This window comes from Phenylobacterium sp. J367 (assembly GCF_024699985.1).
Lineage (GTDB): Bacteria > Pseudomonadota > Alphaproteobacteria > Caulobacterales > Caulobacteraceae > Phenylobacterium.
The window spans coordinates 3,738,399-3,850,075 of sequence record NZ_JAJONA010000001.1 but is presented as its reverse complement, the minus strand read 5'-3'; the positions used below and the strand labels follow the sequence as shown (position 1 = coordinate 3,850,075).

The following is a 111,677-nucleotide window of genomic DNA, read 5'->3' as shown; positions in this document are numbered from 1 at the left end:
CTGGGCTTCGTGCGGGTGCTCGCCGGTGTTGTAGATGCGCAGGTGCGTCATCTGCTTGCGGGCCAGCGGGCTTTCCTTCGGGAGCATGCGCTCCACGGCCTTCTCCAGCACGCGCTCGGGGTACTTGCCGCCGAGGATCTGGCCGGCGGTGCGCTGCTTCACGCCGCCCGGGTGGCCGGTGTGCCAGTAGAAGATCTTATCGGTGAGCTTCTTGCCGGTGTACTTCACCTTGTCCGCGTTGATGACGACGACATAGTCGCCGCAGTCGACGTGCGGGGTGTAGTCGGGCCGATGCTTGCCGCGAAGACGCATGGCGATGAACGAAGCCAGGCGGCCGACCACGGCGTCCTGGGCGTCGATCACGATCCACTTCTTCTCGACCTCGGCCGGCTTCAGCGAAGCCGTGGTGCTCTTCAGCATGAGGGTGCGATCCGTCGTAAGTCAGTTAGCGCGGGGCGCGCCCCGACGTGAGGCGCGGCATATGCAGGCGAAGGCCCGCAAAGTCAACACCCCAAGAATCGGCGCGACACGGAAAACTGCAATAGAAACAGAGAGTTGTGTGATGCGGTAAAATGATACCGCGCTAAATGCGCCGCACGCGCCAGGCGAAGGCCACCGAGAGGCCGAGCGTCAGCGCGGCCAGGAGCTGGTGGGCGATCCCGAGCGAGATCGGCACGCGGGCCATCAGGGTGGCGACGCCCAGCAGGGCCTGCAGGACCACGGCGGCGGCGACGCCCGCCGCCAGCAGCCGGGAGTCGGGCGCGAGATAGCTCGACCGCCAGGCCCGCCAGCCCATGACCACGGCGACGACGGTGAGCACATAGGCGAAGATCCGGTGATGGGCCTGCACCGCGCCCTGGCTGTGCGCCAGGGTGCCCCAGAGGCCGGCGCCCAGATAGTCGTCGGGCCACAGACGGCCGGCGAACAGCGGGAAGTCGTTGTAGACCAGGCCCGCGTCGTTGCCGGCGACGAGCGCCCCCAGGAGGATCTGGACGAAGATCAGCCCGGTCAGGAGCAGCGCGCCGCGCCCCCAGGGACTGGGGAGCGTCTGCCGGGCCCAGCCCGCCCAGGCGTCGAGCGCGGTCCAGACGAGCGCCCCCAGCAAGGCGAAGGCCAGGCCCAGGTGGACCATCAACCGCTCGGGCGCCACCGACACCCGCTCGGAAAGGCCGCTCGCCACCATCCACCAGCCGATCGCGCCCTGCAGGCCGCCCAGCAGGAAGATGACGCCCAGGCGCACATAGAGCCGGCTCGGGATCTGCCGGCGGATGGCGAAGACCACGAAGGGGATGAAGAACACTAGGCCGACCACCCGGCCCAGCAGCCGGTGCGACCACTCCCACCAGTAGATGGTCTTGAAGGCGGCCAGGCTCATGCCCTGGTTCACCTGCTGGTACTGCGGGATCTGCCGGTATTCCGCGAACTCGCGCGCCCAGTCGGCGTCGGAGAGCGGCGGGATCGCGCCGGTGACCGGCCGCCATTCGGTGATCGAAAGGCCGGAATCGGTCAGCCGCGTGGCGCCGCCCACAACGATCATGGCCAGCACGAAGGCGGCCACGACGAGGAGCCAGATTGCGACGGCTTGGGACCGGTCGGAACGCAGGAATGAGGTCATGGAGCGGAAATCGCGCCGCTTTCAGGCTGAACTTGGGCGCGGCCCTACCCGGAAACGGAGGTTCCGTCCACGGCTTGGGCCCGATAAGACGCGCCCATGCTCGAAAGCGCCCGCGTCCGCAAGCTGATCGGCCTGGTGGCCATGCTCGCCTTCATCGTCGCCTACGCCGTCCTGGTGGTGACGGTGGGCGAGTTTGTGCCGCGGCACTGGGCGGCCCAGCTCGCCTACTATGTGGTGGCGGGCGTGCTCTGGGGCGTCCCGCTGCTGCCGCTGTTCCGCTGGATGAACGCGGGGCGTTAGCGGGACCGCTTCCGCCGCTTGCTCTGTTCGAACAGGACGCGGAAACGCCACACCCCGTCCGCAGGCGGCTTCACACCAGCCGGTTCCGGCCCGGCGACGATCCAGCCATCCGCCGCCGCCCGGATCGATGCTTCATCGAACCCCCAGCCTGGCGGGCCGGCGGCCACGGCACGGCATTGATCGAGGCGATTGTCGGCAAGGACCCTGCAGTCGATCCGCGCCTCGCCGTCGACCCGCAGGCGCTCGGCGCGCTCGGGGTAGTACGGTCCGATAGGGCCGAGCGACGCCCACTGCCCCGGCTTCCGGGAAGGCCACCTCGCGCATGACGCGAGGCAACTGGAAGCGGATCGGGATGACGGTCTCGAAACCCTCGGCGCGGGGCGCATAGCGGAACTTCGGCGCCAGCTGGAGGACGGCCTCGGCAAAGCCGAAGTCGCGCGGGTCTTCGGAGTCCGCCCGGCAATTGTGCAGCATGCCGTCCGGCTGGACCGAGCACCTCAGAACGGCGCGCCCCTCGACCTCGGATCGCTGGGCTTCCACCGGATAAACCCTGGCGACGTCCTCGGCTGTGGGCTTCTCGACGAGTACAGGTTTGGGCGGTTGGGCAGCGGCCATCGTCGGCGCACCGAGAAGGGCGGCGAGCGCAACCGGAACGCGCCGCGCGAAATTAGCGTTTGCCGCCATCCGAGAACTCGCTAGAAGACCCGCCTCGCCGACCGGCCTCGCGGAGCGTAGCGCAGCCTGGTAGCGCACTTGACTGGGGGTCAAGGGGTCGCAGGTTCGAATCCTGTCGCTCCGACCATCGGCCGGCGGCGAGATATTCCTTTCTTCCACAGCCTCGTCCCTCCTCCTCGGGGGAGAATGGACCGCGCGTCAGCGCGGGACGGGTGGGGGTCTGTGGGCCGGGCCCGGCGGTCGGGCTTGAACGCGACCTCCCCACCCTGATCGCTACGCGATCTGTCCCTCCCCTGAAGGGGAGGGATGGCTTCAGTGCTTCAGCAGCCCGTCGAGGCGGGCCTTGACCGCTTCCAGCTCGGAGAGGGTGGCGACCAGGCGCGCGCGGGCGACGGGGTCGAGGTCAGGATGAGCCAGAACGGGCGCCTCGGCGTCCTCGGGCGCAGGCGGGGCCACGCCCTCCCCCTCGCCGGCCGCGACGAGCCGGCGGACGCCCTGCTCGCGGTGCAGGCGCTGGACGCCCTTGATGGTGTAGCCTTCGTCGTGGAGCAGGCGGCGCACGCCGCGCAACACGTCGATGTCGTGGGGGCGGTAGAACCGGCGCCCGCCGGCCCGCTTCATGGGCCGGATGAAGGAGAACTTGGTCTCCCAGAACCGCAGAACGTGCTGAGGCACATGGAGCTCGTCAGCCGCCTCGGAGATCGTCCGAAAGGCTTCCGGGCCCTTGGCCATGGCCTACGCGGTCCTCACCGCAGCATCCTCACCGCGAGAGGGCGCGGTCCACCCGCGCCTTCATCACCTGGGACGCGCGGAAGCCGATCACGCGGCGCGGCTCGATCGCCGCCGGCTCTCCGGTCTTGGGATTGCGGCCCATGCGGGCGCGCTTGGCCCGGACCTGGAACACGCCGAAGCCCGACAGCTTGACCTGCTCGCCCTTCTCCAGGGCGACGGCCATGAGCTCGAGCACGCGCTCCACCAGTTCGCTGCAATCCTGACGTGTGAGGCCCACCTCTTCGTGAACCGACTCGCAAAGGTCGGCTCGCGTCACCGTCGCGCCCTTCATCGTCGCCCCGTTCCCCGCAGCGATGCTGTTCATCTCCCCTTGATAGTCTTGTCAGGTCAAGGACTTCAAGGGCCAGATTGGCGGAGGTGGTTAAGGAATGCGGCTAAAGCCGCACCACGCAGGCGCCCCAGGTCAGTCCGCCGCCCATGGCCTCCAGCAGCAGGAGGTGTCCAGGTTGTATCCGCCCGTCCTCCACCGCCGCATTCATGGCGAGCGGAATCGAGGCGGCCGAGGTGTTGGCGTGGTGCATCACCGTGGTGACCACCTTGTCCTCGTCGATGCCGCAGCGGTGGGCGACGCCCTGCAGGATGCGCAGGTTCGCCTGGTGGGGGATGAACCAGTCGACGGCGGCGACGTCGATGCCGGCATCGGCCGCGGCGGAATTGATCGCCTCGGAGATGTTGACCACGGCGTGGCGGAACACCTGGTTGCCCTGCATCCGCAGGTGGCCGATGCGGCCGTCGGTGGAGGCGCCGCCGTCCACATAGAGCAGGTCCTGCTTGGTCCCGTCGCAGCGCAGGGCGAAGCCGATCAGGCCGCGGTCGTCGGCGGTCCCCTCGCCTTCCATGGGCTCGACCACGACCGCGCCAGCGCCGTCGCCGAACAGCACGCAGGTGCCGCGGTCGTTCCAGTCCATCAGGCGGGTCATGGCGTCGGCGCCGATCACCAGGGCGCATTTCGAGCGGCCGCGGGCGACGAAGCCGTCGGCGACCGACAGCGCATAGACGAAGCCCGAGCACACCGCCTGGACGTCGAAGGCGATGCCCACCGGGCAGCCCAGCTTGCGCTGGACGATCGCGGCGGTGGCCGGGAAGGTCAGGTCGGGCGTGGTGGTGGCGACGATGATCAGGTCGACGTCGTCGGGGGTCTTGCCGGCGCGCTCCAGCGCCACCCGGGCGGCGGCCACGGCCAGGTCGGAGACCGGCTCGTCGTCGCGGACCTTGTGGCGCTGCTGGATGCCGGTCCGCTCCCGGATCCACTCGTCGGAGGTGTCGACGAACTTGGCCAGGTCGTCGTTGGAGACCACCTGCTCGGGCAGGTAGCCGCCGACGGCGGTCACGACGCTACGCAGGACCTTCGGCACTCAGGAGGCTCCATCCGAGGCTGGATCCGGACTCGCTTCGGCGAGCGCGGCGGGCAGCCGGGTCATATTCCGTTCGATCTCGGCGGCGAAGTCGCTTTGCGCCAGATCGGCTGCGACACGAAGCGCCTCGGCCACGTCGCGGGGGCCCGCGCCGCCATGGCACTTCAGGACGATGCCGTTGAGGCCCAGCAGCGGGGCGGCCCCCGGCGGGCTCAGGCGGTCGCGGAACTTCTTCAGCGCGCCCTGGGCGACCAGGGCGCCGGCCGTGGCCAGCGGGCTGGAGGTCAGCGAGCTCTTGAGCTCGCTGCCGACGAAGCGGGCGACGCCCTCCATGGCCTTGAGCGCCACATTGCCGGTGAAGCCGTCGGTGACGACCACGTCGACGACGCCCTTGGTGATGTCGTCGCCCTCGACGAAGCCGCGGTAGTCGAGGTCGAGACCGCCCTCGCGCAGGACGCGGTGGGCCTCACGGACCTCGCCGTGGCCCTTCATGTCCTCGGACCCGACGTTGAGGACGCCGACCCTCGGCTTGGCGACCTTGTGGACGGCGCGGTGATAGGCTTCGCCCATGATGGCGAACTCGACGAGGCGCTCGGCGTCGCAGTCGACGTTGGCGCCCACGTCGAGGAAGGTGGTGACGCCCGTGGGCGTCGGGATGCCGGCGACCAGCGCCGGGCGGTCCAGGTCGGCGCTCATCCGCAGGATCAGCTTGAGATCGCCATCAGGGCGCCGGTGTTGCCGCAGGAGACGGCGCCCACGGCCTCACCCTCGCGGACCGACTCCACGGCGTTCCACATGGACGTGCCCTTGGACCGGCGAAGCGCCTGGGCCGGCTTCTCGTCCATGCCGACCACGCGCTCGGCGTGACGGACCTCGACACGGTCGGCGAGGCCCTTGCAGCGGGACATCTCGGCGCGGATCGCCGCCTCGTCGCCGTGCAACAGGATGCGGGCGTGCGGCGGGAGCTTGGCCATGGCCTGGGCGACGCCGGGTATCACCACGGACGGGCCGTGGTCTCCGCCCATGGCGTCGATCGAGATCACCAGAGATCGAGGTCAAATAACCGTGGGTCCTTGGGCCGGCCGGAATCGTTGCGAACGATACTGCCCAGCGTTCCTGCGTTGCAAACCGGGTTCGTCTTAGCCCTTGGGTTCTTTCAAGTTCTTCAACACTGCGAAGGGGGATTCCTCCGCCGCCGGCGGCGAGTATTCGAACTCCGCGCCCGGCTTCCTGGGGAACGGGTCGATCTCCAGGCTCAGGTGCTCCACCACATAGGCCGCCACGTCCACCGCGTCGCCCGGAAAGACATCGGGCGGATCGGGGGCGTCGGGATCGAGCTCCATCTCCTCGTCGGTTTCCTGGCCGGCGTTCGGACTGCCCTTCGGCACCGCGCGAACGTCGATCTCGCCTTCCACCGGCTGTTCGAACGGATCGAGCGAGACCGAGCAGATCTGCTCGACCACCGCCTGGAACCGCCCGGTGATCTCCGCGCCGTCCAGCCAGGGCTTCACGGTCACCCGGGCGATCAGGGCGGGCACGCTCTGGAGCTTCAGCTCCTTCGCGATCGCGGCGCGCTGGACCTCGTCGGGCGCGAGATCCAGGGGTGACCGGACCGCGCGCCAGTTCATGCAGGCGGACGGTCTTCGTCCAGTCGGCGGCGGCCATCAGACCGGCCCCCACTGGACCTGGGCCTTCAGCAGAGCCTCGAGCGGCTGGGCGGCGAGGGCCTGGCGCTGGGCGGCGGCGTAGCCGGCCATGGCCGGCGCGTTGGCGGCGTCACCCTCGGCATAGAGCGTGCGGCCGATCAGCGCCTCCAGCTCCTCGGCGTCGGGCAGCTTCTCCAGGGCCGCATGGTAGGCCTTCACCCGGCCGTAGAAGGCCTCGCCCAGCTTGCGCATCTTCTTGCCCACCGAAAGGTCGCCGACCCCCATCTCGCGCAGGGCGTCGTCCAGCGATTTGGTGAAGGCGTCGAAGAGGGCCTGGGACACCTCAGCCGCCTCACGGCCCTGCTGGTGCAGCCGGTCGATGAGCAGGATCACGTGCAGGCTGTAGGCCTCGAACCGGCCCTCGACCGTGTCGGGCACCCCGAGGCGCGCGTAGAGCTCCGGCGAGCGGGCCTGGGCGACCGCCGACTGGTAGAGCGCCTTCCCCGTTTCGCGGGCCGGTCGTGGTCTGAACAGGCGCTGGAGCATGCGCGGCCTCGATTTCGCCCCAGGGGCGCGGCTAAAGCAGCCGTTGAACTAGTGGGCGGCGACGGATAGGTCAAAGCCTCGAACAAGCAATGGGTCCTGAACCGCACATGTTTCGCCGCGCCGCATTCGCCGCCGTCGCCCTCGGTCTGATGACCACGGCCGGCTGCGCGCCCATTACCAGCTACTCCGGGTTCCAGGCCATCGAATCGGATCCGAAGGACGTGGCGGTCGGCACGGACACCAAGTCGACGGTGCGCGCCAAGCTGGGCTCGCCGTCCGCGACCTCGACCTTCGACCCGAACGTCTGGTTCTACATGAACCAGGTGAAGCAGCGTGTGGCCTTCCGCAAGCCGCAGGTCACCGCCCGCAACGTCACGGCCATCACCTTCAACAAGGACAGTGAGCTCGTCGAGAGCGTGAACGCCTACACGCTGAAGGACGGCAAGGTCATCGCCTTCAACGGCCGGGAGACGCCGACCCGCGGCCGCGAGCTGACCGTGCTGGAACAGCTCCTCGGCACCGTGGGCCGCGGCGGGATGCTGCCGCGCGACGACGAGGGCGTGCCGGGCACCCGCCCTGGCGACCGGAACTGATCTTATCCCTCCCCTTCATGGGGAGGGTGGACGGCGCGGAGCGCCGGACGGGTGGGGCGCCCACGATCATCCCCGCCGTCACCGCTTGAAGCACACTTCCCCACCCTGGCCGCTGCGGCCTGTCCCTCCCCATGAAGGGGAGGGATAAGAAAAAGAAAACGCCCCGGAGATCGCTCTCCGGGGCGTCGCCTTTTCAGGCTGAAGGCTCGATCTAGCCGACCGCGCCGTGGGCCAGGACCGCCAGAAGCAGCAGGGCCACGATGTTGGTGATCTTGATCATCGGGTTCACGGCGGGGCCCGCCGTGTCCTTGTAGGGGTCGCCGACGGTGTCGCCGGTGACCGCCGCCTTGTGGGCCTCGGACCCCTTGCCGCCGAAGTGACCTTCCTCGATCAGCTTCTTGGCGTTGTCCCAGGCGCCGCCGCCCGACGTCATCGAGATGGCCACGAAGAGGCCGGTGACGATGACACCCATGAGCATGGCGCCGAGCGCCGCGAAGGCGTCGACCTTGCCGGCGATGGCGTTGATCAGGAAGAACAGCGCCACCGGCGAGACCACCGGCAGCAGCGACGGGACGATCATCTCCTTGATCGCCGCCGAGGTGAGGATGCCCACGGCGCGGCCGTACTCGGGCTTCACCTCGCCGGTCATGATGCCGGGGTTCTCGCGGAACTGGCGGCGGACCTCCTCGACGACCGACTCGGCCGCCCGGCCCACGGCGGTCATGGACATCCCGCCGAACAGGAAGGGCAGCAGCCCCCCGAACAGCAGGCCCACGACGACGTACGGGTTGGAGAGGTCGAAGGCCACGGCGCCCAGGCCCTCGAAGAAGGAGCCCGGCTCGGCGTTGGCGGCGAAGAACTTCAGGTCCTCGGTGTAGGCGGCGAAGAGCACCAGGGCGCCCAGGCCGGCCGAACCGATCGCATAGCCCTTGGTCACCGCCTTGGTGGTGTTGCCCACGGCGTCGAGCGCGTCGGTGGTCACGCGGACCTCCGGCGGCAGGCCGGCCATCTCGGCGATGCCGCCGGCGTTGTCGGTCACCGGGCCGAAGGCGTCGAGGGCGACGATGAAGCCGGCCAGCGACAGCATGGCGGTCGTGGCGATGGCGATGCCGAACAGGCCCGCGAGGCCATAGGTGACGATGATGCCGGCGATGATCACCAGGGCCGGCGCCGCGGTCGATTCCAGGCTCATGGCGAGGCCCTGGATGACGTTGGTGCCATGGCCGGAGACCGACGCCTTGGCCACCGACTTCACCGGGCGGAAGCCGGTGCCGGTGTAGTACTCGGTGATCACCACGATGGCGGCGGTCACCGCGAGGCCCGCGAGGCCGCAGTAGAAGAGCTCGGTGGCGCCGAAGGTCTTAGCGCCCACGGTCATGGTGGTGGTCACGAGGTTGTTCACCACCCACCAGATCGCGCCGATCGAAAGCACTCCGGTGACGATCAGGCCCTGGTAGAGCGCGCCCATGATGTTGTTGGACTTGCCCAGGCGCACGGCGAAGGTGCCGATGATCGAGGTGACGATGCAGACGCCGCAGATGGCGAGCGGCAGGAGCATCATGTTCTCCACCTCCGGCAGGCCGCGGAAGAAGATCGCGCCCAGCACCATGGTGGCGACGGTGGTCACCGCGTAGGTCTCGAACAGGTCGGCGGCCATGCCGGCGCAGTCGCCGACGTTGTCGCCCACGTTGTCGGCGATGGTGGCGGCGTTGCGCGGGTCATCTTCCGGAATGCCGGCCTCGACCTTGCCCACCATGTCGCCGCCCACGTCGGCGCCCTTGGTGAAGATGCCGCCGCCCAGACGCGCGAAGATCGAGATCAGCGAGGCGCCGAAGCCGAGGGCCACGAGGCTGTCGACCACGTCGCGGCTGGTGCTGTCGTACCCCAGCGAGCCGGTCAGGACCGCGTAGTAGCCGGCGACGCCGATCAGGGCGAAGCCCGCCACCAGCATGCCGGTGATGGCGCCGGACCGGAACGCCAGGGACAGGCCCTTGGCGAGGCTTTCCGAGGCCGCCTGGGCGGTGCGGACGTTGGCCCGGACCGAGATCAGCATGCCGGCGAAGCCGGCGAGGCCGGACAGGACGGCGCCGATCAGGAAGCCGACGGCGGCGAGCGGGCCGATCAGCAACCAGACAGCGATCAGGATGACCACGCCGACGATGGCGATGGCGGTGTATTGCTTGCGGAGATAGGCCTGCGCGCCTTCCTGGATGGCGGCGGCGATCTCCTGCATGCGCGCGCTGCCGGCCGAAGCCTTCAGCAGCGAGGCTGTCTGCACGACGCCATAGATGACGGCGAGCAGGCCGGCGATGATCACCAGCGTAAGCGTACTCATGTGTAGCGCACCCCTTTGCGATTGCGCGGAGGGGACCCAGCGACGTCTCTGGTCCAGCGACGCCGGTGCTCTCCCAACCCGTGTTTCCCCTTGATCGGAACGCGTCTTCTAAGCGGCGCTCCTGAACAGACGGCGGGACACTGCCAAGGAATAGTCGGGTGCGCAACGGCTGGCGAAGCGCGGGTCGGCGACCGGCGTCAGACGCGGGGGGCGGCGGGCCGCAGGGGGACGCGGGGCCGTGGCCCGCCCGCGCGGCGCCTGCGAGGTCACGGCCACCGACTGGATGACGCCCGGGCCAGCGATCCGCTGGGCCTCGCGCGTCAGAGCCGCGGTCAGCCTGGCGGTGTCGATCTTCTGGTAGTCGCCCTTCAGGGTGAAGGGCGTGCGGTGGCCGGCGCGGACGAGGGCGTCGCGGAAGAACGGCTCCCTGGCGCGCCACTGGGCAGTGTTGGCGCTGCCGGTCAGGTTGATGCGCACATAGACGAAGACGTAGTTCACCAGGCGCCCCTCGGCCACGATGGGCAGGCCCACCGGCGCGAGGTCGACATACTGGCCGACGTCCGTCTTCGGCTCCTTCTTCTCCCCCGCCCCCCGGCGGCGGCGGCCGGAGCGCCGATCACGGCGAGAGGGGCGACCAGGAGGGCGACGATAAGGGCGCGGCGGATCATCCCGCCACCCTGACGCAATATGGTTTCCGTCCGGTTGAAACGAGCGGGGCCTTAAGGTGACCCTCCCGTAGAACGGTGATATCTTCACCGCAACGACACAAAGGGAGGATTGCGGGCGTGTCCCCCACCAGACGCCAGGCCGCCACGGGCTTGTTCGCCGCGGCCGGCGCGGCCCTGCTGCCGGGCAGGGTGCGGGCCGAGCCGCAGCCTGTCGTCGAGGCCTCGGACGATCCGAGCGCTCCCCCGGTCAGCCTGGACGTCCAGGAAAGCAAGAACGAACACCTGCTCGCTCCGGTGACCATCAACGGCCAGGGTCCCTACCACTTCCTGCTGGACACGGGGGCCAACGCGTCCTGCGTCTCGGCGCGGCTGATGAACGACCTGCTGCTGCCGCCCGGGCCGCCGACACGGGTGCACACGGTGGTCGGCGTGAAGACGCGCCCAAGCGTGATGATCGACCGGCTGACGGTGGGCGCGCGCAACCGGCGGCGGGTGCGGGCGCCTGCCCTTCCGATCCGCGGTGCGGACGTCGACGGCGTCCTGGGCATCGACTGGCTCAAGGGCCAGCGGCTGACCATGGATTTCAAGGCATCCTCGATCGCCATCACCTCCAGCCGGCCGGATCGGCCGAGCGAGGGCACGGTCGTCGTGCCGGCCCGGCGGCGCCTCGGACAACTGACCATCGTCGACGCCGACCTGAGCGGCGAGAGGATCAGCGCGATGATCGATTCGGGCGCGCACGTGAGCCTGTGCAACGCGCCGCTGCGCGACCTGGTCATGGCCGCCGAGATCCGCCGCGGGCGCTCCGAGCCGCCGATGGCCGTCGAGCTGGAGAGCCTGGCCGGCGAACGGTTCGAGGGGCAGCTGTTCTTCCTGCCGTTCCTAAGGCTGGGCGGGCTGCACCTGGGCAATGTGGCGGTAGTCTACGCCGACATGCACGTGTTCAAGATCTGGGGCCTGAAGGACGCCCCGGCCCTGGTGCTGGGCATGGACCTGCTGAAGCAGTTCGACGCCGTGGCGCTGGACTTCGGCCGCTCGCAGGTCCGTTTCGACATGAGCGAGCCGAAGCGGCTGGCCGACATGGGGCGGTTCGGCGCAGGGACGAGGATCAGGGTCTAGCCGGGCCCTCAGATATGCCGCCAGCCCCCGTGGCCGGGGTCGATGAAGCGGCCGCCCATCCGCACCGAGATCCCCTCGCCCACCGAGACCTCGCCGACGACGGTGAAGCCCGGCGGCTTCGGCGCCGTGGCGGGCATGGTGCAGACGACCTCGTAGTCGTCGCCGCCGGCGGCGAGCCGCACGAGCGCGGTGGTCGGGTCGGGCTGGGCCTCCAGCCAGGTGGCGGCGGCGCGCGAGAGCGGCATGCGCTCCAGATCGACGGTCAGGCGGACGCCGCTGGCCCGGGCGATATGGCGGGCATCGGCCACCAGGCCGTCGGAGACGTCGGCGGCGGCGGTGGCGTGGCGGCGCAGGACATCGCGAACGTCGAGGCGCGGCTGGGGGAGCTGGTAGCGGAAGACGAGGTCGCCCTCGGGGTCCTCCAGCTCGCCGCGGACCGCGGCCAGCCCCAGGACCCCGTCGCCGATCGTGCCGGTGACGAGGACGAGGTCGCCCGGCTTCGCCCCCTTGCGGCGGACCATCTGGCCCGCCGGGACCCAGCCCAGCGCCGTCAGGCTGACGAACAGCGGCCCCGTCGTGGCGACGGTGTCGCCGCCCAGCAGGTCCACCCCGAACGACTCGAGGTCCGAGGCCAGGCCCTTGGAGAAGCGTTCGCGATCACGGGCCTCGAAACCGGTGGGCCAGCCGACCGCCAGGAAACAGCCGAACGGCTCGGCGGCCTTGGCGGCGAGATCGGAGAGGTTCACCCGCAGGAGCTTGCGGGCGACGAGGTCGGGCGCCTCGCCGTGCGGGAAATGCACGCCCTCGACGAGGACGTCCTTGGTGATGACCAGGTCGTATCCCGGCCGGCCCGGCAGGACCGCAGCGTCGTCGAGGAGATCGAGGGCCGCCGCCGCCCCGTGGGTCAGCGGGCGGAAGAGGCGCTCGATCTCGCCGAACTCGTCAGCGCCGGACATCCTGGGCCACCGCGTCCAGCGCCCCGTTGACGAAGCCGGGCTCCGGTCCCTCGAAGAAGGACTTCGCCAGCTCCACGTACTCGTCGATCACCACCTCGGTGGGCACATCGGTGCGGTGGGGAAAGCTCATAGGCGCCGGCCCGGAGCATCGCGCGCACCGTCGCGTCGAGGCGCTCCAGCCGCCAGCCAGTGGCCAGCCGTTTGGCGATGGCGGCGTCCACCGCCTTCTGCTCGGCGACGACCCCGCGCACGAGATCGCCGAAGAAGGCCTCGTCGGCGCCGGCGAGGGCCATGTCCTCGATGTCCCGGTCGAAGCGGTGGTCGGCGAACTCCCGGATGACCGCTTCGGCGCCCGCGGAGGAGACCTCCATCTGGTAGAGCGCCTGGACGGCGGCGAGACGGGCCACGGAGCGGGCCTGACGGGGGTGCGGTCATCGCCGGCCGCCCAGGAGCTGCTGGCGAAGCTCGACCATGGTCAGGCAGGCGCGCGCCGCGCCGCCGCCCTTGTCGCCCTCGCTGATCCGGGCCCGGGCCCAGGCCTGGTCCTCGTCCTCGGTGGTCAGGATGCCGTTGCCGATGGCGAGCCCCTTGCGGACGGTGAGGTCCATGATGCCGCGGGCGCTCTCATTGGAGACGATCTCGAAGTGATAGGTCTCGCCGCGGATCACCGTACCCAGCGCCACATAGCCGTCGTAGCGCACGCCCTTGTCGCCGCCCTCCTCGGCGATGGCGATGGCGCCCGGGATCTCCAGGGCCCCGGGGACGGTGACGACGTCGTACGCCGCGCCGAACGCCTTCAGCGCGTCAGCGGCGCCCTCGAGCAGGGCGTCGGCGAGATCGTCGTAGAAGCGCGCCTCCACGATCAGGATGCGGATCGGCTCGTCGCTCATGAGGGTCCTTCGAGAGTTGAAGCGACCCTTTAGGCCGTTTCGCGCCAGCGGGCGAGATAGCGCGCCAGCATATCGATCTCGAGATTGACCCGGGAACCCGGTTTCAGGCGGCCGAGCGTGGTCACGTCCCAGGTGTGCGGGATCAGGTTCACGCCGAAGACGTCGTCCTCGACCTCGTTGACCGTGAGGGACACGCCTTCCATGGCGATCGAGCCCTTGGGCGCGATGTAGCGGTGCAGCGGCCGGGGCACGCGGACCTGTATGCGGTGTGAGCCGCCCTCCTCCGCCACCGAGATCACCTCGCCGACGCCGTCCACGTGGCCGGAGACGATGTGGCCGCCGAGTTCGTCGCCGACCCGGGCCGCGCGCTCCAGGTTTACCGGATGGCCCTCGGCCCAGTCGCCGAGCGTGGTCTTGTCGAGGGTCTCGCCGGAGACCTCCACGGCGAACCAGCCTTCACCCTTCTCCACGACCGTCAGGCAGCAGCCGGCGTGGGAGATCGAGGCGCCGATGTCGACGGTCGAGAGGTCGAAGGCGGTCTCCACCTCGTAGCGGCGGTCGCGGTTGGTCTGGCGCACGCTGCGGACGCGGCCCACGTCGGTGACGATGCCGGTGAACATCTAGATCCTTTCGTAGCGTTCCCAGAGGTCGGGGCCGACCTCGCGGACCTCGACGCGCCGGAAATGGGGGCGCGTCGGCGAGGCCCGCAATGGCCAGGGCGCCCACGCCGGGACGCCCCTCCCCGCCGATCACGATGGGCGCGCGGAACCATTCGATGGCGTCGACCAGACCGCAGCGCAGGAAGCTGCCGGCCACCTGGCCGCCGCCCTCGACGAACAGGCGGTGCAGGCCTTCGGTGGCGAGCGTCTCGACCACGGTCTTCAGCTCAGGCCTGTCCTCGCCGACGGCGGGGACGGTGAGGACCCGCACGCCCAGCTCCACCAAGCCCGGATCGGGCGCCGTCGTGGCGACGATGTAGGTGGGAATGTCCCGGGCCGTGCGGACCAGCCTGCAATCGGGACTTAGGCGCTGGCGGCTGTCCAGCACCACGCGGGCCGGCTGGGGGGCCGTTGTAGCCGGGCGTGCGGACGGTGAGTTCGGGATCGTCGGCCAGGGCCGTCTCGGCGCCCACCAGGACGGCGTCGTGCTCGGCGCGCAGGCGGTGGACGGCTTCGCGGGCCGCCTCGCCGGTGATCCAGCGGCTCTCGCCCGCGGCTGTGGCGATGCGTCCGTCGAGGGACGTGGCGAGCTTCAGCGTGACGGACACCGCCTAGGCGTCCTGTTCGCTCAGGCCTTCCTCGCCGAGGAACTTGGCGAAGTCGCCGGTCTCTCGGAAGTCGCGATAGACCGAGGCGTAGCGGACGTAGGCCACGTCATCGAGCTGCTTGAGCTGCTTCATGACCAGCTCGCCGATGGTGGAGGACGGCAGCTCCGTCTCGCCCATGCTCTCGAGCTGGCGGACGATGGTGGAGATCATCCGCTCCACCCGATCCGGCTCGATGGGCCGCTTGCGGATGGCGATGGCGATGGAACGCGCCAGCTTGTCGCGGTCGAAGGGCGTGCGCCGCCCCGACCGCTTCATGATGGTGATCTCGCGAAGCTGGACACGCTCGAACGTCGTGAAGCGGCCAGCGCACTCCGGGCACAGCCGGCGACGGCGGATCGCCGCCCCGTCTTCCGACGGTCGGCTGTCCTTCACCTGGGTCTCGTCGTGGCCGCAGAACGGGCAGCGCATATTTAGCCCCCTTGGCGGCTATCTACCCCTATTAGGAGTAGATGGGGAAGCGGCGCGTCAAGGCAACGACTTCCGAACGCACCTTCTGCTCGACGGCCGTGTTGTCGCCGCCCTGGGAGAGGCCATCCAGGACCTCGCCGATCCACGCGCCGACCTGACGGAACTCGCCCGGTCCGAAGCCGCGGCTGGTGCCGGCCGGCGAGCCGACGCGCAGGCCGGAGGTCTGCATCGGCGGCAGGGGGTCGCCGGGGATCGAGTTCTTGTTGGTGGTGATGCCGGCGCGCTCCAGCGCGATCTCGGCGTCGGCGCCCGAGACCTTCTTCGGCGTGAGATCGACCAGCATCAGGTGGCTGTCGGTGCCGTTGGAGACGATCTTGAACCCGGCCTGCTGCAGGCTGTCGGCCAGCGCCCGGGCGTTGTCGATGACCTGGCGGGCATAGAGCTTGAACTCGGGCCGCAGGGCCTCGCCGAAGGCCACGGCCTTGGCGGCGATCACATGCATCAGCGGGCCGCCCTGGAGCCCCGGGAAGACCGCGCTGTCGATCTTCTTCGCGAGCTTCTTGTCGTTGGTCATGACCATGCCGCCGCGGGGGCCGCGCAGGGTCTTGTGCGTGGTGGTGGTGACCACGTGGGCGTGGGGGAACGGGTTCGGATAGACCCCGGCGGCGACCAGGCCCGCATAGTGGGCGATATCGCACATCAGGATCGCTTCCACGCTGTCGGCGATCTCGCGGAAGCGGGCGAAGTCGATCTGGCGCGAATAGGCCGAGCCGCCGGCGATGATCACCTTCGGCCTGTGCTCGAGGGCGACGGCCGCGGCCTCGTCGTAGTCGATCAGGTGGTCCTGGGTCCGCACGCCGTAGGCCACGGGGGAGAACCACTTGCCCGACTGGTTGACGCTCTTGCCGTGCGTCAGGTGACCGCCGTGGTCGAGGTTCATCCCCATGAATGTGTCGCCGGGCTTCATGGTGGCCATGAACACCGCCTGGTTCGCCTGGCTGCCGGAGTGCGGCTGGACGTTCACGTACTCGCAGCCGAACAGCCGCTTCGCCCGCTCGATGGCCAGGGTCTCGGCCTCGTCGACCACCTCGCACCCGCCGTAGTAGCGTTTGCCGGGGTAGCCCTCGGCGTACTTGTTGGTGAGCACCGAGCCCTGCGCGTCCAGCACCGCCTTGGAGACGATGTTCTCCGACGCGATCAGCTCGATCTGCTCCTGCTGGCGCACGAGCTCCTTGCCGAGGATGGCGGCGATCTCGGGGTCGCCGGCCTCCACGCCTTGGGTGAAGAACAGATCGTTGGCGGCTTGCGGAGCGTGCACGTTCAAGGGCGGCGCCTTTCGAGCGGGAGAATCCAGGGCGGGCGGAGCCGCTGTTTACTCCGAACGCCGTCGCGTTCCAACGCCCGGAACCAAGTGGGGCTTTCGACGTTGTGGCCTAACCCGGGGTGCACAAGCGATGCAGCCCGGGCGTTCAGCGTGAGAAAAAGGGGGACTTGATGAGCGTCGGACCCGACCCCGACAGCCGTCCGGGCGAGGAATTGCTGCGTCTCGGCGCAGGCATTGTCTCGGCCTATGTCAGCCGGAACGCGGTCGCCGCCGAGGCGGTGCCGGACATCATCCGGTCGGTGCACCAGACCCTCGAGGGCCTGAGCCGCGGCACCACGGCGCCGCCGCAGCCCGAGGAGAGGCCCAAGCCGGCCGTTCCGATCGGCCGTTCGGTGCAGCACGACTACATCGTCTGTCTGGAGGACGGGAAGCGGCTCAAGATGCTGAAGCGCTACCTGCGCTCACGCTACAACATGAGCCCCGACGACTACCGTCGCCGGTGGGGCCTGCAGCCGGACTATCCGATGGTGGCGCCGGCTTACGCCGCCCGTCGCTCCGATTTCGCCAAGCAGATCGGCCTTGGCCGCGGGGTCCGGAGACGCAAGTGAGGCGTTCCGCCACCGACGTTCGCACCTTCGGTCCCACGAGCTACGAGGTCCTCGACGAGGACCTCGCCACTCTGGGCGAGGTGGTGATCTGGTCGGTGAGCCCCCTGCCGCCGGCGCTCGGCGAGCTTTTCACCATCGAGAGCGAGGGCGCCGTCCACGAGGTGGCGGTGTCGGAACTGACCACCTTCGAGGGCGGCTGGTCCGCCCGCTGCCGCACGGTCGCCTGGTCGATCTGACGCGACGCGCCCGACCCAAACTGGGCCTCTGGATTTCCCCTGGCGGTTGAACCCCGCGCCGGAAGCGCTATTTCACCCTCCGCATCGGCAGAGCCGGTCTGGGTTCTCAGTGAGTATGGCGACCGCCTGATCAACGGTCCCGCCCAGCAGACGCCGCCGAGCCAGCCAGAACAGCGCGCAGCGGTGTAGGAGCCGCCTTGTCCCCTCCCCGGGATGCCGCCTGTTCTGGCCAAGGCTCCCCAGCCCCCTAACGAAAACGGCGCACCAAGGTGCGCCGCCCGTGTCGCCGTCGATGGAGGCGGCCTTACGCCGCCACGCCGCCGACGCGCTTGATGTTGCAGTGGACCCAGAGGCTCTCGAGGGCCTGGGCCAGCTTGTCCATCATCTCGTCCGTGTGGGCCGGCGACGGCGTGAAGCGCAGGCGCTCGGTGCCCCGGGGCACGGTCGGGTAGTTGATCGGCTGGACGTAGATGCCGAAGTCTTCGAGCAGGATGTCCGAGATCATCTTGCAGTGGACCGGGTCGCCGACCAGGACGGGCACGATGTGGCTGACGCTCGGCATCACCGGCAGGCCGGCCTTGGAGAGACGGGCCTTCAGGGTCGCGGCGCGCTCCTGGTGGGCCTCGCGGACCTCGTTGTGCTCCTTGAGGTAGCGGATCGAGGCCACGGCGCCCGCGGCCAGGGCCGGGGGCAGCGAGGTGGTGAAAATGAAGCCGTCGGCGTAGCTGCGGATGGCGTCGACGATCACCGCGTCGGCGGCGATGTAGCCGCCCATGACGCCGAACGCCTTGCCCAGCGTGCCCTCGATGATGTCGATCTCGGCCATCAGGCCGTCGCGCTCGGCGACGCCCGCGCCGCGGGGGCCGTACATGCCGACCGCGTGGACCTCGTCGATATAGGTCATGGCGCCGTACTTCCGGGCGAGCGCCACGGTGCCGGCGATGTCGGCGATGTCGCCGTCCATGGAATAGACGCTCTCGAAGGCGATCAGCTTCGGCGCGGCGGGATCCGCCTCGGCCAGCAGTTCCTCGAGGTGGACCAGGTCGTTGTGCCGGAAGACGCGGCGCTGCTCGCGCTTGCCGGCGCGGATGCCGCTGATCATCGAATTGTGGTTCAGCTCGTCCGAGAAGACGATCAGGCCCGGCAGAATCTTGTAGAGCGTCGAGAGCGAGGCCTCGTTCGAGACGTAGCCCGAGGTGAACAGCAGCGCGGCTTCCTTGCCGTGCAGGTCGGCCAGCTCGTGCTCCAGCTCCACATGGTAGTGGGTCGTGCCGGAGATGTTGCGGGTGCCGCCCGAGCCGGCGCCGGCCTCCTCGATCGCCTTGTGCATCGCGTCGAGCACGACGGCATTCTGGCCCTGGCCGAGGTAGTCGTTGGAGCACCAGACCGTGACGTCGCTCTGGCTGCCGTCCTCGCGCGTCCAGGTGGCGCGCGGGAAGGCGCCGCGGTGGCGCTTGAGGTCGGCGAAGACCCGGTAACGGCCTTCGGCGTGGACCCTTTGGAGGGCGGTGCGGAACGCGTCTCTGTAATCCATCGACTTGAAATCCCAGACGACGCCCTATCCTGCGCCCCTGGTCCCCTTGAATCTAGCCCGCGCTTTTCTCACCGCGTGGCGGCCATGTCTAGGCCAACGGCCCCCGGCGGGCCTTGACCTGCGTCAACAGGCGCGCCGGATACGTGAACGGCGATATCGTGACGGGTCCGGACGGTTCAAGGCGTTGACTTCGCGCCCGGGGCGCGGCGGTCTGTCCCGCCCGGGACGAGCGGAGGGCCATCATGCGCGGAAGCTGCCATTGCGGGGGGGTGGCCTACACCCTCGACGAGACGCCGACCGAGGCCATCGAGTGCAACTGCTCGATCTGCCGCCGGCGCGGCAGCATCCTGGCCTTCGTGAAGCCGGAGGTCTTTCATCTGGAGACGTCGAGGGACGGCCTCACGGTCTACACCTGGAACAAGCACGCCATCCGGCACCAGTTCTGCAGCACGTGCGGGTGCGCGCCGTTCGCCGAGGGCCAGGGGCGGGGTGGGCCGATGGTGGCGATCAACCTACGCTGCGCCGAGGACCTCGACCTGGCGACCGTGAAGGTCACGCCCTTCGACGGGGCGCACAGGATCCCCGGTCCGGCGGATTAGTGGACTGAGCGGCCTCGGAGCATCTCCAGGATGGCCGAGAAGTCCTTCTGGCCGCCGCCCAGGCGGTCGAAGAGGGCATAAAGCCCCTCGGCGGCGGCGCCCAGAGGGGTCGAGGCCCCGGCCTTGGCGGCGGCTTCCTGGGCCAGCTTGAGGTCCTTCAGCATCATCGCGGTGGCGAAGCCGCCCTCGTAGTTTCGGTTCGACGGCGCGCTGGGCACAGGGCCCGGCCACGGGCAGTAGCTGGTCAGGCTCCAGCATTGGCCCGAGGACTGCGAGCTGATCTCGTGGAACTTCGCGGGATCGAGGCCGAGCTGCTCGGCCAGCGCCAGGGCCTCGCAGACCCCGATCATCGAGATGCCGAGCACCATGTTGTTGCAGATCTTCGCGGCCTGCCCCGCGCCGTGGTCGCCGGCTCGGAAGACCACGCGGGCCATGGGGCCGATGGCCTGCTCCACCTCGGCGTAGTCGGCCTCGTCGCAGCCCACCATGAAGGCCAGCGTGCCGGCGTCGGCCGCCGCCGTGCCCCCGACACAGGCGCGTCGGCGAAGCGGAAGCCCGCGGCCCTGGCCTGTCCGGCGACGGCCCGGGCGCTCTCCACGTCGATGGTCGAGCAGTCGATCAGCAGGGCGCCGGCCCGGGCGTTCGGGAACACCTGCTCGGCATAGACCGCGCGGACATGCGGGCCGGCCGGCAGCATGGTGATCACCACATCGGCGTCGGCGACCGCGGCGGCGACGGAGCCCGCCGCCGCACAGCCGGCGGCGACGGCCTTCTCCACGGCCGCCGGCGAGAGGTCGAAGGCGCTCACGGCCCGTCCGCCCTTCGCCTGGTTGGCGGCCATGCCGCCGCCCATATTGCCGAGGCCGATGAACGCGATACGGGTCATGTTTGTGACATTCTTTCTGTGACTTGCCGGGATATTCTCAGAAGGTTCGAAGTCGCCGTTCAGGGTAGAGGCGTCCACTCCTGATCGGGAGGCAGCGGCGCGAAGATCTCGTCCAGCATCTCGTCCGTGACGCCCTCCACGGTCGCCGGGCTCCACTTGGGCTGGTTGTCCTTCTCGACGATGACGGCGCGGACGCCCTCGATGAAGTCGTGCTTCTGCACGACGCGGGCGCCGATCCGGTACTCCATGGCCATGTTGTCGGCGAAGGCCTGCATCTGGCCGCCAAGCTGCAGTTGCCGGAAGGCCACCTTCAGGGTCTGAGGCGACTTGGTCGCCAGCACCTTGAGCTGTTCGGCCGCCCAGTCGCTGGTCTCGCGCTCCAGCGCCGCGAAGATGGTCTCCACGTCCTCGTGGCCGAAGATCCTGTCGATCTCGTCCTGGTGTGCGGCCAGCGGCGGGCGGCCGGCGTCGGCCTCCAGTTCGGTGAGCACGGTTTCCGCGGCGGCCGGATCGGCGATGATCCCGGCTTTCAGACGCTCCACGTCCTTGCTCTCGACGTAGTCGGTGGCGACGCCGACCAGTTCGCAGTCGGCGGCCTTGATCCGCGCGCCGGTCAGCGCGAGCCAGAGCCCGATGTGGCCCGGCATCCTGGGCAGATACCAGCCGCCGCCGACGTCGGGGAAGAGGCCGATGCCGGTCTCCGGCATGGCGAAGGTGGTCCGCTCGGTGGCCACCCGGAACCGGCAGGGACGGGAGAGCCCCACGCCCCCGCCCATGGTGACGCCGTCCATCACGGCGACAGTGTGCTTCGGATAGTGGAAGAGGAGGTGGTTCAGCCGGTATTCGGTATGGAAGAACTCGCGGGCCGCGGCCCCGTCCCCCGCCCCGCTCTCGGCCAGCATGCGGATGTCGCCGCCGGCGCAGAACCCGCGCTCGCCGGAATGGTCGAGCAGGACCAGCTTGACGCCCGGATCGGCGCGCCAGGCGACGAGCGCCTCGATCATCAGCCGGCACATGTCGGTGGTCAGCGCGTGCAACGCCTTCGGCCGGTTCAGCGTGATGCGGCCGACCTGGCCCTCGACGCGGGTGATGACTTCCGGTTCTTCGCTCATTGGCGCAGCAGCTCCCGGGCGGTGATCACCCGCATGATTTCGTTGGTGCCTTCGAGGATCTGATGGACCCGCAGGTCCCGGACGATCCGTTCCAGCGGGAAGTCGCGCAGGTAGCCGTAGCCGCCGTGGAGCTGGAGGGCCTGGTTGGCGACTTCGAAGCCGGCGTCGGTGGCGAAGCGCTTGGCCATGGCGCAGTACTGGGTCGCTTTCGGGTCGCGCCGGTCGAGCGCATCGGCGGCGCGGCGGACCATCAGGCGGGCGGCCTCAAGCTCGGTGGCCATGTCGGCGAGCCGCCACTGCAGGCCCTGGAAGTCCTTCAGCGCCTGGCCGAACTGCTGGCGGCTGGCGAGGTACTCGGTGGCGGTGTCGAGCGCGAGCTGGGCGCCGCCGAGGCTGCAGGAGGCGATATTGATCCGGCCGCCGTCGAGGCCGGCCATGGCGAAGCGGAAGCCCTCGCCCTCCTGGCCGATGCGGTTCTCCTCCGGGACGCGGCAGTCGTCGAAGTTCACCTGGGCGGTGGGCTGGGCGTTCCAGCCCATCTTCTTCTCCTGCGCCCCGAAGGAGAGGCCGGGCGCGTCCTTCTCGACCACGAAGGCCGAGATCCCCTTCGGTCCGGGGCCGCCGGTGCGGGCCATGACCACGTAGACGTCCGAGGTCCCCGCCCCCGAGATGAAGGCCTTGGAGCCGTTCAGGACATATTCGCCGCCGTCCAGCCGCGCCGAGGTCTTCAGGGCCGCCGCGTCCGAACCGGAACCAGGCTCGGTCAGGCAGTAGGAGGCGATCAGCTCCATGGTCGTGAGGCGCGGCAGATACTTGGTCCGGAGCGCGTCCGAGCCGAACCGGTCGATCATCCAGGCGGCCATGTTGTGGATGGAGATGAAGGCCGCCACAGAGACGTCGCCGTAGCTGAGCTGTTCGAAGACGATGGACGCGTCGAGTCGCGAAAGGCCCGAGCCGCCGACGTCCTCAGCCACGTAGAGACCGCCGAATCCGAGGGCCGCAGCCTCGCGTAGAGTCTCGACGGGGAAGATCTTCTCCTCGTCCCAGCGGGCGGAATGGGGAGCGAGCTCCGCTGCGGCAAAGGCGCGCGCGGCGTCCTCGATCGCCCTCTGATCGTCGGTGAGGCTGAAGTCCATGATGTCGGGGTCTGATTGACGGGATTGAGCAATTCGCGCCAGTGGCGCACCCTGTCAACTTCGACGGTTGGCTTTGGGGGGCCAGCATGACGACCGACACACTCGCCGGGGGCGCGGGCGATAATTCGCAGAACCTGGCGATGTTGGGTTATGCGCTGCTGTTCGCGTCGATCTTCTTCGCCGGCTTCCCGGCCCTGATCGCCGTGGTCATCGCCTATTCGCAGCGGGGCTCGTCCGGCGCGCTGATCGGAAGCCATTTCGCCTTCCAGATCCGTATCTTCTGGGTCGCCTTCGCGCTCAGCCTGGCGGCCGCGGCCTGCGGCCTGGCAGGCGTGATCGGTGGGCTGGGCGAGGTGGTGAGCATGGCGGAGATCACCGGCCTCGATCACCTGGAAACCATCCGCGTCCAGTTCCAGGACTTCACCATCGGGACCAAGGTGATCGCGCTGATCGCGCTCGCCCTGCTGCTCACCTTCCTCTCCAGCCTCTGGTTGCTCTGCGCGCCTGCCGTGGGCTTCATCCGGCTTGCATCCGAACGGGGTATGGGCGACAGCGCGCGTCCATGAGCCTGCCGCCGCTTTCCGCCTACCCTGCCCTGCGTCTTCGCCGCCTGCGCCAGGCCGACTGGGTGCGCCGGCTGGTGCGCGAGACAGTGCTGACGCCCGCCGACCTGATCTGGTCGATGGTGGTGCACGAGGGCGAGGGCGAGGTCCCGGTGGGCTCCATGCCGGGTGTGGCCCGGCTTTCCGTGAAGCAGTGCGCCGAGGCCGCGAAGCAGGCGAAGGCGTTAGGCATTCCGGCCATCGCCGTCTTCCCGCACATCGACGGGGCCAAGAAGGACGCCGCGGGCTCGCTGGCCGCCGATCCGAACGGCCTGGTCTGCAACGCCGTGAAGGCCATGAAGGACGCCGCGCCCGAGGTCGGCATCATGTGCGACGTGGCGCTGGACCCCTTCACCGACCACGGTCACGACGGACTGATCGAGGGCGGCAGGATTCTCAACGACGCCACCATCGAGGCCCTGGTCGCCCAGGCCCTGGTTCAGGCCCAGGCCGGCTGCGATATCCTCGCGCCCTCCGACATGATGGACGGCCGCGTGGGCGCGCTGCGCACCGCCCTGGAGGCCGAGGGCCTGCAGGACGTGATGATCATGTCCTATGCGGCCAAGTACGCCTCAGCCTTCTACGGGCCCTACCGCGAGGCGATCGGGTCCGGGAAGCTCGGCACGGGCTCGGTGGATAACCCGGGCGACAAGAAGACCTACCAGATGGACCCGGCGAACACCGAGGAGGCGCTGCGCGAGGTGGCCCTCGACATCGCCGAGGGCGCCGACATGGTGATGGTGAAGCCCGGGATGCCCTACCTCGACATCGTCCAGCGGGTCTCCGAGACCTTCAAGCTGCCGACCTTCGCGTTCCAGGTCTCCGGCGAGTACGCCATGCTGATGGCGGCGGCGCAGAACGGCTGGATCGACGAGGAGCGCGCCATCCTGGAAAGCCTGGGGGCTTTCAAGCGGGCCGGCGCGGCCGGGATCGTCACCTACTTCGCGCCCCGCGCGGCGCGCCTGCTGGGCGCGTGAAGGTCGAGGTCGTCGGCGCGGTCATCCGCGACGGCGGCGGGCGGCTGCTGCTGGTCCGCAAGGCGGGCACGACGCGCTTCATGCTGCCCGGCGGCAAGCGCGAGCCGGGCGAAGACGACCTGACGGCGCTGGCGCGCGAGCTTGCCGAGGAACTGGGCGTGCGGCTGGTCTCGGCCGAGCCGCTGGGCGTGTTCGAGGCCGCGGCCGCCAACGAGCCCGGCGCGCGGGTGCGGTCGCACCCGTATGCGGTGACGGTGACCGGCGAGATCGCCGCCGCGGCCGAGATCGCCGAGGTGCGCTGGGTGGATATCGGGGCGCCGGGCGTCCAGCTCGCGCCACTGCTCAGCGAACAGATCCTGCCGGCGCTCGCGCCACAATCCGCTTATCCCGGCGAAAGCCGGGACGAGCGGTAGAAAGAACCAGAGCAACTTTCAGCTCACGGCCTCAGCCATCCCCTCAGGATCTCGTTCACCTGCTCGGGGGCCTCCTGCTGGACCCAGTGGGAGACGCCGGGGAGGCGTTTCACGGTGAGGTCCTTCACGTACTGGTCCGTGCCTACCAGCGTCTCGACGCCGAGCGCGCTATCCTCCTCGCCCCAGACGATCAGGGTCGGGCTCTCGATAACCGGCCAGGGGCGGTCGTTCAGCCGGAAGCGGAGCGCGGCGCGGTAGTAGTTGATCATCGCCGTCAGCGCGCCGGGCTTCAGGGCGTTTTCGGCGTAGTGGTCGAGCACCTCCGGCGGGAAGCGGCTCTTGTCGACGGCCATCTCCGAGAAGGCCCGGCGGACGCCGCGGGCGTCGCGGGCCTTCAGCATGGCTTCCGGCAGCCAGGGAATCTGGAAGAAGGCGACGTACCAGGAGCGCTTGCGCTGGGCCTTGGAGGTCTTGATCACCTCGGCGAAGACCGCCGGGTGCGGCACGTTCATGATGACGAGCTGCTTCACCGGCCGCCGCGAGGTCACGAAGGTCCAGGCGATCAGGGCGCCCCAGTCGTGGGCGAGAAGCGTGACCTCCTTGGCCCCCGAGGCGTCGATCAGGGCGGCGACGTCGTCCATCAGCCGTTCGATGGCGTAGCTGGCCACGTCCCGCGGCCGGGGCTCGGTGTCGCCGTAGCCGCGCAGGTCCGGCGCCCAGGCGCGGTAGCCGAGCTCCGCCAGCAGAGGGAGCTGATGGCGCCAGGAGAACCGGCTCTCGGGGAAGCCGTGCAGGCAGAGGGCCAGCTTCTCCCCCTGCCCCGCCTCGTCCACCGCGAACCGGAAGCCATTGGCCTCCACCGTCCGCGTCGTCACTCCGCCCCCCATGCGTGTCCCCCTCAGGTGCTGTAGTAGGCGCTCGCCTCGTCGTGGCCCGGCAGGTTGATCATCTGGACGAAGCGTAAGCCAAGCTTCTCCAGAACCCGCTGCGAGGCGGTGTTGGTCGGCGTGGTGATCGCCGCGACCTTGGATAACCCCATCTCGCTCCGGGCATGGGCCAGGACTGCGGCGGCGGCCTCGGTGGCGTAGCCGTGGCCGGCGTGGCGGGCCAGCAAGGCGTAGCCGATGTCGGGGGTGTCCAGGCCCTCGCGGCCCACGACGATTCCGGCCATCCCGATCGGTGCGCCAGACGGGTCGCGGATCACGAACCAGGGGCTCTTGGAGAACCGCTCGACGATGTAGGCCCGGGCGCCCTCGAGGTCCCGGACCCCGCGGTCGCCGATGTTGGCGATCCAGCCCGGATCGTTCAGCAGTTCGAGGACGAAGGCCGCGTCGGCCTCGGTCGGCGGCGAGAGCGTCAGACGCGCCGTCTTCACTCAGGGCGCTCCAGCCTGGCCACGAGGCTGGAGGTGTCCCAGCGGCCGCCGCCGAGGCCCTGGACCTCCCCGTAGAAGCCGTCGACCAGCTTCGTCATGTCGAGGGCCGCGCCGGTCCGGGCAGCTTCCTCCAGGACAAGCCCCAGGTCCTTGCGCATCCAGTCGACGGCGAAGCCGAAGTCGAATTTGCCCTCGCTCATGGTCTTCCAGCGGTTGTCCATCTGCCAGGACTGGGCCGCGCCTTTGGAGATCGCCTCATAGACCGCGACGGGGTCGAGCCCGGCGCGCTTGGCGAAGTGCAGGCCCTCGGCGAGACCCTGGACCACGCCGGCGATGCAGATCTGGTTGACCATCTTGGTGAGCTGGCCGGATCCGGCGAGGCCCATCAGGCGGATGGCCTTGGTGTACGGCGCCACGACCGTCTTCGTCCTGGCGAAGGCGACGGCGTCGCCGCCGCACATGATGGTGAGTTGGCCGTTCTCGGCGCCCGCCTGGCCGCCCGACACCGGCGCATCGACGAAGCCGATCTCGCGTTCGGCGGCCTTCGCGGCCATCTCCCGGGCGACCTCGGCCGAGGCGGTCGTGTGGTCCACGACCACCGCGCCGGGCGCCAGGGCCGGCAGGGCCTCGCCCACCACCTGGCGGACGTCGTCGTCCGCGCCCACGCAGAGCAGGAAGACCTCGACCCCGGCCGCGGCCTCGGCGATGGTCGGGGCCGAACGGCCGCCATAGGTTTCGACCCAGCGGGCCGACTTCTCCGGGTCCCGGTTGTAGACCGTCACCTCATGGCCGGCCCTGGCCAGATGTCCGGCCATAGGAAAGCCCATCACGCCCAGGCCGGCGAACGCCACCTTCATCCGCACACACTCCGTAACCTTAGCTGCATCTTAACGAGCCGCCGTCACCTTGGCCTTCGTGTAGCAGGCCCAGGGTGGGGTGAATCATGGCGGGTATGGGCGACCAGCCGATCATCATCAAGAAGATCAAGAAGGGCGGCGGCGGGGGGTCACCACGGCGGCGCCTGGAAGGTGGCCTATGCCGACTTCGTGACCGCCATGATGGCCTTCTTCCTGCTGATGTGGCTGATCAACACCACCAGCCCGGAGCAGAAGCGCGGCATCGCCGACTACTTCGCCCCGGCCAGCGTGTCGGAGACCACGTCGGGCTCCGGCGGCATCCTGGCCGGCACGGCTCTGGGCGAGGACGGGGCTAAGAGCGAGGGCTCGATGCCGATCATCGACGCGCTTTCGCCCGAGAGCCCGAACCCCGACGCCGGCAAGACCACGGACGAGGGCACGCCGGCCTCCGCAGAGGACATCTCCACCGAGGCGCTCCGCGAAGCGTTGCAGAAGCGCGAGGAGGCCGCCTTCGCGTCGGCCGCTCAGTCGCTGCGCCAGGCGCTCCAGGACATGCCCGAGCTCGCCGAGCTCTCGAAGAACATCATCATCGACCAGACGCCCGAAGGCCTGCGCATCCAGCTCGTCGACCAGGAGGGCCGCTCGATGTTCAACCAGGGCTCCTCGCAGCCCAATCCGCGGGCCCAGCTGCTGCTTCGCGCTGTGTCGAAGGTGATCAACCAGCTCCCGAACCGCATCAACATCTACGGCCACACCAGCGCCAACGTGAATGGCAGCAAGGCCGAGGGCGACTGGGGCCTGTCCGCCACCCGCGCCGACGCCTCACGGCGCATCCTGCAGGGCGCGGGGGTCGATCCGGACCGGGTCTACCAGGTGGCCGGCCGCGCCACGTCGGAGCCGCTCTATCCGGACGACCCCACCCTGCCCGGCAACCGGCGGATCGCGATCGTGCTATTGCGTGAGGCGCCGGTTCTGCCACCCGACCGCGGCCTTTAGCGCAGGCGCCTTGCGCTGTGGCTCCTCATGACGCCTAATCGGTTTCAGGCGCTCAACAAGGTTCAGGCGCCGGGTACTGGGGCAAGCGCAGGTCCGTGACGCAGCACTTTCCGACACGTCAGCTCAGGTTCTTCCTGACCGCGCCGTCGCCCTGCCCCTACCTGCCGGAGCGGTATGAGCGGAAGGTCTTCGCGCACCTGCCGCTCTCGGACGGCGCCTCGGTCAACGACAGCCTGACCCAGGTCGGCTTCCGCCGCAGCCAGAACATCGCCTACCGTCCCGCCTGCGAGGCCTGCGCGGCCTGCGTCTCGGCGCGGATCCCGGTCACGGACTATCTGTTCTCCCGCTCGGAGCGGAAGGTGCTGGCCCGCAACGAGGACATCGAGCGGCACCTGGTGGAGGCCGAGGCGACCATGGAGCAATTCGACCTGCTCCGCCGCTACCTCACGACCCGGCACGCCGACGGCGGCATGGCCGAGATGACCTGGCCCGACTACGTGGCCATGGTCGAGGACACCGCGGTCCGCACCCACATCATCGAATACCGCACCCGCTCGAAGGACGGCGGCCCCGGCGACCTGATCGCCTGCGCGCTTGTGGACCTGATGAGCGACGGACTTTCGCTGGTCTACAGCTTCTACGACCCCTCCATGCCCCGGCGGAGCCTCGGCTCTTACGTGATCCTCGACCACGTGATCCAGGCCTGCCTGACCAGCCTGCCCTATGTCTACCTGGGCTACTGGGTCCGCGGCTCGGAGAAGATGGACTACAAGGTCCGCTTCTCGCCGATCGAACTGCTGAAGCCCGAGGGCTGGACGCTCCTGGCCGCACGCGACATCAAAACCGCCGGCCAGACCGCCTGACATCGCCCCTGTGGGACACGGGGATGGAATCCGGCCGCGCTGGCGGCCGTCCCGCCGGGCCGCTAGAACCCCGCCGGTGAGCTTCCCTCCTGGATACGGCGCATGGCCCGACAGCTTCGGCTGACGCTCAGCCGTCCGGAATCCTACGGTCCTGAGGCGTTCGTGGCGGGCCCGTCCAACGCCCAGGCTCGGGCGGCGATCGAGGCCTGGCCGGCGTGGCCCGGCGGCGCGCTCGCGCTGATCGGCCCGGAAGGCGTCGGCAAAACCCATCTGGCGCGGATCTGGGCGGAGGCGGCCAACGCCGTGATCCTCGACCGCGCGGCCCCGGACCTGGACGCCGCCCGCGGCCGGCCTGCGCTGCTGGAGGACGTCGACCAGGGCGTGCCCGCGGAGGCCCTGTTCCACCTCATCAACCTGGCCGCCCAGCAAGGCGGCGGACTGCTGCTCGCCGCCCGCACCCCGCCGGTCGCCTGGCCCGCCGACCTGCCGGACCTGCGCTCCCGCCTGAAAGCCCTGTTCGTGGCCGAGATCGAGCCGCCGTGCGACAGCGTCCTGGAGGGCGTGCTGGAACGCTTCTTCCGCGAGCGCAGCATCCGGCCGGCCAAGGAAGTCTATCCCTACCTCCTTCGGCGCATGGAGCGGTCGATCCCGGGGGCCCGGGATCTGGTGCGACGCCTCGACGAGGGCGTGGACGGCGAAATCCGCCCGATTACCCGGCTGCTGGCGCGAGAGATCCTGGACGGCGATAACCAAAATCTTGACCTTTTCGAGTGAAGACTTGCGGCTGTCACAGGCCGGGTCCAGATACCTTTGACCGCCTGGAGATTCCGGAGCCGTCTCACGATGTCCCTCGCCGCGCCCATCGCCTCGAACCCCGCGACCGAGGCCGTGCGCGACAAGCTTGGATGGAACGAGGACCTGGCCGGATCGCCGACCCGGTTCTTCAACCGCGAGCTCTCGTGGCTGGCCTTCAACCGGCGGGTGCTGGCCGAGAGCCAGAACCCCCGGCATCCGCTGCTCGAACAGCTCCGCTTCCTGGCGATCAGCGCCAACAACCTCGACGAATTCTACATGGTCCGCGTGGCCGGCCTGAAGGCCCAGGTCCGCGAGGGCGTGCGTGTGGTGAGCCAGGACGGACTGACGCCGGCCGAGCAGCTTGAGCGGATCAATGCCGAGGCCGCCGACCTGATGGCCGACCAGCAGACGCGCTGGGCCCAGTTGCGCGGCGCCCTCGCCGGCGAGGGCCTGACGGTGGCGATGGTGGCCGACGTCACGCCGTCCGAGCGGGCCGGGCTGGAAGACGTGTTCCTGAACCAGATCTTCCCGGTCCTGACGCCGATGGCGATCGACCCGGCGCACCCGTTCCCATTCATCCCGAACCTCGCCTTCTCGCTGGTGCTGAAGCTCCGGCGGCAGTCGGACGGCCGGCTGCTCTACGCGCTGGTGCCGATCCCGGCTCAGGTGGCCCGCTTCTGGGAAATCTCGTCCAAGGGCCGCGGCCGCAAGGTCGAGCGCCGGGTGATCGCGCTGGAGAGCCTGGTGGCGCTCTTTCTCGACCACCTGTTCCCGGGCTGCGAGACGCTCGGCATGGGCGTCTTCCGCCTGATCCGCGACTCGGACGTGGAGATCGAGGAAGAGGCCGAGGACCTGGTCCGCGAGTTCGAGGCGGCGCTGAAGCAGCGCCGGATGGGCTCGGTCGTGCGCGTGGAGATCGAAGCCGCGCTGCCCGAGGAGCTGCGCGGCTTCATCTGCGAGAACCTGCACGCGGAGACCGACGACATCATCCTGATCGACGGGCTACTGGGGCTCGACGAGCTCTCCCAGCTGATCCCGAAGGACCGGCCGGACCTGAAGTTCAAGCCCTACGAGCCGCGCTTCCCCGAGCGGATCCGCGACCACGGCGGCGACTGTTTCGCGGCGATCCGCGAGAAGGACATCCTCGTCCACCATCCGTTCGAGAGCTTCGACGTGGTGGTCCAGTTCCTGCGCCAGGCGGCGCGGGACTCCAACGTGCTCGCCATCAAGCAGACGCTCTACCGGACCTCCACCGACAGCCCGATCGTCGCCGCCCTGATCGAGGCGGCCGAGAACGGCAAGAACGTGACGGCTCTGATCGAGCTGAAGGCCCGCTTCGACGAGGCGGCGAACCTGAAGTGGGCGCGCGACCTGGAGCGGGCGGGCGTCCACGTGGTCTTCGGCTTCGTGGAGTACAAGACCCACGCCAAGCTCTCGATGGTGGTCCGCAAGGAGGGCGACGCGCTTCGCACCTACTGCCACTTCGGCACCGGCAACTACCATCCGGTCACGGCGCGCATCTACACCGACCTGTCGCTGTTCACGACCGACCCGGCCCTGGCCCGGGACAGCGCACGGCTGTTCAACTACGTCACCGGCTACGCCCGCCCCGAGCGGCTGGAGAAGCTCTCCTTCTCGCCGGTGACCATGAAGCGCGACCTGCTGGCGCACATCAACAACGAGGCCGAGAACGCCCGGGCCGGAAAGCCGGCGGCCATCTGGGCCAAGCTGAACGCGCTTGTGGACGTGCAGATCATCGACGCCCTCTACGCGGCCAGCCAGGCCGGCGTCGCCATCGACCTCGTGGTGCGCGGCATCTGCTGCCTCAGGCCCGGCGTGCCTGGGCTCTCCGAGAACATCCGGGTGAAGTCGATCGTCGGCCGTTTCCTGGAGCACGCCCGGATCGTCGCCTTCGCCAATGGCCAGCCGATGCCGTCGTCGGAGGCGCGGGTGTTCATCTCCTCGGCCGATTGGATGCCGAGGAACCTCGACCGCCGCGTCGAGTGCCTGACGCCCATCGAGAACCCCACCGTCCACCAGCAGGTCCTCCAGCAGATCATGCTGGCGAACCTCAAGGATGAAGCTCAAAGCTGGACCCTGGACACCGAGGGCCGCTATAGGCGGGACCCGTCCTGGGACCACCCGAGCGCCTTTTCCGCGCACGACTACTTCATGACCAATCCCAGCCTCTCCGGACGGGGCCAGAAGGTGAAGGACATGCCGCGCGCGATCGATCATGTGGCCTCGCGGGGATAACCAGCCCGAGCCACGCCAGGCCGCCGTCATCGACCTGGGCTCCAACTCCGTCCGCCTGGTGATCTATCGGATCGACGGCCGGGCGCTCTGGACCGTGTTCAACGAGAAGGCGCTGGCCGGCCTCGGCCGCGACCTGCCGGCGACCGGACGCCTGTCGCCCGACGGCGTGGCCACGGCCATGACCGTGCTGCGGCGCTTCAGGATCATCCTGGAGGGCTGGCCGCCCGGCGACGTCCTGGTGGCGGCCACCGCGGCCGTGCGCGAGGCCTCAGACGGGCCGGCCTTCGTCCAGCGCGTGAAGGCCGAGACCGGCTTCGACGTCCGCGTGCTCACCGGAGAGGAAGAGGCGCACTACGCGGCTCTGGGCGTGATCGCCGGCGACCCGGCGGCCACAGGCGTGGTGGGCGACCTGGGCGGGTCCAGCCTCGAGCTGGTGCGGCTGCGGGACGGCGGCGCGCTGGAGGGCGTGACCCTGCCGCTCGGGCCGTTCGCGCTGGGCGCGCCCCGCCCGCTCGACATCGACCGCACCTGGCGGCAGATCGACTTGGCGCTGGACCCCGTGGCCGAGCGCTTCGCGACCCACGAGTTCCACGCGGTCGGCGGCGCCTGGCGGAATATCGCCCTCCTGCACATGCAGCTCGCCAACTATCCGTTGCACGTGGCCCACCAGTACCAGATGACCGCGGGCGACGCCGTGCAGCTCGTCCGGTTCGTGGAGCGGCAGTCCAAGTCGTCGCTGGAACGGATCGAGGGCGTCTCCAAGAAGCGCTTCGACACCCTGCCCTATTCGGCGCTGGTGCTGGAGGCGTTGATCGAGCGCCTCGGCATCGAGCGGATCGTGATCTCGGCCTATGGCGTCCGCGAGGGGATGCTGCTCGACGCCATGCCCGCCGACGTCCGCCGGCAGGACCCGCTGATCGCCGGCTGCGAGGCTCTGACCGCCGTGCGTGGGCTCTCCGCCGACCTGGGCGGAGCGCTGGAGGCGTGGCTCGCGCCGGTGTTCGAGCGGCTGTCGCCGGTGTTCGGGGCCCGCGACCCGGTGCTGCTGGCCGCCGCCTGCCGGCTGGCCGACCTCGGCGCGCGTCTCCACCCCGATCACAGGGCGGACATCGCTTTCGAGCAGGTCCTGCGGGCGCCGATCGCCGGCATGGACCACCCGGAGCGCGCCTTCCTGGCCTGCGTCGCCTACGCCCGCCACACGGCCAACAACACGCCGCCCGAGGCGGGAATGATCGGCAAGCTGCTGACCAACGAGCGCCGCCAGCGGGCCCGGGCGCTGGGCGCGGCGATCCGGCTCGGCTGCGACGTGTCGGGCCGGCACGGACGGCTGCTCGAACGCTGCGCGCTGAGCATCAAGGGCGAGAAGCTGCGGCTGAGCGCGGCGGACCGCTACGACGACATGCTACAGGGCGAGCAGACCGCCAAGCGTCTCCAGACGCTGGCCCAGGCGCTGAAGCTCAAGCCCGAACTGGCATAGCGCCCATAGCAAGAGGGCGGCGCCCGAGGAGACCCCGAACACCGCCCTCTAAGACTAGATCCGTTGGGGGATCCAGGCCTTCAAGGCCGGAGGAGAGATCCGCCTCGCTTCGGTCGCCCGATGCTCGGCTTCAGCCCGCCTCCGATGTCCTCGGGGTCTGTCGCTGTCCGGGTCGCCCCGCACCTCGCCGTCGCCCTCGAACCTCCTGCCCGCTCCCAGTCCGGTTTCCCGTTGCCGGTTCCCCGTTCCGCCGCGCCGCAGTCCCTCTCGGCAAGGAGAGATTTGCGCGTTCTCCGCCGGCCCGCAAGCGACCTGCGTTCTCCCGATGTGGGAAACCCACGTTCGCCATGTGGACAGCCGGTGGATAACCCTGTCAGCCGGACAGACTCCGCTGCAAGATCAAAGCCTTGGCTTATCCTCAGGAAGCTTGCGGATCAGCTCGCGGCGGCCGGTTTCGGGGCCCGCCGGACCTCGACGACCCGCACCCGGGTCCCGTCCAGCACCAGGGCGAGCTCGCCGCGCTTCAGCTTCAGCGCATCCTCGCCAAACGCCTCGCGCCGCCAGCCCTTGAGGGCCGCGGTGGGGGCCTGGTCGTCGTTGGCGATCTGCTCGAGGTCGGCGACCGTGGCGATCAGCTTCGAGGCGACACCCGCCTCCTCCGCCCGCGCCTTCAGGAGCACCTTCAGCAGTTCCACGACCGCGCCGGCGGCGGGCGACGGCGGCTGCTTGCTGCGCTCAATCACCGGGGCGTAGGCCTCCGGGTCCTTGAGCGCCTCGCGAACCGCGGCCAACAGGTCCGGCCCGAAGCGGGAGCCCGAGAAGCCCTTGGGCACCGAGCGCAGGCGATCCAGCGCCTCCGCATCGGTGGGCGCCTGGGTGGCGATCTCGTCGATCGCCTCGTCCTTTAGGATCCGGCCACGCGGCTGGTCGCGGAGCTGGGCCGTGCGTTCGCGCCAGGCGGCGACGGCGCGGTAGATGGCGAGGTACTTGGCCGTATGCCGGCGCGGCCGCAGGCGCTTCCAGGCGTTCTCCGGCTCGACGTCGTAGTTGGCCGGGTCGGTGAGGCTGAGCATCTCGTCGGTCACCCAGGCCAGCCGGCCCTCCTTCTCCAGCCGCTGGTGCAGCATCGGATAGAGGTCGGCCAGGTGCGTCACGTCGGCGAGGGCGTAGGTGAGCTGGCTGTCGGACAGCGGCCGGCGGGCCCAGTCGGTGAAGCGCGAGCTCTTGTCGAGCTCGATCTTCAGCATCTGCCGGACGAGCGCATCATAGGCGATCTGCTCGCCGAACCCGGCCGCCATGCCCGCCACCTGGGTGTCGAACAGCGGCTTGGGCATGGCCTTGAGGTTGTTGAAGATCTCCACGTCCTGCCGGGCCGCGTGGAACACCTTCAGGATGGTCTCGTCGCGCAGGACCTCGAGGAACGGCTCGAGGTCCATGTCCTCGGCCAGCGGGTCGATCACCGCATGCGCGTTCGGGGCCGCGGCCTGGATCAGGCAGAGCTTGGGCCAGTACGTCGTTTCACGCATGAACTCGGTGTCGACGGCCACGAACGGCTGGCCTTTGAGCTTGTCGCAAAACACCGCGAGTTCGGCGGTGGTTGTAATCGGGTCATCGAGTAGCTATAGCCCCGCGCGCGGTCGAGTCTGCAAGCCCGCGATAGCCCTCCGCGCAAGTTTCTCAAGGACTTTCCGTCATGTCCGACCGGCCGAATGGTCTCACCTATGCGCAAGCCGGCGTCGATATCGACGCGGGGAACGCCTTGGTCGAACGCATCAAGCCGTTGGCGCGGTCAACGCGCAGGCCCGGCGCCGAGGCCTCGCTGGGCGGCTTCGGCGCGCTGTTCGACCTCAAGGCGGCTGGCTACGACGACCCGCTGCTGGTCACCACCACGGACGGCGTCGGCACCAAGCTGAAGGTCGCCATCGAGACGGGCATCCACGGGACGGTGGGCATCGACCTGGTGGGCATGTGCGTCAACGACCTGCTGGCCCAGGGCGCCGAGCCGCTGATGTTCCTGGACTATTTCGCCACCGGGAAGCTCGACGTGGAGGCCGCCGCCACGGTGGTCGAGGGTATCGCCGAGGGCTGCCGCCAGGCCGGCTGCGCGCTGGTCGGCGGCGAGACGGCCGAGATGCCGGGCATGTACGCCGAGGGCGACTACGACATGGCCGGCTTCTGCGTCGGGGCGGTGGACCGCGCCAGGGTGCTGCCGAAGTTCGACGCCCAGAAGCCGGGCGACATCCTGATCGGCCTGGGCTCCACGGGGCCGCATTCCAACGGCTATTCGCTGGTCCGCCGGATCGTCGAGCGCTCGGGCCTGGCCTGGGACGCCCCGGCGCCCTTCGAGGCCGGCAGGACGCTGGCCGAGGCCCTGCTCGCGCCCACCCGGATCTATGTGAAGACCGTGCTGCCGCACCTGAAGGCCGGCCGAATCTCCGGCCTCGCCCACATCACAGGCGGCGGCCTGATCGAGAACCCGCCCCGGGCCATCAGGCCGGGGCTCGTCCCCAGGTTCGACTGGAACGCCTGGGACATGCCGCCGGTGTTCCACTGGCTCCAGGAGACGGGCGGCGTCGCCGAGCACGAGATGCGCCGGACCTTCAACTGCGGCGTCGGCCTGATGCTGATCGTCGACCCGCACGACCTCCCCGACGTTCTCGAAGGCCTGGCCCGTGACCAGGAAGACGCCTTCGTGATCGGCGAACTCGCCGCCGGCTGACCCGGCGGAACCGACTCTGGCGCGTTTGCAGGGTGATCCAGCAACCGCCGGGACGCGTATCCGCCGCCATGAAAGCCTATGCCGCCCTGCCCCTAGTCCTCGGACTTGCGGCCTGCACCTCGACGCCGAAGCCCTCGGGCTTCCTCTCGGACTACCAGGCCGTCACGCCCCAGAAGAAGGCGTTCCGCGCCGCGATCCTGGAGCGGAAGGCCGGCCCAGAGGTCGCGGCGATCAAGAGCGTGCGGATCGCGCCCAGCCGGATCCACGACGGACCAGCCTGGCTGAAAGAGCCCCAGCGCCGGGCGCTCGAGCGCGAGATCGACGCCCAGCTCTGCTTCGAGCTCTCTGAACGGTATCAGATCGGCGGCCCGGAGGCGGACGCCGAGGTCCGCGCGGCGGTCACCCGGGTGAAGCGCACCGGCAGGGTGGGCTCGGCGGCGTCGGCGGCCGCCAGCTTCTTCATTCCCGGCCCGATCGGCGTGCGCCTGCCCGGCAGCACCGGCGGGCTGGCGGCCGAGGCGGAGATGACCGGCCGCAACGGCGAGCAGCTCGCAGCCATCCTCTGGAGCCGCAACGCCATGGTGGTGGGCGCCGACACACCGTCCCTCAGCCAGGTGGGCGACGCCCTGCAGTTCATCGAGGCCTTCGCCGACGCCACCGCGGAGACCATGACCGCGCCCGGCGTGAAGCCGCCAGGCCCGCCGAAGCCCGACCCCTGCGCCGAGTATGGGCCGCGCATCCGGCCCGAGGGCTTCCTCGCCAAGTTCGCCACCGGTCTCTACGTGCCGGAGATGAGCGCGGCCAAGGGCGGCGCGGACAAGTGAGCGGGATCGCGAGGAAGGTCGCCATCATCGCGGCGACGGCCGTGGCGATCGGCGCGCCGGCCGCCCAGGCGATCCTCGGCTTCGGCCAGTCCGCATCGGAGTTTTCCGCGGGCGGGGACCAGACCCTGCGCGCCGCGGGCTACGCCTTCTCGATCTGGACGCCGATCTACCTCGGCATGATCGCCTTCACGATCTACCAGCTGCTGCCACGCAACGACGGATCGGGCATGGTCGCGCTGACGGCGCCCTACGGCGGCTTGGCTTTCCTCTCTTGCGGGATATGGATCCTGCTCAGCGCCTGGGACGCGGAGTGGATGACGGTTCTGGTCATCCTGACCGGGCTGTTCTCCGCCCTGACCGGCATGACGCTGGCGACCCGCGTCGCAGACGCGCCTCGCCGTGACATCTTCTTCTGCGCCTGGCCCCTCGCAGCCCTCGCGGGCTGGCTGACGGTGGCCGCGCCGCTGAACATTCTGACGGTAATGACCTCCCAGGGCCTGATCGGGGAGGAAGCCGCGGTCCCGGCAGCTCTCTCCGGGCTCGCGGTAGCCGCCGCCCTGGCGATCTTCACCCTGCGCCAGACACACCTGTGGCTCTATGCCGTCCCGGTGGCCTGGGGCCTTGCGGCGGTGGCCGTGGCCGAACGGAGCGGCAAACCCCTCGTCGCAGGTGTGGCCGTCGTTCTGGCGGTCGGCGTCCTGCTCGCCGCCTGGCTCTTCCGCCGGCCTACCGCAGCCCCGCGTTGATCTTCTCCAGCGCCGACTGCCCCGGCACCAGATCGGCGGTCTGGAGCTCGTTCAGCGGCGTCTCCACTGTCTGCAGGCCATCGTGCAGGTCGCTGGCGTCCGGATCGACATAGAGCAGGCCGGTGATCACCTGTCCCCTCGCCTGCCGGGCCTGGATGTAGCCCAGCGCCTGGGCGCGGTTGTTCGGATTGTAGAGCTCGTTCAGCTTGTGCAGCGAGAGCACCGTGCCGTCGTGCTGGGTGACCTTCACGGACTCGCCGGGCGCATAGTCCACGTGGATCGGGGCCCTGGGGCTGATCACGTCCAGCCGGTTCACCGCCTCGTTGTGCTCGCGGACATAATCGAAGCTCTTGGTGGAGCCCTGGTGGTTGTTGAACTGCACGCAGGGGCTGATGCAGTCGATGAAGGCCGCGCCCTTGTGGGTCAGCCCCGCCTTGATCAGCGGCACGAGCTGGGCCTTGTCGCCGGAGAACGAGCGGGCGACGTAGGTCGCGCCGAGCTGGAGCGCGATCGAGACAAGGTCGATGCCGGCGTCATGGTTCACCACGCCGCGCTTGGACTTCGAGCCCTTGTCGGAGGTGGCCGAGAACTGGCCCTTGGTGAGGCCGTAAACCCCGTTGTTCTCGACGATGTAGAGCATGTTCACCCCACGCCGGATGGCGTGGGCGAACTGACCAAGGCCGATGGACGCGCTGTCGCCGTCGCCGGAGACCCCCCAGATAGACCAGGTCCTTGTTGGCGAGGTTGGCGCCGGTCAGCACCGAGGGCATGCGGCCGTGGACGGTGTTGAAGCCGTGGGAATTGCCGAGGAAGTAGTCGGGCGTCTTCGAGGAGCAGCCGATCCCGGAGAGCTTGGCGATCCGGTGCGGCGGGATCTCCAGCTCATAGACCGCCTGAATGATCGCCGCGGAGATGCTGTCGTGCCCGCAGCCGGCGCAGAGCGTCGAGACCGAGCCCTCGTAGTCGCGGCGCGTGTAGCCCAGCGCGTTCTTGGCGAGCAGCGGGTGATGCAGCTGGGGCTTGGTGATGTAGGTCATTCCGCCGCCTCGATGATGGAGCCCACGGCCATGAGCTGGCCGATCTCGCCGGAGATGAAGCGGGCGGTGATGGGCGTGCCGTCGTAGTGCAGCACCGGGACGAGCTTGGCCGGGTTGATGCCGAGTTCGGTGGTCAGCATGGTCCGGAGCTGGGCGTCGCGGTTCTGTTCGACCACGAACACCCGCTCATGCGCGGCGATGAAGTCCTCTACCGCCCCGGCGAATGGGAAGGCTCGCAGGCGCAGGGCGTCGAGCCGCTTGCCCTGAGCCTCCAGGGCGACCAGGGCCTCGTGCATGGCCGGGGCAGTCGAGCCGAAGTAGATGACGCCGTCGGGCGTCTTGCGGCTGGCCGGCGTCAGGATCGGCTGGGGCACGAGTTCGCGGGCGGTGTCGAACTTGCGGAGCAGGCGCTCCATGTTGTCGACGTAGACGGCCCCCCTCCTCCGAATAGCGGGCGTAGGGGTTCCGGGAGGTCCCCCGGGTGAAGTAGCTGCCGCGCGTCGGGTGCGTGCCGGGATAGGTCCGGTACGGGATGCCGTCCCCGTCGACCTCCTTGTAGCGCCCGAAGTCCGCGCCGGCCTCCAGTTCCTCGAAGGTCATCACCTTGCCCCGGTCGAGCTGGCGCGCATCATCCCAGGCGAAGGGCTTGGTCAGCCACTCGTTCATGCCGATGTCGAGGTCGAGCATGACGAAGACGGTGGTCTGCAGCCGGTCGGCGAGGTCGAAGGCCTGAGCCCCCATTTCGAAGCACTCTCCCGGGTCGGAGGGCAGGAGCAGCGGATGCTTCGTGTCGCCATGGCTGGCGTAGGCGGCGGCCAGGAGATCGGCCTGCTGGGTCCGGGTCGGCATGCCCGTGGAAGGCCCGCCGCGCTGAACGTCGAAGATCACCGCCGGGATCTCGGCGAAGTAGGAAAGCCCGATGAACTCGGTCATCAGCGAGATGCCCGGTCCCGAGGTGGCGGTGAAGGCGCGGCAGCCGTTCCAGCCGGCGCCCACGACGATGCCGATGGACGCGATCTCGTCCTCCGCCTGGACGATGGCGTAACGGGCCTTGCCGTCGGCGTCGGTACGCAGATCCTCGCAGTAGCCGGTGAAGGCCTCGGCGAGCGAGGTGGACGGCGTGATCGGGTACCAGGCGCAGACGGTGGCCCCGCCGTAGACGGCGCCCAGGGCCGCGGCCGAGTTGCCCTCCACATAGATCCGGTCGCCGACCTTGTCGGCCCGGGCGACCTGCAGGCTGAGCGGCTTCAGATGCTCCAGCCCGTAGTCGTAGCCCATGCGCAGCGCGCCGTAGTTGGCGTCGATCAGCTTCTGGCGGCCGGCGAAGTCCTCGGCCAGCAGCTCTTCGATGACCGCGGGATCGATGCCGAGGATGGCGGCAAGCGCGCCCACATAGACGATGTTCTTGAAGAGCTGGCGCTCGCGCGGGACCTGGTAGGCCCGGTTGCACATGGCGGTGAGCGGAACGCCGATGACGGTGATGTCGTCCCGGAACTTGTCGGCGGCGATCGGCTTGGTGGCGTCGTAGAACAGGTAGCCGCCGGCCTCGATCTCGGCCACGTCCTTGTCCCAGGTCTGGGGGTTCATGGCGACCATCAGGTCGACGCCGCCCCGGCGTCCCATCCAGCCGGCCTCGGTGACGCGCACCTCGTACCAGGTGGGCAGGCCCTGGATATTGGACGGGAAGATGTTCCGGGCCGCCACGGGCACGCCCATGCGGATGATCGAGCGAGCGAACAGGCCGTTGGCGCTGGCCGACCCCGATCCGTTCACATTGGCGAACTTGACGACGAAATCGTTCACGCGGGTCTTGGCGGGCCCGGAAATCACCTGGTCGGGCATGCGTGCTCCGCGTGGGTCATCTCAAGGAAGAACTTCTGCATGTCCCAGGCGCCGGTCGGGCAACGCTCGGCGCAGAGGCCGCAGTGCAGGCAGACGTCCTCGTCCTTCACCATCACCCGGCCGGTGGGCAGCGTGCCGGAGACGTAGAGGTCCTGGGTGAGGTTCGGGGCCGGCGCCTTCAGGCGGGTGCGCAGGTCCGCCTCGTCGCCGTCCTCGGTGAAGGTGATGCAGTCCATCGGGCAGATGTCGACGCACGCGTCGCACTCGATGCAGAGCGGGTCGGCGAAGACCGTCTGGACGTCGCAGTTCAGGCACCGCTGGGCCTCGGCGAGGCCGAGCTCGCGGTCGAAGCCCAGCTCCACCTCGAGCCGGACGTTGGTAAGCGCCTCGGCCTTCGGGCGCATGGGCACGCGGTAGCGCCGGTCATTGGAGACGTCGTTGTCGTAGCTCCACTCGTGGATGCCCATCTTCTGGCTGACCAGGCTCGCGCCCGGCGGCGGGCGGAGACTGACGTCGCCGCCCTCGCAGAAGGTGTGGATCGAGACCGCCGCGTCGTGGCCGTGGGCGACCGCCCAGATGATGTTCTTCGGCCCGAAGGCCGCGTCGCCGCCGAAGAAGATGCTGGGGACCGTGGACTGGAAGGTGAGCGGGTTGACCTTCGGCATGCCCCATTCGTCGAACTCGAGGCCGATGTCGCGCTCGATCCACGGGAAGGCGTTCTCCTGCCCGACGGCCACCAGGACGTCGTCGCATTCGTAGTGCTCGTCCGGCTGGCCCGAGGGGACCAGCTTGCGCCGGCCCTTGTCGTCGTACACGGCCTCGACCACCTCGAAGAGCACGCCGGTCAGCCGGCCGCCCTCATGCGTGAAGGCCTTCGGCACCCGGTAGTTCAGGATCGGGATGTCCTCGTGGATGGCGTCCTCCTTCTCCCAGGGGGACGCCTTCATCTCCTCGAAGCCCGAGCGGACGATGACCTTCACGTCCTCCCCGCCCAGCCGGCGGGAGGTGCGGCAGCAGTCCATGGCCGTGTTGCCGCCGCCCAGCACGATCACCCGGCGGCCGATCTTTTCGATGTGGCCGAAGGAGACGGAGGAGAGCCAGTCGATGCCGATGTGGATGTTGGCGGCCGCCTCCTGGCGCCCCGGCAGGTCGAGGTCGCGGCCGCGGGGCGCGCCCGAGCCGACGAAGACAGCGTCATAGCCCTCGTCGAGCAGGGCCTTGAGGCTTTCGACCCTTTGGCCGAGGCGGATCTCCATGCCGCCGAGCGCGGTGATGTAGCCCACCTCCTCGTCGATCACCTCTTCCGGCAGGCGGAAGCGCGGGATCTGCGAGCGGATCATGCCGCCGGACTTCGTCTCGCCGTCGAAGAGCGTGAGCTGGTAGCCGAGCGGCGCGAGGTCGCGCGCGACGGTGAGCGAGGCTGGCCCGGCCCCCACCAGCGCGATCCGCTTGCCGTTCGGCACGGCCTGCGGCGGCGGCATCAGCCCTGCGACGTCGCCCTTGTTGTCGGCGGCGACGCGCTTGAGCCGGCAGATCGCCACCGGCTCCTCCTCCACGCGGCCCCGCCGGCAGGCGGGCTCGCAGGGGCGATCGCAGGTGCGTCCCAGCACGCCGGGGAAGACGTTGGACTTCCAGTTGATCATGTAGGCGTCGGAGTAGCGGCCCTCCGCGATCAGGCGGATGTACTCCGGGACGGGGGTGTGGGCGGGACATGCCCACTGGCAATCGACGACCTTGTGGAAGTAGTCGGGGCCCTCATTACGCGTGCGCTGCAAAACGGCTTCCTTCCCGACACGCTCTACTCTCGTGGCGGAAGGCGAACTCTGGATGAGCCAGAGAGGGCCCGCCGTCGCGACGCGGCGTCCGACACAAGGTTACGTCCAGCTTCCGCGCCGCGCCAACCGGATTCTGATCAGTGTTCGGTGATTTCTGGTCGCAGAGCCGCGGGTCGTCGGCGAATTCCTGCGAACTGCTCGCCTCACGCGAACGTCACGCGGGTGTCGCAGCGGCACGCTAGGCGAGCCCCGTGGGTAAATGATAGCTTAACGCCGGGAACCCCTGCGGGAGCGGGGGCGAGGGAGAAACCGCCGATGGCCGCTGACGCCGACGTCCTTGCCGTGCCTGTGTCCCCAAACTACGAGGCGCCGTTCGCCCTCGCCTTCGAGGACGACGAGGCCGAGATGTCCCCGCACCAGGAGATCAACGAGCGCCGCGCCCGGGTCGAGAACCCGGAGCTGCTGCGGCGGCTGCGGGGGCTGTAGGCGTCCGCATCTGAGCGTCATCCGGTTTCGCAGCGAAGACCGGGACCGCGTAACCCAGGCGACGACCGAACGGTGCGGCGGCGATGCCAGCGCTGGGCCCAGGGCGTGCGCTGGCTGAGTGCCGGACAGCCGCTGCGCGACTTGCGGGATGACAACCTTGGACGAACGAAAAACGCCCCCGGGATCACCGGGGGCGTTTCCGTATCGGGTCGGGCGTAAGGCCTACTCTTCCGAGGCGGCCTCGTCCTTGGCGGCGGCCTTCTTCTTCGGCGCGGCCTTCTTCTTCGGCTTGGCCTCCTCGGCCGAGGCGTCCGAATAGCCTTCCGGCAGGTCGTCGTCCTTCATCAGGTCGTCCTTGGAGACCTTCTTGTCGGTGACGGCGGCCTTCTCGACGATCAGGTCGACGACCTTGTCCTCGAAGATCGGGGCGCGGAGCTGGGCCTGGGCGTTCGGGTTCTGGCGGAACAGGTCGAACACCTGCTGGGCCTGCGGGCCGTAGCGCATGGCCTCGCGGCGCATGGCCTCGGCCAACTCCTGCTCGGTCACCTGGACGTTGTTGGCCCGGCCGATCTCGGCCAGCACCAGGCCCAGGCGCACGCGGCGCTCGGCGATCTTGCGGTACTCGCCCTGCAGCTGCTCGTCGGTCTTGCCGGCGTCGTCGTCCGGAAGGTTGCCGGCTTCCTTGTCCTGCTGCACCTGGCTCCAGATCGAGGCGAACTCGGCCTCGACCATCTTCGGCGGCAGCGGGAAGTCGTGCTTGGTGTCGAGCTGGTCGAGGAGCGCGCGCTTCAGCTTGAAGCGGCTCGCGCCGGCGTACTGCTGCTCGAGGTTGGTCTTGATGAGCTCGCGGAGCTTCTCGAGGTTCTCGACGCCAAGGCGTTCGGCGAAGGCGTCGTCGGCCGCGCCCTCGGCGGGAGCCTTCACTTCCTTGACCTTCACCTCGAAGACGGCGTCCTTGCCGGCGAGATTGGCGGCCTGGTACTCGGCCGGGAAGGTCACCTTCACCTCGACGTCGCTGTCGGGGGTCGCGCCCACCAGCTGCTCCTCGAAGCCCGGGATGAACTGGCCCGAACCCAGCACCAGCTCGGCGTCGGTGGCCGTGCCGCCGTCGAAGGCGACGCCGTCGAGCTTGCCCACGAAGTCGATGACGACCATGTCGCCGTCCTTCGCCTTCACCGACTTGCCGGTGCGGGGCTCGTAGGTCTTGTTCTGCGACGCCAACTCGTCGACGGCTTCCGTCACCTCGGCGTCGGTGGGTTCGTAGATCGGGCGCTCCAGCTTCAGCGAGGCCGGGTCGACCGGATCGAACTCGGGCATCACGTCGACGGCGATCTCGTAGGCCAGGTCGGCCTTGCCCTCGATGACCTCGTTGATGTCGCCTTCCGGCTTCAGGTCGGGGTCGCCGGCCGGACGCAGGTTGTTGTCGGTCAGCACCTTCTGGGTCGTCTCGGTCAGCGTCTGCTCGACGACCTCGCTCATCAGCGCCTTGCCGTAGAGGCGGCGCACATGGGCCGGCGGCACCTTGCCCGGGCGGAAGCCCTTGATGTTGAGCGTGGGCGTGATCTCGGCGATCCGCGCCTCCAGCTTCTCGGTCAGGTCCTGGGCGGGCACCGTCACGCCGTACACGCGGCTCAGGCCTTCGCCGGACTTCTCAACGATCTGCATCGACATTCTTGGAACTTCCGGACGCCGCGTCGTGTCACGCGTTCGGTCCGCCTTCAGTGTGAAATGGTGAGCGCCGCCGAAGGGGCTCCGGCGGCGGGGCGGCGACTTATGTCATGCGCGCGCGCCTCGTCCAGGGGAAACCCTGCTTCGCCGAGGCTTCGCAGGGTCAAGGCGTCCCGCACGCGCGGGGGCAGGTCCTGCGAAGCCCATGCGGGCGAAGCAGGATGGTGCGGATGAGAGGACTCGAACCTCCACGCCTTTCGGCGCTGGAACCTAAATCCAGTGCGTCTACCAGTTCCGCCACATCCGCACGGCCCCGGCGCGAGCCCTTAAGCCAGATGGCGGCCGACCGCCAGACCCCGCCGTCGGCGGGGTGACAGGTCCGCGTCGCGCGCTATGAAGGCCGTCATGGGGTCAAGCGTCCTTTTCGTGCACAACAACTTCCCGGCGCAGTTCCGGGACCTGGCCGGCGCGCTTCGGGACGCCGGGGTCGCCTGCTACGCCATCGGCGCGCACACCTCCAAGGGCGTGCCGGGGGTGATGCAGACCAAGTACAAACTTGGACGCGGGAGCACGCCCAACCTGCTGCCGCTCGCCGTGCGAGCCGAGGCCGACATGCTGCGCGGGCGCGCGGCCTATCGCGCCGGGCAGGCGCTGAAGGAACAGGGCGTCGAGCCGGACGTGATCGTCGGGCATCCAGGATGGGGCGAGACGCTTTTCCTCGACGAGCTGTGGCCCGACGCCAGGCAGGTGGCCTTCGCCGAGTTCTTCTACCATGGCCGCGGTCTGGACATCGGCTTCGACACCGAGTTCGGCGCCCCCACCGAGGAGGCCATCCTGCTCGGCAAGTCCAAGAACGCCACCATGGCGCTCGCCTACACCGACGCCGACGTCATCGTCTCCCCCACCGAGTTCCAGGCCTCGACCCTCCCGGACGTGTTCCGGCCCCGCCTTCGGGTCTTCCATGAAGGCGTCGACGTCGAGGCGATCCGGCCGGGGCCGGCCGAGCCCTTCGAGCTGCCTGACGGCCGGACGATCGCGCCGGGAACGCCGGTGATCACCCACATCAACAACGCCATGGAGCCGATGCGGGGCCTGCACATCCTCGCCCGCGCCCTCCCGAAGCTGCTGGCGGCCGTGCCCGAGGCGCACGTGATCATCATCGGCCAGGAGGACAAGCGCGGCTACGGCGGCGCGGCGCCGGATGGCCTGACCTGGAAGGAGTTCATCTTCCGGGACGTGCCGATCGACCCCGAGCGCGTGCATTTCCTGGGGCGCGTGCCGCACGCCCAGATGCTGGCGGCGCTCCGGCTCTCGACGGCCCACGTCTATTACACCTATCCCTTCGTGCTCTCGTGGTCGCTCGCCGAGGCGATGGCCAGCGGCTGTTATGTGATCGGGTCCGACACCCCGCCCCTGCGCGACGCTATCCAGGACGGCGTCCACGGTCGCCTCCTGCCGTTCTTCGACGTCAGCGCGCTCTCGGAGGCCATGATCGACGCCTGCCGCGATCCAGGCTCGAAGACCGGGATGCGCAAGGCGGCGCGGGCCACGGCGGAGGCGATGTTCGACAAGCGCCAGGGCCGCGAGAGCTGGCTGAACGTCCTGCGCGAGCTGGGGGTCGAGATCCCGGCCGGGGCCTAGAGCGAAATCCGTTTCGATAGACTCGGATTTCGCTCAAGACACTTTGAATTGAGAGCATTTTCTACGCCGAACCGGCCTCCACTTCGGCGGAAAATGCTCTAGCCGCAGCGGATCTCGCGGATCAGGCCGCTCTCGGCATCGAAGAAGAAGTTCAGCCGGTTCGGGCTGAAGTCCTGGGTCACCGGGCAGGTCGTGCAGGCCACGCGCTGGGTCGCGGGGTTTACCGGCACGGGAATCTTGCTCCGCGGCTGGCCGACCAGATGCTGGAGGGCGGCGGCGCCGCACTGGTCCCGGACCTCCAGGACCGGCGGCGGGGGCGGCGGCGGCGCGGGCGGCGGCGGCGGCTCGGCCGGCGCGGCGCAGGCCGCCAGCGCCAGGACGCCCAGGATCGCGAACCGCTTCGTCATGCCTGCTTCTCCCAGCCCCGTTCCCGTTGGCGCCAGTACGATACCGGCGCGCCGGTCGCCTTGATCCGGCTCCACTGCGCACGCGCGGCCGCGAGCTGCGCCTCGTCTCCGCCGTCGAAGAGCACCACGCAGCGCGCGTAGCCGGCAAGCTCCCCGGCCTCGGCGCCGTCCACCAGGAAAAGCGCGTCGGCGGCGTTCGGGTTCTCGTCGGCGGTGGTCAGCAGGACCGGCTGGCGCGCGGCGTTCGGCTCGGCGGCGATCCCGTGCGGCAGAAAGCTGTCCTCCCGGTAGCTCCAGAGCCAGCCGTCCAGGTGCTCGAGGCGCTCGGCGTGCGGCGTACGGACCACGGCCTTCCAGCCGCGCTGCAGCGTCTTCTCCAGGAGTTCGGGCAAGGCCTGGTCCAGCCCGGTGCGTTCCAGGTGGTAGAACCAGACTTCGCAGGGGGCGTCGGCCATGGGCCGACTCTTAGCGTCTTCCGCGCCTAGAGCGAAATCCGCTTCGATAGGATCGGATTTCGCTCAGGACACTTTGAATTTGGCGCATTTTCCAAGTCGAACCGGCCTCCGCTTCGGCGGAGAATGTTCTAGGCGGAACGGGCCGGTCGGCGGGCCGGCTTGCCGGCGGCCCGGCGGAGCGCGCCGAACAGGGCCGCGGCCTGGATCGGCTTGGTGACCAGTTCGGCGAAGCCCAGGGCGCGGTAGTCGCCGTCGGCGCGGGACACCACGTCGGCGGTCAGGGCGACGACGGGCGTGGCCTTGTTCGGGCCGATGCCGGTCCGCAGCGTCTTGAGCGCCTGCATGCCGCTGCTCCGCGGCATGTGGATGTCCATCAGGATCACGTCGAAGGGCTGGGCGCCGGCGAGCTTCAACCCTTCCAGCGCCGAACCGGCCTTAGCCACCCGGTGCCCCTGGGGCGCGAGAAGCTGCTCAAGGACGGTGAGGTTCACGGCCTGGTCGTCGATGGCCAGGACGCGCAGCGGGCGCATGGCCTCTGCCCCGGCGTCGGCGGCGCGCGGACCCGTCTGGCTGACCTCCAGCACGAGGTCGAGGTGGAACGCCGCGCCCAGGCCCGGCGTGCTCTCAGCGCGGATGCGACCGCCCATCAGCTCGGTGAGCTGCTGGCAGACGGCAAGGCCGAGGCCCGCGCCGCCGTTGCGGCCTGCCTGGGCATAGCGATCGAAGATCGAGGGCAGCAGCTCCTCCGGGATACCCGGTCCGGTGTCGACGACGCTGATCGACACCCGGCAACGGTTGGAGCGCACCGGGCCCGCCCGGGCGCTCAGCGTGACCGAGCCGGTCTCGGTGAACTTCAGCGCATTGCCGATCAGGTTGAACAGCACCTGGCGCAGGCGGACCGCGTCCAGCTTCACGAACCGCGGCAGGCTCTCGTGCAGGTCGAGCTTCAGGTCCAGCCCCTTGGACTCGGCCTGCGGACGCCAGAACTCGCCCACGTGGTTCAGCAGGGCGGGAAGCTCGGCAGGCTCGAACATCAGCTCCAGCCGTCCGGCCTCGATCTTCGACATGTCGAGGATGTCGTTGAGGATGGAGAGCAGGTACTCGCCGGAATCGGTGAGGGTCTGGAGGCGGCTGAGCTGCGCGGGATCGGTCTCCGCCCGGCGCAGCACCTCGGCCATGCCGAGCACGCCGTTCATGGGCGTGCGGATCTCATGGGACATGGTCGCCAGGAAGTCCGACTTGGCCTGGCCCGCGCGGCGAGCCTCCTCGCGCGCGGTGTCCGCGGCGGCGCGCTCGGCGAGGGCGCGATCGCGGGCGATCTCGAGGTCGCGGATCATCTCGACGGAGGTGTCGTGCGTCTTGCCCCAGACCTCCAGCGACTGACGCCAGGTCATGGAGACCATGGCCATCACCCAGACCGTGGCGGCCAGCGCCAGGATCAGGGCGAGCGCCGGGCCGACGCCCAGCAGGTTGATCACCGCCGCCCCGAACGCCAGCACCGGCGGCAGCGCGAAGCCCCAGAAGACCTTCGGCGAGAACGCGCCGTACGACAGCGCCACCGGCAGCAGGGCGTAGCCGCCGATGACCGCGAGGAACAGGATCTCGGCGATCTCGCCCGTCTGGAGCGCCACCGCCAGCGGCGCCGACATGTAGAGGCTGGAGCGGAAGGTCGCGAGCAGCGCCATGCTCCAGGGCACCCGGGTCGCCCCCCGAGGCCTGCGCCTGCCGGGTCCAGTGCCTGAGGATCGCCTGGCCGCCGATGTCGCCGGCCCAGGACGCCAGGAGCCAGACGAGCGCGGTCCACGGGTGGCCGAGCAACGCCAAGCACGCCGCCCGCACCGCGCTCAGCACGCACAGCCGCGTGGCCGGGTAGGTCATGCTGGCGAGCGTCAGGTGATAGACGTTGAACAGGTCCGCGCGGTCGGGCTGGACGCGCGGCGCCCACTCCCAACGATCGGTCTCTGATTCGGGAATCCCGGTTGCGCGGTTCATCGCGCGCGCAGGGTGCTAGGGAAAACGTGAAGAATTACGGAACACGGTTCCGCGAATGGAAGATTCCATCAACCGAAACGCCCGGTCCGGGAAGGGCCGGACCGGGGTCGGACGGGCCGTCGGCCCCTACCCTTCGTACCGGTCCTGCACCATCCGGTTCAGGAGCCGCACGCCATAACCGGTGGCGCCGTCCGGAATGGTCGGCACGGTGGACGGCTTCTTCCAGGCGGTGGACGCGATATCGAGGTGCGCCCAGGGATAGTTGTTCACGAACCGCTGGAGGAAGAGCGCCGCAGTGATCGAGCCGGCCGGGCGTCCGCCGGTGTTCTTCACGTCGGCGATCACCGAATCGATCTGCTTCTCGTAGGCGGCCGGCATCGGCATCCGCCAGAGCGGCTCCCCTTCCTTCCCGGCGGCGTCCAGAAGGTTCGCGGCCAGTTCGTCGTTGTTGGAGAAGCAGCCGGCGTAGTCATTGCCGAGCGAGATGATGATCGCGCCGGTCAGGGTGGCCAGGTCGACCATGAACTTCGGCTTGAAGCGGTCCTGGCAGTACCAGAGCGCATCGGCCAGCACGAGACGGCCTTCGGCGTCGGTGTTGATCACCTCGATCGTCTGGCCGCTCATGGAGGTGACCACGTCGCCCGGCCGCTGGGCGTTGCCGTCCGGCATGTTCTCCACCAGGCCGAGGATGCCGATGACGTTCGCCTTGGCCTTGCGGCCGGCCAGCACGTGCATGAGCCCGGTGACCGCGCCCGCGCCGCCCATGTCCCACTTCATGTCCTCCATGCCGTCGGCCGGCTTGATGGAGATGCCGCCGGTGTCGAAGCAGACGCCCTTGCCGACGAAGGCCACCGGCTGGGCCGACTTGTCGTCCGCACCCATCCACTTGATGACCACGAGCTGGCTCTCGCGCACCGACCCCTGGCCGACGCCGAGCAGCGAGCCCATGCCGAGCGCGGCCATCTCAGCCTCGCCGAGGATCTCCACCTCCAGTCCCAGGCGTTCCAGCTCCTTCACCCGGCGGGCGAACTCGACGGGATAGAGGATGTTGGCGGGCTCTGAGACCAAGTCGCGGGTGAAGCTGACGGCGTCGGCGAGGGCGGCGAGCGGCGGGAAGGCGGCGAGCGCGGCGTCCGGCTCGGCGGTCGCCACCTGGGCGTTGGTTAGCGACGGCTTCTTGTCGGCGGCTTCCTTGGTCCGGTACTTGTCGAACCGGTAGCAGGCCAGCCGCACACCGAGCGCGGCGCGGGCCGCGAGGTCCTTGGAGCCGTTCGGCAGCTCGATGCGCAGGGTCTCCAGCCCCGAGACGCTCAGCGTCTTCCAGGCCGTCGCTCCGGCATGTTCGGCGGCGATGGCGTCGAAGCCGTCGGCCTTGCCGGCGCCCACCAACACCAGGCGGTCGGGTCCGCCTTCCGGCGCGAGCACGTCAAGGGTCTGGCCCTTGGCGCCGGTGAACCGGCTGGCCGCCACCGCGCGGCCCAGAGCGCCGTCATACGACCCGCCTTCGAACACCACCCGCGCGACCGCGGTCTTGGCGCCCAGCGGGGCGTCGGCGGCGACGAACTCGATCTCCATCGGAACTCTCTTCTCTTTGCGTCTTCTGGCGTGGAGCCGGGCCCGCAGGCGCCGACCGGGCGGCGGTTGTGCGCCGCGGCGACGCATGGTTTAGAACAGCTCCGCGGCCGGGGCGCGCCAAAACCTCCGGGTGAGCCGTACTTTTTGCCCATGCGCCTGATCGACCGATACCTGTTGCGCCAGCTCGCCGGCCCGACCCTGCTCGCCACCCTGGCGCTGACAGGCGTCGCCTTGCTGAGCCAGAGTCTGGCCGGCCTCGATCTCCTGGTGAACCAGCGGCAGGGCGGCCTGGTCTTCCTGAAGATCACGCTCCTCTACATGCCGCAGCTCATCAACATCATTCTGCCCGTGGCGGTGTTCGTGGCCGCGCTGGTGGCGCTGAACCGACTGCATACCGAGCAGGAGATCGTCGTCTGTTTCGCCGGCGGGATGAGCCGCTGGCGGGTCATTTCGCCTGCCATGCGGCTGGCCTGCACGATCGCGTTCGCCGCCCTGGTGATGAACCTCTTCGTGCAGCCAGCCGCGTTCCGGGCGCTGCGCGACGAACTCTTCGAGGTGCGGACCGATCTCGCCTCCACCCTGGTCCGCGAAGGCGAGTTCACCGAGCCGGTGCCCGGACTGACGGTCTATGCCCAGACCGTCGAGGGCGACGGCGATTTCCGCAACCTCTTCATCTATCAGGAGAAGGCGGACGGGACCTCGACGGTCTACACCGCCGACGAGGGCAGGATCGACAGCCGCGGCGGCCGATCGGTGCTGGTGATGAAGAACGGCACCACCCAGGAGTTCTCGGACCGGGGCGTGCTGAACTACCTGACGTTCAACGAGTACCCGTTCGAGCTCTCGTCGATGAGCGATTCGGCCGAGCTTGTGCACTACAAGCCCTCCGACCGATGGCCGCACGAGCTGTTCTTCCCCGACCTCACCCAGGACTGGGAGCGCAAGAACCGTCTGAGCCTGCTGGCCGAGGGCCACGCCCGCCTCGCCACGCCGCTCTACAATATCGCCTTCATGGCCCTGGCCCTGTCGGCGATCATCGGCGGCGGCTTCTCGCGGCTCGGCTACGCGCGACGCATCGCCACCATGGGCGCGATCGCGGCCGTGACCAGGATCCTCGGGTTCGTCGTTCAGGCGGCCTGTGAGGACAACGCCTGGCTCAACATTCTCCAGTACGCCATCCCGCTGGGCGCCACCGCCTTCGGATTGCGGGCGGTGTTCCGTCAGAAAGTCAGCCGCTTCATCGCGCTCCGCCGCCGAACCCCGGCGATGGCGGGAGCGGCCGCGTGATCCGCGTGGGCCGGATCGAGCGCTACGTCCTCGTGCGCGCCCTGGCCGGCGTCGGCGCCGCGCTGGCGGTGATCGCGGCGGTCATTCTGCTGATCCAGTTCGTGGATCTGTCCCGATCGGTCGGCACCCGCGCCGACGTCGGACCCGCCACGATCTTCGGCCTGACCCTGCTGCGCACGCCCTCGCTCCTCCAGGTCCTGCTGCCCTTCGTCATCCTGTTCGGCGGGATCAGCGCCTATGTGGGCCTGAACCGGAAGAGCGAGCTGGTGGCCATGCGGGCGGCCGGCGTCTCGGCCTGGCGCTTCATCCTGCCGTTCGCGGCGGCCGCCTTCGCGGGCGGCGTGCTCGCCGTCACGGTGATCAACCCCGCGGCCGCCGCGCTGAACGCCCGCTTCGAGGCCGAACGCTCGCGGCTGATGGAGAACTACCTGGGCGACACGCCCGAGGACATCTGGCTGCGCCAGGGGGACGAGCGCAACCAGATCGTCATCCACGCCCGGGCCCGCGACACCGTCGGCGGCGCGGTGCGGCTCCGGAAGGTGTCGCTGTTCGTCTACCAGAAGGGGCCGCAGGGCACGCTGCAGTTCCGCCGCCGGCTGGAGGCGGCAGAGGCGCGGCTGATGCCCGGCTTCTGGCAGCTCAAGGACGTCCGCGAGGCCACCGCCGGCGAGAGCTCGGTGCGCTCGGAGAGCCTGTCACTGCGGTCGGCGCTGGACGCCGAATCGGCCATGGAGCGGTTCGCCTCGCCGGAGGCCATCGCCTTCTGGCGCCTGCCGGCGGCGATCCACCAGACCGAGCAGGCGGGCTTCTCCGCCTATGGCTACCGGCTGCGGTTCCAGCAGCTCCTGGCGACGCCCCTGCTGTTCGCGGCCATGGCGGTGCTGGCGGCCGCGTTCTCGCTCCGGCTGGCGCGGCTGGGCGGCCTGGCGGGCCTGGCCGGGTCCGGCGTCGCGCTCGGCTTCGTCATCTTCTTCTTCAACCAGTTCGCCGGCGCCCTGGCGCGGGCCGACATCATCCCGCTGTTCGCGGCGGCGTGGGCGCCGGGGGCCGTAGCGTTGCTCTCCGGCCTCACCCTGCTGTTCTACACCGAAGACGGTTGAATCTCGGGCCTGCCCGGCTATGCATCGCGCTAGCCTTGCCGAACGCCGGCCCATGCCGGCAGAGGGGATCAGAAGCGTAATGAGTTCGGGCCGACGGATGCCGTCGAAAGCCGCCAAGCGTGCGCTGCTGGCCGGTGCGGCGCTCGCTTTCGCCTGGTCGCCGGCGTGGATGGCCCACGCCCAGAGCGCGGCCCCCGCCGCCGCGGCCGCGCCCTCTCCCGACGGGCTGCAGCCCGGCGAGCTCTATATGGAGGCGGACGAGATCGTCCGCGACGACGTCCTCAAGACGACCACGGCCCAGGGCAACGTGGAGGTCCGCTACGAGGGCCGCACGCTCCGCGCCGACCGGCTGATCTACGAAGAGGGCAAGGAGCAGGGCCAGGGGATCATCCGGGCCCGCGGCAACGTCCAGATCATCAATGACGACGGCACCGCCGAGTTCGCCGACGAGTTCGTGCTGGACGACGAGATGAAGGCGGGCGTGGCGCTCGGCTTCTCGGCCCGCCTGCAGGAGAACATCAAGCTCGCCGCGGCCACGGCCTCGCGACGCAACGAGAACGTCCAGGAGCTGAACCGGGCGATCTATACGCCCTGCGAGATCTGCGCCGCGGACGGCACGCCCAAGACGCCCACCTGGTCGATCGCCGCCGACCAGGTCGTCCGCGATAAGGAGAAGCGGCTCGTCTATTACAAGAACGCCCGGATGCGGGTGTTCGGGGTGCCGCTGCTCTACCTGCCGTTCTTCTGGCACGCCGACCCGCAGGCTCCCCGGACGTCCGGCCTGCTGGTGCCGAACGTGTCGGCGTCGGACCGCCGCGGCCTGTCGTACGAGCAGCCCTACTATCTGGCGATCAGCCCCTACTCCGACGCCATCATCAGCCCGCAGATCAACACCAGCGTGAATCCGTTCCTGAACGGCCGCTACCGCAAGCGCTTCTACTCCGGCGATATCGATTTCCGCCTGGGCTACACCTACGAGCAGGACTTCGACGGCCAGGGCGACCGGTTCGGCGAGGAAACGCACCGCAGCTACATCCTTGGCCGCGGCAGCTTCCGGCTGAACGACAAGTGGCGCTGGGGCTTCACGGCCGAGCGGGCCTCGGACGACCTGATCTTCGACAAGTACGAGATCGGCGACGTCTTCGAATCGCGCGGCCCCTACGTGGCCGACGACCGCCGGCTGATCTCCCAGGCCTACGCCCTGCGCCAGGACGCCCGCTCCTATGCGGCGGTGGCGGCCATGACCATCCAGGGCCTGCGCCGGGGCGGCGACGAGACCACCAGCCTCGACGACGACAACGACCGCACCTTCCCGATCATCGCGCCGCTGATCGAAACCCACTATGAGCCGGTCCCGACCTTCGCCGGCGGCCGTCTGCGGTTCCACGCCAGCGCCGTCGCCCTGACCCGCGAACAGTCGCAGTATTTCCCCCACCGAGCGCCTGCCCGGGCTCGACAGCCGCCGGGTGACCGGCGAGGTCGACTGGCAGCGGACTTTCACGTCCAGCGCCGGCCTCCGGCTCGAGCCCTTCTTCTATCTGCGCGCCGACGCCTACAGCCTGAACGACATCCTGACGGGCGTGGGGGCGCAGACACGGTCCGACGAGCAGGCCCGCGCGCTCGCCACCGCCGGCGCCACGGTGTCCTATCCGGTCTATCGGCGCTTCAAGGCGGCCACCGTCGTCCTGGAGCCAGTGGCCCAGGTCGCCCTCTCGCCCGACGCCAAGCAGATCGTCGTGGCGACCAACGCCGACGGCACGCCGGTCTACCTGAACGAGGACAGCGTCGCCTTCGAGTTCGACGAGACCACCCTCTTCCGGCCCAACAAGTTCCCCGGCTACGACCTCTACGAGGACGGCGCGCGGCTGAACGTCGCGGGCCGGGCCTCTATCCTCTGGGACGACGGCCGCCGCGGCAGCCTGCTGGTCGGCCGCAGTTTCCGCACCGAGGAGAACCAGGTCTTCCCGGAACGCTCAGGCCTGCAGGAGAAGAAGTCGGATTGGGTGGTGGCCGCCGAGGCCCAGCCGTTCCGCGGTGTTTCGCTGTTCACCCGCGCCCGGCTCGACACCGACGACCTGGGCATCCACCGCCTCGAGGCGGGCGCGAACGTCAACCGCCGCTGGGGTTCCGGCTTCGTCCGCTACCTCACGGACGACTTCGACATCAACGCCGAGCGCCGGGAGAACCTGGATGTGGGCGGCGAGATCTATGTGGCGAAGAACTGGGGCGTGTCGGCCTACGGGAACCGGGACATGCGGCAAGACGCCTGGGTGATCCGCGACATGGGTGTGTTCTACCGCGACGACTGCATGCGGGTTGAGGTGATCTACCGCAAGGAAGACACCGTCGTCGGCCGCCTCGGTCCCCGGGAGTCGGTCAGCGTGCGCCTAACCCTCGCCACATTGGGCGGACCACTTTATGGCAGGTAATATCACGCGCCGCAGACCGGAGATTCACCGGCGGCGCCACCAAGGAATGACTTCGTCCATGATGCATCTGCGTTACGTCTCGGGCCAGGCGGCGCGTGGCGCGGCGGCAGCGGCCGCCCTGCTCGCCGCGCTCCAGCCCATGGCCGTGCAGGCCCAGACCCTGCGTGGCCCGATCGGCGGGCGCGAGGCTCCGGCCGAGGCGCCGGCGCAGCCAGCAGCCCCGGCCGCGCCGCAGGGCCCCCGGCCGCTGTCCGAATCCGTCGCCGCGATCGTCAACGACGAGATCATCTCGACCTACGACCTGGGTCAGCGGATGCGGTTGCTGATCGTCACGTCCGGCGTGCAGCCCACCCAGGAGACCATCCCGCAATTCCAGCGCGAGGCCCTGGTCTCCCTGGTCGACGAGCGTCTGCAGCTGCAGGAACTGCGCCGCCAGGAGAAGGAACAGAAGATCGACCTCGTCGCGACCGACGAGGAGGTCACCGAAGAGCTGGGCGGCATGGCCCAGCAGAACAACATGCGGCCCGAGCAGTTCCTGAACGTCCTCCGGGCCCAGGGCATCGGCTCGGAGACGCTCTACCAGCAACTGCGCGCCCAGCTCAGCTGGCAGCGCTGGATCCGCGGCCGCTACGGCTCGCGTCTGCGGATCGGCGACGACCAGATCACCGCCACCCTGCAGCGCCTGCAGGCGGTCGCCACCAAGCCCCAGTACCAGGTCTCGGAAGTCTTCATCGACGCCAACCGCGTCGGCGGCATGCAGACCGCGGTGCAGGGCGCGACACAGCTTGTCGCCCAGATGCAGCAGGGCGCGCCCTTCCCGGCGGTCGCGCGGCAGTTCTCGGCCTCGGCCACGGCGGCGGCCGGCGGCGACGCGGGGTGGGTCAGCCCGGGCGAGATGCCGCCCGAGGTGGACGCCGCCCTTGAACAGCTTCGGCCCGGGCAGCTGTCGCAGCCGATCCCGGTGCGCGACGGCGTCTATATCGTCTACCTGCGCGACAAGCGTTCGGGCGGCGCCGCCACCCTCGTCAACCTGAAGCAGGCCGCCGTGCCGCTGGCCCAGGACGCCTCGGCCGGCGACGAAGCCGCCGCCAAGGTCAAGCTCGAGGCTGTCCGCGCCGCGGCCACCGGCTGCGGCGACATCGAGACGGTGGCCGCGCGCTCGCAGGGCGTCATCGCCGGCGACCTGGGCGAGGCGGAGATCGCCGACCTCGCTCCGGCCTTCCGCAGCGCCGCCGAGGGACTGCAGGTGGGCCAGCTCTCCGAGCCAATCCGCACGAACGCCGGCCTGCACGTCCTGGCCGTCTGCGCCAAGCGCGGGGCCGGCGACGCCGCGCTCAACCGCGACCAGATCGAGAACCGGCTGTATGGCCAGCAGCTCTCGATGATCGCCCGGCGCTACATGCGGGACCTCCGCAACTCCGCCACCATCGAGACCAGGTGAAGACAGGCCCGCTCGCGCTCACCCTCGGAGATCCGGCCGGCATCGGCCCGGAGATCGTGGCCAAGGCGTGGGCGGAGCTCCGCGGAACCGGGCCGGCTTTCGTGGCTGTCGGCGACGCCCAGGCGCTGGCGTCGGCGCCCGGCGGCGTCCCGATCCGCCGCGTCACGACCACCGACGAGGCGCAGCGGGTCTTCGGCGACTCCCTGCCCGTCCTCGACCTGCCGCTGAAGGCGCCGGTCGTGGCGGGCCAGCCGTCGTCGGCGGCGGCGCCCGCCATCATCCAGTGGATCGAGACCGCCGTGGGACTCGCCCTACGCGGCGACGTCTCGGGCGTCGTCACCGCGCCCATCGCCAAGGCGCCGCTCTATCAGGCCGGGTTCGGCTTCCCGGGCCATACCGAGTTCCTGGGCGAGCTGACCCAGTCCGCGACCTACGACGGCGCGCGCGGGCCGATCATGATGCTCACCGCCGCGGACCTGCGCGTCACGCTGGTGACCGTGCATGAGCCCATCGCCCGGGTCGCCTCGCTGCTCACTGTCGAGAAGATCGTCAACGCCGGCCTGGTCACCGCTCAGGCGCTGCGCCGCGACTTCGGCATTCGCGAGCCGCGGGTGGCGGTCGCCGGCCTCAATCCGCACGCCGGGGAGAGCGGTCAGATCGGACGCGAGGAAGTGGAGATCGTCGAACCGGCTGTCCGCGCGCTGCGCGAGCTCGGGGTGGACGCCGCCGGTCCCTATCCGGCCGACACCCTATTCCCCGAGGCTATGCGCGCGCTCTACGACGCCGCCGTCTGTCTCTACCACGACCAGGCGCTGATCCCGGTGAAGATGCTCGACTTCTGGGGCGGGGTGAACGTGACGCTCGGCCTGCCGATCGTCCGGACCTCGCCGGACCACGGCACCGCCTTCGACATCGCCGGCCGCGGGGTCGCGCGGCCCGACAGCCTGATCGCGGCGCTGCGGCTCGCCCACCAGATCGCCCGCACCCGGGCGGCCTGACCGTGACGCTCGACGACCTGCCGCCGCTGCGCGAGGTGCTCGCCGAGCACGGCCTGATGGCCAAGAAGTCGTTCGGCCAGCATTTCCTCCTCGACCTCAACATCACCCGCAAGATCGCCCGCCTGGCGCAGGTCGGCGACGGGGACATGGTCATCGAGGTCGGCCCAGGCCCTGGCGGCCTCACGCGGGCGCTGCTCGAGACCGGCGCGGCGGTGACGGTGGTCGAGAAGGACGAACGGTTCCGGCCGCTGCTGGAGGACCTCGCCGCCGCGGCCCCGAACCTGACGCTCGTCATGGGCGATGCGCTGACGGCGGACGAGGCCAAGCTCGCCGGGGGCCGACCGGCGCACCTCGTCTCCAACCTGCCGTACAATGTTGGCACGCCGCTGCTCATCAAGTGGCTGACCGGGCCGTGGACGCCGGCATCGCTGACCCTGATGTTCCAGAAGGAGGTCGCCGACCGGGTCGCCGCCAAGCCGGGGGCCTCGGCCTACGGGCGCCTGGCGGTGATCGCCCAGGCGACGTGCGACGCCCAGGTGGTGATGGACGTGCCGGCCCGCGCCTTCACCCCGCCGCCGAAGGTCGACTCCGCGATCGTGCGCCTGACGCCGCGCGCCGACCGCCCGGCGCCTGAGCGCCTCGACGTGCTGCAGAAGATCACTGCCGCCGCCTTCGGTCAGCGCCGCAAGATGCTCCGCGCCAGTCTGAAGCCGCTGGGCGGCGAGGACCTGATCCGCGCCGCCGGCCTCGACCCGCAGGCCCGCGCCGAGGTCATCGACGTGGCGGGCTTCCTGCGCCTCGCGGACGCCTGGAAGGCGGGGCGCTAGTCCTCGCGGCGCGGCGGCCGCTGGCGGCCGGGCGGATCCCAGGCCGGCGGGTCGCTGGCGGGAAAGGTCTCCTCGCCCGCCTCGTCCACGATGTCCTTGTCCTCGTCGTCGCGCGGTTCGCTCATGGGAGACCTCCGAGGCCTCCAGCCTACGCCGTTGCCGAAGCGGCCTCCAGACGCTCCTATGCGCGCTTCGCTCCCAAAGCCCGAGGCGCCTGCATGTGGACCTTACTGGGCGTCGCCGTCGTGGTCGCCGGCTTCGCCCTCCGCTTCAACCCGCTCCTCGTGGTGGCCGCCGCCGCCCTGGTCACAGGCGCCGCGGCGGGACTTGGTCCGGTCGAGGTGCTGGAAGCCTTCGGCAAGGCCTTCAACGAGAACCGCTATGTTTCGGCCGCCCTGCTGGTCCTGCCGGTGGTGGGCGTCGTCGAGCGCGCCGGCCTCCAAGAGCGCGCACGCACGCTGATCGCCCGCTTCCGCGGCGTCTCGGTGGGACCGTTCCTGATCGGCTACCTGGGCTTCCGCCAGATCACCTCGGCGCTGGGCCTCACCTCGATCGCAGGACAAGCGCAAAGCATCCGTCCGATCGTCGCGCCGATGGCCGAGGGCGCCGTCGAGGCCCGGCACGGCGAGCTCTCGGCCGAAACCCGCCAGGCGGTCCGCGCCCAGGCGGCGGCCACCGACAACATCGGGCTGTTCTTCGGCGAGGACATCTTCATCGCCATCGGCTCCATCCTCCTGATGGTCGGCTTCCTGAACGCCAATGGCGTCGCGATGGACCCGATCCACCTCTCGATCTGGGCGATCCCGACCGCCATCGTCGCCTTCCTCATCCACGGCCTCAGGCTCTGGCTCTTCGACCGGAAGCTGCGGCGGGAGGCCGGCCGATGATCAAGCTTGGCGCGGTCTATCTGCTGGCGGGCCTGGTGTTCGCCGCCTTCTCCATCCTCAGCGCCACCGACCGCAACAACCCGAAGCGGTTTGGCAACGCCGCCTTCTGGGGCCTGGTGGCTCTAAGTTTCCTGGCCGGGGACCATCTGGGCGACCTCGGCAACGGCATCCTCGTGCTCGGCCTCGCCCTGATCGCCGGCTTCGGCTGGCTTGGCCGGGGTCAGCCGGCGACCACCTCGCCCGAGGAGCGCCGTGCGCTGGCCGAGCGGTTCGGGGAGAAGCTGTTCATTCCCGCGCTCACCCTCCCCGTCGTCGTGATCTTCGGCGTGCTCGTCCTGAAGCCCATCGTCATCGGCGGCCAGCCGCTGCTCGATCCGAAGCAGGTCACCCTGCTCTCGCTGGCCCTGGCCGCCATCGTGGCGGTGGCTGTGGGCCTCGTCCTCCTTCGCCAGCCCCTGATCAGCCCGCTGCAGGAGGGTCGGCGGCTGATGGACACGGTGGGGTGGGCGGCACTGCTGCCGCAGATGCTGGCGGCGCTGGGCGCGGTCTTCGCCCTGGCCGGCGTCGGGCAGGTGATCGGCGACCTGGTGACCGCCTGGATCCCCATGGACGCCCGGCTGGCGGCCGTCGCGGTCTACTGCCTGGGCATGGCCGGCTTCACGGTCATCATGGGCAACGCGTTCGCGGCCTTCCCGGTGCTCACCGCCGGCGTCGGCCTGCCGATCCTGATCCGGCAGTTCGGAGGCGACCCCGCCGTGGTCTGCGCCATCGGCATGCTATCGGGCTTCTGCGGGACGCTGATGACGCCGCTGGCCGCCAACTTCAACCTGGTGCCGCCGGCGCTGCTGGAGCTCCCCGACCGCTATGCCGTGATCAAGGCGCAGATCCCGACCGCCCTTCCCCTGCTCATCGCCAACCTGGTCCTGATGTATGTCTTCGCCTTCTGAACGGCTGACATCCGAGCAGGCCTCGCTGTTCGCGCGCCTGGCCCTCTCGCACGTGACCCGCGAGTACCCGAACAAGCTCGACCACGTCCTCCAGGGGCCTGAGGACCTGACCGGCCCCCGCGCCCAGCACCCGATCTTCTTCGGCAGCTTCGACTGGCACTCCTGCGTCCACGGCTACTGGACTTTGGCCACCGTGCTGCGCCGCTTCCCGGACATCCCCGAGGCGCCCACGATCCGCGCGCTGTTCGATGACGCCTTCACCGACGGCAAGGTCGCCGCCGAGACCGCCTATCTCGACCGGCCCTCGGCGCGGAGCTTCGAGCGGCCCTACGGCTGGGGCTGGCTGCTCAAGCTGCAGGCCGAGTTCCTGGTCCACGAGGCCCCGTGGGCCGCGGCGATGACCCCGCTCGCCGACGCCTTCACGGAACGCTTCCGCAGCTTCCTGCCCAAGGCGCCCTACCCGATCCGGACCGGCGTTCACTCCTCGACGGCGTTCGCCCTGGCGCTTGCCGCCGACTACGCCCGGGCGACCGGCGACAACGGGCTGCGACAGCTCCTCGCCGAAAGCGCCCGGCGCTGGTACCTGGCCGACGCCGATGCAGCCGCCTGGGAGCCGTCGCTGGACGATTTCCTGTCGCCGACGCTGATCGAGGCCGAGTGCCTGCGCCGCCTGCTGCCCGACGAGGAGTTCCGTCCCTGGCTCGCGGGGTTCCTGCCGCGCGCCGCCGAGCGGAGGCCGGCCAGCCTGTTCACCCCGGCCACGGTCAGCGACCGCACCGACGGCAAGATCGTCCACCTGGACGGCCTGAACCTGTCACGGGCCTGGTGCTGGCGGGAGCTGGCGACGGTGCTGGAAGGGCCGGCCCGCGCGGCGGCGCTGGAGGCGGCGTCCTCCCATCTCGCCGCGAGCCTGCCGCACGTGGCCGGCGACTACATGGGCGAGCACTGGCTGGCGTCGTTCGCCCTCCTTGCCCTGACCGCGGCCGAGGACGCCTAGGCCGCGCGGGTCTCCGACCCGCCCAGAGCTTCGAGCGCCTGGCCGGTGAGCGCCCAACGGGTGGCGCAGGCCTCACCGCCCGCCGGCTCGCCCTCCCAGCCCAGGAAGCTCAACCACCCCCGCTCGCCCAGCGCGAAGCAGCGGCGGTCCCGGTCAAACCCCGCCTCGTCTCGTGCGCCGTCCGCGTAGAGCACATTGATCAGCTGGCCGGCCGGCAGGGCCTGCAACAAGAGCTCGCGGCTCGCCGGCGAGAGGCGTTCGACGTCCATGGCCGATGTCCCCCAAAGGTACTCGGCCCATGGTCATGCCGAGTCTCGGCCCAGCGCAAAGGGTCCAGTGCTCAGTTTGGGGGATGACCGGCACATGCCTGGGGACGAGGGGCCGCTCGCCTGTGGACGACGCCCGCGGCATGCACGGGCCGCCCGCATTTTGCCCCCAATGTGCGCCCGGCACGGCCTAGGCTTTCCCTGCTTCGCAGCAACCGGGAGCGCCTATGAAACTCAGCGGCCAGATATCGGTGGAACTCAACGTCGCCGACTATGTGGAGGCAGCCGACCACCAGCAGCGCCTTGAGCGAATTCTGGAGCGGATCCGCGACATCTATCCGGACGCGACGCTGGCCATGCGCGAGCGCCGCCAGCCCAAGGCCGGCCCCGTTAGCCCCCCGCCCCAGTCCGTCAGCCGGATCGCCCAGAGATACGACGAGCCCTAGCCCACACGTAACGGAAAAGGGGCGTGTTACACCGCAAACCCGCAAAGTCTTGACCGTCGGGTCTCCGACATTCCGACGCTCAATACAGGCCAAACTGCAGTCGAATACGCTCGTTCCGGCCACAACCCGCCGGATGAACGCGAGTTAATTGTGAGCGCGCCGATTCCTATGGTTCGCTCCCCAGCGTAAAGCTGGGAGCGTAACTCCATGACCGAAGGCCTCGATCGTCTCGACATCCAGATCCTGCAGGCCCTCCAGGAGAACAACCAGACCACCGCCCAGACGCTCGCCGAGCGGGTGCCGCTGTCGCCCTCGGCGATCCTGCGGCGCATCCGCCAGTATCGGGAGGACGGGGTCATCGCCGCCGACGTTTCCGTGCTCGCGCCCGCCACGGTCGGCGAGCGGATCTCCGTCCTGCTCATGGTCCAGCTCGAGCGGCACTCCCCGACGGACGTCGCGCAGTTTCGCCAGCACCTCTGCCGCTCCCCGCATGTCCAGGTCTGCGTGGAGATCTCCGGCAGCTACGACATCTCGTGCATCGCGATCTTCCGGGGCATGGAGGAGTTCAACGCCTTCACGGACGGCGAGATCGCCTCCCATCCCGCTGTACGCCGCTATGAGGCGAGCTTCATAAAGAAGCGCGTGAAATTCACGACGGCGGTGCCGCTGTAGGCCATTTCGGTGCAATACATTCCCGCTCGACTACAACTTAGCCAGTCACGGGTATAGTACTGTTTGTGTCCATTGCGAGACAGTATCTTGGTAACCGCAGGACATCTCCGTTTCGTCGTTTGACCATCCTTTCCGCAACTCAGTAACTCCACCGTAACCGAGCGGCCACGCCGGCTCGGGACCTGACTCTTTTCTGGGGAGCAGGCCGGCGTATTGCGCGCGGCTGCTGGAGGATGTTGACCTTGAAAACCTTGTCCATGCGGGAGCGCCTCCTGGCCTCCTCGATGATCTGCACCGCGGCTCTCGCGGGCCTCGCCGCCACTCCGGCCCTGGCGCAGGAAGGAGAAGAAGTCTCCGAAATCGTCGTCACCGGCACGCGCATCCCGACGCCGAACCTGACCAGTGTCAGCCCCGTCACCGCGATCAGCTCCGCGGATATCAAGGCGCAGGGCATCACCCGCGTCGAAGACCTGGTGAACAGCCTGCCGCAGGCCTTCGCAGCGCAGGGCGCGGCGATCTCCAACGCCTCCACCGGCACCGCCACCGTGAACCTGCGCGGCCTGGGCGCCACGCGGACCATGGTGTTGATCGACGGCCGCCGCCTGATGCCGGGCACGCCCAACACGTTGGGCGGCGCGCTCTCGCCGGACCTGAACTTCATCCCCTCGGCCGTGGTCGAGCGGGTCGACGTGCTGACCGGCGGCGCCTCGGCCGTCTACGGCGCGGACGCCGTGGCCGGGGTCGTCAACTTCATCATGCAGAAGAACTTCGAGGGCGTCCGGATCGACGCCCAGTACGGCTTCTACCAGCACAAGAACGACAGCCCCATCGCCGACATCGTGGCGGACGCCCGGGCGGCGGCGGCGCAGCCGGACTTCTTCAACCTGCCCGATGAGGACGTGATCGACGGCGAACAGTCCGAAGTCACGCTCGTGCTCGGCGTGAATGCGCCCGACGGCCGCGGCAACATCACCGCCTATGCCGGCTACCGCCACGTGGAGCCGATCCTGCAGGTGAACCGCGACTTCAGCTCGTGCACGCTCAACTCCGGCGACACCTTCGAGGACGCCGGCTGCGGCGGTTCCGGCACGGCCTTCCCCGCCCGCTTCGGTGCGCTGAACGGCGGCCTGATCGTCGACACCTCCGGGCCGGGCAACACCTTCCGGACCTCGACCAGCGCCGACGTCTACAACTTCGGCCCACTGAACTATTACCAGCGGCCGGACGAGCGCTACGTGATGGGCGCCTTCGCCCACTACGAGATCGCCGAGTGGGCGGAGGCCTACGCCGACGTGATGTTCATGGACGACAAGTCCACCTACCAGATCGCGCCGGGCGGCATCTTCGCCGGCACCTTCTCGGTGAACTGCGCCAACCCCCTGCTGTCCGCCCAGCAGCGATCGCTGCTGCAGGCCAGCGCCGCCACCGGCGGCGGAAGCTGCGCCAGCAACCCGACGGGGACCTTCACCGGCACCGTGGCCCGCCGGAACATCGAGGGCGGCGGCCGCCAGGGCACGACCGAGCACGTGCAGTACCGCTACGTGGTCGGCCTGCGCGGGGACCTCAACGAGAACTGGAACTACGACGCCTACCTGCAGTACGGCCGGGTCGACTTCGACCAAGTGCAGACGGGCTTCTTCCGGACCCAGGCGATCAACAATGCGCTGAACGTGGTCAACGGTCCCAACGGCCCGGTCTGCGCCTCCGTGCTCAACGGCACCGACGCGGCCTGCGTGCCCTACAACATCTTCCAGGTCGGCGGCGTCACCCAGGCGGCGCTGAACTACCTGGAGACGCCCTCAACCCAACAGGGCAACCTCTTCCAGCGGATCGCGAACATCTCGTTGGGCGGCAACCTGACCGACTACGGGGTCAAGAGCCCCTGGGCCGAGGACGGCGTGGGCGTGTCGTTCGGCGCCGAGTACCGCCGCGAGACACTGGACTACGCCGCCGACTTCATCGCCTCGTCGGGGCAACTCAACGGCGCGGGCGGCGCGAACCCGCCGGTCAACGGCAGCTACGACGTCTACGAGCTCTACGGCGAAGCCCGCGTGCCGATCGTCCAGGACATGCCCTTCGCCCGGTCGCTGACCTTCGAGACCGCCTACCGCTTCTCGGACTACTCCACAATCGGCACCACCCACACCTACAAGCTCGCCGGTGACTGGGAGCCGATTGAGGACCTCCGGATTCTGCGCCAGCTACCAGCGTGCGGTGCGCGCCCCCCACGTGCTCGAGCTGTTCAGCCCGCAGAACGTCGTCCTCGACGGGACGCAGGACCCCTGCGCCGGCCTGGCGGCGGGCGATCCGCTGGTCGCCACCTGCGCCCAGGCGTTCAACCTAACCACCGCACAGGTGCTGGCCATCGAGGCCAACCCGGCGAACCAGTACAACGGCCTCCTGGGCGGCAACCCGAACCTCGACCCGGAGAAGTCCGACACCTATGCCCTGGGCTTCGTCTACCAGCCGTCCTACCTGCCGGGCCTCAACGTCTCGGTCGACTGGTTCGACATCAAGGTGGACGACTACATCGGCCAGATCGGCGCGGACCTGATCATCAACAGCTGCGTCAACACCCTGGATCCGTTCTTCTGCGGCCTCGTGAACCGCGACGCGCAAGGGTCGCTGTTCCTCTCGCCCCAGGGCTTCGTGACCGACACGACGCTGAACACCGGCTCGCTGCGCACCTCGGGCGTCGACATCAACGCCGGCTACCGCACCGACCTCGACCGTTTCGGCATGGCGAACGCGGGCGGCATCTCGGTGTCATTCGTCGGCACCTGGCTCGACAAGCTGGAGATCCAGGCTCTGCCGAACCTCGATCCCTACGACTGCAAGGGCTACTACGGCACCATCTGCTCGGTGGCGGGCGGCCTGACCTCGCCGAACCCCGAGTGGCGGCACAAGGCGCGCCTGACCTGGAACACGCCGTTCAGCTACGGCGACTGGCTCTCCAGCGTCGGCGTCTCCCTGCAATGGCGCCACTTCAACAAGGTGACCCTGGACGCCTTCTCGGACGACCCGCAGCTCAACAACCCGGATCTTGCCTACGAGTCCGACAAGACCCTGGCGTCGCGGGACTACTTCGACCTGACGGCGACCTGGACCATGAAGGACACGGTCAATTTCCGGCTCGGCGTGAACAACATCTTCGACAAGGATCCGCCGCTGACCGGCTCGTCGAACTGCCCGGCCGGGCCCTGCAACGGCAACACCTGGCCGCAGCTCTACGATTCCTTCGGCCGCTACGTGTTCCTGGGCCTCACCGCCGACTTCTAGGCGAGCGACCAGGTCGATCTCGGGGGCGGCGGAGCGATCCGCCGCCCTTTCCTTTCGGGCTCAGCCCGGCCGCGCCCCGTCCAGGTGGCGGCGGATGAACTCGGCGGCGAGCAGGATCGACTGCTTGGCCTTGGCCGTGTGCATCCGTTCCCAGACGTGGGTCTCCTCGGCCCAGAGGCGAACGGTCAGGTCGCCGCCCTGGTCGCGGACCTTCTCGGCCAGGCGGACGGCGTCGTCGTAGAGGATGTCGCCGCGGCTCGCGTGGATCAGCATGGGCGGAAAGCCCTCGAAGGACCCGAACAGCGGCGAGGCAATCGGATCGGTCGCCGAGCGGCCGTCGAGATAGAACCGGGACACCAGGGCCAGGCTTTCCATGGTGTAGGGCGTGGTCCCCATCAGCGAGGCGGCGGTCACCGACCAGCTCTGCAGCGACAGGTCCACCCAGGGCGAGAGCAGGACGATGGCGGCGGGCAGCGGCATGCCGCGGGCCCTCGCCTGCTGCAGGGCGGCGAGCAGGATGGCGGTCCCGGCCGACTCGGCGAGGGCGACGACGGGCTCGCCAGGCCAGGTCTCTTGGAACCAGGCCCAGGCCGCGACGATGTCCTCCACTCCGGCCGGACAGGGATGCTCGGGCGCCAGGCGGTAGCTCGGCGCGAAGACCCGGGCCTCGGCGGTGGCGGCGAAGCGGGCGACGAGTTGGGTGATCCGGGGGCTGCGCTCGGCGACGAAGGACCCGCCATGGACGTAGAACACGAAGCCCCGCGGCGGCGCCTTCCGGGGGCGAACCACTCGGCCGGCGACGGAGGCGCCGCCAACCCTGGCCCGGGGCCGCCCAGGCGCACCGCCTCGGCCTCGACCATCGGCAGGATCGGCGCGTCGAACCGCTCATGGATGCGCCGCTGGCGTTCGGCGTAGGCCGCGAGGGCCTCCGGGCCCGCCGCATGCGCCCGGACAGCGCCTCGCATGGAAGCGGTGACGATCCTCTGCATGGCCCTGTTGGCCAGCCGGCGCCCGAGGGATCTCAGGGATACTCCGCCGGCGCGATCCATGTGGCGGACATCGAGGCGGCCAGCCGCCAACTGGCCAACGCTACCGACAAGGGTCATGCTTGAACTCGACTCGGGACCAGGGCCAGACCATGAGCGACGACGACGCGTTCGACCAGCGCCTGCTGCGGCGAGCCCAGACCTACGCGCGCACCTACCCGAGCATCCTGCCCCGCCTCAGGGCCGCCTACGAGGCCGGCCACCCCCTGGTCCGTCAGGTCGCACAGGCCATGGGCGTCGCCATGGACCGCGAGGTCGGCCATCGCGAGGACCGCCTTCGCGAGGAGCACGGGCTCACCCCGCAGGAGAGCAAGATCGTCCTGCACCTGATCGACGGCGGCACGGTTCAGAGCTGCGCCGAGACGCTGGACGTCGCCGAGAGCACCATCCGCAGTCATCTGAAATCCGTATTCGCCAAGACCGGGGTGCGGCGTCAGGCGCAGCTGAGCCGACTGCTTATTCAAAACGCCAGCGATTGAAATATCGATAATTCTGAACACCTTGTCGAAGGTCCGTGTTCGGATATCATCACCCTCGACTGTAAATCTACGCGAAGCGTGGGGGCGCTTTGAGTTGTTCTTATGGTGGCCGACGCCTGTCGGCCGAGCTTGGCGCGCCCGCGAAAAGCCTTAGGGAATCTATCGTTGCGCCGACGGCGCCTCCGGCGTCGCGCAGCGCGGCGCGCCGGGTGCGGATTCTCTGTACACCACAGATATTGCTGAGCTTTGAGGGGCGGGTCGGGCCGACGGATCCCGTCGACGCCTCCCTCAAATGGGGGAAGCGCAGCCCCCCGCAACACCCTTAGAGCTTCCCAGATCAGACCGCCGGAGAGCTTAAGTGGCCGGACCTGCCGATTTCGTCCTCAATCCCCTGCCCGCCAGCGTGCAGTGGAACACGAGCGGATTCGCGCTGCGCCAGGTGGGCGACGCGGGCCTCGACCGCGTCACCGACTTCAGCCGGACCGAGGGCGAGCTCGTCTACCTGCTGCCCGGCACGCAATACACGCTCGCCCAGGAAGGGGCGGATGTGGCCCTCAACATGGTCGGCGGGGGCAAGAGGGTCCTCGTCGGCGTCCAGCTCGCCAGCCTCACCGGCGACCGGATCTTCGGAGCCTGAGGGGGACCGATGCCGACCTACTACACCTCACGCGACTTCAGCGCTCCGATCCGCAGCGGCTACGAGACCGGCTTCATCCACGAGGTGGCGGTCGCCGACTTCGACGGGGACGGCAAGACCGATTTCGCGCTGACCTATTTCCTCTACCCGCTGGAGGACCGCGGCACGCCGGTCCGCTTCTTCTCGGGTGACGGGGCCGGTGGCTTCACCGACCGGACGTCGGTGATCGCCGGCGGCGCGCCGACCACGGTGCACGCGCGCGAAGTGGTCGTGGGCGACTTCAACAAGGACGGCCGACCCGACCTCTTCGTCGCCGACCACGGCTACGACACCAATCCCTTTCCCGGCGCCCAGAACGCGCTCCTGCTCTCCAGCGGCGCGACCGGGGTCTCGAACGCCACCGGCCAGCTGCCGCAGGTCTCCGACTACAGCCACTCGGCGAAAGCCGCCGACATCGATGGCGACGGCGACCTCGACATCTATGTCGGGAACGGTGGCGGCGGGACCGCCTGGACGCGGCCCTTCTTCCTGATCAACAACGGCCAAGGCGGCTTCACCCAGTCCACGGCCGGCCTGCCCCCCTCGCTTGCCGCAGCCGGAGGCCCGAACCACTGGTCGGAGGCCTTCGTGGACGTGGACGGGGACGGCGACAAGGACCTGTTCCTGGGCTCCAGCACCAACACGGGGTCGCGGCTGCTGATCAACAACGGCGCCGGCGTCTTCACCGATTCCCTGCGCGATCTGCCCCGGGGTGACGGCGCCGCCGACGCCGTGGACATCCAGGTGCTCGACGCCAACCGCGACGGCCGCCAGGACCTGATCATCAGCTACACCCTGCCGGTGAACGGGGCGATCATCAGGCAGATCCAGCTGCTGGTGAACGACGGCCAAGGCGGGTTCACAGACGGCACGGCCACCGCCCTGCCCGCCTCGATGCTCACCGGCGACTGGGTGCGGCGCATCCACCTCGCCGACGTCAACGGCGACGGCCTGACCGACTTGGTGCTCTCGAACGCGTCGTCGACGCCCTTCTACCTCAACGACGGGTCGGGCCACTTCATCGAGATGCCGAACCTGCTCCCGGGCAACCAGTACGACCAGATCACGCCCGGCGACTTCAACGGCGACGGGCGCACGGACTTCCTCGCCTGGCGCGGCAAATGGGACGGCTCCGAGCAGATGCGCATCGACCTCGGCGTCGATCCGGGGACAGCCCAGCCGGGCACGGCGGCGTCCGAAGGCTTCATGGGCGACAACGACGCCGAGACGATCAACGCCGGCGCCGGGAACGACACCCTCGTCGGCGGCGGCGGCCAGGACTACCTGCGCGGCGACGAGGGCGACGACCGGATCGCAGGCGGCGACGGGTTCGACGACACCCACGGGAACATGGGCAACGACACCGTCTCCGGGGGCCAGGGCCCGGACTGGGTGGTCGGCGGCAAGGACAACGACGTCCTCTACGGCGACGAGGACCACGACGTCGTCTACGGCAACATCGGCAACGATGTCTGCCACGGCGGTGAGGGCAACGACGTCGTCCGCGGCGGCCAGAACGACGACATCGTCCGCGGCGAGGCCGGCGACGACTGGCTGGCCGGTGACCGGGGCGACGACACCGTCACCGGCGGCGCCGGCGCCGACATCTTCCACACCCACGGCGAGGCGGGCCTCGACCGCGTCACCGACTTCAACCGGGCCGAGGGCGACCGCGTCTACCTGCTGCCCGGCACCCAGTACACGGTCGCCCAGGAAGGCGCCGACGTGGCCATCAACATGGTCGGCGGGGGCAAGATGGTCCTCGTCGGCGTCCAGCTCGCCAGCCTCACCGGCGACTGGATCTTCGGGGCCTGACCCCGCCCCTTCGTAACCTCAGTAAGGACCCTCCCCCATGGCGCTGTTCATCGCCGGCTCCGCCGGCGTCAACTTCGAAACCCTCGCGATCATCGACCTGACGCTGGCCGACGTCGTGTCCGCCGGCTCGACAGCCATCACGCTCAAGGACGGCGAGTGGTTCGAGTACTTCACCGGCCAGTTCACCTTCTCCGGGGACGAGATCTCCGGCGGCACGGTGAACAGCTGGCGCGAAACTTTCCAGGGCGAGACCGTCTTCGAGGTGTCCGGCTTCTCGGTCCCGGCGCTCGACTTCGTGACCTGGTCCGAGACTGACAACAACGTGGCGGTGCGCACGACCGTGCTGGCGGGCAACGACAGCATCGTGGGCTCGGCAAACGCCGACCGCATGTTCGGCTATACCGGGAACGACACGGTCGATGGCGGCGGCGGCCAGGACTACCTGCGCGGCAACGAAGGCAACGACCTGATCCGCGGCGGCGCGGACTTCGACGACGTCCATGGCAACATGGGCGACGACACGGTCTATGGCGGGCTCGGCGACGACTGGGTGGTCGGCGGCCAGGACAACGACCTGCAGTTCGGCGAAGACGGCTGGGACATCGTCTACGGCAATCTCGGCAACGACACCCTGAGCGGCGGCGACGGCGACGACTGGGTCCGCGGCGGCCAGGGCGACGACACCGTCTCCGGCGACGCCGGCAACGACTGGATCGCCGGCGACAAGGGCAACGACACCATCTCCGGCGGCGCGGGCGCTGACCTGTTCCACACCCACGGCGACGCGGGCATCGACCGGGTTCTCGACTTCAACCGCGCCGAAGGCGACCGGGTGAACGTCCTGCCGGGCACGCAGTACACCGTCGCCCAGGAAGGCGCCGACGTGGCGATCAACATGACCGGCGGGGGCAAGATGATCCTGGTCGGCGTCCAGCTCACCAGCCTCACCGGCGACTGGATCTTCGGCGCGTGAGCCGACGCTACGACGAGCGGACGGCCCGTAGCCTGGCCCTGCTGGCGCTTGCCGCCGCAGGGCTGGCGCTGGTCGTCTGGCTCACCCTGCTCTAAGGCGCCGGGCTCCCGGCGCCGGTTCGTCCGGATGCGGCCAAAGGCCTCGCTGTCGGCGTTCGCATTTCTGACGCTGTAGCAGAAATGTCATATCCGTGGTCACCGACCCACCTTAGCCTGAAATTCCGCTGCTTTTGCAGGCATTTCAGGGGCTAACACATGACATTCCGCGCCACGCTCTTCGCCGCCGCTTCGGTCGCGACGCTCTGGGCCAGCACCGCCGTCGCACAGACCGCCTCGGGCGAGGTCGAAGAACTGGTGGTCACCGGCACGCGCACCGAAGGCCGCTCGCGGCTGGAAAGCCTGGCGCCGGTCGACGTGATCAATGAAGAGGCGCTCAGGAACACCGGCACGACCGAGCTCGGCGCCGCCCTTGCCTCGGTGGCCCCGTCGCTCGACTTCCCGCGCCCGGCGATCACCGATGGCACCGACAGCGTGCGTCCGGCGACCCTGCGCGGCCTCGCCCCCGACCAGACCCTGGTTCTGTTGAACGGCATGCGCCGCCACGCCTCGGCGCTCGTCAACGTCAACGGTTCGATCGGCCGCGGGTCGGCCGCCGTCGACCTGAACGCCATTCCGACAATCGCCGTCGACCGCATTGAGGTGCTGCGCGACGGCGCCTCGGCGCAGTACGGCTCGGACGCCATTGCCGGCGTCATCAACATGCGCCTGCGTGAAGCCCGTGAGGGGGGCTCGGTCGCCTACACCTACGGCTACTACAATACCGAGGTGAAGCCCGCCCGGATCCCGAACGGCTACGACAAGAAGGACGGCGTCTCGAACACGGTCCAGGGCTGGGTCGGCCTGCCGCTCGGCGCCGAGGGCTTCCTGACGCTGTCGGGCGAGTACCGTCACCAGAACCCGACCAGCCGCGGCGACCTAGACCCGCGCCCGGCCGTGCCGTCGATCACCTCGCGATACGGCGACCCGCAGTCGGAGAACTACACCTTCTATGCCAACGCCGGCACGCCGCTGGACGACGTCTGGAGCCTCTACGGCTTCGGCGGCTACCAGAACCGCCAGACCGACAGCGCCGCCAACCCGCGCCTGGCCAACAACGCCAACAACGTGCCGTCGATCTTCCCGAACGGCTTCCTGCCGCGGATCACCACGGACATCGACGACTTCACCGCCGCCTTCGGCACGCGTGGCGAGGCTGGCGGCTTCAGCATCGATGCGGGTGTCGTGTACGGCTACAACAAGGTGCACTACGGCGTGATCGACTCGGTCAACGCCTCGCTGGGCGCGTCCTCGCCGACCACGTTCGACGCCGGCGCCATGCGCTATGACCAGTGGGTGGCGGGCGTCGACCTGACCCGGCCGATGGAGTTCGGCTTCGCGGAACCCGCGACGCTGGCGTTCGGCGCCGAGTACCGTCACGAGGGCTATGGCATCACCGCCGGCGACGTCGCCTCCTACACCCTCGGTCCGGTGGCCGGTAAGGCGGCGGGCGCCCAGGGCTTCCCGGGCTTCAAGCCGTCCAACGAAGTGGACGTGAACCGCCACTCCTACGCGGCCTATGTCGACCTGGACGTGCCGTTCACCGAGGCGTTCGGCGTCGCCCTCGCCGCCCGCTTCGAGGACTACTCCGACTTCGGCAGCACGCTCACCGGCAAGGCCTCGGCCCGCTACGAGGTGACGGACAGCCTCGCGCTGCGCGGCACGATCGCCAGCGGCTTCCGGGCCCCGGCCCTGCAGCAGCAGTACTTCACCGCCACCTCGACGAACTTCATCTCGATCAACGGGGTGAACACACCGGTCGAGGTCTCGACCTTCCCGGCCACCAGCGCCACGGCCGCAGCGCTGGGCGCCAAGCCGCTGGAGGCCGAGGACTCGATCAACTACTCGCTGGGCCTCGTCTACAGCGTCGGCGCCTTCGAGGTGACGGTCGACGCCTACCGCATCGACATCGACGACCGCATCGTACTGTCGGAGAACATCCTCGGCACGCCCACCGGCTCAGCGACCGCGGTTGCGATCTACAACCTGCTGAATCCGCCCGGCACCTCCGGCATCGGCGGCGGCCGGTTCTTCATCAACGGCGTGGATACGACCACCAAGGGCGTCGACATCGTCGCCCGCTACCGGCTGAACACCGACACCGCCGGCCGGTTCGACATCACGGCGGCGGCAAACTTCAACAAGACCGAAGTGACGAAGATCCCGACGACCGCGCCGCTGTCGGCCCTGCCGGTGCCGCCGGTGCTGTTCGACCGGGGCAACCGCCTCACCTTCGAGGAGGGCACGCCGGACCAGAAGCATGTGCTGGCGGTCGACTGGTCGCTGGGCGCCTTCGGGGCCACGGCCAAGGCCACCTACTACGGCGACGTGCTGATCCCGAACAACAATGCGACGCTGGACTACAAGGCTGGCGACCATGTGCTGGTGGACTTCGAGGGCCGCTATGAGCTGGACATGGGCGCGACCCTCGCGCTCGGCGTGAACAACCTGTTCGACGAATATCCGAACGCCACGCCGCCCAACGTGAACACCAACGGCCCGATCGGCTTCCCGAGCTACTCGCCGTTCGGCTTCAACGGGCGGTTCCTCTACGCCCGCGTCGGCTTCAACTGGTAGGCTGACCTGAGTGGCGGGCGGCGCGGTCCCTCGGGCCCCGCGCCGCCCCTACTTCCGCCAGGCCAAGCTTGTCCACACGACACAAAAGTCTTGTGGACAGGTAGCCGCAGGGTCCGTTGTCGCAGTGATTGTCCCCCCGCCCCTGGGCTAGGGGTGTCGCATGTCTGTCGTACCTGCGCTCGATCTCCGCCCCGTCTCCAACGATGTGGCGATCCCGCATGTCCCCGCGAACGTCGAAGCCGAGCAGGCGCTCCTGGGCGCCCTGCTGTACGACAACGCCGCGTTCGAACGGCTGGGCGACCACCTGCAGGCGCGCCACTTCTACGAGCCGTTCCACCAGCGGCTCTACCAGGCGATCGAGACCAATATCCGCAAGGGCCAACTGGCCGAGCCGATCCTGCTGGCCGAGCAGTTCAGCCGCGACCCGGCCTTCGAGGAACTGGGCGGCATCCGCTACCTGGCCGACCTCGTCGACCGCGCCCCGCCGGCCGCCAACGCCCCGGACTACGCCCGCGCCGTCTACGATCTCGCGCTCCGCCGCGACCTGATCCGGATCGGCGGCGAGATCGCCACCATGGCCGCCCAGGGCGACGAGGAGCTCGACGCCCGCGACCAGATCGAGAAGGCCGAGCAGCAGCTCTTCCAGCTCGCCGAGACCGGCGGCGTCTCCCAGGGCTTCGTGACCTTCGCCGACGCCCTGCACGGCGCCGTCGCCATGGCGGCCGAGGCCCACAGCCGGGACGGCGCCCTGGCCGGCCTCTCGACGGGCCTGATCGATCTCGACCAGAAGATCGGCGGCCTGCACCCGTCGGACCTGGTGATCCTCGCCGCCCGCCCCTCCATGGGGAAGACATCGCTGGCCTGTAACATCGCCTTCGACGTCGCCCGGCACTACGCCTACGAGCCCCAGCCCGATGGCTCGAAGAAGACCGTCGCCGGCGGGGTCGTGGCCTTCTACTCCCTGGAAATGAGCGCCGAACAGCTCGCCATGCGCTTGCTGGCCGAGGCCTCGGGCGTTTCCGGCGACCGGCTGCGCAAGGGCGAGATCGACGCCGTCGAGTTCGGCCGCATCCGCGAGGCCGCCCTCGAGATCCAGGAGGCGCCGCTCTACATCGACGCCACCGGCGGCATCACCATGGCCAAGCTCGCCGCCCGGGCGCGGCGGCTGAAGCGCATGGTCGGCCTCGACCTGATCATCATCGACTACCTGCAGCTCGTCACCGGCGGGGCCGGCAGCTCGGACAACCGGGTGCAGGAGGTCTCCATGATCACCCAGGGGATGAAGGCGCTCGCCAAGGAGCTGTCCGTCCCGGTGATCGCGCTCTCCCAGCTCTCGCGCCAGGTGGAAAACCGCGAGGACAAGAAGCCCCAGCTTTCGGACCTGCGGGAATCCGGCTCGATCGAGCAGGACGCCGACATGGTGATGTTCGTGTACCGCGAGGAATACTATCTCAGCCGCCTGGAGCCCCAGCCGAACACGCCGGAGCATTTCGAGTGGCAGGAGAAGATGGACAAGGTCACGGGGCTGGCCGAGATCATCATCGGCAAGCAGCGCCACGGTCCGATCGGCACGGTGCGCCTGTCGTTCCACTCCGACACCACCAAGTTCGGCAACCTGGCGCGCGACAACCGCTACGATCCGCACTGAGCCTGCACGGGTTCGGCGCCGGCGATCCCACGGTCAGGCTTTTGACGCCCGGCCCCATCATGCTCTAGCGGGGCTGATGCCTGAGCCTGCCCAAGCGCGCCTGACGATCGATCTCGACGCGCTCGCCCACAACCTGTCCGTCCTGACGGCCGAGGCGGCCGGCGCCGAGGTCGCGCCGGTCGTGAAGTCGGACGGCTACGGTCTGGGCGCAGGTCCCCTCGCCTGCCGGCTTTGGGCGGAGGGCGCCCGCAGCTTCTTTGTCGCCCGGCTGCACGAGGGCGAGGCCCTGCGCCGGGAGCTGGGACCGGAGCGCGACTCGACGATCTATGTGCTGGACGGCGTCACCGCCGGCGCCGCGCCCCGGCTGGCCGCCGCCCTGCTCACGCCGGTGATCGCCTCCCTGCCCCAGGCCGCGGCCGCCAGCGTCTTCGCCCGGCAGTCGAGCCGCCGCTGGCCGGTGGCCCTTCAGGTGGACACCGGCATGAACCGCCAGGGCCTGACGCTGGAGGAGGCCCGGGCGCTGGCCGCCACTCCGGACGGGCTGCGGGACCTCGACGTCACCCTGGTGATGAGCCACCTGGGCTCGGCCACGGCGCCCGCCGACCGCCGGAACGTCGAACAGCTCGCCCGCTTCAACCAGGCCATCGCGCTCTTCCCCGAGGCGCGTCGCAGCCTTGCCGCCTCGGCGGGCGCGTTCCTCGGCGGCGACTACCGCTTCGACATGGTCCGGCCCGGGATCAGCCTCTACGGCGGCGGCCCGGAGGAGCGCCCGGACGCGCGCCTGAGGGCCGTCGCCACCCTGACGGCGCCGATCCTCGACATCCGCAACTTCAAGCCCGGCGACCGGATCGGCTACGGCGCCGCCGTCACCGTCGACCGCCCCATGCGGGCGGCGATCGTGGCGGCCGGCTACACCGACGGCGTCGTCCGCGGGGCGATGGGAAAGGGCCATGCCTGGTTCCGGGGCGCTCACCGGCCGCTCGTCATCGTGACCATGGACCTGATCGCCATCGAGATCGGCGACCAGGAGGCCACCGTGGGCGAACAGGTGGAGCTGCTGGGGCCGAACGCCCTGGTGGACGACCTGGCGACCGCCGCCGGAACAGTGGCCCACGAGGTGCTGGTCCGCCTCAGCACGCGGGCCGAGCGGACCTATCTGGGCGCTAGCTGAGGCCGACGGCGCGCAGGGGCCCGCCGAGTTCACTGGCCTTGGCGACGAGCACCCCCTTCAGGATGACGATCGCGATGAGCGCGACCAGAACGGACGCGAAGTAGGTCAGGGCGCTCTCGGGCGGGGCGCGCATCAGCTTCGGCAGGCCGAGATAGAGCGTGTAGAGGCTGTAGAGCGCCGCGAGCGCGCCGATCACCAGGCCGAAGCTCGGATAGAGCGAGAAGATCCCGGCCAGCCACATGGCGGTGCCGGAATAGGCGGCGAGCTTCAGCGCCTGGCCCGCATCGCGCGCCCCGCCAAACGGCCGGGCCAGGAGGTCGATGGCGATCGCCATCAGGAACACGGCAGCCAGCGTCAGGGTGAAGTCGACGGCCGCCTCGATGACCGCCGCGGGCAGGCTCTGCTGGAAGCCGATACCGGCGATCGAGTAGCCGAACAGCATCATGCCGAGCAGGCCGCAGACGGCGGGAATGGCCGCCAGCGGCGCCACGTAGCCCCGGAACAGGTCCGAGGGCGGCGTTGTCTCGGTCGCGATGCGATCCCATGTCTGGGACGGCCGAAGCACCATCGCCAAGGCCCGCGCCAACAGGCGTCCGCCCGCCGGCTCCGGCTCCACCACGCTCACCAACAGCCTCCAGCCCAGTTCCCGCCCGAACCCTAGACGAACGGCAAGCCGCCGCACAGACGGGCGTCGCGCGGGTCGGCTAGACTGAGGCTCCGCCGAATCAGGAGTGACCCCTTGGCCCGCGACGGCGCCGTCTATGCCTGCCAGTCCTGCGGCTCGGTCCAGACCAAGTGGTCGGGCCAGTGCGCCGGCTGCGGCGCCTGGAACACCCTGGTCGAGGAGCTGCAGAGCCGGCCGCCCGGCGCGCTCGCGCCCGTGAAGGGGGCGAGCAAGACCCGCGGCCTGACCTTCGAGGGGGCTGGAGGACGCCACCCCCGCCCCGCCCCGCATCTCCACCGGCGTGGAGGAGTTCGACCGGGTCTGCGGGGGGCGGAGTCGTGCCGGGCTCGGCGATCCTGCTGGGCGGCGACCCCGGGGTCGGCAAATCGACGTTGCTGATGCAGGTGGCGGGCATGGCGGCGCGGCGCGGCGTCAGGTGCGCCTACATCTCGGGTGAGGAGGCCGTCGAGCAGGTCCGCGGGCGCGCCCAGCGCATGGGCCTGGCCGACGCGCCGGTGAAGCTGGCGGCGGAAACCTCGCTGCGCATCATTGTCGATGGCCTGAAGCGCGACCGCTTCGACCTGGTGGTCATCGACTCCATCCAGACCATGTGGAGCGACCAGCACGAGGCCGGCCCCGGCTCCGTCACCCAGGTCCGCGCGGCGGCCGGCGAGCTCGTCCGACTGGCCAAGAAGCAGGGCGTGGCCGTGATCCTCGTGGGCCACGTCACCAAGGAAGGCGCCATCGCGGGCCCCCGCGTCGTCGAGCACATGGTGGACGCGGTCTTCGCCTTCGAAGGCGAGCGGGGCTATCCCTTCCGCATTCTGCGCGGCGCCAAGAACCGCTTCGGCGCCACCGACGAGATCGGCGTCTTCGAGATGGGCGACGCCGGCCTCGCCGAGGTGAAGAACCCCTCGGCGCTGTTCCTCAACACCTCCGGCGAGCGGGCCGCGGGGGCGGCGGTTTTCGCCGGCATCGAAGGCTCGCGGCCGGTCCTCGTCGAGTTCCAGGCGCTGGTCGCACCCTCGGCCTACGGCACGCCCCGGCGGGCCGTGGTCGGCTGGGACTCCGGGCGCCTGGCCATGGTGCTGGCGGTGCTCGAGGCCCGCTGCGGCCTCGGGTTTGGCGACAAGGACGTCTATCTGAACGTGGCTGGGGGGCTCCGGATCAGCGAACCGGCGGCCGACCTCGCCGCCGCCGCCGCCCTCGCCTCATCGGCGCTCGACCAGGCCCTGCCGCAGGATTGTGTGGTGTTCGGCGAGATCAGCCTTTCGGGCGAGGTGCGGCCCGTCAGCCGGATGGATTCCCGCCTCAAGGAAGCCGCCAAGCTGGGGTTCCGTCGCGCCTTCGCGCCTGGCGAGGCCGAGGCGGCCTCGCCGATGAAGGTGACCGGCGTCAGCCGGCTGGGTGACGCCATCCGCCGGATCGGCGAAGGAGACTGGTGAGCGGCGTGACACAGTTCGACCTCATCGTCCTGACGCTCCTGGCCATCTCGGCCGCGGTCGGCTTCGCGCGCGGCGCGACGCGGGAGGTGGCGGCCCTGATCGCCCTCGTCGTGGCCTCGCTGATCGCGATCTTCGGCCTGCCGCTGTTCGCCCCCATGGTGCGCGAGGTGGTGAGACCCGGCTGGCTGGGCACGGTGGCGGCGCTCATCCTGGTGTTCCTCGTCGCCTACGTCGCCCTGCGTCTGATCGGCGCAGGGGTTGCGCGACGGATACAGCGGACCGACCTCCTGGGCGTCCTCGACCGCAGCGTGGGCCTGCTCATCGGCCTGGGCCGCGGTCTGCTGGTGATGGGCGCGCTCTACCTGATGTTCCATGCCGCGACACCGCAGGACCTCCAGCCCCGCTGGATCACCGAGGCCCGGACCTGGCCGCTGGCGCGGAGCATGGGGAACCTTATCTCGGCGCTCGCGCCCCGGGGTCTCGACATGGCGGGCCAGCTCGCCCCGGCTTTCGGCAAGGCGTTGAGCGACGGGACGGGTGACAGGAACGTGACGGACGGCTACGAGGCGCCGCAACGCGGCGGCGAGGCGGAGAGTACCCGATGACTGAGGCGCACGACCGATGGTCCCCCCGGTCCGTGATCCGGACGACGACACGCCCCGCCTGGAATGCGGGGTCTTCGGGGTCCACGATGTCGAGGCGGCCGCCGCCCCTGACCGCGCTCGGTCTCCATGCCCTCCAGCATCGCGGCCAGGAAGCCTGCGGCATCGCCGCCTTCGACGGCCAGGGCTTCCACACCGAGCGCCACATGGGCCACGTGGGCGACGCCTTCGGCGGCGGCGACCTCGACCGGCGCCTTCCCGGCCGCTCGGCCATCGGCCACACGCGCTACTCCACCGCCGGTGGCTCGTTCATCCGCAACGTCCAGCCGATGTTCGCCGACCTCGAGGCCGGCGGCGTGGCGCTCGCCCACAACGGCAACCTGACCAATTTCCTGACGCTGCGCGAACAGCTCGTGGCCGATGGGGCGATCTTCCAGTCGACGTCGGACTCGGAAGTGATCCTCCACCTGATCGCGCGCTCGCGTAAGGCCAAGTTCATCGAGCGCTTCATCGACGCCCTCTCGCAGATCGAAGGCGGCTACGCCCTCGTGGCGCTGACCAACAAGAAGCTGATCGGCGTGCGCGACCCGCTGGGGATCCGCCCGCTGGTGCTGGGCGACCTGGACGGCAAGGCCGTGCTGGCCTCCGAGACCTGCGCGCTCGACATGGTCGGGGCCCAGTTCGTGCGCGACATCGAGCACGGCGAGATGGTGGTGATCGACGAGAAGGGCATTCGCTCGCTCCGCCCCTTCCCGGCCCGTCAGGCCCGGCCCTGCATCTTCGAATACGTCTACTTCGCCCGACCGGACTCCGTCGTGAACGGCAAGTCGGTCTACGAGGTCCGCAAGCGGATGGGCCGCCGTTTGGCGCAGGAGACGCCCGCCGACATCGATGTCGTCGTCCCCGTGCCGGACAGCGGCGTACCGGCGGCGCTGGGCTTCGCCCAGGAGGCCGGCGTGCCCTTCGAGATGGGCATCATCCGCAATCACTACGTGGGCCGGACCTTCATCCAGCCGACCCAGGGCCAGCGGGAAATGGGCGTGCGCATGAAGCTGTCGCCCAACCGCGCCGTGCTGGCCGGCAAGCGGGTGATGCTGATCGACGATTCCATCGTGCGCGGCACCAATTCGGTGCGCGTGGTGCGCATGGTCCGCGAGGCCGGCGCCGCCGAGGTGCACCTGCGTTCGGCCTCGCCGCCGATCCAGTGGCCGGACTACTACGGCATCGACATGCCGGACCGCGAGAAGCTGCTGGCCGCCAACCACTCCGTCGAGGAGATCGCCAGGATCCTCAACGTGGACTCCATGGGCTACCTCTCGGTCGAGGGCCTCTACTGGGCCATGGAGGCCGGCGCCCGCGACGCGACCCTGCCGCAGTTCACCGACCACTACTTCACCGGCGACTACCCGACCCGGCTGCTCGACCGCGAGATCGCCCAGGGCCGCAACGAGGCCGTGGAGCGCCAGCTCTCCTTCCTGGTCGACGCGTGAGCGAGGCGCGGGCCGGCTGGCTCGGCCGGCTCAGGCCCGACGGCTACATCGTCCTGATCTTCGCCATGGTGGCGCTCGCCTCGGTTCTCCCGGCCCGGGGCGCGGCGGCGCCGGCGTTCGAGTGGGTCACCAAGGCGGCGATCGCCTTCGTCTTCTTCCTGCACGGCGCGCGCCTGTCGCGCGAGGCGGTGATCGAAGGCATGACCCACTGGCGGCTCCACCTCGTGGTGCTGGCCGCCACCTACGCCCTCTTCCCGCTGACCTGCCTGGGCCTGGCCGCCTTGCCCGCCTGGATCACGCCGCCGGCGCTGGCGGGCGGGATTGTCTTCCTGGGCTGCCTGCCGTCCACCATCCAGTCGTCGATCGGGTTCACCGCCATCGCCCGGGGCAATGTGGCGGCGGCGGTGGCCGCGGCTTCGGCCTCGAACCTGCTGGGCGTGGCGCTGACGCCCCTGCTGGTGGCCGTCCTGCTGCACGCCGAAGGCTCGGTGTCCCCGGGCGCCGTGCAGGCGCTGGTGCTGCAGCTCTTCGTGCCCTTCGTGGCCGGCCAGCTCCTGCGGCCCCTGATCGGCGGCTGGGTGAAGGCGCAGGCGAAGCTGCTCTCCTACGCCGACCGCGGCTCGATCCTGCTGGTGGTCTATACGGCCTTCTCCGGCGCGGTGGTGGAAGGCGTCTGGAGCCGGATCGGCGCACTCGACCTCCTGAAGCTGGTCATCCTCTGCTGCGTCCTGCTGGCGCTGGTGCTCGCGGCGACGTGGGGGCGGCGAAGGCGTTCGGCTTCTCCCGGGAGGACGAGATCGCCATCGTCTTCTGCGGCTCCAAGAAGAGCCTGGCGAGCGGCGCGCCGATGGCGGGCGTGCTGTTCCCGGCCGCGACGGCCGGCCTCGCCATCCTGCCGCTGATGATCTTCCACCAGATCCAGCTCATCGCCTGCGCCATGATCGCCCAACGCTATGCAAAGCAGGGCGACTCCGAGGCTCCGACCCGCTAGAGAGCGGCCCCATGTCGGAACAGCTTCCCCTCCACGATCAGATCGCCCTCGTCACCGGCGCCAGCCGCGGCATCGGCCGCGCCGCCGCGCTCGCCCTCGCCGCCGCCGGAGCGCACATCGTGGCCGTAGCGCTCAACCAGGGGCCGCTCGAAGACCTGGACGACGAGATCCTCGCCCTGACCGGCCAGCGGGCGACCCTCGTCCCCATGGACATCGGCGAGGGCGACGGCCTCGACCAGCTCGGCCTCGCGCTGCACCAGCGGTTCGGTCGCCTCGACATCCTGGTGCACGCCGCCGGCGTGCTCGGTCCGATCACGCCAGTCGGTCATGTCGAGCCCAAGCATTGGAACCGGGTGATGGCGGTGAACGCCACCGGGACCGCGCGGCTGATCCGCTCGGTGGAGCCGCTGCTGAAGGCCGCCCCGGCCGGGCGGGCGATCTTCCTGACCAGCGGCAAGGCGGAGAAGCCGGCGGCCTTCTGGGGCCCTTATGGGGCCAGCAAGGCCGCCATGGAGAACCTGGTGCGCACCTGGGCCGACGAGCTCGAGAACACCAGGGTCCGCGCCGTGCTGCTGAACCCGGGGCCGATGCGGACCCGGATGCGCGCGGAGGCCATGCCCGGCGAGGACCCCGCCTCCCTGCCCGACCCCAGCGAGATCGGTCCGTTGATCCTGGAACTGGTGCAGGCCCCGGCGCTCGGCCTGCCGAAAGCTACCGTGGCGTTCGCCGATTGGTCGAAGGGCGCGAAGCCCGTTTCGGCTTGACCCCCGGCCGGGCGAGCTTCTGGGCCCGCCCCCGCGGCGCCCCGGCCTTCGGTTTCTGCGACTTGGGCTTCGACGGGCCCTTGGGCTTGCCCTCGGCGCCGGCCTTGGCCTTGGCGGCGGCGGCCTTGCGGCTCTTGGCGGCAAGACCGGTCTTGGCGTCCGGCTCGGCGCGCTTCGGCGCCGGCCCGCTCTTCTCCTCGCCCTCGGCGTAGGGGTTCTTGTTCGAGCGCAGGCTGACGCGGAGCGGCACGCCCGGCAGGTCGAAGCTCTCGCGCAGCGAATTGATCAGGTAGCGGCGATAGGTTTCCGGCAGCTGGTCCGCCCGGCTGGAGAACAGCACGAAGGTCGGCGGCCGCGCCTTGATCTGGGCCATGTACTTCGGCTTGATGCGCCGTCCCCCCACCGACGGCGGCGGATGGCGCTGCATGGCCATCTGCAGCCAGTCGTTCAGGTCGCGGGTCTTCACCTTGGTCGACCAGTCCGCATAGGTCTTGAAGACCGCCGGCATAAGGCGGTCGAGGCCGCGGCCGGTCTCGGCGGAGAGCGCCACCAACGGGCGCCACGCACCTGCGGCAACTGCCGCCCGACCTCCTCGATCCACTCCTGCAGGCGGACGTTCGGATCCTCGACGAGGTCCCACTTGGCGAGCACGAAGACGAGCGCGCGGCCCTCGCGTTCCACGAGGTCGGCGATCTGCAGATCCTGGATTTCGAACGGGTGCGTCGCGTCCATCACCAGGATCACGACCTCCGCGAAGGTGATCGCGCGGATGGTGTCCTGGGTGGACAGCTTCTCGAGCTTTTCCTGGACCTTGGCCTTGCGCCGGAGACCCGCGGTGTCGACGAGGCGGACGGCGCGGCCGTCCCAGTCCCAGTCCACGGGGATGGCGTCGCGGGTGATGCCGGCTTCCGGCCCGGTCAGCAGGCGGTCCTCGCCGATCAGCTTGTTGACCAGGGTGGACTTGCCGGCGTTCGGGCGGCCGACGATGGCGATGCGGACCGGCTTGTCGGCCTCGTCCTCCTCGCCTTCCCATTCCTCCGACGCGACGGCGGCCAGGGCGGCGTAGAGGTCGGCCATGCCCTCGCCGTGCTCGGCGGAGATCGGGATGGGTTCGCCCAGCCCCAGGCTGAAGGCTTCCAGGATACCGTTGTCGCCCTGCTTCCCTTCGGCCTTGTTGGCCGCGAGGATCACCGGCTTGTCGTGCTTGCGCAGGATCTCGGCGAACACCTCGTCCAGCGGGGTCACGCCCTCGCGGGCGTCGACCACGAACAGCGACACCTCCGCCTCCTCGATGGCGCGGAGGGTCTGCTGGCGCATGCGGCTCTCGAGGCTCTCGTCGGAGATGTCCTCGAAGCCGGCGGTGTCGATCAGCTCCAGCTCGAGGTCGCCCAGCCGGCCGCTCGCGAAGCGGCGGTCGCGGGTCACCCCCGGCTGGTCGTCGACGATGGCGAGCTTCTTGCCCGCCAGCCGGTTGAACAGCGTGGACTTGCCGACGTTCGGACGCCCGACGATCGCGAGTTTCAGGGCCATCCCGTCAGCCTATACGCGCTGGTTCAGCGCAGGGCGATAAGCTGGGCCCGATCGGTGACCACATAGACCGTGTCGCCCATCGAGATCGGCGACAGCAGCACCGGGGCGCCCAGGCCGAAGCGGCGCTGGACCTCGCCGGTCTTGGCGTTGACCACGGCCATGTCGCCCGACGAACCGGCCAGGATCAGCCGGTCGTTGGCGAGGATCGGGCTCGACCATACCGAGCGTACGCGCGGCGTGCCGCCAATGCCGAAGACGCCGCCGCGGCGGCCCGGCTTGAAGTCGGCGTTGAGGTCGGTGATCCAGTAGATCTGGCCGCTCTCGCGCGAGGCGCAGACGATCCTGCCGTCGCGGCCCACCACATAGACCACGTCGCCGGCCGGCAGCGGGCTGGTGACGCCGACCACGGGGAGCTGCCAGCGCGCCTGGCCCGACCGCAGGTCGATCGCGGCGAAGACGCCGGAGTGGCTCACCGCATAGACGTCGCCCTGGTAGATCACCGGGCGGCCGGGAATGTCGCGGATCTCGGACAGCGCGCTGGTGCGGCTGGCCCGAGACAGCGCCTCGTTCCAGAGGTCGTTGCCGTTCGAGGAGCGCAGCGCCACGAGCTCGCCCGAGCCGAAGGCGGCGACGAGGGTGTCGCCGGAGACCGCCGGGCTGGAGGCCGAGATGATCCGGGCCGATTCCGTCAGCGCCTGATAGGTCCAGGCGGGCGCGCCGGTGGCCGCGTCGAACGTCAGCAGCGTGTTGTCGATGGCCACCGCCGCCACGCGGCCCGCGGCGAGCGTCGGCGCGCCGTGGATCGGCTGTTCGGTCCGGGTGGTCCAGCCCACCGCGCCGGTGTTGGCGTCGAGCTGAGCGACCACGCGGTAGCCGGATGCGACGTAGACCTTGCCATCGCTGTAGGCGAGGCCGCCGCCATAGGCGTTCCGGTCTCGCTTGCCGCTCGGGCGGATGTCGCGCTTCCAGATCACCGAGCCGGAGCGGGCGTCGATCGCGCTGACCGTGGCCTCGCCGTCCATGACGAAGACCTTGCCGTCGGCGCCGACCGGCGGGGCGGTCACGTGGCGGCCGCCGTCCGAGCCCTCCCCGAACCCGCGGCGCCCAGGCGACCGAGAGGTTCGGCGCAGTGTCGAGGTGACCCACGTACTGCTCGCTCGTGCCGCCCGGCAACGGCCAGGCCGCAATGGCCTCCGGCGTGGGCAGGGAGAACTCGACGCCCTTCAGGGCCTCGGCGGGCTCCAGCACCTGGTCGGCCGCGACGATGGAGATGCGCTCCCCCTCGCCGGCCGTTTCCTGCGGCCCGTCGTCCCGGTCGAACGGGTTCAGGCGGCTGATCGTCGAGCAACCGCTCGCGCCCAGCGCGGCGACAAGGGCGACGGCCAGGAGGGGATTACGGCGAAACGTCATTGAGGACCGGGGGCTTGCGGTTGGGCTTGCGCGGGCGGCGCCCCGGGCGGGAGGAGGCCGGCCGGACCTTGCGGACGCGGGAGCGCGGCGGCGGCCTTCACGGCCGCCGGCAGCGACTTCGCCGTGCCGGAATCGATCAGGTCCATGGCCGCCTTAGCGCGGGCGCGGGCGCCTTCGGAGGCGTCGAGGCTCGAGGAAATCACCAGGAAGTCGCTGCGGGCGCCCGCCGTGTCGCCCTTCATCAGCTTCGCGAAGCCGAGGGCCTCGCGAGCCTGCAGGCGATAGGGGCGGCCATCCGCGATCAGGGGGTCAAGCGCTTCTCCAGCTCGGCGTAGGGCGCGGTGTCCAGCAAGGCCAAGGCAGATTTGAGGCGCGCGGCGTCCCCCAGGATGTTGTCAGGCGCGGCGTCGGCCGCCTGGTCGAAGTAGGTGACCGCGCCCTGCGTCTTGTCCTCCGCCACCTGGAGACCGCCGAGCTGCATGAGCGCGAGGGTCTTGAAGGCCGCCGACGGCGACTTGGAGACGTCCGTCCAGAGCGTCGCCGCGCGGATCGAGTCGCCCTGGGCGAAGGCGTCCAGGGCCGCGGCATACTGTTCCGACGCCTTGGCCGACTCGCGGTCGCGCCAGCTCGTCCAGCCCCACCAGGCCAGGGAGGCGATGAGGGCCGCGGCCAGGGCGGCCAGCACCCAGGGAAGCACCTTGCGCGCAAGCGTCCGGTACCGGTCGGAGCGCAGCTGCTCCTCGACCTCTTCAAACAGATCCGTCACGAACGGGGACTCCGGACTCTCTTAGGTAGTGGGCTGTCAGCCAGAGGCGGGGAACCTATAGCGCGCCGCCGCGCGCCGCAACGTGCCGCTCACCCGGCCTTGGCGAAGTAAATCTCCGCCGGCCCCGGGAAGCGCCGCGCACGGACGTCCTCGGCGTAGGCCGCGGCGGCCCGGGTGATCTCGCCGCGCAGGTCGGCGTAGCGCCGCACGAACTTCGGGGTCCAGTCGAACAGGCCCAGCATGTCGTCAGTCACCAGGATCTGGCCGTCGCAGCCGGCCGATGCGCCGATGCCGATGGTGGGGACCTCGATCGTCTCGGTGATCTCGCGGGCGAGACCCTCGGCGACGCCCTCCACAACCACGGCGAAGGCCCCGGCCTCCGTCGTGGCGCGAGCTTCCTCCTGGATGCGGCGCCGCTCCTCGCCGCCCTTGCCCTTGGCCTTGAAGCCGCCGTCGACCAGCACGGCCTGCGGCCGGAGCCCTACGTGGCCCATGACCGGGATGCCGCGTTCGACGAGGTAGCGGATGTTGTCGACCACGGCCGGCCCGGCCTCGACCTTCACGGCGCCGCAGCCGGTTTCCTTCATCACCCGGGCCGCGTTGGCGTAGGCGGTCTCCGGCGATCCCTCGTAGGAGCCGAACGGCAGGTCGACGACGACCATGGCCTTCCTCGAGCCCCGCATGACCGCCTGGCCGTGGAGGATCATCATCTCCAGGGTGACGCCGACGGTGTTGGGAAGGCCATGCACCACCATGCCGACGGAATCGCCCACCAGCAGCAGGTCGCAGTGGTCGTCGAGGATCTCGGCGACCGGCGCGGTGTAGGCCGTCAGGCACACGATGGGCGCCTTACCCTTGCGGGCGGCGATATCCGGCGCCGCGAGGCGGCGGACGGCGTCCTGGCGGTGCGACGACACTCAGATCTCCTCGATCACCCGGGTGAGCGCGAAGCCCATGGCCAGCACCGCCAGGCCGGACGCGATCCAGACCGTGCTGCCGCCGCTGCCCAGCAGGGGCCATCCAGTCGGCCTGGGGCGTGACCTGCCCAAGGCCCGTGGTGAGCAGGCGTGCGGAATCCTCCGCCGTCTCCACCCGCTGGACGAGATTCGACATCATCAGCTGGCTGGCGCCGATCACGCCGCCGGCGACGCCCGCGGCGCCGATCAGCCAGCGTCGCGCCGTCCAGCCCCGATCGAGCCGACGCTCGATGCGCTCGGCGAAGGCCGAACTGTCAGGCAGTTCGGGCGCGTTGGAGAAGAGGCGCTCGAGGCGGCGTTCGAACTCGACCTCAGCCATTGCCGCGCCTCCCTTCAAGAACAGCGCCGCCGGCCGGCGCCAGTCGCGTTCTGAGCTTATCCAGACCACGTTTGACATGCGATTTGACCGTTCCAAGCGGCAGGTTCAAGGCTTCTGCCGCTTCCGCGTGCGAAAGCCCGGCTCCGAAACAGAGCGAGACGCACATCCGTTCGCTGGCGCCGAGGCCCTTGAGCGCCTCGTCCAGGTCGATGCGGCCGTCCGCGTCGGCGTCGTGAACCTCGAGATCCGCCTCATTCCCCTCGGCGGAGAAGATCCCCAGCCTGCGCTCCCGCTGCAGGCGACGCAGGTAGAGCCGCGCCGCGATCTTCTTGATCCATCCGACGAAGGCGCCTTCGCCCCTGAACTCGGCGATGCGTTCGAAGCCGGCCAGAAACGCGTCCTGGGCCACGTCGTCGGCTTCGGCGGCCTGCGCGCCCATCCGGCGGAGCAGTCCCCGCACGGCCGAACCGTGCCGGCGGACGAGTTCGCCGAAGGCTTTGCGCTCACCGGACGCGGCGCGGGCGCAGAGCTCCACGTCGTGCAGGCTGGCCAAGGCCATTGTTGTTGAGCCCGGCATGGGCTTGTTCCCCCGTCCGGACCTGTCAAACCTTCGGCTTGTTGAGCAGACCAAGGACGATGAAGGCTGCGCCGATGAAGCCGGGGAAGGCCGCGAAGGCGAGCAGCGGGTAGGTCGCGTCGGGCTCTTCCATGCCGATCAACAGGCCGAAAGCGGCCAGGCCGCCGGCGACGAACAGCCAGACGATGCCCGTGCGCAGGTCGCGCTGCGGCGACGGCGACATGCCCTTCGGCCGGATGTCGCTCGTCATGGCGTCGACCACTTCGGTGGGAAGCGATTGGCCGTTCTCGATGGCGGCACGGATGGTTTCGGCCATCTTCTGCCGTTCCATGCTCTTGAAATACCGCGGCACGACGACGATTGCGGCGATCATCGCGAAGAACCCCAAGGGGATCAGGATTTCCATAGTCTCGAAGTCTCCTTTGCCGGCCCCGTCGACCGGTCTCTGCTGATAAAGAGGCCGGCCAGCCGCTCTACAGATGCAGACCCAACTATGAAACTTTACTCATGATTCCGCCGTCAGCGGTCGCGACTGGAGAACCGCGATCAGGCAGGCCGCAAGCGCAAGTCCGGCGATCGTAGGCGCCAGGCCGTGGGAAATCGCAACGAGCGCAGGTTGCAGGACCGGCCAGACGGCCCACAGCGCGGCGGCGCCGACGAGCGAGGCGGCCCCTACGGTCGCCACCTCGATCCGGAACTCCCTGCGAAGTACGCGCGCCATCACCTCCGCCGAGAAGACCACGTCGCGGGCCGGCGGTTCATCCAGCGCGAACAGCGCCTTCAGTCTGTCCTCGGCCTCATCCATCCGAACCTCCCAACGCCTGCAGGAGCCGCGTCCGGCCCCGGCTCACATGACTCTTGACCGTGCCGAGCGGCAGGCCAAGCGCGTCGGCGGCCTCCGCATGGCTGAAATCCGCCGCCAGGCACAGAGCGACGCACGCCCGCTGTTCCGCCGGCAGCTCGCCCATCACGCGTTCGAGCGTCAGCCGGTCGTCGGACCGGCCCACCCCGATGACGGGACGCCCGGCCTCCCAGGCCGCGTCGCGGGTCCGCGCCCGGCTGGCGCTTCGCACCGCTGTGAGATGCTTGTTGTAGCCGATCCCGCACAGCCAGGCGCGGACGCTGGCGCCCTGCTCCAGCCGCCGGATTCTCGACCAGGCCGCCAGGAAGGTCTCCTGCGCCAGGTCGTCGGCCGCCGCCCAGTCCCCGCAGGTGCGGCGCAGAAAGGACCTGACCGCCTGCTGGTGGCGCTCCACGAGCCGCGAGAAGGCGTCGGTGGAGCCGGCCTGGGCGGCGGCGACCAGGGCCTCGTCGAGGCCGGCCGCGTTCATCGCCCGCGGAAGCCCGTCGAGAACAGCGCCACCGCGAGATGGCCGAGCGCGACGCAGCCGACGATGATCGCGACGAGCTCGAACGGCCCTTCCGTCCCCGGGATGTCCGCGTACCGCGAGGCCAGCCAGAAGCCGAGGGCGACGGCGCCCGTCACGAAGAAGGTCCGCCAGGCCCAGTAGGGGCTGTAACGATGCCAGCGGCGCATGCGGCGGTCGTGCCGGTAACGACGGCCGCGGTAGCCCCAGTCGTCGTCATCGTCGTCGTCGAGCGCCGCTTCGCGGATCGTGCGCAGCAGCTCGGGCGGCGGCTCCTTGCCCTGATCGGTGAAGCTCCGAAGCAGATCCAGGTGGTCGCGGCTGCGGCGATAGACGAGCCAGCGGTCCCAGGCCCCGAAGATGAAGAACCCCAGAGGGAACAGCAGCCACCAGTAGCTGCGGAACAGGTCTTCCATGATCCAACTCCCGTCGGACGCGGCCCCTGCCCCGCCCTTGTCACTCGTTGGTCGCCGCCAAAGCTAAGCCTGGATGCAGCCGGAGTCGGATTCTTTTCGTCAGTCCTTCAGGGTCTCGTATTGGGCCGGCTTGAATCCGACGAGGAGTCGGCCGTCGGCGTCCAGCACCGGACGCTTGATCATCGAAGGCTGGTCGAGCATCAGGCGGATCGCCTTGTCCCGGTCGATGTCCTGGCGGTCGGCGTCGGGCAGCTTCTTGAACGTTGTCCCCGCGCGGTTCAGGAGCGGCTCCCACCCCAGCTTGTCCGCCCATGCCTCCAGCGTCGCGCGGTCGATCCCCTGCTTCTTGTAGTCGTGGAAGTCGTAGACCAGTCCCGCCTCGTCCAGCCAGGTCCAGGCCTTCTTCATCGTGTCGCAGTTGCGGATGCCGTAGAGGGTCTTGGGCAAGGAAGCGCTCCAGAGGATGGGATGGCGAGGATCGAACTTGAGAAACCCGTCCGCGACGCGCTCACGCGCGCGCTCTCCCGCTACCTCAAGGACGAGCTCGACGTCGAGATCGGCGCCATGGACGCCCTTCTCCTGCTCGACTTCATCACCGAGAAGCTGGGCCCGCACTTCTACAACCAGGGGCTGGCCGACGCCCAGGCCGTGCTGACCAAGCGGGTCGAGGACCTGACCGAGGCGATCTCGGCGATCGAGAAGCCGATCCGGCTGTAGCCCGGCCGCCGGGCTGACTATGATCGCGGTGGGGCGGAACAGGGAGGCGCGGATGAAGCGCTACAGCGCCGTCGCCATCGCCCTGCACTGGCTGACCGCGGCGGCCATCCTCGCACAGCTCACGCTCGCCTGGCGGATGCAGGGACCGCGGACGCCCGAGAGCTTCGCGCTCATCCAGCTGCACAAGTCCGTCGGCGTGACGATCCTCGTGCTCACGCTCTTCCGGCTCGCCTGGCGGCTCGCGCATCGGCCGCCGCCCGAGCCGCCGACCCTGGCGCCCTGGGAGCGCGGCCTGGCCCGGCTCACCCACGGGTCGTTCTACGTCCTGCTGCTGGCCCTGCCGCTGAGCGGCTGGCTGCTGGTTTCGGCAAGTCCCCTGGCGATATCAACCCAGCTCTACGGCGTGGTCCCCTTCCCGGACCTCCCCGGCGTCGCGAGCCTGCCGCCAGAGCTTAAGGAAGCGTGGCGGAGCGGCGCGCATGCCGTCCACGAGGCGCTGGCGCTGACCTTGCTCGCCCTGCTCGGTCTCCACGTGGCCGGCGCGCTCAAGCACCAGCTCTTCGCGGCGGACGAACCGGTGATCGCGCAGATGGTCCCGGGCGCGCGGCCCGGGCGCCGGCTTGAACCTCGAGCGGCCCTGATCGTGGCGGGTGCGGTCGCCGCGGTCGGCCTGGCCTGGACGGTTACGCCGCCCCAGGCGGGCGACCTCGCGTCGCCGCCGGCCCAGCCGGTCCTGGCCGGCCCGGAATGGAGTCCCGTGGCCGCGCCCTCACCGCCGCCGCGCCCGGCGTCAACGCCCGGACCCGCCCGCTGGACGGTCCAGAACCGCGCGCGGCTCGATTTCGAGACGGCCTGGAGCGGTCAGGCCATCCGCGGCCGCTTCGACCGCTGGACCGCCGACGTGGTGTTCGATCCCGACCATCTGGAAGCCTCGCAGGTCACCGTGACCGTCGACCTCGCCTCGGCCGCCACCGGCGACGCCCAGAGGGACGCCTCGCTGGTCAGCCGCGTCTGGCTGGACGCCGCTGCGCACCCGAGGGCCGTGTTCACCGCCCGGCGCTTCGAGCGGGCTGGACCGGAAACCTACGTCGCCGAGGGCCTGCTGGACCTGCGCGGCGTCCGCAAGCCAATGACCCTCCGGTTCCGGCTCCGGATCGAGGGCGACACGGCCCACGCCACCGGCAGCGGCCAGCTCGACCGCACGGCGTTTGGCGTCGGCCAGGAGGAATGGGCGGCCACCGACGAGATCCCAGCCACCGTGGCTATCGACTTCGCGCTGACCGCCAGACGGCGGACCGCGCCATGAGGGACCTGGGACGGCGGACATTGCTGTTCGGCCTGGCGCTGATCGCCTGCCCGGCCGGCGCACAGCCGCCCTCCGTCTGGGGGGCCGGCCTGCCAGCCGGAACCTATGCCCTGGACGGCCAGCGCTCCAGCCTGACGGCGCGGATGCGCTTCCTGGGCCTCTCTCGTTACGACCTCCGCTTCACCCGCGTCCGCGGCCGACTGCGCGACAAGGGCGGATCGACGCCGGAGGTCGCCATCGAGGTCGATCCCAGGGCTGTCGCCCGCCCGAACGATCTCGCCGCCCGCCAAGCGGTCGCAATGCTGCAGCCCGATCGCTTTCCCGCCGTGCGGTTCGTCGGCCGCGAGCTCACCATCCAGGGCGACGCCGGAACGCTCGAAGGCGACCTCACCCTGCACGGCGTGACCCGACCGGCGCGGTTCGCGGTGCGGCTGCGGTCGATCCGCACCGAACCCGGCGGCACGGCTCGCATCGCGTTCACCGGATCGGGCCAGATTCAGCGCTCCCAATTCGGCATGACCTCCATGCGGTCCGTGGTCGGCGATCGGGTCGAGCTGACCTTCGACGTGGAGTTCGTCCGCGAAGGGCCACCCTAAGCGGCCGAGTCTCCCCGCTGCAGCGCGCGCACCACTCCCGTGCAGATCAGCGCCTGTCCGCCGAAATAGAGACCCCAGACCGCGAAGCTGACCCAGGCCTGGCCGGCCAGCGGTCCGATGCGGGCGAAGATCAGCAGGTCCGAGACGACGAAAGCCAAGGCGCCCAAGCCTACCCAGTGGCGCGGGAAGCGGCTCAGCCAGGCCGCCGCGGCCATCAGGGCCACCCCGCCGGCGTAGATCGCGTAGCCCGCCGCGCCGGCGCGCTCGGTGGGCATGACGTAGGCGGCCCAGGCCGAGAGCGGAACCAGGGCGACGGCGAAGGCGACGGCGGCGAGGCCGGGGTTCGGGCGGCGGTTCCTCAGGTAAAGCGCCACAGCCACCAGGTGGCCGGCCAGGAACGTGACGCCGCCAAGCGTCATGTCCTCGGCGTCGAGGAGGACGTCCCCCAGCGCGCCGAGCGCCATGACGGCGGCGATCAGCCAGCCATCGAGGCTGCGGGCCTTGAGGGCGGCGTACACGGCCAGGAAACCGACCCCCGTGCCTTTCCACGCCAGGGACGAGGCCTGCGGCAGCCCGAGGTTCCAGGACGCGATGTAGCTGATGCCGCCCAGGAGCGACGCCGCCAGAGCGAACGACGCCAGTCTGTCCCGGTTCATCTCGCCCCCCTCCGATTCACCGAATCGCCACCGTAGGCGCGTGACGCCGCGGTGCTCAATGCCCGCAAATGCGCCGGCGCCCCGCCGCCGCCCGGTCAGCGTGATCCGAAAGTCGCATATCGTCGATATTCTTGGTTCCGCTACCAGTTCAGCCTATGGACTTACAGTCAGCCTCGCATACCGTCGGTATGACTCAGCTTCAGACTGAGCCGAAAGGGAGGACGGCCATGACACGGCGGACGGAAAAGGCGTGGCGCGCGCTGCTCGGCGCGACGGCCCTTGGCGGGGGGATGAGTGTCTCCGAGGTGGCGGTCGCCCAGCCAAGGGACACCGCGGTCATCGAGGAGGTGGTGGTCACCGCGCGGCGCCGGGAGGAACGCCTTCAGGACACCCCAGTGGCCGTGACGGCGCTGAGCGCACAGGCGCTGGAAGCCCGGGGCGTCGACGGGGTCGCCGAAGTCGCCAAGTTCGCGCCGAACATCCGGTTCGACAACGCCGCCCAGCTCTCCGGCGGGAACTACAACGCCACGGTCTTCATCCGCGGGGTCGGCCAGAACGACTTTGCGCTGTTCAGCGATCCGGGCGTGGGCGTCTATGTGGACGGCGTCTACTTCGCCCGCTCCATCGGCGCGATGCTGGACGCGTTCGATGTGCAGCGCATCGAGGTGCTGCGCGGACCGCAGGGCACCCTGTTCGGCAAGAACACCATCGGCGGGGCGGTGCTCGTTACTTCCGTACAGCCCACACAGGAGTTCGGCGGCAGGGCCGAAGTCACCGTCGGCCGTTTCGACCGCCGGGACTTCCAAGCCAACGTGAACGTGCCGCTCACCGAGGACCTGGCGGCCCGGCTGTCGGTGGCCACCCTCAACCGCGACGGCTACGCCAAGCGGATCCTGGCGGGCGACGACCTCGGCGACCGCAACACCGACGCTGCACGGCTGCAGGTCCTGTGGACTCCCACGGACGATCTCGAGATCAACCTCGCCGGCGACTACACCCGGGCCCGCGAGCATTCCGCGCCCAACACCCTGCTGGCCGCCGGCAACCGCCCGGGATTCACGGGCACGCCGTTCATGGTCAACTACAACCGCTTCGTGGCGCCGACGTTTCCGTTCCGCGCGCCGAACGGCCAGATCGGGATCAACCCGTCCTGGATCACCGGCGACCCCTACACGACCTACGGCACTGGCCCGAACGTCAATGATCTCGACCTCTGGGGTGTCTCGGGGACGGTGAACTGGACCCTGGGCGCGGTGGACCTGAAGTCCATCACCGCCTACCGCCACCTGAAGGCCGCCTTCGCCCGGGACGGGGACAACACGCCCTACACGTTCCGGCACACCTTCAACTACGACAAGCAGAGCCAGTTCTCGCAGGAGTTCCAGCTCTCCGGCCAGGCGTTCAGCGACCGGCTGACCTGGCTGGCCGGCCTCTACTTCTTCACCGAGGACGGGCGGGACGAGGGCTATGCGCACCTGGCGCTCGGCCTCGCGCCGCCGCTCGCGACCGCGCCGCCGTTCGCGCCGGCCGTGAACATCCTCACCGAGGTGGAGAGCAAGACCTACGCCGCCTTCGTCCACGGCACCTACGCGGTCACCGACCGGTTCAGCGTGACGGCCGGCGGGCGCTGGAATCTCGACAAGAAGGAATACTACCTCGACCACCGCCGCATCTGGGACGGCTTCGTCATCGCCAACACGACCCGGTCGGACGACTGGGACGCCTTCACGCCGAAGCTCGGCGCCGAGTTCAAGGCCACCGACGACGTGCTGCTCTATGTGTCGGCCGGCAAGGGCTTCAAGAGCGGCGGTTTCAACGCCCGACCGCTGGCGGACGCCAGCGAGGTCACCGCCTACCAGCCGGAGACCATCTGGACCTACGAGGCCGGCGCCAAGACGAGCTGGTTCGACCGCCGCCTGGTCGTCAACGCCGCGGCCTTCTTCTCGAGCTACAAGGACATCCAGCTGACGGTGAACCAGACGCCGCGGAACTTCGTCGCCAACGCCGCCGAGGCCGAGTTGAAGGGCTTCGAGGTCGAGGTCTTCGCGCGCCCCGCGGACGGCTGGGACATCAACCTCGCCGTCGGCCATCTCGACCACGAGTACACCTCGATCGGCGAGGGGCTGGGCCCCACCCAGATCCTGCCGATCACGCTTCGAAGCAAGCTGGTGAAGGCGCCCGACTGGACCGCCAATGGCGGCGTCCAGTACCGCCTCGACCTTGGCGACCTGGGCGGGCTGACGTTCCGCGGCGACGCGGCCTACTACAGCCGCCTCTACAACGACATCGCCAACGACCCGGAGCTCTCGCAAAGGCGCCTACACCCTGGTGAGCGCCCGGGTGAGTTGGGACTCCGCCGACGACCTGTGGCGCGTGTCGGTCTTCGGCGACAACCTGACCGACGAGCAGGTCACGGTGTCGGGCAATGCCTCATCGGCCGCCTTCGGTCTCAAGGAAGCCGCCTACGGACCGCCGCAGACCTGGGGCGTCAGCCTCGAGCGGAAGTTCTGAGCCGATAACCCTCCAAGGCCCCCAGCCTATTCCCACTCGATTATCTTCGAATGCCCTAAGTTTCTGATTAAACGATACATTCTCGCTCACGCGGATTTGAATACCGTCTGAGATACCGTCAGAATCTTTGGCTGGCGGATTGATGATGCGGAGGCACATCAGCAATGGGCGAGAGCAAGAACGGCTCCACGAACCGGAGAATAGCAGAGTCCCCTCCCCGCAGCACGCCTTCGCTGAGAAGGGAACTGGGCAGCCTTGTTTTAGAGGTATGCAGGGACCGCCCCTCCCGAAGCTTCGGGCGCGATGGAAGCAGACGCCACCGTCCTCACGCCGGCGCTGAGCGCGCCTCAGGTACTTCACCGGGCGTTGTCATGAGCTACCCGGGAACCGCGGCGGCCTCGTACAGTTCAGCTGCAAGGAGGATAGCCATGTTCAAATCACCCTGGACCCGCTGGGGCGCTGTTCTCGGCTTTGCGCTGGGCGGCTTCTTTGACGGCATCGTGCTGCACCAGATCCTGCAGTGGCACCACCTCCTGAGCCTGGTGCCTGGCATGGCCGACATGCGCCTGCAGGTGCTGTGGGACGGCTACTTCCATGCCTTGATGTACGTCGTCGCGGCGGTCGGCTTGTTTGGCTTGTGGCGCGCCCACAAGAGCCGAGAGGAAGGCTGGGGACGCCCGCTGTTCGGCTCAGTCCTCCTCGGTTTCGGCGTCTGGCACATCGTCGACAGCGTCCTCTCGCACTGGGTGCTGGGCATCCACCGCATCAAGCTCGACAGTCCCAACCCGCTCATGTGGGATCTTATCTGGTTCGCCGCTTTCGGCGCGCTGCCGCTCATCATCGGATTCCTGATGCTGCGGGGCTTCCGTCCGGGCGGACCGAGAATCTCGGGCCCGGCCGCCGCCGTGCTCCTGCTCGGGCTGATCACGGGCGCGGCCGGAGCCTGGTCGCTCAAGCCACCGCCGGACCAGCCGTTCACCACCGTCGTCTTCGCGCCCGGGACGAACCCGAACCAAGTCTGGTCCGCGCTCTCCGCGACGGACGCCCGGCTCGTCTGGACGGACCCGTCCATGGGTGTGGTGGTCGTCGATGCGCCGGCCGACCAGCGGTGGTCCTTCTACCGGCACGGCGCGTTGCTGGTGAGCGGCTCTGGCGTGCCGGCTGGCTGCTTCAACTGGAGCCGGGCCTGAGAGACGCACCTAGGTGCATCTAACGACGCCGCCGGCGAAGCACCGCCCGGACCCGCGCCAGCAACTCCCGGGGATTACACGGCTTGGACAGGTAATCGTCGGCGCCCCCTTCCAAGCCCCTGATGCAGTCTGAAGCACTGTTCATTTTGGAATGGATAATGACGGCGGGCGCGTTCGGCCGTGTGCTGAGACATGAGCACAGCTCAATGCCGTCCTCCGCTTCCGGGAGCGCTAGTTCGATGATGACGAGATCAGCGCCTTGGCTCGCGAGGAGGAAGACTGCTTCGGTCGAGTTGGCCGCAGCCTCGACTTCAAAGCCGTGCTGCTCCAGAAGGCAAGCCAATCGCCGCCGCGCGGTCCCGTCCGGATCTACGACGAGCACCCGGGCGCTGCAGGGGCGTTGAGGCGCGGGGGCCAGCATTTCAGAAGTGTCGCGGCCGCACGTTTCCGCATTGTTTCGGGAAGGCCGGCCCAGCGTACCTTTGGGCTGCGACGCCTTTCGCCCTGGGATCGACGCCGGGTCCCTGCCCGTACGTGTCACCCGCAGGCTTCGCCTCCCACCGCGACGAGACACGCACTCGATCCCAGGCTGTCCCGAGTTCGAATGCTCCGCCGTGGCGCACGGCCCAGTCCGTACAATGTGCAAGGATGGGCGTCCGGAGAGCTCGGTGGTCCCCGCTGGCGGGGCGAGCCCTTTCAGTTGTAGAACGGCTAACGCTTCGGGCGCCGGAAGGCGCTAGGAAGTCAAGTCGAGGCGCTCGTGCAGCGCCGGCGCGGTGCGAGCCACCGCCGGTTTGTGTGGAAGGCGAATGGCGCGGGCAAGGGGCGGGATCGACCATCAAAAGACCACCGCACTCCTGAAGGCCGCAGAGGCCCTGATCTCCCGACGGGGGGTGGGCGTCTCTCTTGTCCAGATCGCTCGGTCGGCCGGAGTGTCCAAGCAGACCCTCTACAATCGATTTGGGGGTCGAACCGGATTCTTCACCGCCCTGGCTGCGGACCAGGCGGCAAACTGTCCGCCGCCCGCGATTGGCCAGCCGGCTGGACGCACGCCGTCGCAGGCGCTGGAGAGATATGCGGTCGAAATGCAGGCCTACCTCAATCGACCGCTAACCCGCGAATTGCTCGCGCCGCGCACGATCGAGACAGAAGCCGCCGGCGCCGCTTGGCGGGAGGATGTGCTGGGACGTGCCCGGCGCGACCTCGAAGGCTGGTTCGTCCAGCAAGCCAACACCGGCCGGTTGCACGTCTCAGATCCAGATGTCATGGCCGCGTTGCTGATCCAGCTGTGCGTGGCCGAGACGCTGGCGCCGATCGTGCTGTCCGGCGAACCGGCTTCGTCTTCGGCGGCGAAGCCTCTGGTGTCGCGCGTTGTCCAGGCTCTCTTCACTTTCGAGGGGCACCCCCGCGGAGCTGGCGAATCCCCATCTCCGCGCACGTAGCGGTGCACCGCAGGCCCGCCCGCCGCCTTGCAAAAAGCCAACAGCTCCCGCGCCAGCCCGCGGAAACGTCGCCGGATTGGGCCAGCATGACGCTGCGCAATCGCCGCGGTGGGATTCGAGCGGCGGTCGCAGGGCCATGGGCACCTTGTCGAGGTGGGGCGGCGGCCAAGGTCAGCGGACGCGGGCCCTCCAAGGCTGCCGACCTGGCGTTCACCCGGCTTGCTAGTCCTAGCGGTCGGAGGCAAGACGACTTCGACCTGCCGAGCTGATCGCCCGCTGCAGTATGATCGTCGGAATGATCGCCGCGACGAACGCGATGGCGGTGAGCAGGAAGCCGTCTCGGAACGCCGCTGCGGATGACTGAGCATAGACGGTTTGTCCCAGCAGCCATCCAGCCGCCGCCCCTTGCTCGGGACCGGACAGGCCAAGCTCGGCCATGATCCGGCTCGCCTGCCCCAGGTATTCTGCAGTCGCGACGTTGTCGGGCGTCTGAGTCGCTGCGAAAGCCTCGCCATGAAGAATCGTTCGCCGCTCCAGGAGGACGGAAAGCAGGCCAGTGCCCAGCGCGCCCCCGAGTTGGCGCGTGAAGTTCATGGCGCCGGAGCCCTGGGCCAGCAGGTGCGGCGGCAGGACCTTCAACGAAGCGGCGCTGAGGGACGGAAAGACCGCGCCCATCCCGATCCGGCTGATCACCGTCCACCAAGCCAGCGTCCAGAACGCCGTACCGGCCGTCACGTGAGATGTCAGCCATGACGAGTAGGCGAACACGGCCAGCCCGAAACCAATCAGGAGGCCCGTCGAAAGCTTGTCGCTGAGCGCGCCAGCCAACGGGAAGACCACGACGAGCGCGAAACCTGCGGGCATCAGCAGCAAGCCGGCCTGCGTCGGCGTGTAGCCCTGGATCTGCTGCACGAAGACCGGAAGAAGGTAGGTCGAGCCAAAGAGCCCGGCGCCGAGCACAAAGCTGACCACGGACGCCGCTGCGAAGGGCCCATTTCGGAAGAGACGCAAGTCCAACAGCGGATCGCGCGCTGTCAGCTCCCGCCACAGGAACGCCGCTCCGGCGGCCAGCGAGAGGGCGAAGCATCCCAGCACGGGATTGGATTCCCAGCCCGCCCGCTGGCCCGAGGATATGCCCTGCAGAAGCGCCAGCAGGAACACGGAAAGGATGATCATAGCCTGCCAGTCGAGCTTCGGCCTCGCAGCAAGGGGATCGCGGACCGGCAAGAACAAGTGCGCCAAGGCCATTCCGCCGAGGCCGAACGGGATCCCGAGGTAGAACAGGAACCGCCAATTGAAGCTGTCCATGAGGAGGCCGCCGACCCAGGGACCAAGCGCCGGCGCAAGCACGACGCCGATCCCGAAGATGCCCATGGCAGCCCCGCGCCGTTCCGGAGGGAAGACCTGAAACATCGTCACCATGGCGAGCGGCTGGACCACACCGGCGGCAAGGCCCTGCAGCACGCGGCTGACCACCAGCACATTCTGGTCCGGCGCGAGCCCTCCGAGGATGGAGCCGAAGAGGAAGAGGCCCAGCGCTCCGACCATGGTCGCCCGCTGCCCAATGGCGCGTTCGCACCAGGCGGTCATCAGCATGGTCACCGTCATGGCGGCGAGAAAGCCAGTGGACAGCCACTGAACCTCCGTCGCGCTCATGCCGAATTCGCCCATGATGGCCGGCACGGCGACGTTGACGATGGTCGACGACAATACAACGGCCACGGCGGAGACCATCGCGGTCACCGTCGCCAGCCAGCGATAGCCAGGTCCGTAGCGTTCGAAGAGCTCGCTAGTCGACCGCATTGATGTTGACCTCAACCATCATGCCAGGCCGTAGGAAGCTATTCGCCTCTTCCAGAACAAGTCGCACCGGCAGGCGCTGGGTGACCTTCGTGAAGTTGCCGCTGGGGTTCGGATTGGGCAGCAGGGCGAATTGACTGGTCGCGGCTCCGCCGATCCGCTGCACCCGAGCTTTGAACTTGCGGCCAGGGTAGGCATCGACCTTTACCGTCGCCTGGGCCCCACCGCGAGCTTTCGGAATTCCGTTTCCTTGACGTTCGCATCGACCCAGACGTTCCCGGGATTATGGTACATCAGGATCCGGGCCCGGCGTGACGAACTCGCCCGCATCGACGAACGTCTGGTCTATCACGCCGTCGAATGCCGCCACGATCTCTCGCCGCGAGAGGTCCAGCGATTGCTGCGCTCTCTTAGCGAGGAGACCGGCGCGTTGCGCGTCGAGAGCTGCGATCTGTTCATTCAGGACGTCAGCGTCATCCCGCCCGGAGGCCGTGACGTAGACGTCCCCCCGAGCCGCATCGACTGCGGCCCTTGCTCGGTCGACGGCCTTTTCGGCGGCCGTCAGGCGCGCCTGGTCTTCCTCGAGCCGACTCCTGGCGAGCAGTCCCTTGCTGTACAGCGTCTGCGTTCGGCCGAAGGCGCTGCGGGCCAGCTTGAGGTCCGCCTGCGCAGCTGCGAGCCCTGCTTCGGCCTGCAGCACTCCAGCATTGGAGACCTCGACGGCGCGTCCGACGCGCGAGTTGATCGCCGCCTGCTGGGCGCGCAGCTGTGCCTTCTGAGCCTCGAGTGCGGCGATGTTGGCCTCGATCTCCTGCAGGGCGAACTCGGCGTCGCGGGGTTCGAGCCGCACCAATACCTGCCCGGCGCGCACCGCGTCCCCCGGGCGGACCTTCAATTCCACCACACGACCGGCCGCTTCGCTCGCCAGCGCCACGACGTCGGATGCGATCCGCGCGTCGTTGGCGTAGACGTGCTGCCCCCGCGCATGGATAAAGCCGCCGGCGCAAACGACGGCGGCAGCGGCGAGGACGCTGGCCAGGGCGATCTTGCGCCTTGCTGCACGGGGCCTCGCCTTGGCGGCGCCGACATCTGTTTGGCTTTCTCCGGACATCTCAACCTACTCCAGACGCTCACTGATGCGGCGAAGGACAGATACGGTCGTGCCGAGATCGTCCTTCGGGATCCCGTGCAGAATTTCCTCCCGCAGCGCGTCGGCGACCTCCGTGATGTGGTCCAACACGGGCTGGGCCCCTGGTGCGAGCTGTACGAGCTTGGCGCGTCGATCTCCGGCGACCGCCTCACGGAAGATCAGCCCGTCGCGTTGCAGGGCGTCGAGCTGACGCACCAGCGTGGACGCCTCGATCCCCACGCGCTCCGCGAGCTCGCGCTGGAGGAGGCCGCCGTCTGCCTTCGACAGGACAAGCAGCAGCTGCCAGCGACTTTGCGTCAGCCCGGTTCTTCGGAGACGCTCGTCCAGGCGGGCGCGCCAGCGCCGGTGGATGAAGGCCAGTCGACGGGACAACTCGGAGTGAGGGTCAGTCAGATGCACTCGCTGCATGGCCAGTAGTTGGCATGCTAACTATCGCGCCGCAACCGGGTGCGGCAATCCGGCGCCCAATCGTCGCCGCTGAAGCCGGCGCTTGCTGACAGGCGCATCCCACGCGGCGCGCGCCCGCCCCTGCTGTAGCCCCTTGAGACCTGAACCCGGGAATGGCGACAAGGCGCGCCGCGTCGATGTCGCTCCGGCTAAGCCAGCCGGCCGTCGTCGGCAAGCCAGCGAATGGCTTCTGCCAAGTCGTTGTAGATCACCCGAAAATTGCCCTCCCCAAATGCCAGCCGGGCGATGTAGGCCAGTCGCGTATTCGGAACCAGGAGCGCTGCGCGGACGCCGCGTCTCCGGAGCTCTTCACTGTTCGGCTGCTGCGCGAGGGTCAAATCGACGTCCGGAGGTTCCATCTCGAGGGCGTCATACAGCACCCGTGATCGGCCGCTTTCCGACAGGAGAAGCATGACTTGTGACTGGAGTTCGGTCACATCCTCGGCGGTCAACGCCCCTCGGATTCTTGCAACAATGATCTCGCCGCTGAGCTCGACCCAAATCCGCTGACTCTTCGGCATTTCTCTCACCCACGGTGCACCGTCACATCCGCCGCGGCTTGCGCGCGGATGCAGGCTGCTCTGCCCTGTAGCCCTCCGCCCCAGTTGCAACAACGTCTCAGCATCGAAGCCCCCTCCCATCGCAGCCTCGTCGACATTGTCGGCGGCCCGCGCGTGCAGGGGCGTCGTGGGGTTGAACCCGAAGGCGCCGGGTCATCGGCTGGGCGACGGCGAGGCCAACGCAGGGCGTCGCCAGAACTCCAAGTCGGCTCGGAGGAATAAACGATTGCCGAAGAGCCGCCGAGCGCAGCCGGACCGAGCTGTGAACCCGCCCAATTCCCGCGCACGACGCCACGTAGACGCTCTAGATTCCTTGGTGCGATTCCAATCCTGATCGAACCCGTCTGCGCCGCCTTTTCGATCTTGCCAACCAGGTCGGGAGACGACAGCGCCAATATTCTCAGCACGGCTAGCAGCTTGCCGGCCTCGCCCGGCGCAGGGCTGGTTCGCTCTCGCGTCAGGTCGCTCGCGAGCGGCGCAAGCTTTCGGGCAACGTCAAAAGATGGGTTGCGCAAGTTGCAGCTCGCCCTGCCGCCCTATCTGGCGCTGGTGCTGCGAAACTTCGTCACGGCTAGGGGGTTCGTTCGGCGACTGGCTGCTCATTGCTCGACCGGGCTTGCGACAACGGAAGTTGGGCTATGCCGGCTTCCGAGGACGCGCGGCGTCGGCGCTGACGCTGCGGATTTCACGAATCCAAGGCGCTCGCTTGGGCTTGGCCCGGTCCAACCGTCCCCCAGCTGCTTTAATGCTGTACCATTCGTCCATCTTCGGGACCCGGCGCCACAGTGGATTGGCTGAACAGGACGGCCGGTCAGCAGAAGCGGAGACTTTCGCGATGAGCGGCATTCGCCGGCTGACCGACAGGGATGGCGGCGGCGTCCCCAGCGCTGACATTCTTGTTGCCGGGCTCAAGGCGGCAATGCGGCGCCACGGACGCGCGTTGAAGACGCTCCACGGCTTCATTGGAGCCGCCCTCGATCCCAACCATGCCGACCTGCTACGACCTGGAGAGATCCTACCTCTTCCGCCACGAGGACGTTCTGCGGCCGGTAATCGCCGAGGTCGCGTCGGTCGTGGACGCGGGAATTCGCTCCGGAGAAGTGCGCGCCTGCGACTCCGGGGTGGCTGCAAGGGTCGTGCTCGGCCTCACGTTGTTCGCGCCGCTCGTCGGCCCAACCCCACTAACCGGTGCAGGAAGGCGTCGGACAATCGAAGCTCTGCAGGACCTGATCACGTACGGCTGCGTCGGCAATCGCGGAACGTCGCCGACAGGTGAGAGAAATCGGCACCAGCGCTTCCAGCCACTTGAGGCAGGTAGCCGGGACGCAATCCTCGCCAGCGCGTCTTACCTGTTGAACCGGCGCCCCCCAGGCTCCCATGGAGGAGATCGCCGCATTTCTGAAGGTGAGCTCCCACACGCTTGGCCTCTACTTCGGCGAACGGGACCATCTCGTGTCCGCCTGCCACTCCCGCACCCTCACGATCTTCCTACACGTGCAGGACGCCACCCTTGCGCCTGGGCCTGTGACGGCTGCGGGCGTCGGACGCTTTGTCCGGGCGACGGCGCTCAGTTATTTCAGCCCCGACGTGCAGCCGCTAAGTCCGATCGCAGCGCTGAGCGGAGCGGACGGCCATAGCGAAGCCCGACGGCGACTACAGTGGGCGGGCCTTTGGATGCTATTACGGCCGCGCTTGATCGACGGCGTCGGCGCAGGCGAACTGCGGGAGCGGCACCATCAGTTGGCGCCCCGCTTCTGGCTGGCCCTTTGCAGTTCTCTCCCGTCCGGGCTCTGGCAGGAGGCGATCCAAGACCCAGACCGCGAGGCAGATAACGTGGCCGAGCTGATCTGCCTCGGATTGGCGCCGGCCGAACGGACGTTTTGATCTGCGTGACGGCTCCGAGCGGCGCACGACCTCGGACGTGGATGACTACTCCGTGGCGCCGTGGGTGCGGGTTCAATGGATGGGGGGAGCGGGCAGGCTCAGCCCGGGCTCGTCGGATGGGCGAATGAGAGGGGGGCCGGCTGACCGCCCACCAACGCTCAGCGATGCCAGCTCTCGCGAGCGGTCGGCGCTCCTGAGCAGACGCGCTCGAGGTCTTCAACGTGGGCGCCTATCGGTCCAGTTCGGCGCGGCGCCCGCGCCGGCCCCTCAAGGACTCCGACCTGCCAGAACCTGCCGTCCTCGCTCTCAAGGGCCGCCGGTCACCCCTAGTCACGGCCAGCGCCTAACGACCCCATCGCTCGCAGCGCCGGCTGACGTTCAACGGCGGCGAGGCGCAGGTACATCCGCTGGAGGTCGAGGAGGTTCTGAGCGGCCAGTTGGATGACCGCGCCCCGCTCGAGCGCGGCGTCCGGCACGACAAACCCCCGACGAGCCCGCACGCAACTGCCCATTTCGGCAAGGTCCCACAGGCGGCGGCGCGTCGTTTCTATCGGTAAGCGCAGCCGCCGGGCGGCCTGCGAAGCCGTCACGGGCTGCCGGTCCACTTCGGCTCCCAGGCACGCGGTCCGGCAATCGAGTTCGGTGTTCGATCGAAAGACCTCAAACCAGATTGCCGCACTGACCACGTCTCCGAACGCCGCAAGCGCGAGCACCACAACGCGCAAGAGGTACTCGGACCAGAGACGGGCGGCGGCGCGTACCGGGGAGGCCTCGCCTTGGCGAGGCGCTGGCGCCTCAAACACGACGCCCGCTTGAGCGAGGGCGGCGTGAAGCGCCGATAGCGCTGCATATCCTGCTTCGAGTTCGCGATGATGTCCCGGGAAGCCGACACGCGCTGCGGGCATCACCACTATCCCCCGGGGGCGTTGCGGCAAAGGCCGAGCTGAGCAAGCCGCCGCACCCGGCGACGGACCGTTTCGAACGGAAGCCCGAGGCTCTGCGAAATGGCGTTGATGCTGATCGGCCGCAGCAGGTCGTCGGGCGGCGAGGCGTCGTAGGTGACGAAGGCTGACTGGTGACCCGAATCGGGCATCCAGGCGCCTGAGTTGGCCTGTGTGAGCGTGGCCAGGACCACCGCATCGGTCAGGCTCAGGCCACGACGGGCGTTGACCTGGTCCATTAGGAACCCAATCGTGATGCTCAAGACGCATAGTGTGTCCGTCATGCACGCCCTTTCGCGCTCGAGTTCACCCCGGGGGGCTGCGGCAGTCCTCGTCTCGCTGGCGCCGGCGCTCCCTTGCCGACAATCTCTTGCGCGGCCAGTAACCTGTGCTGGAAAGCAGCAGCCATGCGAAGCGGTCGCAAGCCGTTTGCGCGAGTTCCTTCCTTCGGCGAAGGTGGCGCCGAATCCCTGGAGACACCCGCGGAAAGATGACGTCACGGCAGAAACAACACCCGAGGGGCGAGTCGGCGTACGCCGCCCAGGTCGAAGGCGCGGGCTTCCTGCTCGGTGACGTGACCCGCCTGATGCGGAAGGGGTTCGATCGACGGGTCCGGGATCTTGGCCTTACTCGCCCTCAATGGCGCGTGCTGGTCTACGTGCTTGAAAATCAAGGGTTGTCACAGTCAGAACTTGCAAGACGGCTCGAGCTCGAGCGCGCTCCGCTCGGGCAGCTCGTGCGAGCGCTGGAAGGCCTGCGCCTGGTAAGCCGCCAACGCTCGCCCTCGGACCAGCGGGAGTGGATCGTGGTTGCGGGAGAAGACGCCCCCCTCAGTCCTCCCGCAGATGATAGCGGCGGCGCACTGGCTTCGTGAGATCACCTTTCAAGGCATCAGCCGTGAGGAACAGATCACCCTGCTTCGACTTCTCGATCGCATGAGGTCGAACCTCAGTTTCGAACTCGATCGCTGACGCCATCCTTGCGGCGACTTCCGCTCAGGACAGTGCGACGTCGCCGCAGTTGCCTCGACTCCACGTAGGCCCACCCGCGCAGGCCCAGAGGTGCGCCTCAAGGTAGCGCGCCTCCGAGAACTCGAAGTCCAGAGTTCGGCAACACGCCAATCCCACGCCGCCTAGCGCCGCATCAGCGGCCGCAAAAATTGACCGCGCCCAGAGAGCGCGGTCAAGGGGCTGCTGCGGGGAAGAACGGTGCGCAGCAAGTCAGATAGTAATGTCAGATACAAGCGGCAGGGGTCAAGCTGGGCGCGGCCAGCGGTATGACCTAAGCGGCAGGATCGGCGAACAATGGTCTCGCTCTTGACGTGGCGCTGAGACCGACAAAGGATGTCCCATACAATATTAACCGGGATCAATTCGCGGTTGTGGGGAGGAATAGATGTCGAAAAGGCAGTTGATGGCCACAGTCGCCGCAGTCGGCGTGATGGTGGCTCACGAGGCGCGCGCACAACAGGCAAACACGATCGAAGAACTCGTGGTCACCGCTGAGCGCCGAGAGCAAAGTCTACAGGACGTTCCCGTCGCGATTTCAGCATTCACATCTGAGAAGCGCGACCAGCTCGGCATATCGACGGTTTTCGACCTAACCAACTTCACGCCCGGACTGCAATATTCCAGCCAATTGGATCGGGTCAGTCTTCGCGGGGTGGGACGAACGACGAACGTACACGCGGCCGATCCATCCGTTTCGGTTTATTCAGATGGAATTTACACCACCTCGACGGTGGAAGCCGGCAAGACACCGCTGTTCGTGGAGCGGATCGAGGTGCTGCGGGGGCCACAAGCGACGCTGTACGGGCGCAATGCCATCGCGGGGGCGATCAACCTGGTGTCCAAGCGACCTACGGATGAGCCTTACGCCGAGGTCAGGGCGACCTATGCGAACTACAATCGTCACGTGCTCGAGGGCGCCGTTTCCGGCCCAACGACCATTCCCGGCGTGAAATTCCGACTCGCCGCCAATTGGGAAAAGCAGACGGAAGGCTGGTACGACAACATCGTGCCCGGGCAGCCCGATGAGGGCAACGTGATCGACACCAACATCGTCGAGGGCCAGCTGAAATTCGACTTCAACGACAATTTCGAAGGCTGGACCAAGCTCACCTGGATCCAATGGCGCAACGGCTCTGGCGGGCCCGGCGCCCGCGGCACGTTCACGCCGGGCCCCTACGCCAGCTTTGAGGTGGCCAACGGCGCAACGTCCCAGGAGCCGGGTTATGGCTGCAGCGGCCGGGTCACGAACGTGGTCAACCCCTCGCCTCTCGGCTGCGAGAACCCGGCTGACCGCGACCCTCGGAAGATCGCTTCGGTCATACCCTATCAGGTCAAGTTGGACGGCACCTGGATCTTTGCCAGCGAATGGATCTGGCACGCGCCCAGCTTCGACGTGAAGTACACCACCGGTGGCGCGCGCTATCACTACACGCTCAATCGGCCGCCGGACGACACCGTGGCGCCCGTGCAGAGCTATACGTTGGCCGGCGGCCTTCGGGTCTTCCCGCAACAGGTCTACAATTACCAGGAGATCGAGGAGTGGTGGAGCCACGAGCTCACCCTCAGTTCGACCCACGAGGGACCGCTACAGTGGCTCGCCGGCGTCTACTCCTGGAACGAGCACTTTGAGCAGCCCACGTCCACGTACCTGTTTCTTCAGCCACAGATCGCCGCCCCCTTGGGCGTGAGCTGCCCCCGCTTCGGCAACGCATGCCCGCCAAACCCGCTGTTGCAGCGGAGCTATGACGAGCCCAAGTTCCATATCCAGTCGAAGGCGGTCTACGCTCAGGTGGACTATGAGTTCACCGATGCCTGGAAGCTGACGGTCGGCGGACGATACTCGCTCGACGAGAAGTCGGGCTCGGAGGAGGCGCGCGTCCTGTGCTTCGCCTTCTTCGCCTGCACGCCCGGGCTGACGCCGGAGCAGACCGGGCCCTTCACGCCGGCGATCGACCTCACCCAGGCGCTGTTCATCCCCGGAGCCACGCCACCGAAAGGCGTGTCGCAAGACTTCACATTTGACCCGGCCACAGGTCGCGCTCGGCGGGAGTACGACGCCGATTGGGACGCGCTTACCGGCAACGTCACGCTTCAGTGGGAGCCAGATCCCGCCACGACCGCCTATGTCCGCTACAGCCGCGGCTACAAGGCGGGCGGCTTCCGCATCGGCGTCGATACGGCGCTTACCGCCAACCCCTATACGAAGGCGGAATATCTGGACGACATCGAGGTGGGTCTCAAGAAGACCTTCGGGCGCAACCTGCAGACCAACATTGCGCTGTTCCACTATGAGTACAAGAATGCGCAAATCCCGCTAACGATCATCGACACCGCCGGAGGTGTCACCCAGGCCCAGTCGGTGTTCTACAACGTGCCCAAAGCTATCTCGATGGGCGTTGAGCTGGAGACCATCTGGCAGCCGTTGGATAATCTGCAGATACTCTTCAACTATTCCTATCTGAACTCCGAGATCAGACGAGCCAGCGGGGTGGTCGACCCCGCGGACCCGGCCGCACTCGACCCGGATGCAACCCCGCTGGGTTCAATCGCGGACTGCGTGGCCCGCCAGGCGACCCCGTCGGCCGCGGACAATTGCCCGGCCGACGTGTTCACCGCGCTCACGGGGGGCGGGTTCCAGCTCGGCCAGGACCTCAAGGGTCAGAAGCTGCCCAACGCGCCAAAGCACAAGGTCGCGTTGAATGTGAACTACACTTGGCTGTTCGAGGCCGCTTCGCTGACGGCTTCGGCCAGCTACACCTGGCGTGACGCTCAATACGGATCGATCTTCAACCGCGCCTACTCGCGCTCACCTTCCTGGGAACAGGTTGACGCGCGCGTGACCTGGACGCCTGCCAACGAGCGCTACACCGTCATCCTCTTCGCCAAGAATATCTTCGACGAGGTGGGGTATGAGGGCGGCGCAACGGCGGCGCGGCGAGCCGGCTACGTCGGTTCCGCCACGGCCGGCGGCTCCACAATCATTCCTGTCACTCAGGGGGTTGCAACGAGCTATCCGCTCACGCCGCCCCGAACCTACGGGATCGAGCTGCAGTATCGGTTCTTCTGACGGCCGCTTCAGGTGGGGGCGGCCCTATCCCGCCGCCCCCGCTGACCGGCCCGGTTCGGGCCACGCGCCCGACGAGCCGACCATTGCATCCAGGCCAAACCGTCCAACCAGTCCTTCGCTTTGCACCCCAGATGCGGCAAGCGGCGCTTCGGGCGCGCCGGCTGGGCCTGAATTCGAATCCGTGACACCGGTGATCTCGATGGGACGAGATCCACGAAGTGGAGGTGACCCTAGGTGTGACCCGAAACTTCCTTGTTCGCCGGCTGGAGCGGATCACTCGCCAGCGGCCGACGAACGTGCTGGGTTCATGTCGAGGCGGAAGTCATGTTCGGGGCGCTGGCCGGGGCCACCGCGTCGGAGGCGCCGCGCCGCGGAGATCTGCGGCCGCGGTCGGTGTTCGGCGGTCTGCGCGAGGCGCGCAACTGCCAGAGCTTCCCGTCCGCTGGTGACCAGACCCGGCGGAAGGATCTTGGAGCCGGCGGCCGCTGGGCAGGTCAGCGACCACCAACCGAGCCTCCGCTGATCCATCTCTGATCGCTGGCTTCGAAGCGAACGGTCGTGGCTCTGAGATTCAACTCACGGCGATCCGATCTCACTCGATCGCCAGCTGCAGCGTTTCTGCGAGGCGGCCGGCCAGGCCCAGGCGATCCGCTTCGTCTTCGAGGCCGTTGTTGTCGATCGCCCGGGACAGGGCAGCGCCCATGATGATCGCCCCTACCGCGCGGGCCCGGATCTGCGCATCCGGCCCACCCAGCCAAGCCTCTATCGGTTCGTAGAACCGTTCCTGAGTGTTCCGCCGAACCAGCGGCCCGGCCCTGGCGGACGACGCCGAGCGCAGGATGATCTGCAGCACCGCCAGCTTATGATCCTCTACGGGATCGAGAAGCAGCATCCGGGCGGCCCGGGCGCCGAAATCCTCGCGCGGGCCCTCCAGGAGGTCTCGAACCGAGCCGCTCTCGGCAAGTACCGCGGCGAGCAACTCCTCCTTCGAGCCGAAGTAGCGCAGCACCAACGCCGGATCGACGCCCGCTTCGCCCGCGATGCCGCGCACACTAGCGGCGTCGTAGCCTTCCTCCGCAAAGCGCGACCGCGCCGCCGAAAGGATAGCGCTCCGTGTGGCCACGGCGTTGCGGGCGCGGGTCGGGCCCTCAGCCTGCCTCATGGAAGTTCCTCCGCCAATGTCCACGCCCGTTGACTTACACCGATGGCGCCCATAAGTCACCGACCGTTGACTGACTGACCCGCGCCTCCCCAGCGCGCTCGAGGGACAGAGACCGATGCAAACCTTCCGAACGCTCGCGCTGATGGCGCTGGCGAGCTTGGCGCTTGTTGGCTGCGGACGGAAGGAAGGACCGCCCGTCGCCGCCGCGCCGGTCGTTTCTGTGGCGGCGCCCGCTGAAGGCCACGGTGCGCGACTGGGACGACTTCACCGGCCGGTTCGAGGCGGTGCAGCAGGTCGACGTCCGCGCTCGGACCGGCGGCTATCTTCAGGCCGTCCACTTCCGTGACGGCGAGGTGGTGCGCAAGGGCCAGCTGCTCTTCACCCTCGATCCTCGCCCGGCCCAGGCGCAGCTCGCCGCCGCTCAGGCCCAAGCCGGGCAGGCCCGCACCGAGCTGAAGCGCGCCGAGAGCCTGCTGGCGGCCAAGGCGATCTCCCAGGAGGAGTACGAGAGCCGCCGCTCGGCGGCCGCCGTGGCGGACGCCACGCTGCGCGCCCGGCAGCTGGATGTCGAGTTCACCCGCGTCACCGCACCCACCGCCGGGCGGGTCTCGGCCCGGAGGGTGGATCCCGGCAATCTCATCGCCGGCGGCACATCGGCGGGCGACGTGCTCACCACCATTGTCTCCGCCGACCCAATCCATTTCATCTTCGACGCCTCCGAGGCGCAGCTGCTGAAGCTCCAGCGGCAGGCCGGCGGCGTGACCCCCGCGCCCGTGCAGGTGCGCCTGCAGGACGAGGCGGAATATCGCTGGGAAGGGACCGTCGACTTCCTCGACAACACCGTCGACCCGCAATCGGGCTCCACCCGCGTCCGCGCCCTGATGCGCAACCCCAAAGGCTTCCTGAAGGCCGGCATGTACGGCGCAGCCAGGATGGCCGGCGCGGGCGCCTACGAGGCCCTGCTCATCCCGGAGACCGCCATCGTCGCCGACGGACCGCGCAAGGTGGCCTATGTGGTGGCCCCCGACGGCGCCCCGCAGAGCCGACCGCTGACGCTCGGCCCGGTGATCGACGGCCTGCGGGTGATCCGCGCCGGTCTGCGTCCCGACGACCGCGTGGTGGTCAATGGGGTCCAGCGCGTCCGGCCGGGACAAAAGATCCAGGCCCGCAACGTCGCCATCAGCCGCCAGCCCCAGGCCGCCGCCCCGCGCCCCGCGCCCAATGCGGCGCCGGCCTCCACCGGCTCCATCCTCCGCTAGGCCGTCCCACATGAAGTTCTCCCGCTTCTTCATCGACCGGCCGATCTTCGCCGGCGTGATCTCGGTGTTCGTGGCCCTGCTCGGCCTGTTCGCCCTGCCGCAGCTGCCGCTCGCCCAGTACCCGGAAATCGCCCCGCCGACGGTGTCGGTGATGGCGAATTACCCGG

General features: G+C 69.1%; 105 protein-coding genes, 2 tRNA genes and 13 pseudogenes (2 of these 120 cut by a window edge). 57 read left to right on the top strand and 63 right to left on the bottom strand.

The window, feature by feature from the left end:
* Both rplM and LRS04_RS20515 read right to left on the bottom strand, forming a co-directional pair.
* Positions 1-417, bottom strand: the 5' portion of a protein-coding gene (gene rplM / locus LRS04_RS20520) for a 50S ribosomal protein L13 (RefSeq protein WP_257819210.1). Its footprint begins 57 nt before the window's first position; the window shows 417 of its 474 coding nt (coding positions 1-417); it begins with the start codon at positions 415-417; its stop codon lies beyond the left edge, outside the window.
* A 166-nt stretch (positions 418-583) separates the two neighbouring features.
* Entirely contained in the window at positions 584-1,615 is a 1,032-nt protein-coding gene (locus LRS04_RS20515) for a COX15/CtaA family protein (RefSeq protein WP_257817919.1), read from the bottom strand.
* A gap of 96 nt (positions 1,616-1,711) precedes the next feature.
* Between LRS04_RS20515 and LRS04_RS20510 the strand changes: the two genes are divergently transcribed.
* The gene (locus LRS04_RS20510) at positions 1,712-1,915 is read left to right on the top strand and encodes a DUF2842 domain-containing protein (protein ID WP_257817917.1); all 204 of its coding nucleotides are present in this window, start codon (positions 1,712-1,714) and stop codon (positions 1,913-1,915) included.
* On the opposite strand, the gene LRS04_RS28350 is transcribed toward LRS04_RS20510, so the two are convergent.
* On the bottom strand, positions 1,912-2,301 hold the full coding sequence (locus LRS04_RS28350) for an energy transducer TonB (protein ID WP_374577269.1): 390 nt from the start codon (positions 2,299-2,301) through the stop codon (positions 1,912-1,914). The genes LRS04_RS20510 and LRS04_RS28350 overlap by 4 nt on opposite strands.
* Positions 2,261-2,530 (bottom strand): annotated as a pseudogene (locus LRS04_RS28345) (TonB family protein); the annotation flags it as partial. The gene LRS04_RS28350 and the pseudogene LRS04_RS28345, both read right to left, overlap by 41 nt.
* A 110-nt stretch (positions 2,531-2,640) precedes the next feature.
* On the opposite strand from LRS04_RS28345, the gene LRS04_RS20505 reads away from it, so the two are divergent.
* Positions 2,641-2,717: transfer RNA gene (locus LRS04_RS20505), tRNA-Pro, on the top strand.
* A 185-nt stretch (positions 2,718-2,902) separates the two neighbouring features.
* On the opposite strand, the gene LRS04_RS20500 is transcribed toward LRS04_RS20505, so the two are convergent.
* From LRS04_RS20500 to LRS04_RS20475, 6 genes and pseudogenes are all read right to left on the bottom strand, one after another.
* The gene (locus LRS04_RS20500) at positions 2,903-3,322 is read right to left on the bottom strand and encodes a MerR family transcriptional regulator (RefSeq protein ID WP_257817916.1); all 420 of its coding nucleotides are present in this window, start codon (positions 3,320-3,322) and stop codon (positions 2,903-2,905) included.
* Between the two features lie 28 nt (positions 3,323-3,350).
* Positions 3,351-3,653, bottom strand: a complete 303-nt coding sequence (locus tag LRS04_RS20495) for an integration host factor subunit alpha (RefSeq protein ID WP_257817915.1) — start codon at positions 3,651-3,653, stop codon at positions 3,351-3,353.
* Positions 3,654-3,756: 103 nt separating this feature from the next.
* Positions 3,757-4,737, bottom strand: a complete 981-nt coding sequence (locus LRS04_RS20490) for a beta-ketoacyl-ACP synthase III (RefSeq protein WP_257817914.1) — start codon at positions 4,735-4,737, stop codon at positions 3,757-3,759.
* Positions 4,738-5,762: pseudogene (plsX, locus tag LRS04_RS20485) on the bottom strand (phosphate acyltransferase PlsX).
* A gap of 114 nt (positions 5,763-5,876) precedes the next feature.
* Positions 5,877-6,365, bottom strand: a complete 489-nt coding sequence (locus tag LRS04_RS20480) for a DUF177 domain-containing protein (protein ID WP_257817913.1) — start codon at positions 6,363-6,365, stop codon at positions 5,877-5,879.
* A gap of 36 nt (positions 6,366-6,401) precedes the next feature.
* A complete protein-coding gene (locus tag LRS04_RS20475; protein ID WP_257817912.1) occupies positions 6,402-6,929 on the bottom strand; it encodes a ubiquinol-cytochrome C chaperone family protein in 528 nt (175 codons plus the stop codon).
* 107 nt (positions 6,930-7,036) lie between these two features.
* On the opposite strand from LRS04_RS20475, the gene LRS04_RS20470 reads away from it, so the two are divergent.
* Positions 7,037-7,522 carry an outer membrane protein assembly factor BamE gene (locus tag LRS04_RS20470; RefSeq protein ID WP_257817911.1) on the top strand — a complete coding sequence of 162 codons (486 nt, stop codon included), beginning with the start codon at positions 7,037-7,039 and terminating at the stop codon, positions 7,520-7,522.
* Between the two features lie 211 nt (positions 7,523-7,733).
* On the opposite strand, the gene LRS04_RS20465 is transcribed toward LRS04_RS20470, so the two are convergent.
* Together LRS04_RS20465 and LRS04_RS20460 are read right to left on the bottom strand one after the other, a co-directional pair.
* Complete coding sequence (locus LRS04_RS20465; protein WP_257817910.1) at positions 7,734-9,857, bottom strand: sodium-translocating pyrophosphatase; 2,124 nt, start codon at positions 9,855-9,857, stop codon at positions 7,734-7,736.
* Positions 9,858-9,965: 108 nt separating this feature from the next.
* Complete coding sequence (locus LRS04_RS20460; RefSeq protein ID WP_257817909.1) at positions 9,966-10,388, bottom strand: hypothetical protein; 423 nt, start codon at positions 10,386-10,388, stop codon at positions 9,966-9,968.
* A gap of 254 nt (positions 10,389-10,642) precedes the next feature.
* On the opposite strand from LRS04_RS20460, the gene LRS04_RS20455 reads away from it, so the two are divergent.
* A complete protein-coding gene (locus LRS04_RS20455) occupies positions 10,643-11,644 on the top strand; it encodes a retroviral-like aspartic protease family protein (protein WP_257817907.1) in 1,002 nt (333 codons plus the stop codon).
* Between the two features lie 8 nt (positions 11,645-11,652).
* Here the strand turns inward: LRS04_RS20455 and thiL are convergent, their stop codons facing one another.
* The 7 genes and pseudogenes from thiL to glyA all read right to left on the bottom strand — a co-directional run bounded on the left by thiL (position 11,653) and on the right by glyA (position 16,516).
* The gene (thiL, locus tag LRS04_RS20450; RefSeq protein ID WP_257817906.1) at positions 11,653-12,600 is read right to left on the bottom strand and encodes a thiamine-phosphate kinase; all 948 of its coding nucleotides are present in this window, start codon (positions 12,598-12,600) and stop codon (positions 11,653-11,655) included.
* Positions 12,587-13,007, bottom strand: a pseudogene (gene nusB, locus LRS04_RS20445) (transcription antitermination factor NusB). Before nusB ends, thiL begins: the two are co-directional and overlap by 14 nt.
* Positions 13,008-13,031: 24 nt before the next feature.
* A complete protein-coding gene (gene ribH, locus LRS04_RS20440; protein WP_257817905.1) occupies positions 13,032-13,490 on the bottom strand; it encodes a 6,7-dimethyl-8-ribityllumazine synthase in 459 nt (152 codons plus the stop codon).
* 29 nt (positions 13,491-13,519) lie between these two features.
* Positions 13,520-14,110: a riboflavin synthase gene (locus LRS04_RS20435; protein WP_257817904.1), complete on the bottom strand. Its 591-nt coding sequence runs from the start codon at positions 14,108-14,110 to the stop codon at positions 13,520-13,522.
* 166 nt (positions 14,111-14,276) lie between these two features.
* Positions 14,277-14,757, bottom strand: a pseudogene (locus LRS04_RS20430) (RibD family protein); the annotation flags it as partial.
* 3 nt (positions 14,758-14,760) lie between these two features.
* Entirely contained in the window at positions 14,761-15,225 is a 465-nt protein-coding gene (gene nrdR, locus LRS04_RS20425; protein WP_257817903.1) for a transcriptional regulator NrdR, read from the bottom strand.
* A gap of 31 nt (positions 15,226-15,256) precedes the next feature.
* Entirely contained in the window at positions 15,257-16,516 is a 1,260-nt protein-coding gene (gene glyA / locus LRS04_RS20420) for a serine hydroxymethyltransferase (RefSeq protein WP_308238406.1), read from the bottom strand.
* A 203-nt stretch (positions 16,517-16,719) separates the two neighbouring features.
* Between glyA and LRS04_RS20415 the strand changes: the two genes are divergently transcribed.
* Positions 16,720-17,157, top strand: coding sequence for a MucR family transcriptional regulator (locus LRS04_RS20415; RefSeq protein WP_257817902.1), 438 nt, complete (start codon positions 16,720-16,722; stop codon positions 17,155-17,157).
* Positions 17,154-17,393, top strand: coding sequence for a hypothetical protein (locus tag LRS04_RS20410; protein ID WP_257817901.1), 240 nt, complete (start codon positions 17,154-17,156; stop codon positions 17,391-17,393). The genes LRS04_RS20415 and LRS04_RS20410 overlap by 4 nt, the downstream gene beginning before the upstream one ends.
* A 304-nt stretch (positions 17,394-17,697) precedes the next feature.
* Here LRS04_RS20410 and hemA read toward each other — a convergent pair whose 3' ends face one another.
* Complete coding sequence (hemA, locus tag LRS04_RS20405) at positions 17,698-18,927, bottom strand: 5-aminolevulinate synthase (protein WP_257817899.1); 1,230 nt, start codon at positions 18,925-18,927, stop codon at positions 17,698-17,700.
* A 242-nt stretch (positions 18,928-19,169) separates the two neighbouring features.
* Between hemA and LRS04_RS20400 the strand changes: the two genes are divergently transcribed.
* Positions 19,170-19,526 carry a GFA family protein gene (locus LRS04_RS20400; RefSeq protein WP_257817898.1) on the top strand — a complete coding sequence of 119 codons (357 nt, stop codon included), beginning with the start codon at positions 19,170-19,172 and terminating at the stop codon, positions 19,524-19,526.
* On the opposite strand, the pseudogene mmsB reads toward LRS04_RS20400, so the two are convergent.
* The 3 genes and pseudogenes from mmsB to LRS04_RS20385 form a co-directional block, all read right to left on the bottom strand.
* Positions 19,523-20,412: pseudogene (mmsB, locus tag LRS04_RS20395) on the bottom strand (3-hydroxyisobutyrate dehydrogenase). The gene LRS04_RS20400 and the pseudogene mmsB overlap by 4 nt on opposite strands.
* 59 nt (positions 20,413-20,471) lie before the next feature.
* Positions 20,472-21,524 (bottom strand): enoyl-CoA hydratase/isomerase family protein, encoded by a 1,053-nt coding sequence (locus LRS04_RS20390; RefSeq protein ID WP_257817897.1) that lies wholly within the window; start codon positions 21,522-21,524, stop codon positions 20,472-20,474.
* Complete coding sequence (locus tag LRS04_RS20385; protein ID WP_257817896.1) at positions 21,521-22,660, bottom strand: isobutyryl-CoA dehydrogenase; 1,140 nt, start codon at positions 22,658-22,660, stop codon at positions 21,521-21,523. Before LRS04_RS20385 ends, LRS04_RS20390 begins: the two co-directional genes overlap by 4 nt.
* An 86-nt stretch (positions 22,661-22,746) precedes the next feature.
* On the opposite strand from LRS04_RS20385, the gene LRS04_RS20380 reads away from it, so the two are divergent.
* The 3 genes from LRS04_RS20380 to LRS04_RS20370 are packed head-to-tail and all read left to right on the top strand — an operon-like array spanning position 22,747 to position 24,652.
* Entirely contained in the window at positions 22,747-23,226 is a 480-nt protein-coding gene (locus LRS04_RS20380; RefSeq protein WP_257817895.1) for a hypothetical protein, read from the top strand.
* On the top strand, positions 23,223-24,239 hold the full coding sequence (gene hemB / locus LRS04_RS20375; protein ID WP_257817894.1) for a porphobilinogen synthase: 1,017 nt from the start codon (positions 23,223-23,225) through the stop codon (positions 24,237-24,239). Before LRS04_RS20380 ends, hemB begins: the two co-directional genes overlap by 4 nt.
* Entirely contained in the window at positions 24,236-24,652 is a 417-nt protein-coding gene (locus LRS04_RS20370; RefSeq protein ID WP_257817893.1) for an NUDIX domain-containing protein, read from the top strand. Before hemB ends, LRS04_RS20370 begins: the two co-directional genes overlap by 4 nt.
* Positions 24,653-24,675: 23 nt before the next feature.
* On the opposite strand, the gene LRS04_RS20365 is transcribed toward LRS04_RS20370, so the two are convergent.
* Genes LRS04_RS20365 through LRS04_RS20355 form a run of 3 tightly spaced genes read right to left on the bottom strand, consistent with a single transcriptional unit; the run spans position 24,676 to position 26,884 of the window.
* The gene (locus LRS04_RS20365; protein ID WP_257817892.1) at positions 24,676-25,527 is read right to left on the bottom strand and encodes an alpha/beta fold hydrolase; all 852 of its coding nucleotides are present in this window, start codon (positions 25,525-25,527) and stop codon (positions 24,676-24,678) included.
* A gap of 23 nt (positions 25,528-25,550) precedes the next feature.
* Complete coding sequence (locus LRS04_RS20360; RefSeq protein ID WP_257817891.1) at positions 25,551-26,027, bottom strand: GNAT family N-acetyltransferase; 477 nt, start codon at positions 26,025-26,027, stop codon at positions 25,551-25,553.
* The gene (locus LRS04_RS20355) at positions 26,024-26,884 is read right to left on the bottom strand and encodes an NAD(P)-dependent oxidoreductase (RefSeq protein ID WP_257817890.1); all 861 of its coding nucleotides are present in this window, start codon (positions 26,882-26,884) and stop codon (positions 26,024-26,026) included. The genes LRS04_RS20360 and LRS04_RS20355 overlap by 4 nt, the downstream gene beginning before the upstream one ends.
* An 86-nt stretch (positions 26,885-26,970) precedes the next feature.
* Here LRS04_RS20355 and LRS04_RS20350 point away from each other — a divergent pair.
* The 5 genes and pseudogenes from LRS04_RS20350 to LRS04_RS20330 all read left to right on the top strand — a co-directional run bounded on the left by LRS04_RS20350 (position 26,971) and on the right by LRS04_RS20330 (position 33,271).
* Positions 26,971-27,880 (top strand): annotated as a pseudogene (locus tag LRS04_RS20350) (flagellar motor protein MotB).
* Positions 27,881-27,975: 95 nt separating this feature from the next.
* On the top strand, positions 27,976-28,743 hold the full coding sequence (locus tag LRS04_RS20345) for an arginyltransferase (protein ID WP_257817889.1): 768 nt from the start codon (positions 27,976-27,978) through the stop codon (positions 28,741-28,743).
* A gap of 102 nt (positions 28,744-28,845) precedes the next feature.
* Entirely contained in the window at positions 28,846-29,517 is a 672-nt protein-coding gene (locus tag LRS04_RS20340) for a DnaA/Hda family protein (RefSeq protein WP_257817888.1), read from the top strand.
* A gap of 69 nt (positions 29,518-29,586) precedes the next feature.
* The gene (locus tag LRS04_RS20335; RefSeq protein ID WP_257817887.1) at positions 29,587-31,794 is read left to right on the top strand and encodes an RNA degradosome polyphosphate kinase; all 2,208 of its coding nucleotides are present in this window, start codon (positions 29,587-29,589) and stop codon (positions 31,792-31,794) included.
* On the top strand, positions 31,775-33,271 hold the full coding sequence (locus tag LRS04_RS20330) for a Ppx/GppA phosphatase family protein (RefSeq protein ID WP_257817886.1): 1,497 nt from the start codon (positions 31,775-31,777) through the stop codon (positions 33,269-33,271). Before LRS04_RS20335 ends, LRS04_RS20330 begins: the two co-directional genes overlap by 20 nt.
* Before the next feature lie 434 nt (positions 33,272-33,705).
* On the opposite strand, the gene rnd is transcribed toward LRS04_RS20330, so the two are convergent.
* Positions 33,706-34,875: a ribonuclease D gene (rnd, locus tag LRS04_RS20325; RefSeq protein WP_257819207.1), complete on the bottom strand. Its 1,170-nt coding sequence runs from the start codon at positions 34,873-34,875 to the stop codon at positions 33,706-33,708.
* An 89-nt stretch (positions 34,876-34,964) separates the two neighbouring features.
* Here rnd and purM point away from each other — a divergent pair, with 89 nt between their 5' ends.
* From purM to LRS04_RS20310, 3 genes are all read left to right on the top strand, one after another.
* Positions 34,965-35,990 (top strand): phosphoribosylformylglycinamidine cyclo-ligase, encoded by a 1,026-nt coding sequence (purM, locus tag LRS04_RS20320; RefSeq protein ID WP_257817885.1) that lies wholly within the window; start codon positions 34,965-34,967, stop codon positions 35,988-35,990.
* Positions 35,991-36,058: 68 nt separating this feature from the next.
* A complete protein-coding gene (locus LRS04_RS20315) occupies positions 36,059-36,814 on the top strand; it encodes a DUF3313 domain-containing protein (protein WP_257817884.1) in 756 nt (251 codons plus the stop codon).
* Positions 36,815-36,855: 41 nt separating this feature from the next.
* Complete coding sequence (locus tag LRS04_RS20310; protein ID WP_257817883.1) at positions 36,856-37,560, top strand: hypothetical protein; 705 nt, start codon at positions 36,856-36,858, stop codon at positions 37,558-37,560.
* Here the strand turns inward: LRS04_RS20310 and LRS04_RS20305 are convergent.
* The 4 genes from LRS04_RS20305 to LRS04_RS20290 form a co-directional block, all read right to left on the bottom strand.
* Positions 37,541-38,245 carry a thiamine pyrophosphate-dependent enzyme gene (locus tag LRS04_RS20305; RefSeq protein WP_257819204.1) on the bottom strand — a complete coding sequence of 235 codons (705 nt, stop codon included), beginning with the start codon at positions 38,243-38,245 and terminating at the stop codon, positions 37,541-37,543. The two genes, LRS04_RS20310 and LRS04_RS20305, sit on opposite strands and share 20 nt — an antisense overlap.
* Before the next feature lie 348 nt (positions 38,246-38,593).
* On the bottom strand, positions 38,594-38,773 hold the full coding sequence (locus LRS04_RS20300) for a hypothetical protein (protein WP_257817882.1): 180 nt from the start codon (positions 38,771-38,773) through the stop codon (positions 38,594-38,596).
* 10 nt (positions 38,774-38,783) lie between these two features.
* Positions 38,784-40,439 (bottom strand): 2-oxoacid:acceptor oxidoreductase family protein, encoded by a 1,656-nt coding sequence (locus tag LRS04_RS20295; RefSeq protein ID WP_257817881.1) that lies wholly within the window; start codon positions 40,437-40,439, stop codon positions 38,784-38,786.
* A complete protein-coding gene (locus tag LRS04_RS20290) occupies positions 40,424-42,214 on the bottom strand; it encodes an FAD-dependent oxidoreductase (protein WP_257817880.1) in 1,791 nt (596 codons plus the stop codon). The genes LRS04_RS20295 and LRS04_RS20290 overlap by 16 nt, the downstream gene beginning before the upstream one ends.
* 315 nt (positions 42,215-42,529) lie before the next feature.
* Here LRS04_RS20290 and LRS04_RS20285 point away from each other — a divergent pair, with 315 nt between their 5' ends.
* Positions 42,530-42,700 (top strand): hypothetical protein, encoded by a 171-nt coding sequence (locus LRS04_RS20285; protein ID WP_257817879.1) that lies wholly within the window; start codon positions 42,530-42,532, stop codon positions 42,698-42,700.
* A 222-nt stretch (positions 42,701-42,922) separates the two neighbouring features.
* Here the strand turns inward: LRS04_RS20285 and tig are convergent, their stop codons facing one another.
* Both tig and LRS04_RS20275 read right to left on the bottom strand, forming a co-directional pair.
* Positions 42,923-44,365, bottom strand: a complete 1,443-nt coding sequence (gene tig, locus LRS04_RS20280; RefSeq protein WP_308238404.1) for a trigger factor — start codon at positions 44,363-44,365, stop codon at positions 42,923-42,925.
* 225 nt (positions 44,366-44,590) lie between these two features.
* Positions 44,591-44,675: transfer RNA gene (locus LRS04_RS20275), tRNA-Leu, on the bottom strand.
* A 98-nt stretch (positions 44,676-44,773) separates the two neighbouring features.
* Between LRS04_RS20275 and LRS04_RS20270 the strand changes: the two genes are divergently transcribed.
* On the top strand, positions 44,774-46,009 hold the full coding sequence (locus LRS04_RS20270) for a glycosyltransferase (protein ID WP_257817877.1): 1,236 nt from the start codon (positions 44,774-44,776) through the stop codon (positions 46,007-46,009).
* A 98-nt stretch (positions 46,010-46,107) separates the two neighbouring features.
* On the opposite strand, the gene LRS04_RS20265 is transcribed toward LRS04_RS20270, so the two are convergent.
* From LRS04_RS20265 to LRS04_RS20250, 4 genes are all read right to left on the bottom strand, one after another.
* Positions 46,108-46,416: an I78 family peptidase inhibitor gene (locus tag LRS04_RS20265; RefSeq protein ID WP_257817876.1), complete on the bottom strand. Its 309-nt coding sequence runs from the start codon at positions 46,414-46,416 to the stop codon at positions 46,108-46,110.
* On the bottom strand, positions 46,413-46,871 hold the full coding sequence (locus LRS04_RS20260; RefSeq protein WP_257817875.1) for a DNA polymerase III subunit chi: 459 nt from the start codon (positions 46,869-46,871) through the stop codon (positions 46,413-46,415). Before LRS04_RS20260 ends, LRS04_RS20265 begins: the two co-directional genes overlap by 4 nt.
* A gap of 128 nt (positions 46,872-46,999) precedes the next feature.
* A complete protein-coding gene (locus LRS04_RS20255; RefSeq protein ID WP_257817874.1) occupies positions 47,000-48,556 on the bottom strand; it encodes an ATP-binding protein in 1,557 nt (518 codons plus the stop codon).
* A gap of 433 nt (positions 48,557-48,989) precedes the next feature.
* Positions 48,990-50,438, bottom strand: coding sequence for a leucyl aminopeptidase (locus LRS04_RS20250; RefSeq protein ID WP_257817873.1), 1,449 nt, complete (start codon positions 50,436-50,438; stop codon positions 48,990-48,992).
* Between the two features lie 150 nt (positions 50,439-50,588).
* Here LRS04_RS20250 and lptF point away from each other — a divergent pair, with 150 nt between their 5' ends.
* The 7 genes and pseudogenes from lptF (at position 50,589) to rsmA (ending at position 58,520) form a co-directional block, all read left to right on the top strand.
* Positions 50,589-51,725 (top strand): LPS export ABC transporter permease LptF, encoded by a 1,137-nt coding sequence (gene lptF / locus LRS04_RS20245; RefSeq protein WP_257817872.1) that lies wholly within the window; start codon positions 50,589-50,591, stop codon positions 51,723-51,725.
* The gene (locus LRS04_RS20240) at positions 51,722-52,825 is read left to right on the top strand and encodes an LptF/LptG family permease (protein ID WP_257817871.1); all 1,104 of its coding nucleotides are present in this window, start codon (positions 51,722-51,724) and stop codon (positions 52,823-52,825) included. The genes lptF and LRS04_RS20240 overlap by 4 nt, the downstream gene beginning before the upstream one ends.
* Positions 52,826-52,844: 19 nt before the next feature.
* Positions 52,845-54,188: pseudogene (locus LRS04_RS20235) on the top strand (LPS-assembly protein LptD); the annotation flags it as partial.
* A 103-nt stretch (positions 54,189-54,291) separates the two neighbouring features.
* Complete coding sequence (locus LRS04_RS20230; RefSeq protein WP_257819201.1) at positions 54,292-55,254, top strand: LPS-assembly protein LptD; 963 nt, start codon at positions 54,292-54,294, stop codon at positions 55,252-55,254.
* A gap of 58 nt (positions 55,255-55,312) precedes the next feature.
* Positions 55,313-56,695, top strand: a complete 1,383-nt coding sequence (locus tag LRS04_RS20225; protein ID WP_257817870.1) for a peptidylprolyl isomerase — start codon at positions 55,313-55,315, stop codon at positions 56,693-56,695.
* Positions 56,692-57,693, top strand: coding sequence for a 4-hydroxythreonine-4-phosphate dehydrogenase PdxA (gene pdxA / locus LRS04_RS20220; RefSeq protein WP_257817869.1), 1,002 nt, complete (start codon positions 56,692-56,694; stop codon positions 57,691-57,693). Before LRS04_RS20225 ends, pdxA begins: the two co-directional genes overlap by 4 nt.
* 2 nt (positions 57,694-57,695) lie before the next feature.
* A complete protein-coding gene (gene rsmA, locus LRS04_RS20215; protein WP_257817868.1) occupies positions 57,696-58,520 on the top strand; it encodes a 16S rRNA (adenine(1518)-N(6)/adenine(1519)-N(6))-dimethyltransferase RsmA in 825 nt (274 codons plus the stop codon).
* Here rsmA and LRS04_RS20210 read toward each other — a convergent pair.
* Positions 58,517-58,645, bottom strand: a complete 129-nt coding sequence (locus tag LRS04_RS20210) for a hypothetical protein (RefSeq protein WP_257817867.1) — start codon at positions 58,643-58,645, stop codon at positions 58,517-58,519. The two genes, rsmA and LRS04_RS20210, sit on opposite strands and share 4 nt — an antisense overlap.
* A 93-nt stretch (positions 58,646-58,738) precedes the next feature.
* On the opposite strand from LRS04_RS20210, the gene LRS04_RS20205 reads away from it, so the two are divergent.
* The 3 genes from LRS04_RS20205 to LRS04_RS20195 are packed head-to-tail and all read left to right on the top strand — an operon-like array spanning position 58,739 to position 61,351.
* A complete protein-coding gene (locus tag LRS04_RS20205; protein ID WP_257817866.1) occupies positions 58,739-59,407 on the top strand; it encodes a DUF969 domain-containing protein in 669 nt (222 codons plus the stop codon).
* Positions 59,404-60,354 carry a DUF979 domain-containing protein gene (locus tag LRS04_RS20200; RefSeq protein WP_257817865.1) on the top strand — a complete coding sequence of 317 codons (951 nt, stop codon included), beginning with the start codon at positions 59,404-59,406 and terminating at the stop codon, positions 60,352-60,354. The genes LRS04_RS20205 and LRS04_RS20200 overlap by 4 nt, the downstream gene beginning before the upstream one ends.
* Positions 60,338-61,351: a DUF2891 domain-containing protein gene (locus LRS04_RS20195; RefSeq protein WP_257817864.1), complete on the top strand. Its 1,014-nt coding sequence runs from the start codon at positions 60,338-60,340 to the stop codon at positions 61,349-61,351. The genes LRS04_RS20200 and LRS04_RS20195 overlap by 17 nt, the downstream gene beginning before the upstream one ends.
* Here LRS04_RS20195 and LRS04_RS20190 read toward each other — a convergent pair.
* Positions 61,348-61,620 (bottom strand): hypothetical protein, encoded by a 273-nt coding sequence (locus tag LRS04_RS20190; RefSeq protein ID WP_257817863.1) that lies wholly within the window; start codon positions 61,618-61,620, stop codon positions 61,348-61,350. The two genes, LRS04_RS20195 and LRS04_RS20190, sit on opposite strands and share 4 nt — an antisense overlap.
* Before the next feature lie 224 nt (positions 61,621-61,844).
* Here LRS04_RS20190 and LRS04_RS20185 point away from each other — a divergent pair, with 224 nt between their 5' ends.
* The 4 genes and pseudogenes from LRS04_RS20185 (at position 61,845) to LRS04_RS20170 (ending at position 66,014) form a co-directional block, all read left to right on the top strand.
* Positions 61,845-62,063, top strand: a complete 219-nt coding sequence (locus LRS04_RS20185; RefSeq protein WP_257817862.1) for a hypothetical protein — start codon at positions 61,845-61,847, stop codon at positions 62,061-62,063.
* A gap of 207 nt (positions 62,064-62,270) precedes the next feature.
* Positions 62,271-62,735 carry an Lrp/AsnC family transcriptional regulator gene (locus LRS04_RS20180; RefSeq protein ID WP_257817860.1) on the top strand — a complete coding sequence of 155 codons (465 nt, stop codon included), beginning with the start codon at positions 62,271-62,273 and terminating at the stop codon, positions 62,733-62,735.
* Positions 62,736-62,968: 233 nt separating this feature from the next.
* A pseudogene (locus LRS04_RS20175) lies at positions 62,969-63,418 on the top strand (TonB-dependent receptor plug domain-containing protein); the annotation flags it as partial.
* A 1,477-nt stretch (positions 63,419-64,895) separates the two neighbouring features.
* On the top strand, positions 64,896-66,014 hold the full coding sequence (locus LRS04_RS20170) for a TonB-dependent receptor domain-containing protein (protein ID WP_308238402.1): 1,119 nt from the start codon (positions 64,896-64,898) through the stop codon (positions 66,012-66,014).
* Between the two features lie 60 nt (positions 66,015-66,074).
* Here LRS04_RS20170 and LRS04_RS20165 read toward each other — a convergent pair whose 3' ends face one another.
* Positions 66,075-66,767 (bottom strand): alpha/beta hydrolase, encoded by a 693-nt coding sequence (locus tag LRS04_RS20165; RefSeq protein WP_257817858.1) that lies wholly within the window; start codon positions 66,765-66,767, stop codon positions 66,075-66,077.
* A gap of 385 nt (positions 66,768-67,152) precedes the next feature.
* Here LRS04_RS20165 and LRS04_RS20160 point away from each other — a divergent pair, with 385 nt between their 5' ends.
* The 7 genes from LRS04_RS20160 (at position 67,153) to alr (ending at position 76,494) form a co-directional block, all read left to right on the top strand.
* Positions 67,153-67,539 carry a helix-turn-helix transcriptional regulator gene (locus LRS04_RS20160; RefSeq protein WP_257817857.1) on the top strand — a complete coding sequence of 129 codons (387 nt, stop codon included), beginning with the start codon at positions 67,153-67,155 and terminating at the stop codon, positions 67,537-67,539.
* Between the two features lie 358 nt (positions 67,540-67,897).
* Positions 67,898-68,176, top strand: coding sequence for a hypothetical protein (locus tag LRS04_RS20155; RefSeq protein ID WP_257817856.1), 279 nt, complete (start codon positions 67,898-67,900; stop codon positions 68,174-68,176).
* Between the two features lie 9 nt (positions 68,177-68,185).
* On the top strand, positions 68,186-70,030 hold the full coding sequence (locus tag LRS04_RS20150) for an FG-GAP-like repeat-containing protein (protein WP_257817855.1): 1,845 nt from the start codon (positions 68,186-68,188) through the stop codon (positions 70,028-70,030).
* Between the two features lie 37 nt (positions 70,031-70,067).
* The gene (locus tag LRS04_RS20145) at positions 70,068-71,003 is read left to right on the top strand and encodes a calcium-binding protein (RefSeq protein ID WP_257817854.1); all 936 of its coding nucleotides are present in this window, start codon (positions 70,068-70,070) and stop codon (positions 71,001-71,003) included.
* 254 nt (positions 71,004-71,257) lie between these two features.
* Entirely contained in the window at positions 71,258-73,675 is a 2,418-nt protein-coding gene (locus tag LRS04_RS20140; protein ID WP_257817853.1) for a TonB-dependent siderophore receptor, read from the top strand.
* A gap of 160 nt (positions 73,676-73,835) precedes the next feature.
* Entirely contained in the window at positions 73,836-75,323 is a 1,488-nt protein-coding gene (locus tag LRS04_RS20135; protein ID WP_257817852.1) for a replicative DNA helicase, read from the top strand.
* Between the two features lie 76 nt (positions 75,324-75,399).
* Positions 75,400-76,494 (top strand): alanine racemase, encoded by a 1,095-nt coding sequence (alr, locus tag LRS04_RS20130; RefSeq protein WP_257817851.1) that lies wholly within the window; start codon positions 75,400-75,402, stop codon positions 76,492-76,494.
* Here alr and LRS04_RS20125 read toward each other — a convergent pair.
* Positions 76,487-77,119, bottom strand: coding sequence for a Yip1 family protein (locus tag LRS04_RS20125; protein ID WP_257817850.1), 633 nt, complete (start codon positions 77,117-77,119; stop codon positions 76,487-76,489). The genes alr and LRS04_RS20125 overlap by 8 nt on opposite strands.
* Before the next feature lie 114 nt (positions 77,120-77,233).
* On the opposite strand from LRS04_RS20125, the pseudogene radA reads away from it, so the two are divergent.
* The 5 genes and pseudogenes from radA (at position 77,234) to LRS04_RS20100 (ending at position 82,450) form a co-directional block, all read left to right on the top strand.
* A pseudogene (radA, locus tag LRS04_RS20120) lies at positions 77,234-78,603 on the top strand (DNA repair protein RadA).
* The gene (locus LRS04_RS20115; RefSeq protein WP_257817848.1) at positions 78,600-79,208 is read left to right on the top strand and encodes a CvpA family protein; all 609 of its coding nucleotides are present in this window, start codon (positions 78,600-78,602) and stop codon (positions 79,206-79,208) included. The pseudogene radA and the gene LRS04_RS20115 overlap by 4 nt, the downstream one beginning before the upstream one ends.
* 16 nt (positions 79,209-79,224) lie before the next feature.
* Positions 79,225-80,695 (top strand): annotated as a pseudogene (gene purF, locus LRS04_RS20110) (amidophosphoribosyltransferase).
* Between the two features lie 65 nt (positions 80,696-80,760).
* Positions 80,761-81,686, top strand: a pseudogene (locus LRS04_RS20105) (bile acid:sodium symporter family protein).
* Between the two features lie 11 nt (positions 81,687-81,697).
* Positions 81,698-82,450 carry an SDR family NAD(P)-dependent oxidoreductase gene (locus LRS04_RS20100; protein ID WP_257817847.1) on the top strand — a complete coding sequence of 251 codons (753 nt, stop codon included), beginning with the start codon at positions 81,698-81,700 and terminating at the stop codon, positions 82,448-82,450.
* On the opposite strand, the pseudogene der reads toward LRS04_RS20100, so the two are convergent.
* The 12 genes and pseudogenes from der to LRS04_RS20040 all read right to left on the bottom strand — a co-directional run bounded on the left by der (position 82,398) and on the right by LRS04_RS20040 (position 90,259).
* Positions 82,398-83,980: pseudogene (gene der, locus LRS04_RS20095) on the bottom strand (ribosome biogenesis GTPase Der). The gene LRS04_RS20100 and the pseudogene der sit on opposite strands and share 53 nt — an antisense overlap.
* Positions 83,981-84,003: 23 nt before the next feature.
* On the bottom strand, positions 84,004-85,044 hold the full coding sequence (locus LRS04_RS20090) for a PQQ-binding-like beta-propeller repeat protein (protein ID WP_308238193.1): 1,041 nt from the start codon (positions 85,042-85,044) through the stop codon (positions 84,004-84,006).
* A 342-nt stretch (positions 85,045-85,386) separates the two neighbouring features.
* The gene (locus tag LRS04_RS20085) at positions 85,387-85,632 is read right to left on the bottom strand and encodes a hypothetical protein (protein WP_257817846.1); all 246 of its coding nucleotides are present in this window, start codon (positions 85,630-85,632) and stop codon (positions 85,387-85,389) included.
* A gap of 59 nt (positions 85,633-85,691) precedes the next feature.
* Positions 85,692-86,156, bottom strand: coding sequence for a tetratricopeptide repeat protein (locus tag LRS04_RS20080; RefSeq protein WP_257817845.1), 465 nt, complete (start codon positions 86,154-86,156; stop codon positions 85,692-85,694).
* 89 nt (positions 86,157-86,245) lie between these two features.
* Positions 86,246-87,073: a 3-methyl-2-oxobutanoate hydroxymethyltransferase gene (gene panB, locus LRS04_RS20075; protein ID WP_257817844.1), complete on the bottom strand. Its 828-nt coding sequence runs from the start codon at positions 87,071-87,073 to the stop codon at positions 86,246-86,248.
* Positions 87,006-87,452: a hypothetical protein gene (locus tag LRS04_RS20070; RefSeq protein WP_257817843.1), complete on the bottom strand. Its 447-nt coding sequence runs from the start codon at positions 87,450-87,452 to the stop codon at positions 87,006-87,008. Before LRS04_RS20070 ends, panB begins: the two co-directional genes overlap by 68 nt.
* On the bottom strand, positions 87,445-88,011 hold the full coding sequence (locus tag LRS04_RS20065; RefSeq protein WP_257817842.1) for an RNA polymerase sigma factor: 567 nt from the start codon (positions 88,009-88,011) through the stop codon (positions 87,445-87,447). Before LRS04_RS20065 ends, LRS04_RS20070 begins: the two co-directional genes overlap by 8 nt.
* Positions 88,012-88,054: 43 nt before the next feature.
* Entirely contained in the window at positions 88,055-88,435 is a 381-nt protein-coding gene (locus tag LRS04_RS20060) for a DUF6249 domain-containing protein (RefSeq protein ID WP_257817841.1), read from the bottom strand.
* Positions 88,436-88,534: 99 nt separating this feature from the next.
* Positions 88,535-88,834 carry a hypothetical protein gene (locus tag LRS04_RS20055; protein ID WP_257817840.1) on the bottom strand — a complete coding sequence of 100 codons (300 nt, stop codon included), beginning with the start codon at positions 88,832-88,834 and terminating at the stop codon, positions 88,535-88,537.
* On the bottom strand, positions 88,827-89,360 hold the full coding sequence (locus tag LRS04_RS20050; protein WP_257817838.1) for an RNA polymerase sigma factor: 534 nt from the start codon (positions 89,358-89,360) through the stop codon (positions 88,827-88,829). The genes LRS04_RS20055 and LRS04_RS20050 overlap by 8 nt, the downstream gene beginning before the upstream one ends.
* Positions 89,357-89,812 carry a hypothetical protein gene (locus tag LRS04_RS20045; protein ID WP_257817837.1) on the bottom strand — a complete coding sequence of 152 codons (456 nt, stop codon included), beginning with the start codon at positions 89,810-89,812 and terminating at the stop codon, positions 89,357-89,359. The genes LRS04_RS20050 and LRS04_RS20045 overlap by 4 nt, the downstream gene beginning before the upstream one ends.
* Before the next feature lie 99 nt (positions 89,813-89,911).
* Positions 89,912-90,259 carry an ArsC family reductase gene (locus LRS04_RS20040; protein WP_257817836.1) on the bottom strand — a complete coding sequence of 116 codons (348 nt, stop codon included), beginning with the start codon at positions 90,257-90,259 and terminating at the stop codon, positions 89,912-89,914.
* A gap of 21 nt (positions 90,260-90,280) precedes the next feature.
* On the opposite strand from LRS04_RS20040, the gene LRS04_RS20035 reads away from it, so the two are divergent.
* Genes LRS04_RS20035 through LRS04_RS20025 form a run of 3 tightly spaced genes read left to right on the top strand, consistent with a single transcriptional unit; the run spans position 90,281 to position 92,431 of the window.
* Complete coding sequence (locus LRS04_RS20035; protein WP_257817835.1) at positions 90,281-90,529, top strand: DUF2164 domain-containing protein; 249 nt, start codon at positions 90,281-90,283, stop codon at positions 90,527-90,529.
* Between the two features lie 52 nt (positions 90,530-90,581).
* Positions 90,582-91,835: a cytochrome b/b6 domain-containing protein gene (locus LRS04_RS20030; RefSeq protein WP_257817834.1), complete on the top strand. Its 1,254-nt coding sequence runs from the start codon at positions 90,582-90,584 to the stop codon at positions 91,833-91,835.
* On the top strand, positions 91,832-92,431 hold the full coding sequence (locus LRS04_RS20025) for a YceI family protein (protein ID WP_257817833.1): 600 nt from the start codon (positions 91,832-91,834) through the stop codon (positions 92,429-92,431). The genes LRS04_RS20030 and LRS04_RS20025 overlap by 4 nt, the downstream gene beginning before the upstream one ends.
* On the opposite strand, the gene LRS04_RS20020 is transcribed toward LRS04_RS20025, so the two are convergent.
* The gene (locus LRS04_RS20020; protein WP_257817832.1) at positions 92,428-93,087 is read right to left on the bottom strand and encodes a lysoplasmalogenase; all 660 of its coding nucleotides are present in this window, start codon (positions 93,085-93,087) and stop codon (positions 92,428-92,430) included. The two genes, LRS04_RS20025 and LRS04_RS20020, sit on opposite strands and share 4 nt — an antisense overlap.
* Positions 93,088-93,314: 227 nt before the next feature.
* On the opposite strand from LRS04_RS20020, the gene LRS04_RS20015 reads away from it, so the two are divergent.
* Together LRS04_RS20015 and LRS04_RS20010 are read left to right on the top strand one after the other, a co-directional pair.
* Positions 93,315-95,606 carry a TonB-dependent receptor gene (locus LRS04_RS20015; protein WP_374576610.1) on the top strand — a complete coding sequence of 764 codons (2,292 nt, stop codon included), beginning with the start codon at positions 93,315-93,317 and terminating at the stop codon, positions 95,604-95,606.
* 420 nt (positions 95,607-96,026) lie between these two features.
* A complete protein-coding gene (locus LRS04_RS20010) occupies positions 96,027-96,788 on the top strand; it encodes a DUF2243 domain-containing protein (protein WP_257817831.1) in 762 nt (253 codons plus the stop codon).
* Between the two features lie 19 nt (positions 96,789-96,807).
* Here LRS04_RS20010 and LRS04_RS20005 read toward each other — a convergent pair whose 3' ends face one another.
* Positions 96,808-97,170 (bottom strand): response regulator transcription factor, encoded by a 363-nt coding sequence (locus LRS04_RS20005; RefSeq protein ID WP_257817830.1) that lies wholly within the window; start codon positions 97,168-97,170, stop codon positions 96,808-96,810.
* 427 nt (positions 97,171-97,597) lie between these two features.
* On the opposite strand from LRS04_RS20005, the gene LRS04_RS20000 reads away from it, so the two are divergent.
* A complete protein-coding gene (locus LRS04_RS20000) occupies positions 97,598-98,230 on the top strand; it encodes a TetR/AcrR family transcriptional regulator (protein WP_257817829.1) in 633 nt (210 codons plus the stop codon).
* Between the two features lie 228 nt (positions 98,231-98,458).
* Here the strand turns inward: LRS04_RS20000 and LRS04_RS19995 are convergent, their stop codons facing one another.
* The 5 genes from LRS04_RS19995 to LRS04_RS19975 form a co-directional block, all read right to left on the bottom strand.
* On the bottom strand, positions 98,459-99,973 hold the full coding sequence (locus tag LRS04_RS19995; RefSeq protein ID WP_257817828.1) for a DHA2 family efflux MFS transporter permease subunit: 1,515 nt from the start codon (positions 99,971-99,973) through the stop codon (positions 98,459-98,461).
* A gap of 46 nt (positions 99,974-100,019) precedes the next feature.
* Positions 100,020-100,196 carry a hypothetical protein gene (locus LRS04_RS19990; protein ID WP_257817827.1) on the bottom strand — a complete coding sequence of 59 codons (177 nt, stop codon included), beginning with the start codon at positions 100,194-100,196 and terminating at the stop codon, positions 100,020-100,022.
* A gap of 117 nt (positions 100,197-100,313) precedes the next feature.
* Positions 100,314-101,141 (bottom strand): HlyD family secretion protein, encoded by an 828-nt coding sequence (locus tag LRS04_RS19985; protein WP_257817826.1) that lies wholly within the window; start codon positions 101,139-101,141, stop codon positions 100,314-100,316.
* Between the two features lie 6 nt (positions 101,142-101,147).
* Entirely contained in the window at positions 101,148-101,579 is a 432-nt protein-coding gene (locus LRS04_RS19980) for a MarR family transcriptional regulator (protein WP_257817825.1), read from the bottom strand.
* A 197-nt stretch (positions 101,580-101,776) separates the two neighbouring features.
* A complete protein-coding gene (locus LRS04_RS19975) occupies positions 101,777-102,148 on the bottom strand; it encodes an STAS/SEC14 domain-containing protein (protein ID WP_257817824.1) in 372 nt (123 codons plus the stop codon).
* A gap of 1,416 nt (positions 102,149-103,564) precedes the next feature.
* Between LRS04_RS19975 and LRS04_RS19970 the strand changes: the two genes are divergently transcribed.
* Positions 103,565-104,071, top strand: coding sequence for a hypothetical protein (locus tag LRS04_RS19970; RefSeq protein ID WP_257817823.1), 507 nt, complete (start codon positions 103,565-103,567; stop codon positions 104,069-104,071).
* Positions 104,072-104,397: 326 nt separating this feature from the next.
* On the opposite strand, the gene LRS04_RS19965 is transcribed toward LRS04_RS19970, so the two are convergent.
* Both LRS04_RS19965 and LRS04_RS19960 read right to left on the bottom strand, forming a co-directional pair.
* A complete protein-coding gene (locus LRS04_RS19965) occupies positions 104,398-104,976 on the bottom strand; it encodes a hypothetical protein (RefSeq protein WP_257817822.1) in 579 nt (192 codons plus the stop codon).
* A 5-nt stretch (positions 104,977-104,981) separates the two neighbouring features.
* A complete protein-coding gene (locus tag LRS04_RS19960) occupies positions 104,982-105,251 on the bottom strand; it encodes an Lrp/AsnC family transcriptional regulator (RefSeq protein ID WP_257817821.1) in 270 nt (89 codons plus the stop codon).
* 251 nt (positions 105,252-105,502) lie between these two features.
* Between LRS04_RS19960 and LRS04_RS28340 the strand changes: the two genes are divergently transcribed.
* Both LRS04_RS28340 and LRS04_RS19955 read left to right on the top strand, forming a co-directional pair.
* A complete protein-coding gene (locus LRS04_RS28340) occupies positions 105,503-105,886 on the top strand; it encodes a MarR family winged helix-turn-helix transcriptional regulator (RefSeq protein WP_374576609.1) in 384 nt (127 codons plus the stop codon).
* A 521-nt stretch (positions 105,887-106,407) separates the two neighbouring features.
* A complete protein-coding gene (locus LRS04_RS19955) occupies positions 106,408-109,089 on the top strand; it encodes a TonB-dependent receptor (protein ID WP_257817820.1) in 2,682 nt (893 codons plus the stop codon).
* Between the two features lie 592 nt (positions 109,090-109,681).
* On the opposite strand, the gene LRS04_RS19950 is transcribed toward LRS04_RS19955, so the two are convergent.
* Complete coding sequence (locus LRS04_RS19950; RefSeq protein WP_257819199.1) at positions 109,682-110,251, bottom strand: TetR/AcrR family transcriptional regulator; 570 nt, start codon at positions 110,249-110,251, stop codon at positions 109,682-109,684.
* Between the two features lie 245 nt (positions 110,252-110,496).
* On the opposite strand from LRS04_RS19950, the gene LRS04_RS19945 reads away from it, so the two are divergent.
* Positions 110,497-111,510 carry an efflux RND transporter periplasmic adaptor subunit gene (locus LRS04_RS19945; protein WP_257817819.1) on the top strand — a complete coding sequence of 338 codons (1,014 nt, stop codon included), beginning with the start codon at positions 110,497-110,499 and terminating at the stop codon, positions 111,508-111,510.
* Positions 111,511-111,520: 10 nt separating this feature from the next.
* Positions 111,521-111,677, top strand: a pseudogene (locus tag LRS04_RS19940) (efflux RND transporter permease subunit); it runs 3,022 nt beyond the window's last position.

Coding starts and splice junctions, on each gene's coding strand:
- LRS04_RS20515 (WP_257817919.1), bottom strand. CDS start 1,615: ATGACCTCATTCCTGCGTTCCGACCGGTCCCAAGCCGTCGCAATCTGG.
- LRS04_RS20510 (WP_257817917.1), top strand. CDS start 1,712: ATGCTCGAAAGCGCCCGCGTCCGCAAGCTGATCGGCCTGGTGGCCATG.
- LRS04_RS28350 (WP_374577269.1), bottom strand. CDS start 2,301: ATGCGCCCCGCGCCGAGGGTTTCGAGACCGTCATCCCGATCCGCTTCC.
- LRS04_RS20500 (WP_257817916.1), bottom strand. CDS start 3,322: ATGGCCAAGGGCCCGGAAGCCTTTCGGACGATCTCCGAGGCGGCTGAC.
- LRS04_RS20495 (WP_257817915.1), bottom strand. CDS start 3,653: ATGAAGGGCGCGACGGTGACGCGAGCCGACCTTTGCGAGTCGGTTCAC.
- LRS04_RS20480 (WP_257817913.1), bottom strand. CDS start 6,365: ATGAACTGGCGCGCGGTCCGGTCACCCCTGGATCTCGCGCCCGACGAG.
- LRS04_RS20475 (WP_257817912.1), bottom strand. CDS start 6,929: ATGCTCCAGCGCCTGTTCAGACCACGACCGGCCCGCGAAACGGGGAAG.
- LRS04_RS20470 (WP_257817911.1), top strand. CDS start 7,037: ATGTTTCGCCGCGCCGCATTCGCCGCCGTCGCCCTCGGTCTGATGACC.
- LRS04_RS20465 (WP_257817910.1), bottom strand. CDS start 9,857: ATGAGTACGCTTACGCTGGTGATCATCGCCGGCCTGCTCGCCGTCATC.
- thiL (WP_257817906.1), bottom strand. CDS start 12,600: ATGTCCGGCGCTGACGAGTTCGGCGAGATCGAGCGCCTCTTCCGCCCG.
- ribH (WP_257817905.1), bottom strand. CDS start 13,490: ATGAGCGACGAGCCGATCCGCATCCTGATCGTGGAGGCGCGCTTCTAC.
- LRS04_RS20435 (WP_257817904.1), bottom strand. CDS start 14,110: ATGTTCACCGGCATCGTCACCGACGTGGGCCGCGTCCGCAGCGTGCGC.
- nrdR (WP_257817903.1), bottom strand. CDS start 15,225: ATGCGCTGCCCGTTCTGCGGCCACGACGAGACCCAGGTGAAGGACAGC.
- LRS04_RS20415 (WP_257817902.1), top strand. CDS start 16,720: ATGAGCGTCGGACCCGACCCCGACAGCCGTCCGGGCGAGGAATTGCTG.
- hemA (WP_257817899.1), bottom strand. CDS start 18,927: ATGGATTACAGAGACGCGTTCCGCACCGCCCTCCAAAGGGTCCACGCC.
- LRS04_RS20400 (WP_257817898.1), top strand. CDS start 19,170: ATGCGCGGAAGCTGCCATTGCGGGGGGGTGGCCTACACCCTCGACGAG.
- LRS04_RS20390 (WP_257817897.1), bottom strand. CDS start 21,524: ATGAGCGAAGAACCGGAAGTCATCACCCGCGTCGAGGGCCAGGTCGGC.
- LRS04_RS20385 (WP_257817896.1), bottom strand. CDS start 22,660: ATGGACTTCAGCCTCACCGACGATCAGAGGGCGATCGAGGACGCCGCG.
- LRS04_RS20380 (WP_257817895.1), top strand. CDS start 22,747: ATGACGACCGACACACTCGCCGGGGGCGCGGGCGATAATTCGCAGAAC.
- hemB (WP_257817894.1), top strand. CDS start 23,223: ATGAGCCTGCCGCCGCTTTCCGCCTACCCTGCCCTGCGTCTTCGCCGC.
- LRS04_RS20355 (WP_257817890.1), bottom strand. CDS start 26,884: ATGAAGGTGGCGTTCGCCGGCCTGGGCGTGATGGGCTTTCCTATGGCC.
- LRS04_RS20340 (WP_257817888.1), top strand. CDS start 28,846: ATGGCCCGACAGCTTCGGCTGACGCTCAGCCGTCCGGAATCCTACGGT.
- LRS04_RS20335 (WP_257817887.1), top strand. CDS start 29,587: ATGTCCCTCGCCGCGCCCATCGCCTCGAACCCCGCGACCGAGGCCGTG.
- LRS04_RS20330 (WP_257817886.1), top strand. CDS start 31,775: ATGTGGCCTCGCGGGGATAACCAGCCCGAGCCACGCCAGGCCGCCGTC.
- purM (WP_257817885.1), top strand. CDS start 34,965: ATGTCCGACCGGCCGAATGGTCTCACCTATGCGCAAGCCGGCGTCGAT.
- LRS04_RS20315 (WP_257817884.1), top strand. CDS start 36,059: ATGAAAGCCTATGCCGCCCTGCCCCTAGTCCTCGGACTTGCGGCCTGC.
- LRS04_RS20295 (WP_257817881.1), bottom strand. CDS start 40,439: ATGCCCGACCAGGTGATTTCCGGGCCCGCCAAGACCCGCGTGAACGAT.
- LRS04_RS20285 (WP_257817879.1), top strand. CDS start 42,530: ATGGCCGCTGACGCCGACGTCCTTGCCGTGCCTGTGTCCCCAAACTAC.
- tig (WP_308238404.1), bottom strand. CDS start 44,365: ATGCAGATCGTTGAGAAGTCCGGCGAAGGCCTGAGCCGCGTGTACGGC.
- LRS04_RS20270 (WP_257817877.1), top strand. CDS start 44,774: ATGGGGTCAAGCGTCCTTTTCGTGCACAACAACTTCCCGGCGCAGTTC.
- LRS04_RS20265 (WP_257817876.1), bottom strand. CDS start 46,416: ATGACGAAGCGGTTCGCGATCCTGGGCGTCCTGGCGCTGGCGGCCTGC.
- LRS04_RS20260 (WP_257817875.1), bottom strand. CDS start 46,871: ATGGCCGACGCCCCCTGCGAAGTCTGGTTCTACCACCTGGAACGCACC.
- LRS04_RS20255 (WP_257817874.1), bottom strand. CDS start 48,556: ATGGCGCTGCTCGCGACCTTCCGCTCCAGCCTCTACATGTCGGCGCCG.
- LRS04_RS20250 (WP_257817873.1), bottom strand. CDS start 50,438: ATGGAGATCGAGTTCGTCGCCGCCGACGCCCCGCTGGGCGCCAAGACC.
- lptF (WP_257817872.1), top strand. CDS start 50,589: ATGCGCCTGATCGACCGATACCTGTTGCGCCAGCTCGCCGGCCCGACC.
- LRS04_RS20225 (WP_257817870.1), top strand. CDS start 55,313: ATGATGCATCTGCGTTACGTCTCGGGCCAGGCGGCGCGTGGCGCGGCG.
- LRS04_RS20210 (WP_257817867.1), bottom strand. CDS start 58,645: ATGAGCGAACCGCGCGACGACGAGGACAAGGACATCGTGGACGAGGCG.
- LRS04_RS20205 (WP_257817866.1), top strand. CDS start 58,739: ATGTGGACCTTACTGGGCGTCGCCGTCGTGGTCGCCGGCTTCGCCCTC.
- LRS04_RS20200 (WP_257817865.1), top strand. CDS start 59,404: ATGATCAAGCTTGGCGCGGTCTATCTGCTGGCGGGCCTGGTGTTCGCC.
- LRS04_RS20195 (WP_257817864.1), top strand. CDS start 60,338: ATGTCTTCGCCTTCTGAACGGCTGACATCCGAGCAGGCCTCGCTGTTC.
- LRS04_RS20190 (WP_257817863.1), bottom strand. CDS start 61,620: ATGGACGTCGAACGCCTCTCGCCGGCGAGCCGCGAGCTCTTGTTGCAG.
- LRS04_RS20185 (WP_257817862.1), top strand. CDS start 61,845: ATGAAACTCAGCGGCCAGATATCGGTGGAACTCAACGTCGCCGACTAT.
- LRS04_RS20180 (WP_257817860.1), top strand. CDS start 62,271: ATGACCGAAGGCCTCGATCGTCTCGACATCCAGATCCTGCAGGCCCTC.
- LRS04_RS20160 (WP_257817857.1), top strand. CDS start 67,153: ATGAGCGACGACGACGCGTTCGACCAGCGCCTGCTGCGGCGAGCCCAG.
- LRS04_RS20150 (WP_257817855.1), top strand. CDS start 68,186: ATGCCGACCTACTACACCTCACGCGACTTCAGCGCTCCGATCCGCAGC.
- LRS04_RS20145 (WP_257817854.1), top strand. CDS start 70,068: ATGGCGCTGTTCATCGCCGGCTCCGCCGGCGTCAACTTCGAAACCCTC.
- LRS04_RS20140 (WP_257817853.1), top strand. CDS start 71,258: ATGACATTCCGCGCCACGCTCTTCGCCGCCGCTTCGGTCGCGACGCTC.
- LRS04_RS20135 (WP_257817852.1), top strand. CDS start 73,836: ATGTCTGTCGTACCTGCGCTCGATCTCCGCCCCGTCTCCAACGATGTG.
- alr (WP_257817851.1), top strand. CDS start 75,400: ATGCCTGAGCCTGCCCAAGCGCGCCTGACGATCGATCTCGACGCGCTC.
- LRS04_RS20100 (WP_257817847.1), top strand. CDS start 81,698: ATGTCGGAACAGCTTCCCCTCCACGATCAGATCGCCCTCGTCACCGGC.
- LRS04_RS20085 (WP_257817846.1), bottom strand. CDS start 85,632: ATGAAGGGCGACACGGCGGGCGCCCGCAGCGACTTCCTGGTGATTTCC.
- LRS04_RS20070 (WP_257817843.1), bottom strand. CDS start 87,452: ATGGCTGAGGTCGAGTTCGAACGCCGCCTCGAGCGCCTCTTCTCCAAC.
- LRS04_RS20065 (WP_257817842.1), bottom strand. CDS start 88,011: ATGGCCTTGGCCAGCCTGCACGACGTGGAGCTCTGCGCCCGCGCCGCG.
- LRS04_RS20060 (WP_257817841.1), bottom strand. CDS start 88,435: ATGGAAATCCTGATCCCCTTGGGGTTCTTCGCGATGATCGCCGCAATC.
- LRS04_RS20055 (WP_257817840.1), bottom strand. CDS start 88,834: ATGGATGAGGCCGAGGACAGACTGAAGGCGCTGTTCGCGCTGGATGAA.
- LRS04_RS20050 (WP_257817838.1), bottom strand. CDS start 89,360: ATGAACGCGGCCGGCCTCGACGAGGCCCTGGTCGCCGCCGCCCAGGCC.
- LRS04_RS20045 (WP_257817837.1), bottom strand. CDS start 89,812: ATGGAAGACCTGTTCCGCAGCTACTGGTGGCTGCTGTTCCCTCTGGGG.
- LRS04_RS20035 (WP_257817835.1), top strand. CDS start 90,281: ATGGCGAGGATCGAACTTGAGAAACCCGTCCGCGACGCGCTCACGCGC.
- LRS04_RS20030 (WP_257817834.1), top strand. CDS start 90,582: ATGAAGCGCTACAGCGCCGTCGCCATCGCCCTGCACTGGCTGACCGCG.
- LRS04_RS20025 (WP_257817833.1), top strand. CDS start 91,832: ATGAGGGACCTGGGACGGCGGACATTGCTGTTCGGCCTGGCGCTGATC.
- LRS04_RS20020 (WP_257817832.1), bottom strand. CDS start 93,087: ATGAACCGGGACAGACTGGCGTCGTTCGCTCTGGCGGCGTCGCTCCTG.
- LRS04_RS20015 (WP_374576610.1), top strand. CDS start 93,315: ATGACACGGCGGACGGAAAAGGCGTGGCGCGCGCTGCTCGGCGCGACG.
- LRS04_RS20010 (WP_257817831.1), top strand. CDS start 96,027: ATGTTCAAATCACCCTGGACCCGCTGGGGCGCTGTTCTCGGCTTTGCG.
- LRS04_RS20000 (WP_257817829.1), top strand. CDS start 97,598: ATGGCGCGGGCAAGGGGCGGGATCGACCATCAAAAGACCACCGCACTC.
- LRS04_RS19985 (WP_257817826.1), bottom strand. CDS start 101,141: ATGTCCGGAGAAAGCCAAACAGATGTCGGCGCCGCCAAGGCGAGGCCC.
- LRS04_RS19975 (WP_257817824.1), bottom strand. CDS start 102,148: ATGCCGAAGAGTCAGCGGATTTGGGTCGAGCTCAGCGGCGAGATCATT.
- LRS04_RS19970 (WP_257817823.1), top strand. CDS start 103,565: ATGGAGGAGATCGCCGCATTTCTGAAGGTGAGCTCCCACACGCTTGGC.
- LRS04_RS19965 (WP_257817822.1), bottom strand. CDS start 104,976: ATGCCCGCAGCGCGTGTCGGCTTCCCGGGACATCATCGCGAACTCGAA.
- LRS04_RS19960 (WP_257817821.1), bottom strand. CDS start 105,251: ATGGACCAGGTCAACGCCCGTCGTGGCCTGAGCCTGACCGATGCGGTG.
- LRS04_RS28340 (WP_374576609.1), top strand. CDS start 105,503: ATGACGTCACGGCAGAAACAACACCCGAGGGGCGAGTCGGCGTACGCC.
- LRS04_RS19955 (WP_257817820.1), top strand. CDS start 106,408: ATGTCGAAAAGGCAGTTGATGGCCACAGTCGCCGCAGTCGGCGTGATG.
- LRS04_RS19950 (WP_257819199.1), bottom strand. CDS start 110,251: ATGAGGCAGGCTGAGGGCCCGACCCGCGCCCGCAACGCCGTGGCCACA.